We start from the raw sequence: 110,731 nt of genomic DNA on the forward strand, positions 1-110,731 counted from the left end.
GCTCGGCGCCTTGCTGCACCAGGCGGGTGTCGACGCCATCGTGCTGGAGCAGCGCAGCCCCGACTACGTGCTCGGCCGCATCCGCGCCGGCGTGCTGGAGCAAGGCACCGTCGACCTGATGGACCGGCTGGGCCTGGGCCAGCGCATGCATGCCGAAGGGCTGGTGCACGAAGGCTTCAACCTCGGCTACCGCAACTCGCACCACCGCATCGACCTGCACGCGCTCACTGGGGGCAAGGACGTGATGGTCTATGGCCAGACCGAACTCACCCGCGACCTGATGGACGCGCGCACCAGCTGGGGCGCCAAGACCGTGTACGAAGCCGAGAACGTGCAGGTGCACGGCTTCGACGGCAATGCGCCCACCGTGACCTACATGAAGGACGGCCGCACGCACGAGATCCAGTGCGACTACATCGCGGGCTGCGACGGCTACCACGGCGTGAGCCGCGCCAGCGTGCCGGCCTCGGCGCTGAAGACCTACGAGCGTGTCTACCCCTTCGGCTGGCTGGGCGTGCTGGCCGACGTGCCGCCGGTGGCTCACGAGTTGATCTACTCGAACCACGAGCGCGGCTTTGCGCTGTGCAGCATGCGCTCCAACACGCGCAGCCGCTACTACATCCAGTGCGCGCTCGACGACAAGGTCGAGAACTGGAGCGACGCCGCCTTCTGGGACGAACTGCGCTACCGCCTCGACCCCGAGGCCGCCGAGAGCATGGTCATCGGCCCGTCGATCGAGAAGAGCATCGCGCCGCTGCGCAGCTTCGTCGCCGAGCCCATGCGCTTCGGCCGCCTGTTTCTCGTGGGCGACGCGGCGCACATCGTGCCGCCCACCGGCGCCAAGGGCTTGAACCTCGCCGCGAGCGACGTGCACTACCTGGCCCTCGGCCTGATCGAGCACTACCAGGACAAGAGCCCTGCCGGGCTCGACGCCTACAGCGGCCGCGCGCTGCGGCGCGTGTGGAAGGCCGTGCGCTTCTCGTGGTGGTTCACCTCGCTGATGCACAAGTTCCCGGACGGCGGCGAGTTCGGCCAGAAGATCCAGGAGGCCGAGATCGACTACCTGCTCGGTTCGCAGGCAGCCATGACATCGCTGGCGGAGAACTACGTGGGGTTGCCGCTGGAGGCGTAGGGCGGTGTGATCCCCCACCAATCAGAGGGCACTGCACAGAGGAGTTTCGCGCCCCCATGCTGCGGCCCTCGCTCCCTCGCCGACGCCCGGCGAGCCTTGGCGCCCTGCCAACAAATTCCGGATCTGTTGCCCGCACTGGCGTAGCTTTCAGTTGGTAACCCCTTGCCTGCGCGGCCTTCGGGCACGATGCCGCGCACAAGGGAGAGACCGACATGAAGCAACAACAGCCTGGCCGACAACACCTGCGGGTGCTGGCCCTCATCGCCGCCACCGCACTGCTCGCCGCCTGCGGCTCAGGTGGTGACGACGAAACCGCGGCGCCTGCGCAGCAGACGCCAGCGCCGGTGGACGTGGTGCCGACGCCGTCGCCCATCCCCACGCCGCCGCCCACACCGCCGGCGGGCGCCATCGTGTACTACCTGTCCGACTGCCAGGCAGGCGCCAGCGCGGGCTGCGTGGCCGGCAACGACAGCAATGCCGGCACCAGCGCGTCTGCGCCCAAGCGCACGCTCGCCGGCATCAACCTCGACACACTGCCCGCGGGCAGCCAGATCCTGTTCGCCCGCGGTGGCGCGTGGACGGGCTTCAACGTGCAGGTGCACAACCTGAACGTCACCGTCGCCGCGCCGCTGGTGTTCGACAGCTACGCACCCGCCTGGGGCGGCACCGCGCGGCCCTGGATCACGGCGGGCGGCACGTTCTATGCCTTCCAGACCAGCCACTACAACCGCACCGAAGACTCGGGCGGCTACATGATCCGCAACCTCAAGCTCGACGGCGGCGGCACCGTGCAATGGGGTGTGCACCTGCGCAACCGCTCGCACGACATCCTGATCGAGAACCTCGAGATCACCGGCTTCCAGATCGGGCTGCACTTCCAGAACGACAGCCCGATCGGCAACGTGGCGGTGCGCGCCAACCACATCCATCACAACTCGGACATGGGCATGTTGGGGAGCTCGAACAACCTCAGCTTCGAAGGCAACCACTTCGAAGCCAACAACTTTTCGGGCAGCGGCTTCAGCCACGCGATCTACCTGGGCGGGCACGGCACGCACGGCGTGATCCGCAACAACACATTCACCTCCAACTCGGTCTGCACGCGCGCACCGTGCGCCGACGGCAACCCGCCCGATTCGCGCACCTGCCGCGGCGGCAACGTCACCGTGCACGGCCAGTGGGACGACCTGCTGATCGAAGGCAACACCATCAACCACCAGGCAGGCACCGACGGCTGCTACGGTTTCTCGATCACACCGGGCTATGACTCGGCCGAGTACTTCCGCCGCGTGGTCCTGCGCAACAACACGGTCGCGAACGTGGGCTGCGGCATCTGCGTGGGCGCCTCGCAGGGGCCGCTGATCGAGAACAACCTGCTGATCAACACACAGGGCAGAAACCTGAGCCCCGTGGTGCTGGGCGCGAACGTCACATCACGCGGCCACCTCGGCGACGACGTGGATGACACAGCCACGGTGCGTGGCAACACCCTGTGCAGCACCTACGCGAGCCAGGGCAGCCAGTTCGTCATTGCGATCAACGCAGGCACGTTCTCGAACACAGGCAATGTGATCCGGACGGGAGCCGAGGCGAGCTCAGGCATCTGCGCCCGTTGAGTTGGCCCCTCTCGAACGACAAGGCGAAGCGAAGCGAAGCGAACCGATACCCGATACCCGATACCCGATGCCCGATGCCCGATGCCCGATGCCCGACCTCTGACTTCGCGCCGCTGTCCGAGCGCAGCGGCCGAAGGCCGCGTAGCGAGTTCGGCGCGAGCCCCTAAGACCGAGCAGCGCAGAGAAGTCCGCCCTAGGCGGACCGGCGAACGGGGTGCCCTTCTCTTTGGTTACTTTCTCTTGGGCAAGCAAGAGAAAGTGACTGCGCCGCCGGGCGCACATCCCGGCAACAGCCTCACGCAGTGATCCGCTGCGGCATGCGACTGCAGGCACGGGCCTTCGATCCGCGAAGCGGACCCCGTCCTGAGCCTGTCGAAGGGTCAGGCTGGGCGGTTCTCGTCATGCGACACCATGCAGTGCAGTGCAGCCTGATGCGATGCGCCACACCACCAAACCGGAACTCATCCCTTCGCCACCGCCAACCACCGCTCCAACTGCTCCGGCGCCGCCAGCAGCGCCGCACTCTCATCCCGATGCACCACCGACCCCCGGTCCAGCACCACCGCCTGGTGCGTGATCGGCAGGATCATGCGCGGGTTTTGCTCCACGATGATGGCCGACATGCCTTCGTCGCGCACCACGCGGGCGATCGAGCGCAGCAGTTCTTCCACGATGATCGGTGCGAGGCCTTCGAGCGGCTCGTCCAGCAGCAGCAGCTTCGGGTTCAACACCAACGCTCGCGCCACGGCCAGCATCTGCTGCTCGCCGCCCGACAACTGGTTGCCCATGTTCGACTTGCGTTCGGCCAGGCGCGGGAACATCTCGTACGCGCGCTGCACCGTCCACGGCCCCGGCCGTGCGACGGCCGTCAGGTTCTCGTCCACCGTGAGCGACTTGAAGATGTTGCGCTCCTGCGGCACCCAGCCGATGCCGGCGGCGGCGCGGTGGTGTGGCGGCAAGTTCGTGATCTCCTGCCCACCGAGCCAAATGCGCCCGGCATGGCGGCGCGTCACGCCCACCAGCGTGTTCATCAGCGTCGTCTTGCCGGTGCCGTTGCGGCCCAGCAGCGCGAGCGACTGGCCGGCTTCGAGCGCGAGGTCGATGCCCTGCACCACCACCGCTTCGCCGTAGCCCGACTTCAGGCCTTCGACCTTCAACAGTTCAGCCATGGCCGCCCTCGCCGAGGTAGACCGCCTTCACGCGCGGATCGGTGGAGATGCTCGCCACGTCGCCCTCTGCGAACAGCGAGCCGTTGACCAGCACGGTCACCGTGCGGGCGAAGTTGAAGACGAGGTCCATGTCGTGTTCGATCAGGAGGATGGTCACCTCCGGCGGCAGCGCGTTGATGGTGTCGAAGATCTCCTGACGCTCGCCCTCGGGCACGCCGGCCACCGGCTCGTCGAGCAGCAGCACGCGCGGCTCGCTGGCAATGGCGGTGGCAATCTCGAGCAGGCGGCGCTTGCCGTAGGCGAGGTGCTTGACCTGCTGGTCCATCACGTCGTCGAGGCGGAACTGCTTGAGCAGCACGGCGCAGCGCTCGGCCACGCGTGGGTCGCTGCCCAGCGGCTTCCACCAGCGCGCGCTGATGCCGAGCTGCGCACTCACCGTGAGCGCGAGCGATTGCAGCGGCGTGAGCTCGTTCCAGAGCTGGTTGATCTGGAAGGTGCGCACGATGCCGCGGCGCACGCGCTGATGCGGGGCGAGCTTGGTGATGTCTTGCCCGTCGAGCGAGATGCGGCCCGAGGTGGGTTCCACCACGCCGGTGAGCAGGTTCACAAGCGTGGTCTTGCCGGCGCCATTGGGGCCGATCAGCGCATGGCGCGCGCCCTTCTCGACCTTGAGCGAGACATCGTTGGTCGGGACGATGCCGCCGTAGCGCTTCAACAGGTTGTGGGTTTCCAGCACGATGGTGCTCATGCGCCACCTCCGCGCTTGAACCAGGTCCACGGGCGGATCAAACGTTCACGCCCGACCAGCATCAGCACCACCAGGAACAGGCCGAGCCAGAAGGTCCAGTACTGCGGCGTCCACGCGGAGATCACGTCGTGCAGCAGCTTGAAGATGATCGCGCCGAAGATGCCGCCGTAGAGGTAGGCCGTGCCACCGATCACCAGCACCAGCACGAGGTCGGCGCTGCGGTGGAACTCGAAGCCGTCGAGCGAGGCAAAGCCCGAGGTCTGCGCCATCAGCGCGCCGGCCGCACCGGCGATCGCCGCGCCCAGCGTGTACACCGCCACCAGCCGCAGGTGCACCGACAGGCCGATGGCCGTGGCGCGCAGGCGGTTGTCGCGCAGCGCCTTGAGCGAGTAGCCGAAGGGCGAGTGCACCACGCGCCGCGTGATGAGCACGCAGATCGCCAGCACTGCAAGGCTGTAGGCATAGGCCGTCTTGCCGTAGAGATCGAACTCGAAGTGCCCGAGCAGCGGGCCCATCATCACGCCCTGCAGGCCGTCGGCGCCGCCGGTCAGCCAGTCGAGCTTGTTGGCGAGCTCGTACAGCACCGCGGCCACGCCGAGCGTGATCATCAGCCGGGTGAGGTCGGAGCCGCGCATGATGAGCACGCTGCACACGGCGCCCAGCACCGAGGTCGCCGCCACCGCCACCACCAGCCCAACCAGTGGGTCGGGCATCACGGACTTGGCGAACAGCCCGGCCACGTAGGCACCGAATCCGAAGAAGGCGGCATGGCCGAGCGACACGATGCCGGCGTAACCGAGGATCAGGTCGAGCGAGACCGCGAACAGCGCCAGGATCGCGATCTCGTTCAGCAGCAGCGCGTGGCTGCCCGAGAAAAACACCGAGGCCAGCGCGACCACGCCGAGCGCGATCTCCCACCAGCGCCAGCCGGCGTTGGCGCGCAGCGAGGCGCGCACCTTGTCCAATGCGGTGCCGGCGCTCATTTCGAGCCCTTCTGGCCGAACAGGCCCTGCGGGCGCCAGGTGAGGATCGCAATCATCAAGGCGTAGACGATGAAGGCGCCGAGCTTGGGCGCGTAGTACTTGCCGAACACGTCGGCGATGCCCAGCAGCAGCGCCGCGAGCAGCGGGCCGGTGATGGTGGTGGTGCCGCCCACCGACACCACGATCAGGAAATACACCATGAACTTGAGCGGGAAGATCGGCTCCAGGCCCAGCACCTCGGCGCCCAGCGCGCCGCCCAGCCCGGCCAGGCCCGAGCCCACCGCGAAGGTCAGCAGAAAGACCTGGCTCACGTTGATGCCCAGGCCCTGCGCCACGCGCGGGTCATCGACCGCGGCGCGCAAGCGGCTGCCGAAACGGGTGCGGCTGAGGACCATCTGCAGCGCCACCGTCAGCAGCCCGCACACGACGATGATGAAGAGGCGGTACTTGCCGATGCCCACGTCGGCCAGGTCGAAGCGGCCCTGCAGCCATTCGGGCACCGAGATCATCTGCTGCTGCGAGCCGATGATGTAGTCCACGCCCGTCACCGCCATGAACACCAGGCCGATGGAGAACAGCACCTGGTCCAGGTGCGGGCGGTTGTACATCGGGCGGTACAGCGTGCGCTCGAAGGCGGCACCCAGGACCGCCGTGAACAGGAACGCGATCGGCAGCGTGGCGAGAAACGGCACGCCCAGGCGGTTCATCAGCAGCACGGTGGTGTAGCCACCGGCCATCGCGAAGGCGCCGTGCGCGAGGTTGATGAAGTTCATCAACCCCATGGTCACCGCGAGGCCCACGGAGAGAACGAACAGCAGCATGCCGTAGGCGATGCCGTCGAAGAGGAGGGTCAGCATGAGGAAAACATGGCGGGGACGGCGCACACCACCGTCCGCTCAGCCTGAGGTATCGAAAGCCCGCTCGGTTGAAGCATGGTGCAGGCCTTCAATACCTCAGGCTGAGCGGGCTGTGGACTGAGCGGGGAGGGTGGCGTGCGCGGAGACAGGCTGAGCGGCGTTTGATGCGCGATCAGCCTGGAAGGCTTACTTGGCGCCGAGCTTGCCCGGGTCCTTGACGGCCTTCTGCACGTCGAACTCCTGGTTCCACAGCTGGCCACCCACGCGCTCGACCTTGCGGATGTAGATGTCGTGCACCACGTCGCGCGTCTGCGCATCGATCATGACCTGCCCGCGCGGGCTCTCGAAGACCTGGCCCTTCATCGCGGCCAGCAGTTCGTCGCCGCCGCCCTTGCCCTTGGTGGCTTCGAGCGCCTTGTAGATCACGCGCATGCCGTCGTAGCCCGCCACCGCCATGAAGTTGGGGCGGAACTTGTTGGCGGCCTCGAAGGACTGCACGAACTTCTTGTTCAGCGCCGAGTTGTGCGAAGCCGAGTAGTGCTGCGCGGTCACGACGCCGAGTGCCACGTCGCCCATGTCGTTCAACTGGTCGTCGTCGGTGATGTCGCCGGTGCCGATCAGCTTGATGCCCGACTTGTCGAGGCCGCGCTCGGCGAACTGCTTCATGAAGGCCGCGCCCTGGCCCGAGGGCAGGAAGACGAACACCGCGTCGGGCTTGGAATCACGCACCTTCTGCAGGAAGGGCGCGAAGTCGGGGCTCTTCAGTGGCGAGCGGATCTCGGCCACGATCTCACCGCCGTTCAGCTGGAACTGGCTCTTGAAGTACTTCTCGGCGTCGATGCCGGGGGCGTAGTCGGCCACGAGGGTCACGACCTTCTTGATCTTGTTCTTGCCGGCCCATTCGCCCATGGCGACCGCAGCCTGCGGCAGCGTGAAGCTGGTGCGCACGATGTAGGGCGAGGCATTGGTGATGGCCGAGGTGGCGGCAGCCGTCACGACCATCGGCGTCTTGCTCTGCGTGGCGATGGGCGCGGTGGCCATGGCCAGCGGGGTCAGGCCGAAGCCGGCCAGCACGTCGACCTTGTCATTGACCACCAGTTCCTGCGCCAGGCGGCGGGTGGAGTCGGCCACGCCGGCGTCGTCCTTGATGATGAGTTCGACCTTGCGGCCGGCCACGGTGCTGCCGTTCTGCGCCATGTAGAGCTTGGCGGCGGCCTCGATCTGGCGGCCGGTGGAAGCCGACTGGCCGGTCATGGGCAGGATGAAGCCGATCTTGAACGGGGCCGCCTGCGCGAAAGCTTGCGGCACGGACAGTGCAAGCGCGACGGGGATGAGCCCCTTCAGGAGCTGGCGTTTTTGCATGAGGATGTCTCCGTGGATTCGGGTGGGGCCGACTGTGCGCCAAGCGCGCAGCGTTCTGCAATCGGGGTGTGTGACTAGCAGCTATGCCGTAGTGGCATGGCAGTGACTCAGCTCACAAAAAATGGGCATGTGTGCAATCTGCCTCACGCGGGCAGCGTCTCGGCGCGGTAGGCGGTGTCGAGCACCACGCCTCCGCCACTGACGCGCGACACGCAGGCGCACAGCCGCTGGTTGGCCTGGTGCTCGTGCGGGCTGAAGAACACATCGCGGTGGTCGATGTCGCCCTGCACCGAGATCACGTCCATCGCGCACAGGCCGCACTCGCCCTTGCAGCAGTCGGAGAGCGTCTCCACACCGGCTTCGCTCAGCACGTCGAGCAGGCTGCGGTCGGCCGGCACCTCGATGCGCAGCTTGTGGCGCGGCAGCTCCACCCAGAACGGCTGCGCCTCGTGGTGGCCGCTGTTGCCGAATGTCTCGAAGCGCAGGTCGGCCGGGGGGCGGCCGGCGCCGTGCCAGGCTGCGCGGGCGGCGTCGAGCATGGCGAGCGGGCCGCACACGAGCATTTGCGCGCCGGGTGCGAGCGCGGCGATCTCACGCTCCAGGCTCAGGCGCTCGCCGGCCTCGCTGCAAAAGGTCTGCAGGCGCTCGCCCAGCGCGCGCTGCAATTCATCGGCGTAGACCAGTTCGTCGCCGCAGCGTGCGGCGTAGCGCATGCGGACGTCGGCGCCTTGCGCCACGAGCATCTGCGCCATGCCGACGAGCGGCGTGATGCCGATGCCGCCGGCCACCAGCAGCACCTGCGGCGCACCGCGCAGCAGCTCGAAGTGGTTGTTGGGCTCGCCGATCGACAACTCGGCGCCGGCCTCCAGCCCCCACATGTGGCGAGAGCCGCCGCGCCCGGGCTCGGCGCGCTTGACGGCGATGCGGTACACGTGGGGGTCGGGTTGGCCGACGAGCGAATAAGAGCGCGTCTCGGTGCGGCCGTCGATCACCACCTGCACCTTCAGGTGGCTGCCCACCGTCCAGGGCTTCACGCCGCCTTCGGGGCGGATCTCGAACTCGCGCACGGTTGGGCTCAGGTCGCGGTGGGCGCGGATGTGCGCGGGGTGCCAGGCTTGGCTGTTCTTCATGGTGTGGACTTTCCTATCGCGTGGCGTCAACGCCCTGCGCGGCGGCGGATCAGGCTCGCGCCGGGCAGCTTCTGCAGGCTCTGGTGGCTTTGCAGGGCCTGCCTGAGGTTCTGGTGGGCGATGCGCGCGTGTTCGCGCATCAGGGCTTCGGCGCGCGCGCCCTCGCGCTGCACGATGGCGTCGAGCACGGCACGGTGCTGGGCCTGTGCGACGACAAGGATGTCGCGCGCATCGGGGCCGGTGGAGCGCGCCATCACGAAGCCGTTGGGCGAAGCGAAGGGCAGCGTCTTCGCGCGGTCGAGCTGGCGCGAGAGGAGCGCGCTGCCCGACATCTCGCACAGCAGGTCGTGGAAGCGGCCGTTCTGCTCGACATAGCCGTTGAACTGGTCTTCGCTCAGCTCGGGCAGCGCCAGCAGGTCGTCGATGCGGGCGATGCAATCACGGGCTTCGGCCAGCAGCACCGAAGTCACACCGCGCTCGGCGGCCAGGCGCGCAGCCAGGCCTTCGAGCGTGCCGCGCACTTCGATCGCGTCGTGGATGTCGGCCTCGGAGAAATCCTTCACCGCGAAGCCGCCGTTGGGCAGCGCTTCGAGCAGGCCTTCTTCCTGCAACCGCACCAGCGCCATGCGGATGGGCGTGCGCGAGGCGCCGAGCAGGTCCACGAGGGTGAGCTCGGCGATGCGGCTGCCGGGCTTCAACTCGCCGCCGACGATCAGTTCGCGCAGCTTGAGCTGCACGCGCACGGTCTGCGAGGTGCCTGCGTCTTCGACCGCTTCGAGCTTGCTCATGCGGCGGTCCGCAGCGGGATCACTTTCGGTGAACCCGGAGGCGGCGCCTCCTTCTGCACCATCTTGTCGATCAGCTTGCGCGCCCACATCGAGCCTGCGTCGATGTTGAGGTTGTAGAAGGTGTAGCCCGGGTGTTCGTCGATGGCCTGTTGTTGCGCTTCGAGAATGAATTCATCCTCCCGGAAGATGCCCGCCACGCCTTCGCGCAACTCGTGCGTCAGGCGCTGCTCGCTTAAGGAATAGTTGCGCGCGAAGGCCCAGAAGTAATGGCAGGTGGTGGCGGTCTCGGGCGTGATGGTGTTGAGCACGAAGCCGTTCACGCCTTTCGAGCGATCGCCTTGCGGAGAGCCGGTGCCCGTGGGCGCCACGCCCACGTCGATGGCGATGGTGCACGGCGCCTCGAAGCGGATGATCTGCCAGCGGTCGACCTTGCCCTCGTAGCCCGTGGCGTGCTTCAGCTGCCCGGCCCAGAAGGGCGGCGCGTCGATGTTCTCCATCCAGCGCGTAACGGTCGCGGTCTTGTCGCCATGGGTGGCCACGAAGGGCGCCTCGGCCACGGCGCGCTGGCCGATGGACGAGCCGTGCACGAAGGTCTCGTGCGTCAGGTCCATCAGGTTGTCGAGCACCAGGCGGTAGTCGCACTTCACCGTGATCAGCTTGCCGTCGCCGGCCCAGTCGGGGTGGTCGTTCCAGTGCAGGTCGGGCACCTTCGATTCATCGGCGAGCGCAGGGTCGCCGGGCCAGACCCAGATGAAGCGGTGCTTCTGCACCACCGGGAACGCACGCACGCAGGCCGAGGGATTGATGGTCTCCTGCGAGGGCATGTGGGTGCAGCGGCCATCGCCGTTGAACACGAGGCCGTGGTAGCCGCAGGTGATCTCGTCGTCATGCAGCGTGCCCTTGCTGAGCGGCAGCAGGCGGTGCCAGCAGGCGTCTTCGAGGGCGGCCACCGAGCCATCCTTGCGCCGGAACATCACGATCTTCTGGCCGCAGATGGTGCGGCTCAGCAAGGCCGGTTTCACCTCCACGTCGTAGGCGGCGGCGTACCAGGCGTTGAGCGGGAAGGTGGCGAGCGCGGAGGCGGTGGCGGATGTCATGGCGGCGGCTTTCTGAATACGCGTTGTATACAGAGAAAGTCTATTCACCGGCCCAAACCCCACGAAACAAGGGTTTACCCTTTGTTTTTGGCGATCAGTGTATTCATCGCACAGCGCGATGACTAATATTCGCGGTTCACTGCCTCCTGGAGACAACGAATGACCAGCCGCACGACCCCACCCTTTCGCGCCGACCACGTGGGCAGCTTCCTGCGCCCCAAACGCCTGCTCGAAGCCCGCGAGAAAAAGACCAAGAGCGAAATCTCGGCCAGCGAGCTGCGCACGGTCGAAGACGAGTGCATCACCGAGATCGTGAAGTTCCAGGAAGACGTGGGCCTGAAGTCGATCACCGACGGCGAGTTCCGCCGCACGTACTTCCACGTCGACTTTCTCGAACAGATCGGTGGGGTGAAGACCGACATCCCGGTGACCATCATTCGCCCGGACGGCACCGAAGAGCTGGCCCCGCCGGTGATGCGCGTGATCGACAAGGTGAAGCACGTGAAGGACATCCAGCTCGCCGACTTCCAATACCTGCAGAGCCAGCTTGCCCCCGGCAGCACGGCCAAGGTGACGATCCCATCGCCGACGATGCTGCACTTCCGCGGCGGCCGCGCCGGCATCAGCCGCGAGGCCTACCCCGAGCTGGAGCCGAGCTTCTACCAGGACGTGGCCAACGCCTACGGCGACGAGCTGCGCTCGCTCGCCGCCGCCGGCTGCACCTACGTCCAGATGGACGACACCAACCTCGCCTACCTGTGCGACGAGAAGATGCGCGAGGCCGCTCGCCAACGCGGTGACGACCCGAATGAGCTGCCGCACCGCTACGCCAAGTTCATCAACCTGGTGGTGGCACAAAAGCCCGCCGGCATGACGCTGGCGATGCACCTGTGCCGCGGCAACTTCAAGAGCACGCACGCGGCGGCCGGCAACTACGAGCCGGTGGCCGAGGCGCTGCTGTCGGAGATGAACCTCGACGCCTACTTCCTCGAGTACGACGACGACCGCTCGGGCGACTTCCGCCCGCTGCGTTACCTGCCCAAGGGCAAGACGGTGGTGCTGGGGCTCGTGACCACCAAGTTCGGCGACATGGAAAGCAAGGACACGCTCAAGCGTCGCATCGACGAGGCTGCCAAGTACGCGCCGATGGAGCAGCTGTGCCTGAGCCCGCAGTGCGGCTTTTCATCGACCGTGCACGGCAACAACATCGCCGTGGAAGCGCAGCGCAACAAGTTGAAGCTGGTGGTGGAAACGGCGCGCGAGGTCTGGGGCGGCTGAGGCCGCCGCGCGGCGGCAGGCCAGCAAGGGCAGCGCCTCAGGCGCGCTGCTTTTGCACCCCGCGCACGTTCGCCAGGAGTTCCTGGTTGTTTTGCACGAAGGCCGCGTGACCGAGCTGGCGCAGGCTTTCGGCGCAGCGCTCGACGTGGCCGCGGTCAGGGTGCCACGGGCCCGCCTGGAATCCCGTGCACTGCAATGAGGCGCCGCGTTCGTAGGCCACTCGCCACAAGGTCGTGTTGTGTTGCATGGAATCCGGGCCGACTCTTCTTGTGCACGCACAGGAGTTGAAAACGACACGGATTATCTGGAGCCCACGCGCTCTCACGAGCCGTGCCTGTGCCGCGTACCGCGAACGATTGCACGCTCATGCTGTCTCCGAAAAGTGGCTCACCAACCGAGGCACGCAGCGGCGGTGGAAACCCGGCCGCACGCAAAGCGAACTGCCGCCGCGGTCAGGCGCCGCTGGCGGCGAGCTCGGAGTGCGCCGGCGCTCGGCCGGCGCGGTCGCGCTGTCTGCGCAGCAGCACCGCGCCCGTCACGGCGTAGCAGCCGGCCATGTTGCCCATGCACACAAAGGCGTAGCGCCAGTCCTTGAGGACGAGCGATGCGTAGAGCATCGAGACGGTCGACGACGTGCTCCACAACGCCCAGGTGCCCAGCGACACATCGGCCGCCCCGTTGCGGCTGCGCCAGACGGCACGCACCTGCGGCACGTAGCCGGCCACGAAGACCACCCCAAACAGCGCATAGAGCGCACTCACCAGGCCAAGCACCACATCACTCCGAGAAACACGGGCCGCACCGCCCGCCGGTCATCGATACCTTGGCGCGAGTGTCGTTCCCTCGCAGTCGCGCGGATGTGTGGAAAACGAACGCCTTCGCCCGTCTATTTCGAGGGCGCCGGAACATGCCGCAAGGCGCGCTCGGCCAGCTCGAAGACCGCCTGCGTGAACAAGGCCAGCAAGGCCGCGGGAATGGCTCCGGCCAGCAGCATGGCGTGGTTGTTGAGCGCAAGCCCGGTGACGATGCGCTCACCGAAGCCGCCCGCGCCGATGAACGCGGCGATGGTCGCCGTGCCCACCGTGATCACGGCGGCCGTCTTGATGCCGGCCAGCACCACCGGCGCGGCCAGCGGCAGGTCGATGCTGCGCCAGCGCTGCGCCGGCGTGAGCCCGAGCGCGGTGCCCGCCTCGCGCAACCCGGCCGGCACCTGGGCCAGGCCGCTGGCCGTGTTGCGCACGATGGGCAGCAGCGCGTAGAGCGTGAGCGCCACCAGCGCCGGCCCGGTGCCGATGCGGCCCATCAGCGGGATCAGGATCGCCAGCAGGGCCAGCGCAGGCACCGTCTGCAAGAGCCCCACGACGGCCATCACCGGCTGTTCGAGCCGCGGCCAGACCACGGCCGCCGCACCCAGCGGGACCCCGATCACACAGCCGGCGAGCACCGCCCACACCACGAGCAGCAGGTGCTGCGCGGTGAGGCGGCCGAGGTCGCTCGCGAACAGAAGCGACCACAGGCCGCCCTGCGCCGCAGGCTGCGAGACGGGCGCCGTGGTGGGTGCCGTGGTGCCGGCCTGCGCCGCGATGAAGCCGCGCGCGATGTCGGCGAAGGCGCGGCCGCGCAGTTCGGCGTCGCCGTTCATCTCGATCATGCGGGCCACATCGATGCGGCCTTCGAGCGCGGCGATGGCCTTCCATGCGGCCGCAAAGCGCTGCGGCACGTCGAGCCGGTACAGCAGCACGGCGTCGTAGCGCGGGAAGTAGCCGAGGTCGTCGTCGAGCACCGCGAGCTTGAACTCGGAGATCTTGGCGTCGGTGGTGTAGATGTCGGTGAGGGCGATGCGCCCGGCCGCAAGCGCCGCATACGCGAGGCCGTGGTCGATGCCCCGGGGCGACTGCGGCAGCCCATAGCGCGCGGCGAGGCCGGGCCAGCCGTCCTGGCGGCCCAGGAACTCGTGCGACAGGCCGGGCGTCAAGCCCGGGTGCGCCTTCAGGTCGCTCAGCCGCGCCACACCCAGGCGCTGCGCCTCGGCGGCCGTCATGGCCAGTGCGTAACCGTTCGAGAAGCCGAGCGGCACCGCCACCCCCAGTCCCTGCGCGGCCAGTGCACGTTGCAGGTCGGCCAGCCCCGTGAGCCCCGGCTGCTTGAGGATCTCGGCCGCGATGGTGCCGGTGTACTCGGGGTAGACGTCGATCTCGCCGGCCTCGAGCGCCGCCAGCACCACCGCCGTGTTGCCCAGACCTTGGCGGTGCTCGGCCGGGCCGTGGGCCTGCGCCGTCTGGGTGACGATCTCGCCGAGGATGTACGACTCGGTGAATCGCTTCGAGCCGACCTTCAGGGTGGCGCCGTCTGACGCTCGGGCTTCACCCGGCAACGCGCCGATCAGCAGGCACAGCCCCCATGACAAGCCCACACTCAGCCCGATCCACACGACTCGCCCCACCACCCATGGCCTCGCCCGACGCCAGCCTCGCATGCGATCCCCTCCTTTTGCGCGCGCACACCCGCGCAGGGCCGTAGTGTGTGTCCTTGTGGAGTGCAAGACCCCGGCGCATCATCGGCATGCCGATTGCCCAGGCCCTTTCACATGCAAACAGAAGATCTCCACAGGAAGGCGTTTCTCGCGCTGCTGGTCGTCGTCACGGTGGCCTTCCTGTGGGTGGTGTTCCCGCTCTCGGGCGCGGTGCTGTGGGGCGTGACCTTCGCGATTCTCTTCACGCCGCTGCACCGCGCGCTGCAAAAGCGCCTTCACCTCAAGCCCACCTGGGCCGCGCTGCTGTCGACCCTGCTCGTCTTGCTGCTGGTGGTGCTGCCGGCGGTCATCGTCTCAGGCATGGTGGCGCAGGAGGCGAGCACCCTCGTCCAGCGCCTGCGCTCGGGCGAGATCGATCTGGTGGGCCACTACCGGCGCTTCGTCGACGCCCTGCCCTCGTGGGCAGCTCGCGTGCTGGCCGACGCCGGGCTGGGCAACCTGTCGAGCGCGCAAGAGCGCCTGAAAGAGAGCGCGACGGACACCTCGCAACCAATCGCGCGGCACCTCTGGATCATGAGCCAGGGCACGCTCGACTTCGCCGTCAACTTCTTCGTGATGGTGTATCTGCTGTTCTTCCTGCTGCGCGACGGCGAGCGGCTGCTGCAACGCATCAGCCGCGCCACGCCGCTCGACCCGGCCGTGCAGGCGCGCCTCGCCAAGAACTTCAGCACCGTGGTGCGCTCCACCGTCAAGGGCAACGTCGTCGTCGCGTTGCTGCAAGGCGTGCTGGGCGGCGTGGCGCTGGCCGTGCTCGGCATCCCCGGCGCGGTGCTCTGGGCGGTGGTGATGACCGTGCTCTCGCTGCTGCCTGCCGTGGGCGCCGCGTTGGTGTGGGGGCCGATCGCGCTCTACCTGCTCTCGGTGGGGCAGGTGGCGCAGGGCATCGGGCTCATCGCCTTCGGTGCGCTCGTGATCGGGCTGGTCGACAACCTGCTGCGCCCCATCCTCGTCGGCAAGGAGACGCGCCTGCCCGACTGGGTGGTGCTCATCTCCACCATCGGCGGCATGTCACTTTTCGGCGTGAACGGCTTCGTGATCGGCCCGGTGGTGGCCGCGCTCTTCATCGCGGTGTGGGACCTGACCACCGACGATTCCACCGCGCGGCCCGAGGCGGGCGAGCCGCCGCCGGAGGCCTGAGACAACGCTGAAGCGTCACTTCCAGAAGCCGCGGTGCGGCACCGAGGCTTCTTCCACCAGGCACGGGCCGATCGCCTCGATGGTGTGCGGAGACGCGCGAAACACGTCGCGGCACGACAGCTCGGCATCTCGCTGCGTGGCGAGCTCGCCGCGAAACACACGCAGGCGCACCGCGTCGATGCCGTACACCACGCGCCCGATGCCCGACCAGAAGATGGCGCCGGCACACATCACGCAGGGCTCGCCCGAGGCGTACATCGTGGCGCCGGCCAGCACCTCGCGCGGGTGCTTGGGCGCGGCCTCGCGCAGCGCGTTCACTTCGGCATGCGCGGTGCAGTCGCCGCTCTCGACGTTGCTGTTGATCACCTCGGCCAGCACCTCGCCGCCGGCCGCGGCGATCACCGCGCCGAACGGCCGGTTGCCGCGCGATCGCGCCGCCGCCGACATCTCGATCGCGCGGCGCAGGTAGAGCGCGTCGCGCTCGCCGATGGCTTGCTCCTGCGGCGCGCCCGTCATGCCTTCACCATGCGTTCGGCCTTGGACGGCAAGAAGCTCAAGTTGTAGACCGCGCCGGCATTCGGCTTCGACTTGAGCGCGTAGGTCTCGGTCACCTCGGCCACCTGTTGCTCGACCAGCGCGGCCTTCACGTCGCCCAGGCCGTGCTCGCGCGTGTCGGCGCCGAGCACGTAGGCCTGCGTGATGCGCCAGCGCTCGACCTCGGTCTTCTCGTCGATCATCGGCTCGCGCTGCTTCACGTAGGCCATGGCGGCCACCGGGTTGGCAATCGTCTCGAGCATGGCGCGGTTGGTGGCGCGCACGAAGCCGGCCACGGCCTTGGGGTTCTCGTTGATGAGCTTGGTGGAAGCGAGCACCGCATTGCCGTACACCGCCAGGCCCGAGGCAGCAAACGAGAGCACGCTCAGGTCGTCGGGCTTGATGCGCTGGAACAGCGAGACGGCCGAGTCGTGGAAGTAGGTGGCGCCGTCCACATCGCCGCGCACGATCACGTTGTCGCGCTGGCTGAAGTCGGTCGTCACCCACTCGAAGGCATCGGCCTTCATGCCGGCGTGCCTGGCGGCCATCGGCCAGCTGCGGCGCGTGGACTCGACGGCGGCCGCTGCGATGCGCTTGCCCTGCAGGCTCTTGAAGTCGCTGGTGATGCCGCGGTCCTTGCGGCCGATGATCGCGAACGGCGCACGGTTGTAGTACTGGTACACCGCCTGCACCAGGCCGGGTTGCGAGGCGTTGAACTCGATCAGCGAACTCACGTCGCCGAAGCCCATGTCGTAGGCACCGCTGGCGGTGCGCGTGATCGATGCGACCGAGCCGCTGCCGACGTCGATGCTCACGTCGAGCCCATCCTCCTTGTAGTAGCCCTTGTAGAGCGCAAGCAGGAAGGGCGCGGTCTGGCCGCTGATGCGGAAGTCGAGCGTGAACTTGAGTTTAGTCAGCGGGGCCTGCGCGAAGCCGCGCGGCAGGGCGAGTGCGGCGGCGCTCGCGGCGGTGAACTGGATGAGATGGCGGCGGTTCATGGGAGGGTCTCCTGGGGTGTGGATGAAGGAAGTTGCACTTCTCCGCTCGCACTGAGGTATCGAAGTGCAGCGCGCGGCAGGGCGGTGCGGGGCTTCGATACCTCAGCCTGAGCGGGCTGTGGTGCGCGTGAGTGGGATGCGGCGCGTGAGATGAAGGCGAATCAGGCGACCGCGTTGATCGGGATCACGGCGTGCTCGTGCGCATTGCCGCGATGGATCTCGCGTTCGCCGTGGCGCGCGAGCAGCTCCATCAGCTTCTTGCGGATCAGCATGCCGGGGCGGTCGCTCTCCATCGAGTACTCGACGCCGCGGCGGCGCGTGTCGATCACCGCGTCGGGGTCGGTGGACTCGAGGATGTCCTTGTCTTCGCGCGTGATCTCTTCGTCGAAGTCGATCAGCATCTGCGCGGGGCAGTCTTCTTCGGTGTCATTGCGGAAGAGCCACTGGCACAACTGGATGCGCCCGTCGTCGATGGGCGTGAAGCTGTTGATGATGATGTGGCGCACACCTGAGGGGTACTCGATGTCGAGCCGGCGCGAGAAGGGCAGGAAGTAGGCGTTGCGCATGTGGCGCGTGGTGACCTGCTCCTTCACGCCGCTGATGCGCTGGTAGCGCTCAGGGTTGGCGGCCGGGATGATGGTCTCGGCATAGAACCCGGCCTCGCTGTCGACCAGTTCGTACTTGCTCGGCTTGGGAAGCGCTGCCACGCCGAAGGTGGCGCGGTGCACGAAACTGAAATGCGAGTTGTCGAAGCTGTTCTCCAACGCGCGCATGGGGCTGGTGTTCCAGGTCTCGTAGAACTGGAAGATGGTGCGCCAGCCCGGCGCCTCGAACTCGGGCACGGCGGGGATGTCGGCGATGGGATCGTCGAGCGCCACCCATGCATAGCCGTAGCGCGAGGTGCAGTGGTAGGCCGGCGTGCAGTAGTCGGCCGGGATGGGTTTGTCATCGGCGTACTGCGGGATGCGCACCACACGCCCGCTGCGGTCGTACTGCCAGCCGTGGTAGCCGCACTGCAGCGTGCCATCCACGCAATGCCCCTTGGAGAGCTTGGCGGTGCGGTGGCAGCAGCGGTCTTTCAGCGCCGCGGGCTGGCCGCTCGCATCCAGAAAGAGGACGATGTTCTCGCCCAGCAGGGTGAAGGGCTGCGGGCCATCGGCCAGCATGGAAAGCGGCATCACCGCATGCCAGTGCTTGCGGAAGATCGGTTGCCGGGTGGTCAGCATGGAAGCGCTCCTCGGAAGCCCTGGCGCTGCGGCTGGGGCCTCTCTCGAAGTGAACAACCCCCGATGTGCGCACTGCACACGCTCGGGGCACTTCGAGAGCAATTTCCGGCTGCTGATTCGGGGGCGCACCGTGGAGGTGCCGAACGCCCGAGGCAGTGAACGCTTCTACTCTCGCTGTCCGACATAAAGCATGCGGCGTGCCAGGCAAAGGAAACGCGCCCCAATTGCGCCCAATCTCGACGACCGCTAGATTCGCGGCTCACCCGCTGGGACGATCAACCTGAAGGAGATGTGAACCATGTGCGACGAATCCACCGAACACGACAACGAAGAGGGCTTCGCTTCCGGGCGCCTCACGCGGCGCGGCTTCGGGGCGATGTCTCTGGCGGCGTTGGCGGCCTGCACCACCGCACCAGCCAACCCCGAGCTGATCACCGAGAAGGATGTCGAGATCGACACGCCCGACGGCAAGATGGACGCCTATTACGTGGCGCCTTCCAGCGGCAAGTGGCCGGCCGTGCTGGTGTGGCCCGACATCATGGGCGTGCGCCCCGCGTTCAAGCTGATGGCGCAGCGGCTGGCCAAGTCGGGCTACGCCGTGCTCACGGTCAACCCGTTCTACCGCCTGCAAAAGGGCCAGGTGTTCGACCCCACGAAAGAGAAGTTCTCCGACCCGCCGGTGCGCCAGCGCCTCGTCGCCCTGATGCAACCGACCGTGGGCAACCCCGAGAACACGCGCAAGGACGCCACCGCCGCCATCGCCTGGCTCGACAGGCAGTCGTCGGTCGATACCACGCGCGGCGTGGGCACCACCGGCTACTGCATGGGCGGCCCGCTGGTGATGCGCACCATGGCCTACGTACCCGAGCGCGTGAAGGCCGGTGCCAGCTTCCACGGCGGCGGCCTGGCCGTGGTCAACCCGTCGGCGCCCGAGGCGCAGCGCATGAACAGCCCGCACCTGCTGGTGCCGCGCATGCAGGCCAAGGCGGTGCTGATCGCCGTCGCACAGAACGACGACAGGCAGGACCCGACCACCAAGGAGACGGTGAAGGCCGCCTTCGTCGCGCAGAAGATCCCGGTCGAGGTGGAGGTCTACCCCGCCGACCACGGCTGGTGCCCGCCCGATAGCCAGGTGTATGACCAGGTGCAGGCCGATCGCGCCTGGGCCCGCCTGCTCGCAACCTTCAAGGCCGGCCTGGGCTGACCGGCCCCGACCGAGCGCGGTCCGCCGCAGCGGGCTGCGCTCTTTCCTTCTCAATCGGGGCTGTCGGGCTGCAGCAGCAGTTCGTCCCAGCCGAGGCGGTACATCCGGTCGGATCAGTCTCCGCCATACGACAGCGTCAGGCGGATCTCGCGCGGGCGGCCCCTGATGTAGGTTCCCGCAAGCTGGCGACAATGTGGCTCGATCCGACACACGCCCCGCCCCCGACCGGGTGACCTGCTTCATGACGAACCGATCCGCGAACACCCGCCGCTCGCTGCACCACCCTGCCGCGGTGCTGACGGGCAATCCGCCCGAAGAAGGCGAGGCGCTGATACGCGGCCAACGGCCATCCAGGTGGAGCCCCAGGGGACCCCGGTGGATGAGTGTGGCCGCCGTGGCCGCCGCGGGCGTTGTCGCCGGCTGCCACACCTACTACAAGGCGCCGGCTTCCGGGCCAACCGCGAAGCTGCGCGTTCAGGTTGAATCGAATGCGTACTTCGTGGTCGCCGGTGTGTGGGCGGGCGGGCTGTGCAAGAACCCGGAGACCATCTCCATCATTGGCGCCTCGCCCCAATGGGTCACCGCCGAGCACGCGGAGAATGAGCGCAGCCAGTTGCAGATGCTGGGCGGAAGCAGCGCCGCAAATGCCAAGCGAGTGGAGCGAGTGGTTCCGGCCGAACGGCCGCTCTCGTTCTACCTCAACTCCAGCCATGGAGCGAAGTACTGCATCCTGCAGCTCACCTTCACGCCCGCAGCCGGGCGCGAGTACGAGGTGAGCCATGACGCCAACGACAAGACCTGCTTCGCCAAAGTGAGCGAGCTGCAGGCCGCGGGCCAGGGCTTTCGGCGCATTCCCGTCACGTCGGTGGTTCAGAACACCGGCGAATGCTCACTCCTGAAACTCGGCGACACCCCATGACCCCCTCCCATCCATCGACAAAACGCCTTGCCTGCGTGCCGCTGTTGCTCGCGCTCCTGTTCGCTGCAAACCAGGCCCATGCCATCGGCGGGCTGATCCTCATCGGCAATCCGCCCGACGAAGGCCACACGCTGGCCATCGGCCCCTCGGTGGCCATCTACCCCAAGGCGCCCGGGTCCGACGAGCACACCGTTCTGCCGCTGCTCGGCGTCGACTACTACCGCGCCAACGGCTTCTTCTTCTCCACCGACATCGGCCTGGGCTGGAACCTCTCGCAGACCCCGGGCCTGCAGTACGGCGTGCGCCTGTGGCCGATCTTCGGCCGCAGCGACGACAAGTCGCGTTCGCGCGGCCTGGTCGACATCGGCAACCGCCTCGGCTACGCCGCCTTCGCCAACTACGCGCCGTGGGAGTTCATGACGCTGCAGAGCAACCTGATGGGCGGCTCGGGCGGCAACGGCAGGGGCGTGCAGCTGGAGGTCGGCACGACGGTGGGGGCGCGGCTCGCCTCCAACTTCGTGATGGGCGTCATGCTCGGCGCCACCTGGGCCAACACCGACCACGTGCGCAGCTACTACGGCGTGTCTCCCGAGGAATCGGCGGCGGGGCCGCTGCCGGCCTATGCGCCGAGCGGCGGCCTGTTCGATCTCAACTACGGCCTCGTCGGCTCGCTCAGGTTCAACGAGAACTGGAAGCTCTCGGGCCAGTGGCTCGCTGCACGCCTGCAGGGCGACGCGAAGGACAGCCCGGTGACGCTGGAGCGCACGCAGAACACCTTCTCGTTGACGCTCTGGTACAGCTTCAAGTGAGCCACGCATGGCCGCCGGCCCCGCACTCGAACGTTTCGTCATCGCCCAGTCGCGCGACTACGCGCAAGCCCTTGGTGAACTGAAGTCGGGCCGCAAGCAGACGCACTGGATCTGGTACGTGCTGCCGCAGCTTCGCGCGCTCGGGCGCAGCGCGCTCGCCCGCGAGTACGGCATCGCCGATCTCGACGAAGCGGTGGCCTACGCAGCCCACCCCGTGCTCGGTGAACGCTTGCGCGAATGCGTGGACGCCATGCTGAGCCACCCCGACAAGAGCGCACGCCAGATCCTCGGCGAGGTGGATGCAATCAAGTTCCGCTCCTGCCTCACGCTCTTTGCCCATGCCGCACCGCAGGAGCCGCGTTTTCGCGCGGCATTGCAGCAGTTCTATGCGGGCGATGAAGACCCTCTCACCCGCGCTGCACTGGCCGGGCCGCCCGACCCTCATTGATCCCCACCACCATGGAACTCATCCGCCCCACCCGAGAGCATCTGGCGAGCTACGTGGCCGCGCTGGAGCGCGACTGGTCCCCGAACAACGAGCGCGGCCTGGACGCCACGCGCGAGGAGTTGCTGCACATCGCCGAGGATGCCGATGCCTTCCTGGCAGCGCTCGACGATCGCCAGGGCCGCGCCGGGCCCGTCACCATGCCCGATGGTTCCACCGTGCCCCGCCTGCCCGGCATCACCCGCTGGATGTGGGACGGCGAGTTTGCCGGCCGCATCGGCTTTCGATGGCAGAACGGCACGGCAGCGCTGCCGCCCTACTGCCTGGGCCACATCGGCTACTCGGTGGCGCCATGGAAGCAGCGCCGCGGCTACGCGAGCGCCGCGTTGTGCCGCATGCTTGACGAAGCCCGCGCGTTGCAGCTGCCGTATGTGGAGGTGACGACCGACCCGGACAACATCGCGTCTCAAGGCGTCATCCTCTCCGCCGGCGGGCACCTGCACGAGCACTTCACCAAGCCGCCGCAGTACGGCAGCAAGCCGTGTCTGCGCTTTCGCATCGCGCTTTAGGCATTGCGCCTTAAGCATCTCGCCTTAGAGTAGGCAAGAGCCGCCCATGCCCTTCGTCGTCACCGAAGCCTGCATCCGCTGCAAATACACCGACTGCGTGAACGTGTGCCCGATGGACTGCTTCGTCGAGGGGCCGAACTTTCTCGTCATCGACCCGAGCGAATGCATCGACTGTTCGGTGTGCGTGCCCGAGTGCCCGGTGGATGCCATCGTGAACGCCGAGGAGATCGCACCCGGGCAGGCGCACTTCGTGGAGATCAACGCGCAGCTCGCCCGAGACCCGGGCTGGAAGCCCATCACGCGCTCGAAGGCACCCGCCCCCGACCACCCCGAGTGGGCGGGCGTGAAGGACAAGCTGTCCGAGCTGCAGCGCAACTGGTAGCCTCGCGCGCATGAGCCACGCATCGATTCCGCCTCTCGGCCTGGGCACCTGGCGCATGGGCGAAGACAGCGCCACCAGAAAGACCGAGGTCGCCGCCGTGCGCGCCGCCATCGACATGGGCTACCGCCTGATCGACACCGCCGAGATGTATGGCGAGGGCGGCGCGGAGACGGTGATCGGCCTCGCACTCGCCGACGCGCTGCGCGCGGGCGCAGTGCGGCGCGAAGACCTGTTCATCGTCAGCAAGGTGTACCCGCACAACGCCAGCCGGCGCGGCGTGCCCGCCGCCTGCGCGCGCAGCCTGCAGCGCCTGGGGCTCGACCACATCGACCTGTACCTGCTGCACTGGCGTGGCTCGCACCCGTTGAAGGAAACGGTGGACGCGTTCGACTCTCTCGTGCAGGCCGGCCAGATCGGCCAATGGGGCGTGAGCAACTTCGACACCGACGACATGCAGGAGCTGGCCTCGCTCGGCGCGGCCGACCGCTGCGCCGCCAACCAGGTGTACTTCTCGGCCAGCGAGCGCGGCCCCGAGTTCAGCCTGCTGCCCTGGTTGCGCGAGCGCGCCATCCCGTTGATGGCCTACAGCCCGATCGACCAGGGCGCGCTCGCCGGCGACGACACCCTCGCGCAGATCGGCGCGGCCCACGGCGTCACTGCCGCGCAGGTGGCGCTCGCGTGGGTGCTCAGCCGGAAGGGGGTGGTGGCGATCCCGAAGGCGGTGTCGCTACCGCACCTGCACGACAACCTCGCCGCCGCCCAGGTGCGCCTGAGTGACGAAGATCTCCGCCGCATCGATGCGCGCTACCCACCGCCGAGGCGCAAGGCGCCGTTGTCGATGATCTGAGGCGAGCTCGCGCCGCCGGTCACCCGCCGGCCGGCCTGCTCATCGGCAGGAACGAGATGCCGTGAACCGACACCACCTCGCCCACTTCGGTGAAGCCGAAGGCGCGATAGACCGGAACGGCCGCGAGACTAGAGTTGACCGTGATGCGCGGTCCGACACCTTCGAGTTGCGCATGTGATCGCGCTTCAGCCCACAAGCGGCCGGCCACGCCGCGCCGCTGATGCGCCTGCGCCACGAACAGATGGAACAGATGGCAGCCGTCGCGCATCGCGATGAAGCCGAGCAGCGCCTCGCCCTCTGCTGCAATGAAGAAGGCATAGCGATCCGACGACAGGTAGCCACGCTCCGCGGCGACGCAGACCGAGGCGAAATACGGCTCGGCACCCGCACCATCGGGGTCGTCGGTGAGCTCACGCTGGAAGCTCGCAATCAGCGCCGCGATGGCGTCGGCATCGTCTGGCGTGCCCGGGCGGATGATCATGGGGCCTGCAAGATCACACACCCGGAATCGGCAGGCACTCCATGATCTCGACGCGCTCGCCGGCGAAAAGGCTGAAGTGCGGGTGGCCCTCGAACAGCTGGGCGGCGGCCTCGTGCGACTCGGCCTGCACCATCACGTAGCCGGTCATCGCATTGCGCACGTCGGCGATGCCGGCGCGCGAGGCCGACTTGGTCTTGCCTAGCGGGCCGCCCTCGGCCACGATCACCGCCTTGTTTCTCTCCTGCCAATCGCCCCAGGCCTGCATGCCCGAAGTTACGCGTTGGGCGCGTTCGTCTTCGGGCAGGCGGTTCCACTCGTCATATGACTCGGCGGTGCCGAGGTAGATGGCAAGAAAGGTCTTCATCAGGCTTCTCCTTCAGGGGGTGCACACGGTGCAAGCAAACGCGCCGGGCCCGCGCGCTCAGCGCGATCCGACCACCAGCGAGCGGTCGGCCAGCCAGACCACCGCCGAGCCCGCAGGCGCACGCTGCAGCTTCATGTCGACCCAGGTTCGCTCTTCGGCCGAGAGCTGCGCATAAAGGCCATCACGGGCATTGCGCGCCTCGCCGGCCACGAAGAGCTGCGAGGTGAGCTCGCCAAAACTCGCATGGCGCAGGCGCACGTGGATGTGCGGCGTGCGGCCCGGGTAGGGCACGGGCTTGATGGTGCGGAACCGGTACAGGCCTCGCGCATTGCTGCGCGTGCTGCCGAAGCCCTGGAAGGCCGCATCGACCTGGCTGCCCGCGCCGCGCGGGTGGCGGTAGCTGCCGTGGACGTCGCACTGCCAGATCTCGATCTCGGCACCGTCGATGGCGCGGCCGCGGGCGTCCTCGACGCGCCCGCCGAGGTCGAGCCACTCGCCTGAGGCACGGTCAGAAGACCCGGCCCGGTCGACGCGGGTGAGGTCGGCGTCCCAATCGAGTTCGCGCGCGCGCCATGCGGCCGACGGATAGAACGGGCCCTCGGTGATCCCGGGCAACGCCGCCCACGCGAGCGACGGCATGGCCACGCTCGCGGCCGCGCCGCCCAGCATGGCGAGGCAGCGGCGTCGGCGCGGAAGAATGGAGTTGTGCTGCGTCATGTGCTGTTGATCACGCGGTGGGGGCGAGGTTCCAGTGCATGGCAGACCCCCAGCCCCGATCAGCCGGCGATCTGCCCGATCACCCGGTTGCGGCCCTGCGCCTTGGCGCGGTACATGCTCGCGTCGGCCGTCTTGAGCAGGCCCGTGACGCTGTCGGCGTGGCTCGGGAAGCTCGCCACGCCGAACGAGGCGGTGAGCCGCAGAACCAGCTCGTCGGCGGCGACCTCCATCGCAGCGAGCTTGCCGCGCCAGCCCTCGGCGCGATCGATCGCGCTGTCGTGCCCATGGCCCGGCAGCAGCACCGCGAACTCCTCGCCACCGAGTCGGCAGGCCAGGTCACCCGGGCGCATGCTGGCGCACAGCAGGGCACCCACCGCGCGCAACGCGGCGTCACCGGTGGCGTGGCCGTGGGCGTCGTTGATGTTCTTGAAGTGGTCGATGTCGATCATCACGAGCGACAGCGGCGCACCGTGGTGGCGTGCGCGCTCGACCTCGCTCGCGGCCACCGACATGAAGTGTCGGCGGCTGTAGACACCCGTGAGTTCGTCGCGGATGGACTGCTCGCGCAGCTCGTCGTGCAGGTCGTTGATGCGGCGCAGCTGCGCTTCGAGCTGCCCGTTGGCGGCCAACAGGGCCTGCTCCACATGCTTGCGCTCGCTGGTGTCGCGTGTGATGCCGAAGTAGCCGGTGTGGCCGCCGTGCTGGTCGAACACCGGCACCGAGACGGTCTCGATCCACAGCAAGGAGCCGTCCTTGCGGAAGAACTGCCCTTCGTGGCGCTGCGGCTCGGCATGCGCGAGCGGGTTGTCGCCCTCGGCGCGCAAAGCCGCCATGCGCATCAGCTCGGTGCGGTACTCATCCGTCATGAAGTCGATCGCCCGGCGTCCCACCACCTCGGCCCGCGGGTAGCCCATCAGGCGGCACAGGTTGTCGCTGACGAAGACGAAGCGGCGCTCGGTGTCGGTCTCCCAGAAGCTGTCGCCATTGGCATTGAGCATGGCGAGCAGCCGCTCTTCGGTGATCGGGTGGGAATCGGAAGAAGGTCTGTCGAGGCTCATGGCACACCGGTCGAGCCCGACCGGAGGTCAGGCGAACAGGCGTGATTACAGCACCAGCGCTCTGCGTGCGTTTGAACCTAGTACGGCGGCTTCTGGCGCGCCCGTTGCGTACGGGCCGCTTCGGTCCACCAGGCCAGGTCGTCGGCAAACCGCGGAAAGGCCTTGCTCAGGGCTTCGCCGCTCGGTCCGGTGGGGTGACCGTCGGTGTCGAGCGTCTGCGCGATTGGCCCGACCGCGAGCGTGCTGGAGACGACCACCATGCCCATCTCGTTGAGGATGCCGTGCCACACCGTGCCCGAGCGAACGCCGGAGAAGCGGCCCGCCGAGTAGCTGGCGATGGCGGCGGGCCGCCAGAAGAATTCTTCAAGAAAGTGGTCAGTGAGGTTCTTGAGCCCCGGCTGCGGGCCCCAGTTGTACTCGCCTGTCACGAACACGAAGGCATCGGCCGAGATGATCTTCTGCGCCAGCGCTTCCAGCGCCGCGGGCGCCGTGCCCTTGGGGTACTCCTTGTACATGCGGTCGAGCATGGGGAGGTTGACCGCCTTGGCGTCGATCAGCTCCACCTTCGCGCCGCGTGCACTCAGGTTCTCGACGAGGTAGTTCGCCAGGCGGATGCCCATGCGGTCGCTCCGGTAGGAGCCGTAGAAGACGAGGATGTTGTCGGCCATGGGGAGGCCTTCAACCGGCTCGGCTGCGCGATGAATCGCTCAACTGCTTGCGCCGGATCTCACCCTGGCGCTCGAGCATCCAGCCCGGGTACTCGGCGGGCAAGCGGCTCGCGGCGTCGAGCGCGGCGAGTTCGTCGGCATCGAGCTTGAGTTTCGTGGCGGCGAGGTTGTCGGCCAGCTGCTCGGGTCGCTTGGCGCCGACGATCACGCTCGTGACCACCGGCTGGTGCAGCAGCCAGGCCAGCGCCACCTGCGCCACCGAGACATCACGCGCCTCGGCGATGGGGCGCATGGCATCGATGCAGGCCCAGGCGCGCGGCTTGTCGACCGGTGGGAAGTCGAAGCCGGTGCGGCGGCTGCCCTGCTCGCCCGCCTGCTCGGGGCCGTACTTGCCGCTCAGCAGGCCGCCGGCCAACGGGCTCCACACCATCAGGCCCACGCCTTCGCTCTTCAGCATGGGCACGAGCTCGCGCTCGAGGTCGCGGCCGGCGAGCGTGTAGTAGGCCTGCAGCGACTCGAAGCGCGCCAGGCCCAGCCGCTCGGACACGCCCAGCGCCTTGACGATCTGCCACGCCGCCCAGTTGGAGACGCCCACGTAGCGCACCAGCCCCTGGCGCACCAGGTCGTCGAGGGCGCGCACGGTCTCCTCGATCGGCGTGGCGGGGTCGAAGCCGTGGATCTGGTAGAGGTCGATGTGGTCGAGCTGCAGGCGCTTCAGGCTGCCGCGCACCGCGTCGTGGATGTGGCCGCGCGAGTTGCCGCGCGCATTGGCGCCACGCCCCATGTCACCGAACACCTTGGTGGCGACGACCACGTTCTCGCGCGGCACCTTCAGGTTCTTCAGCGCCTGGCCGGTGATCTGCTCCGAAAGGCCGCCGGCGTAGACGTTGGCGGTGTCGATGAAGTTGACGCCGGCGTCCAGCGCCTGGCCGACCAGGCGCTCGGCCTCGGTCTGCTGCAGCGTGCCGATCTTTCCCCACATGGTGTCGTCGGTGCCGCCGAAGGTCATGGTGCCGAGGCACAGCTCGGAAACGAAGAGGCCGGTGCGGCCGAGCGGGTGGTGGCGCATGGTGGTGTGTCGTGAGTCAGCGATCGGGCGAGCATAGGCATCCCGGATGAAGCCTGCTGGCGTTGGGGGCATGCGCACAATGCGCGCTGCCCGCCACCACACCCTCCTCACCATGACCGACAGCCCGCCGGGCCGAACCGCCGGCCTGGACACCTTGCGCGCCCTCGCGATCACGCTCGTCTTCGTCTACCACTACAAGGTGTTCGTGAGCCCGTCGCCGAACTTCGGCTGGGTCAGCGAGGTCGGCTGGATCGGCGTCGACCTCTTCTTCGTGCTGAGCGGCTACCTCATCGGCAATCAGCTCTTCGCCGGCCTGGCGCGCGGCGAACGGCCGTCGCTCGGGGCCTTCTACGCCCGGCGCGCGCTGCGCACCTGGCCGGCCTTCTGGTTCGTGCTGGCGGCCTACTTCCTGTTTCCCTCGGTGATGGGTGGCAAGGCGCCGCCTCCGCTGTGGTCCTTCCTGAGCTTCACGCAGAACTTCGGCCTGCAACCGGGCACGGCCTTCTCGCACGCCTGGTCGCTGTGCATCGAGGAGCAGTTCTACCTCGTGCTGCCGATCGCGGTGCTGCTTGCGCAGCGCTGGAGCACCGGGCGAACGCACGCGTGGCTGGTGCTGGCCGGCCTGGTGCTGTTGGGCGTGGCGATCCGCAGCCACCTGTGGACGCTGCACGGGCGGGAAGACGCGCAGGGCCAGACGCCCGGCTACTACCCGCACATCTACTACGCCACGCTGTGCCGCTTCGACGAGTTCGTGCCGGGCCTGGCGGTCGCCCTGCTCAAGAACGGCCACCCGGCCGCCTGGCAGCGCGCCATGCGGCATGGCAACGCCCTGATGGCCGCCAGCCTGATGGGCATCGCGATGCTCGTCGCCGCGTTGCTGCGCTTCTACTACGTGGACGGCCAGGGCTACGGCCAGGCCATGACCGCCGCCGGCTACTCGCTGGTGGCCCTGGCCTTCGCCCTGCTGGTGATGGCGGCGCTCAGCCCGCACGGGTGGCTGCACCGGGTGCGCCTTCCCGGTGCCGGCGCGCTGGCCCTGTGGTCGTACTCGATCTACCTGTCGCACAAGGCCGTGGGGCACCTGCTGCGCGATGTGGCGCAGGCCTGGCCGCCCACCCTCGGCTTCGCGGTCATCACGCTGGCCAGCGTGGCGGTGGGTGCGGCGATGCACCGGCTGATCGAGCGGCCGTTCATGGCACTGCGCGACCGGCGCTTCCCGGCGTGCTTCGAGCGGCCGGTTCTTTCACGTTCTTGCTCCCCCGGCAGCAATTAGCACGCCCCGCCGGACTAACCACTTGCATGAATGGTGCGCTGACAGACCCTGAGCGGGTGTCGGCGCGCTTGCTGATGGACATGACCTCTTCCATGATGGGTCCGCCGCACACCGCGGCACACCCACCACAGAGAGGAGAACAACATGATCCGATTGAGCAGATGGTTGACGTCCGCAAGCCTGGCGGGCGCCGTGATGCTGGGCACGCTGGTGGCAGCCGCCCCGGCCCAGGCCCGCGGGCTGGACGTGCGGGTCAGCGCGGCCAGCCCGGTGCTGGCGGGCGACGTCGACGTGTCGGTCACCGTCACGGTCACCAACACGCTGCGCTACCCGCAGCGCATTCCGAAAGCGCAACTGCCCGACGGGCTGGACATGGCGCTGTTCCAGATCACCCGCGACGGCCAGCCCGTGGCCTACACCGGGCCGCGGGTCAAGCGCGCCGCGCCGACCGAGGCCGACTACGTGCGCCTGGGCGCGGGCGAGTCGCTGCGCTACGAGGTCGAGCTCACGAGCTTCTACGACCTGAGCCGCAACGGGCAGTACACGATCCAGTACAGCGGCATGCAGCGCCAGCACAGCCACGCGCGCGCCGAGCAACTGACCGCACAGGACACCAGCGCGCCACTCGCCGACACGGCCGATGCCAGCACCGGCCCGCTGTACCTCTGGCTGCAGGGCCGCAGCGAACCGCGCGCTGCGGCCACGGGCGCCGCCGCCAGCGCGCAGCCTCTCGCCACGGCCGCTGCCGCGTCGATCACCTACACCGGCAACTGCAGCTCATCGCAACGCTCGGTTCTGGCCACCGCGGTGACGAACGCCACCACCTACTCGCAGAACGCGCTGAGCTACCTGAACCGCACACCCTCGTCGACACCGCGCTACCGCACCTGGTTCGGCACCGTGTCCACGACGAACTGGAACACCGTCAAGAGCCACTTCACCAAGATCACCGACGCACTGCAGACCAAACCGCTCACGCTGGACTGCAGCTGCCGGCAGAACTACTACGCCTACGTCTACGCCGACCAGCCCTACAAGATCTACCTCTGCCCCGGCTTCTTCTCGGCGCCTGCCACCGGCACCGACTCGAAGGCCGGCACGCTGGTCCACGAGCTGAGCCACTTCACGGTGCTGGGCGGCACCGACGACCACGCCTATGGGCAGAGCGCGGCCAAGTCGCTGGCAATCTCCAGGCCGTCAAGGGCGATCGACAACGCCGACAGCCATGAATACTTCGCCGAGAACACCCCCGCCCAGCAGTGAGCCTGCCTCGCCATCGCGCCACTGGCTGCCCGCGCTGCGGCGGCTGGCGGCGGGGGTGGTGGGGGTGGTGGGCGCGCTGGGCCTGACACTCACGGCCATGGCCCAGACCGCCGCACCTTCCGCGCTGCAATGCCACTTGGAGATGCCGCCCGAGGCGAAGCCGGGTGGCCCCGTCATGTTGACCATGAAGCTCACCAACACCGGCACGCATGCGCTGCGCGTGCTGACCTGGAACACGCCGTTCGAAGGCAGTTGGTGGGGCGCTTCGGTGCAGGTCTGGTTCGGCGGGCGTGCCTTGCCTTATCGCGGCCCCAGCGCCAAGCGCGGGGCGCCTGCGGCAGACGAGTACCTGCTGATCGCGGCGCAGGGCAGCCAGAGCGCGAGCCTCGATCTGTCGCTGCCCTTTGCCTTGAAGACTGCGGGCCGCTACGAACTGCGCCCGCAGTTCGTGCTGCACGACGTGCGGCCGGACGGCGCAGCCACGGGCGAGCGCGTGACCGTGCGGCTGGCCTGCCCGGTGCTGAAGTTCGAGCTCAAGAACGGCTGACCGGCCGCGTATCGACCGGCAGGCACAGCAGCGCGGTCAACACGGCCAACGCCACGTGCAGGCCATACAGCGGCGTGAAGCTGGCGCGCGTGATGCCCTCGTGGCCCAGAAGCAGCACCGTGATCGCCACGCCAAGCACCGAGCCGATCTGGCGCGTGGCCTGGTTGACGGCGCTGCCCACGGCGTACTGGGCCGGCGGCAGCTTGTTGACGGCAGCGGCCGAGAGCGAAGGCAGCACCAGGCCCACGCCCATGCCGCTCATGAGCACGCCCGGCAGCCACTGATGCAGGTAGTCGGGCGTGCTGCCTGGCACGAGCAGGAACCACGCGCCGCTCGCGCCGTAGAGCAAGGCGCCGCCCACGAGGAAGGGCCGGTGGCCATAGCGGGCCGCCAGGCGCCCGGTGACGATGGCGGTCACCACCACCAGCAGCGGCCCCGGTGTGATCGCCAGGCCCGCGCGCGGCAGGCTGTAGTGCCAGATGTTCGTCATGTAGAAGAAGAAGCCGAAGAACATCATCGCGAAGGCGATGCCGAACGAGAACGTGGCGAGGTTGACGTAGCTGTACGTGCGGTTCTTGAAGAGCCGCAGGTCGACCAGCGGGTCGGCGCCATTGCGCGCCCACAGCACGAAACCGACGAGCGCCACGGCACCGGTCGCAGCGCACACCAGCAGCTCGCTGCGCGCCCAGTGCGTCGATTCGCTCTGCACGATGGACAGCGCGAGCGCGCCCACGCCAACCACCACGAGCGCCATGCCGACGAAGTCGATGCGCTTCTTCGCGCCCTCGCGCTTCTCTTCCTTGAGCAGCGAGGCACCCCGCCACACCGACAACGCCCCCAGGGGCACGTTGATGAAGAAGGCCCAGGGCCAGCCCACCGAGTCGACCACGAAGGATCCGAAGCTCGGGCCCACCGCCGCCGCCAGCCCACCGACCGCGCCCCACGCACTCACCACGACCGCGCGCTTGCTCTGCGGGAAGGCCGCCAGCACCAGCGCCAGCGAGGCCGGAGTGAGCAGGGCCGCGCCGATGGCCTGTGCCGCGCGCGCCGCGATGAGCCAGCCCACGCTGTGCGCGAACCCGCAGGCCGCCGAGGCGGCGATGAAGAGCATCACGCCGAGCATGAAGACCTTCTTGCGCCCGTGCGTGTCGGCCAGCCCCCCGGCCGGGATCAGCATGGCGGCGTAGAGCACGGTGTACGCGTTGAGCACCCACGACATGTCGGCCGCCGAGGCGCCGGGGAAGCTGCCACGCATCGCGCTGAACGCCGCGTACAGCATGGTCGTGTCGAGCGACACGAGGAACACCGCCACGCTCGACACCCAGAACACGGGCCATGGCGAGGCGGTCGGCGTGGGCAGCGGTGCGGCGGCAAGCGAGGCGGCGGCGGAGAGGGGCTTCATGGGGAACCTCGGGTGGGGTGGCGTGCGGGTCGTTGCAGGGATGTCAACGTGCGCTGTCGTGCGGGCTTGAAATCACGACCTTGCCTTTGGCGCGGCCTTGCTCGACATAGGCCAGCGCCTCGGGCACTTGCGCAAACGGAAAGCGGCGGTCGATGACCGGCCGCAGCGCGCCTGTCTCGTGAAGCTCGGCCAGCGCGGCGAGCCGCGCACCATCGGCACGCATGAAGAAGAAGGCATAGCGCACGCCCAGCTCGCGCGCGCGCCGCCGCACCTTGCGGCTCAGCAGCGCCGTCAACGGGGCAAGCCAGGGCTTGCCGATCTGCCGGGCAAAGGCCGCGTCGGGCGGCCCGACGACGCTGATCGCCAGGCCGCACGGGCGCAGCACGCCCAGCGACTTCATCAGGTTCTCGCCGCCAACGGCATCGAGCACCACGTCGCACCCGGCAAGCTGCTGCGCAAAGTCGCCCTGGGTGTAGTCGATCACCCGGTCCGCGCCGAGATCGAGCAGGCGGGCCGCGTCGGCATCTCGCGCGGTGGTGATGACCTCGCAGCCCAGGTGCTTGGCAAGCTGGATGACGGTCGACCCCAGGCCGCCCGCGCCGGCATGCACCAGCACCTTCTGGCCGGGGCGCACCTGCGCCAGATCCACGAGCGACTGCCATGCGGCCAGCGCCACCAGCGGCACGGCGGCGGACTCTTCCATCGTGAGGCGCGCGGGCTTCAGGGCGAGGTCGGCCTGGTCGATGGCGATGTACTCGGCGAAGCTGCCAATGCGCCCGTCGCGCGGCCGCGCAAAGACTTCGTCGCCCACCCGAAAGCCGCGCACCGCGCTGCCCACTTGTGTCACCACGCCCGCCACGTCGTGCCCCAGCACGAAGGGCGGTTTGTACTTCAGCAGGCGCTTGAAGTCGCCGTTGCGCACCATCTTGTCCAGTGAGTTGATGCTGGCAGCCTCGACGCGCACCAGCACATCGCCCGGGCCACCCGGTGGCGCCGGCACCTCGGCCGCGCGCAGCCCGTTCGTGCCATAGCGTTCGACGACGAATGCCTTCATGCGGGCCTCAACGGTTGATCGCTTGCGTGTAGATGCCAGGCGTGACCGACAGGCCCTGCTTCACGGCGCGTGTGATGTCGTCGGCCAGCACCTCGGCATCACCAGCCTCCAAGCCATCGAGCGCGCGCTGCACCACCAGTTCGGGCGGCGTCTTGGGCACCTCCATGCCACGGGTCAAGTCGGTGTCGACGAAGCCCACGTGCAAGCCGGTCACCTGCGTCTTCTGCGGCGCGAGCTCCAGCCGCAGGCCGTTGGTCAGCGCCCAGGCGGCCGCCTTGGTGGTGCCGTAGGCGCCGAGCAGCGGCGAGTTGATCCAGCTCGCCACCGAGAGCACGTTGAGCAGGGCCCCGCCGCCGTTCGCGGCCAGCACCTGCGCGAAGGCCGCGCTCATGCGCCACACGCCGAAGAAGTTGGTTTCGAACTGACTCCGCGCCGCGTCGAGTGCGCCCTCGGCCAGGTAGCCCCCGGGCGTGGCGATGCCGGCGTTGTTGATGAGCACCGTCACGTCGGCGCATTGGCGTGCAGCGGCGGCTACCTGTTCGGGGTCGGTCACATCGAGCCTGACCGGCACCACGCCGGGCAGGGTGATGCTGGCCGGGTCGCGCGCGGCGGCGTACACCTTGCGCGCGCCCCGGGCCAGTGCCTCCTTGGCAAAGGCCAGGCCCAAGCCGCGGTTGGCGCCGGTGATGAGGACGATGGCGTTGTCGAGCTTCATGTTCATTCCTTCTCTGTAAATATGATGATCGTCATAATCGACGACCAAAGAATGCGCCGGCTGGCGGCGCGTGGGTTCAGGCGTTGGCGGGTCGGTCGTGGCCGGGCGGCGCGGGTGGTCAGTTGCGGGCAGCGGCGACGTCGTAGCGTTCGATCAACCCTTCGCGGATCGACTGCAGCATGGCGCGCGCTTCGGCACCACTGTTTTCGCCGCTGCCGATGGATCGCGCGAGCTGCAGGCCGCCCACCATGGCCGAGGTGATCATCTCGGCGCTGCCGGGCGCGGCGCCAGCCGGCAGGGCGCCGCGCACGCGGCTCACCAGGCCGCGCACGCGCAGCGCCGAGGCGTCGCGCACTTCGTCCGCCTGGCGTGGCATCTCGGACAGCAAGGCCGCGACCACGCAGCCGGAGTCGACGGCTTCGAGGTGCTCGTTCGAGAGGTAGCTTTCGATCAGCACGCGCAGCGGGCTCACGCCCTCGCGGCCCAGGGATTCGATCTTGCGCTCCAGGCGGCTGGCGCTCGCCTGCCCGGCGCACATCACCGCCTCGGCCAAGAGCGCGTCACGCGACTTGAAGTGGGCATAGAAGCCCCCGTGCGTGAGGCCCGCCTCTTTCATGATGTCGGCCACGCCGGTGCCCGCATAGCCACTTCGGCGGATGGCGCGCGCGGCGGCATCGACGATGCGCTGGTGCGAGAGCTCGCGGCGGCTGAGGGGCTTGTCCATGTCGGGTTGATTCGGGCCTTGGCGCTGAAATATGACGATCATCATAATTCAAAGCGATGCCCCTGTATGCACCAGGCCTTAGGCGCACCAGGCCTTCGGCGCCTCAGGCCGGTTCGGGCTCGCGCCGCCCCAGTGGCGCTGTGTGCCCTACACGCCCAGCATCTCTGGCAGCGGAACCAGATGGCAAGGCATCACATCGCGCAGGTAGCGCCGCGCGTGTGCCTTGCCGACGGCGTGCACGATGTAGTGCACCTGCGAGTCGACCCCGCCGGCGTTGATGCGGCAGAGGTCGTCTTCGCAGCAGGTGCCGGCGAGCGACCCGACCACACCGCACAGCACGCGCGGCGCCTCGTCGGCCCCGAGTGAGAGTTCGATCAGGCGGGTGAGGCTTGCGATCACGGCTGCCTCGCCGCACAGCTTGTCGAGCAATTGCGCGGCCAGGATCACCCCGCCGGGATCGACGCCGCGCTCGCGCAGGATGGACAAGGGCAGGTTGATCGCCGCCAGGCCCTGCCCGTCTTCGGCGGCGTGGCGGACCAGTTCGGCCACCACACGCACGAAGCGCGAGCGTTCCTCGGGCGTGCGCTCGCGCGACAGGGCGCGGCACGGCCCGGAGTGGTTGTCCTGCATGTGGCCGTCGGCGTCGAGCAGCAGCAGGTCGCAGTACAGGTGGTCGGGCGCCACGCGGGGCAGGTCATCGAGCCGCACGACCACGTTGCCGGCCCGGTAGCCCGGCAGGTCGGGCGTGCCCAACCAGCCATCCACCGGGGTGCGCAGGGGGCGCGGGACGGGGTGGGTGGCGACGTGGCGCATCGGGGCTGCCTCAGGGGCGCGGCGGCAGTCGGTCGGCAGCGAACGGCAGTCGGTTCTGCATGCGGGGCTCCGGTCGGGCAGCAGGCTGGCAGCGCATTGCTGCGCCGCAACATGGCTTGATATTAGTCACTCGCGGCACGAATGCAAGATTCACTTGCTGCGATGCAGCAAGTTGAGTGCCAGGCGAGCCCCGGGGCGGGGTTCAGCGGTGGTGGTGTCTGCGCCCGCGAGAGACCTTGAGCAGCAGCTCCAGCAGCAGCAGGCGCTCGGCCGGCGAGAGGACCGACAGGGTGTCGTTCTCCATCGTGGCGGCAATCTGCTCGGCCTGTTGCACCAGCTTCTGGCCGGCGGGGGTGAGCACCACGATCTGCGAGCGCCGGTCTTCGGTGCTGCGCACGCGCTCGACCCAGCCGCGCTCGGCCATGCGGTCGAGCGTGACGGCCAGGTTGGGCGGCGAGACATCGAGCGCCTGGCCGAGCTGTTTCTGGTTGACCTGCTCGTTGGACGCCACCAGCACCATGATCGAGAACTCCACCGCCTTGAGCTGCAAGGGGCCGAGGTGCTTGCTGAACGACTTCTTCAACTCCACCGAGGCGCGCGTGGCGGCGTAGCCCACCAGGTGCGTGAGCCGCGACTGGTCGAGCGGGCCGTGGCGCGCCGCCTTGGCTTCGGGCGTGTCGTCGGCAGCGGTGGGTTGGCGGGCGTTCATGCGGCGGTGGGTGCCAGGTGAGGCAAGGGGTGGCGGCCCGCGTGGATGCGTTCCGCGCAGAGTTGCGCCTCGGGCGCGACGTAATCGAAGTAATAGCGCGCAGTCTCGCGCTTGGCCGCATGGAAAGGCGTGTCGCTGCGCGCAGCCACCGCATCGGCGCGCGCCCAGCCTTGCGCCAACAACGCGAAGCCCGCCAGGCGCAGGTAGTCGTCGGCCACGCGGTACGGCATCTCGGCCTCGGTGGCTGCCAGTGGCATGAGCGCTTTCGTGAGCTCGCGCCACTGCACCAGCGCCGCACGCGCGCGGTCGGCATGCGCGCCGCCCAGCGGCAACGCGGCCTCCAGGCGATCGATGAGCACACCGAGGCGCCCGCCGCCATCGGGCATCACCTTGCGCACCAGCAGGTCGATCGCCTGGACCTCGTTGGTGCCTTCGTAGATGCGCGAGATGCGGCTGTCGCGCACGCATTGCTCGATGCCGAAATCGTGGATGTAGCCGTGGCCGCCGAACACCTGCTGAGCCGATTCGGCCGCGGCGAAACCGTTGTCGGTGAGAAAGGCCTTCACGATGGGCGTGAGCAGCGACAGGTCGTCGAGTGCGGTGGCGCGCGTGGCGGCCTGCGGGTGCTGCTCGGCCACGTCGAGCAGGTGCGCCGTCTCGTACGCCAGCACGCGGCCGCCTTCGAGCAACGCGCGTTGGCGCAGCAGCTTGTGGCGCATGGCCGGGTGCAGCGCGATCGGGTCGGCCACTTCGGCGGCTCGCTCCGGCGGGCGCACGGGTGCACGCATCTGCGTGCGCTCCAGCGCGTAGCGCAAGGCGTTCTGGTAGGCACTCTCCGAATGGCTCACGCCCTGCAGGCCGACCAGCAGGCGCGCCGCATTCATCATCACGAACATGCCCGCCAGGCCACGGTGCGGCTCGCCCACCAGCCAGCCCGTGGCGCCGTCGAAGTTCATCACGCAGGTGGCGCTGCCCTTGATGCCCATCTTCTTCTCGATGCCGTCGCACCGCAGGGTGTTGCGTGCACCGCTCGGCAGGATCTTGGGTACGAGAAAGAGCGAGATGCCCTTGGTGCCTGGCGGCGCGCCGGTGATGCGCGCGAGCACCAGGTGGACGATGTTGTCGGTGAGGTCGTGTTCACCGCCCGAGATGAAGATCTTGGTACCGTGCAGCCGGTGGCTGCCATCGACCTGCGGCTCGGCCCGCGTCTTCAAGAGGCCGAGGTCGGTGCCCGCATGCGATTCGGTGAGGCACATGGTCGAGAGCCACTCACCGCTCACGACCTTCGGCAGGTAGCGCCGCTTCAGCTCGGGCGTGGCGTGCGCCTTCAGGCACTCGTACGCGCCATGCAGCAGGCCGGGGTACATGTTCCAGCCGTGGTTGGCGGAGTTGAGCATTTCGTTCAACACCGCATTGAGACTGTGCGGCAGGCCCTGCCCGCCCACCGATGGGTCGCAGGCCAGCGCCGGCCAACCCGCAGCCACGAACGCCTGGTAGGCCGCGCGATACCCACGCGGCGTGGTCACTTCGCCATCGCGCCAGGTGCAGCCTTCGAGATCACCGCTGGCGTTGAGCGGCGCGATCACGCCGGCGGCGAACTTGCCGGCCTCGTCGATCAGCTGCCGGGCGGTCTCGGCATCCAGCTCGGCGTGCGCTGGCAAGGTGGGCCACTGCGCCGGCAAGGCAAGCAGCTCCTCGATGGCGAAGCGCATGTCGCGCAGCGGCGGCTGGTACTGCCACATCTCAAACTTGCGCCGGCTTGCGGGCGGCGCCCAGGTAGGTGTCTATCACGCGCGGGTCCCGGGCGAGCCCGGCCGCCGGGCCGCTGAGCGCGATCTCGCCCATCTCGAGCACGTAGCCGTGGTCGGCCACCTCGAGCGCGGCGCGCGCGTTCTGCTCCACCAACAGGATGGTGACGCCGGTGGCGCGCAGGTCGGCAATGGTCTTGAAGACCTCTTTCACGATCAGCGGCGCGAGACCGAGCGAGGGCTCGTCGAGCATCAGCAACTGCGGCTTGCTCATCAGCGCGCGGCCCACCGCCAGCATCTGCCGCTCGCCACCCGAGAGCGTGCCGGCGAGTTGCTTGCGGCGCTCCTTCAGACGCGGGAAGCGCGCGAAGACTTCTTCCATCGTGTCGCGCGCCGCCTTCGGGCCCTGGCTCACGTGCCGGTAGGCCCCGAGCAGCAGGTTGTCTTCGACCGGCATGGTGGCGAACAAGGCACGCGTCTCGGGCACGAGCGCGATGCCGTGCATCACGCGCTCTTCGAGGCTTTGGCGATTGATCGACTTGCCGTCGTAGTGGATCTCGCCCTTGGACGGCATCACACCCATCAGCGCGTTAAGCAACGTGCTCTTGCCCGCGCCGTTGGGGCCGATGACCGTGACAACGCTGCCTTTGGCTGCTTCGAGGTTCAGGCCGTGCAAGACCTCGGCGCGGCCATAGGACGCATGGAGGTTGGTGACTTGGAGGAGATGGGTCATGGTCGGAATGCCGAGCGGGGCTTCGATACCTCAGCCTGAGCGGGTGGTGGCATGAGGAGAGCAACAAAAGACACGAGGCCAGCACAGCTGGCGAGCGCCTTCGGGGCCCCTGAGAGCCGTCGAGCAGCGCAGGGCTTTGGGGGCGCGTGCGCAGCACGCTTCGTCAAATCTGACTTGGGGCAGATGTTTGAGCGCAGCGCCGAAGGCGCGGAGCGAGTTTCTGCCCCGCCCCCGAAGACCGAGCAGCGCAGAGCAGTCGGCCCTAGGCCGACCGGCGAACGGGGTGCCCTTTCTTTTGGTTCCTTTTCTTTGGGCAAGCAAAGAAAAGGAACTGCCCTGCCGGGGGCATATCCCGGCGCGGCCTCACGCAGTGAACGACCGCCGCATGCGAATGCAGGTACCGGCCTTCGATACCTCAGGCTGAGCGGTTGGGAGCGTGCGAACAGCCGGAACAAGTCAGTGCTCCGTCCCGAGATAAGCCGCACGCACCGCAGCAGACGCCTGAACGTCCGAGGGCGTGCCCTCCATCAGCTTCGTCCCGAACTCCATCACCACGATCCGATCCGTCACCTGCATCACCAGATCCATGTCGTGCTCGACAAGAAGAATCGACAAGCCTTCGGAGCGAAGCTGCCGCAGCACCTCCACCAAGGCCAGCTTCTCCTTGTGCCGCAAGCCCGCCGCCGGCTCGTCGAGCAGCAGCAAGGCCGGGTCGGCGCACAAGGCGCGAGCGATCTCCATCAGGCGCTGCGGCCCCATCGCCAGGTTGCCCGCCTGCTCGTGCAGGTAGGACTCCATGCCGATGCGCTTCAACTGCCGCTCTGCCTCGCGCAGCAAGCCGCGTTCCTCGGCACGATCGAGCCGCAGCATTGCCGCCGCCGCACCCCGCGAGCCGCGAAGGTGCGCGCCGAGCGCCACGTTCTCCAGCACCGTCATGGTCGGGATCATCTTCACATGCTGGAAGGTGCGCGCGAGGCCGCGCCGTGCGATCTCGCGAGACGGCATGCCCTCGGTGCGTTCGCCACGAAAGCTCACCGCCCCGCGCGTGACCGGCAGCACGCCGGTGACGAGGTTGAAGGTGGTCGACTTGCCCGCACCGTTCGGGCCGATCAGGCCGACGATCTCGCCCGCACGCACCTGGAAGCTCACGTCGTTGACGGCCACCAGCCCACCGAACTCCTTGCGCACCGCGTTCACGTCGAGCACCACCTCGCCGTGTGCCGGCTTCGCGCGCTCGGGCAGCGCCGGTGCGTCGCCCCAATCGACCTTGCGCCGCTTGGCCGGCAGGCGCGCATCCACGAACGCCCACACGCCATCGCGCGCGTAGTGCAGCACCAGCACCAGCACGATGCCGAACACGATCACCTCGTAGTTGCCGCTGCTGCCCATCAGGCGCGGCAGCCAGTCCTGCAACTGTTCTTCGAGCACCTTGACGATGCCCGCGCCGACGATCGCGCCCCACACGTGGCCTACGCCACCGAGCACCGCCATGAAGAGGTACTCGATGCCCTTGTTCAAACCGAAGGGCGACGGGTTCACCGTGCGCTGGAAGTGCGCGAACAGCCAGCCCGACACGCTGGCCATGAGCGCCGCCAGCACGAAGGCCATCACCTTCACGCGGAAGGTGTTCACGCCCATCGCCTCGGCCATGGTGGTGCCACCCTTCACGGCACGGAGCGCGCGGCCCACGCGCGAGTCGAGCAGGTTGATCGCCGCGAACGCCGCCAACATCACGATCACCCACAGCAGCACGTAGAAGTAGCGGCCCGAACGCAGTTCGAGCCCGAAGAAGTTGAGCGCCGGGATGCCGAGCAGGCCGTCGTACTTGCCGAGTGCGTCGATGTTGCTGAGCGTGTAGTACAGGCTCAGGCCCCAGGCGATGGTGGCCAGCGGCAGGTAGTGGCCCGACATGCGCAGCGTGACCCAGGCCAGCACCAGCGCGAACACGCCGGTGATGGCCAGCCCCACCCACACGGTGAGCCAAGGGGACACGCCGTGCACCGTGGTCAGGTAGGCCGTGGCATACGCTCCCAGCCCGACAAAGGCCGCCTGGCCGAACGAAGTGAGCCCCGCCACGCCGGTGAGCAGCACAAGGCCGATGGCCACCAGCGAATACAGGCCGATGTAGTTGGCCTGGGTGATCCAGTAGTCGGGCACCGGCAGGGCAGGAAAGGCCGCCAGCAAGACGATGAAAGCAATGAGAAAGCCGCGACGCATGGGAGTCAGTCTTCTTCGTCGTGGTGGCCGTGCTTGAACGAGCGCCACAACAGCACGGGGAGGATGAGGGTGAACACGATCACTTCCTTGAAGGCGCTGGCCCAGAAGGAGCCGAAGCTCTCGAGCAGGCCCACAAAGAGCGCGCCGAGCGCCGCCGCGGGGTAGCTCGCCAGCCCGCCGAAGATCGCGCCGACGAAGCCCTTCAGGCCGATCAGGAAGCCGGAGTCATAGAACACCGTGGTGCTCGGGCCGATGAGCAGGCCCGACAGCGCGCCCATGAAGGCGGCGAGGCCGAAACTCAGCTTGCCCGCACCCGAGGTCGAGATGCCCATCAGCCGCGCACCCAGGCGGTTGACGGCCGTGGCGCGCAACGCCTTGCCGCGCAACGTGCGCTCGAAGAAGAGGAACAGCGAGCCGATCAATGCGAGGGTGGCCGCGAAGATGATGATCGCCTGCCCGCTGAGCGAGACGGCGCCGATCTGGAAGCGCGCATCCCAGAAGCTCGGGTTGCGAAAGCCCTCGGCACCGAAGAACACCAGGCCGAGCCCGGTGAGCGCGAAGTGCACGCCGACCGACACGATCAGCAGCACCAACACGCTCGCATCGGCCACCGGCTCGTAGGCGAGGCGGTACACGAGCGGACCGAGCGGCGTGACCACCGCCAGCGTGAAGAGGCTTTGCGCCCACAGCGGCCATTCGCGCGGCCCTGCGAACCAGGCCAGCGCGAACACCAGCACCGGCACGGCCAGGGTGCGCAGCGCCTGCGGCCAGATCGCCGAGTGCGCCTGCCCGCGCCGCAGGCCGCGCACCAGGTCGAGCACGGCCACGATCAGGGCGGTGGCCAGCAGCAGCCACACCGTGCCGGGCAGGTCACCGTGGCGCTGCCAGAAGGTGCCCACCGGGTTGCCCTGCTGCAGCATCGCCAGCGTGATCGCGCCATAGGCTACGAACTCGCCCTGCGGAATGAAGATGACGCGCGTGATGGCGAACACCAGCACGGTGGCCAGGGCCAGGAGCGCGTAGATGGCGCCATTCGTCACGCCGTCGAGCGTGAGGATGCTGGCGATGGAGAGGTCCATGACGGGGTCTCAGATGACCGAGAGGAAACTCCGCTCACCCTGATGTATAGAAGGGTGAGCGGCGAAGGGCGCAGCGGGGCTTCGATACCTCAGCCTGAGCGGGCTGAGGCACGCGAAGAGCTTCTTACTGCTCTACTTTCCAATCACCATTGACGACCTTGAGCATCACGCCCGTCTCCGAGGTGAAGCCCCAGTGGTTGTCCTTGCCATAGGTGATCACGCCATGCGAGAGCACGGTGCGGCCCATGTTCTCGGTGGCGTCGCGCAGCGCGCTGCGGAAGGCTTGCGTGCCCGGCTTGCCGGCCTTCAGTGCCACCGGAACCACCTTCTCGAGCACGACCCAGGCGTCGTAGCCGTGGCCACCAAACTGGTTGCGGTTGCCGGCGCCGTAGGCCTTCTCGTACTTCTGCACGAAGTCGATCGCGAGCTTCTTCGAGGGGTGGTCGTCGGGCAACTGCTCGGCGATCACGGCCGGGCCCGAGACCACATAGGTGCCCTCGACCGCCTTGCCGCCGATGCGCATCAGGTCGCGCGTGGCGGCCGCATGGGTCTGGTAGATCTTGCCCTTGTAGCCGCGCTCCAGAATGCCCAGCTCGGGCATGGCCGCGCCGCTGCCCGAGGCCACGATCAGCATCGCCTGCGGGTTGGCCGCCACGAGCTTGAGGGCCTGCGCGGTCACGCTGGTGTCGGGGCGTGCGAAGCGCTCCACCGCCACGATCTGCGGGCCACCGAGCGCGGCCGACTGGGCCTTGAAGTCATTCAGCCAGCCTTCGCCGTAGGCATCGGTGTAGCCGAGGAAGCCGACCGTCTTGATGCCCTGCTTCTTCATGTGCTCGATCATGGCGTAGGCCATGACCGCATTGCTCTGCGGCAGACGGAAGGACCAGTGGTCCTTGCCGGCCGGCAGGTTGGCGGGCGACATCATGTACTGCGGCGTCTGCGCGTCGGCGGCGACACCGGCCATGGCGATCGCCACCGGCGTGGCGGCCGAACCCATCACGATGTCGGCCTTGTCTTCGGTGATGAACTTCTTGGTGTTGCTCACGCCCTTGGTCGGGTCGCCCGCGTCGTCGAGCACGATCACGTTGACCTTCTCGCCGGCCAGCGTGCTCGGCCACAGCTTGATGTAGTTGGCCACCGGGATGCCCAGGCCCGAGGCCGGGCCGGTGAGCGGCAGGCTCACGCCGATGGTGATGTCGGCCTGGGCGGCGCCTGCAAAGAACAAGGTGGCCAATGCCAGGGCCAGCGGCTTGAATGCGTTCTTCATTTGCTTGTGTCTCCTGCTGATGAAAAGGTCGATCGGTGGGTCAAGAACAAAGGGCCTTGATGTCTTCGGGCACGGGCATGGCGCGCATGCGGTCGGGATCTTGCGGGTCGCGCGACACGAAGGCACGCACCTCGCGGCCTTCGCACACCAGCTCGTCGCCGCGCGTCACGCGGTGGATCTGGATGAACACCGCGCGGCGCCACTCCTCCACATGCGTGGTGATGGTGATGGTTTCGCCATAGGTCACGGTCTTCAGGAACTTGGTGTTGATCTCCAGCAGCGGCGTGCCCACGATGCCGCGCTCGCGCTCCAGCACGCGCCAGGGCGGCACGCCGCACTGGGTGAAGAACATCAGCGAGGCCGCATCCATCCAGCGCGAGAAGTTCGGGAAGAACACGATGCCACCCGGGTCGCAATCGCCGAACTGCACGTTCACGCCGTAGGTGGTGGTGCGTGTCATCGGGGCTGTCTCGCCTTCAGCGCGCCGCCATGCGCAAGGCGCCGTCGAGGCGGATCACCTCGCCGTTGAGCGACAGGTTCTCGACGATGCTGGCCGCCAGGTGGCCGAACTCTTCGGGCTTGCCCAGGCGCTTGGGGAAGGGGATGCTCGCGGCCAGCGACTCCTGCACCTGTTGTGGCAACTCGGCCAGCAAGGGCGTGAGGAACAGCCCCGGCGCGATGGTGCAGGCGCGCACGCCGTACTGCGCGAGGTCGCGCGCCAGCGGCAGCGTCATCGCGGCCAGGCCGCCCTTCGAGGCCGAGTACGCCTCCTGCCCCACCTGGCCGTCGAAGGCCGCGGCCGAGGCGGTGTTGACGAACACGCCGCGCTCGCCGTCTTCGAGCGGGGGCAGCGCCACGATGCGCGCCGCCGCGAGGCGGATCACGTTGTAGGTGCCGATCAGGTTGACGCGGATCACGCGCTCGAAGTCTTCAAGCGGCGCGGGCGAGCCGTCCTTCTGCACCACGCGCTTGGCGGTGCCGATGCCGGCGATGTTCATCACGATGCGCGCCGGGCCGTGGGCCTTCTCGGCGGCGTCGAGCGCAGCGGTGACGGAGTAGGTGTCGGTGATGTCGCACTTGAGCGCGATGCCACCGATCTCGGCCGCCACCTTCTGCGCGAGCTCGAGGTTCACGTCGAGCACGGCCACCTTGGCGCCGCGGCGCGCGAGTTCACGTGCCGTGGCTGCGCCCAGGCCCGAGGCGCCGCCGGTGACGAGTGCTGCTTGGTCTTGGATCTTCATGATGGGAAGTCAGAGTTGAACGTATTCACCGCTCAGGCGGCGTCAGGGTTTTCAATCAGCAGCGCAATGCCCTGCCCGCCGCCCACGCAGGCCGAGGCGATGCCGTAGCGCAGGCCACTCTCGCGCAACTGGCGCGCAACGGTCACGGTGAGGCGCACGCCGGTGGCGGCCAGCGGGTGGCCGAGCGCGATGGCGCCGCCGTGCACGTTGAGCTTGCCCTGATCGAGGCCCAGTTCCTTGGCCACCGCGAGGGTCTGCGCGCCTTGTGCCTCGTTGATCTCGAATCGGCCGATGTCGTCGAGCTTCAAGCCGGTGCGCTCGAGCAGCAGGCGGATGGCCGGCGCCGGGCCGATGCCCATGATCTCGGGCGGCACGCCCACGGCGGCCGCGGCGAGCACGCGCGCGAGCGGCTTCTTCTTGTTGGCCTTCACGTAGGCGCCGCTGGCGACCACCGCCGCCGCGCCGGCATCGACCAGCGCCGAGCTGTTGCCGCCGGTCTGCACGCCGCCGGGGTAGACGGTGCGCAGCTTGGCGAGTACTTCGATCGGCGACGGCCGCACATGGGTGTCGCGCGTGAGCTTCTCGACCTTGCGCGGCAGTTCGAGGTGGCGATCGGCATAACCGTCGAGCTTGAATGTCTCGGCCGTCACCGGCGTGATCTCTCCGTCGAAATAGCCCGCGGCCTGTGCGGCCACCGCGCGCTCGAAGGAGCGGCTGGCGTAGGCGTCGACTTCGGCACGCGTGATGCCGTACTTCTTGGCCAGGTTCTCGGCGGTCTGGATCATGGTGATGTTCGGCGCCGGGTCGATCAGCGCCTCCCACATGAAATCCTTGAACTCGACCGGCGCGCCGAGCTTGAAGCCGGTGCGGTGGGTGAAGGCGGCGATGGGGTTGCGCGTCATCGACTCGGCACCCACTACCAGCGCCGCATCGCAGTAGCCGCGCTCGATCTGCTCGCCGGCCTGGCGGAAGAGTTCGAACCCGGTGCCGCAGATGCGTTGCACCATGATCGCCGGCACCTCGGTGGGCACGCCGGCGTAGAGGCCCACCAGGCGCGGGAACATGAACTGGAAGAAATCGCTCGGCGCCATGTTGCCGGCGACCACCGAGCCGATGTCGCTGCCGGGCACGCCGCTGCGCGCGAGCACATCACGGGCGACCTTGATGCCGAGGTCGGTGGCGCTCACCGCGCCGAGCTCGCCGCAGTAGTCGACCATCGGGGTGCGCAGGCCGTCGACGATCCAGATGTCGTCGAAGCCGCCGAAGAATCCTTTGTTTGTCATCTCTCTTACTCCTGTTCTCTCCCGCCCATCACCGACCGCTCAGCCTGAGGTATCGAAGGCCTGCTCAGGTCGTGCCGGGCTTCGATACCTCAGCCTGGGCGGGTGGTGGTGTGCGTGTGTTCTGACCGATTCATGTTCCCGTGCGCGGCAGCACCAAGCCCTCCACATTGCCGTCGTACAACGCATCCACCAGCGCCGCCCGGTGCGTCAGCACCGCGCGCTGGTTGATCGAGCCCTTGTCGGTGATCTCGCCCTTGTCGATGGACGGCGGCACACGCATCACATGCAGCCGCGCCACGCGGTTGGCGCTGCCACTGCCGGCCAGCCACAACTGATCGGCCAGCGACTGGAAGAAGGCCACCACCTTCGGCTCGCGCAGCACCTCGTCAATCGCTGCCGCGTCGCCCAGGCCTGCCAGACGCCGGCACTCTTCGACGCGCGGGAATACCAGCGCGCCCACCTCGTCGCGGTTGAGGCCGGTGATCACCACGTCCTGCACCAGCGGTGCGCCGAGCGCCGCGATGCGCGCCTTCAGCGGCCCCACGCTCACGAAGGTGGCGGTCGAGAGCTTGAAGTCCTCGGCGATGCGGCCGTCGAACATCAGGCCCTTGGTGGGCTCGGCCGGGTCGACGAAGGTGACGGCGTCGCCGGTGCGGTAGAAGCCTTCTTCGTCGAAGGCTTGTGCGGTGTTCTGGGCATCGCGCCAGTAGCCGGGCATCACGTTGGGGCCGCGGAAGCGCACCTCGGTCTTGTCGCCAGGCTGCGCGCCTTGCGGCACGAGCTTCACCTCCACGCCCGGGCAGGGCAGGCCGATGAAACCGGCGCGCGCGTCGGTGCCGAGCACGAAGGTGCAGGAGGGCGAGGTCTCGGTCATGCCCAGGCCGCCGATGACGCGGATGCGCTCGCCCACCGTGGCCTCGGCGTGCGCGTCGAGCAGGTTCCAGGTGGCCTGCGAGATGCCGGCGCCGCCGCACATGAAGGCCTGCACGCGGCTGAAGACCGACTCGCGCAGCGCGGCGTCGGTGTTCATGGCGGTGGCTATTTCGTCGAAGCCCTTGGGCACGTTGAAGTAGACGGTGGGCTGGATCTCGCGCAGGTTGCGCAGCGTCTCGGCGATGCCTTTGGGCGTGGGCTTGCCGTCGTCGATGTAGAGCGTGCCGCCGTTGTAGAGCGCGATGCCGATGTTGTGGTTGCCGCCGAAGGTGTGGTTCCAGGGCAGCCAGTCGATCAGCACCGGCGGCTGCTCGGCCAGGAAGGCCATGCACTGTCGGATCATCTGCAGGTTGCTGCACCACATGCGCTGCGTGACCACCACGCCCTTGGGCGCCTTGGTCGAGCCCGAGGTGAACATGAACTTGGCGATGCTGTCGCCGGTGACCCGCGCGTGCGCCGCGGCGCCGCTCTCGGCCGGCGTCGTGTCGAGCAGCGCGGCGAAGCGGGTCGATGCGCGGCCTTCGATCTCGCCTTCGGTGAGCACCAGTTCCACATCGGTGCCCACGCAGGCGCCGATGGCACGTGCATACGGTGCGGCGTGGCTTGCGAACACCAGGCCAGGCTGCAGGGTGTCGATGATGTGGTGCAGCTTGGCGTAGTCCTGCGCCACCAGCGAGTAGGCCGACGAGATCGTGGCGTAGGGCACGCCGGCCCACAGCGCGCCGAGGGCCAACGTGAGGTGCTCGATGTCGTTGTCGGAGAGGATCACCACCGGCCGGTCGGCCGAGAGGCCCCGATTCACCAGCGCCTGCCCCACCACCTGCGCGCGGATCAGCATCTCGGCGTAGCTGATGCGGCACCAGTCGCCACCGTGGATTCGTTTGGCGACGAAGGTGCGATCAGGCGCCTCGCGCGCCCACTGCTCAAGGCGGTCGGTGATGCGCTCGGGGTACGCGCCCAGCGGCTCGGTGGAGCGCAGCACCCGGATGCCATCGGCGCGCGTCTCCAGCGTCGCGCCGATGGCGCCGCCGATCGACGCCGCACGGTACGTCGCTGTCACGACTTCACCACCTTGCCCGCGCGCTTTTCCAGGAACGCACGCAGCCGCTCCTTCGCATCGGGCGTGCTCTCGGCCACCGCCGCCATCAGCGACTCGGTGAACAGGCCTTCGGACTGCGACTGGTCGGCGATGCGCGGCAGCGCGTGCGTGACGGCGTAGTTCGAGAGCGGCGCGTTCTGCGCGATGCGCTGAGCGAGCTCGTGCGCCTTGGCAAAGCCCTCGCCTTGCGGCACCACGTACTGCACCAGGCCGGCGGCCAGGCCTTCCTGCGCGTCGTACACACGGCCGGTGAGCATCATGTCGGCCATGCGGGCCACGCCCATCAGGCGCGGGATGCGCGCCGAACCCCCGCCGCCCACGAAGAGGCCGCGCTGGCCTTCGGGCAGGCCGAAGTAGGCCGAAGCCTCGGCCACGCGGATGTGCGTGCTCGACGCCAGCTCCAACCCACCACCGACCACTGCGCCGTGCAGCACGCAGACCACCGGCACGCGGCCGAACTGCACCTGGTCGAAGGCGGCATGCCACATGCGCGAGTGCAGCACGCCCTCGCCCACGTCGCGTTCCACGAGTTCGGACAGGTCGAGGCCCGCGCAGAAGTGGTCGCCCTCGCCGCTGACGATGGCGGCGCGCACGTCGGACGGCAGGTTGACGAAGGCGGTGTGCAGTTGCTGGATCAGCGTGTCGGAGATCGCGTTGCGCTTGGCAGGGCGATTCAACCGGATGTGCAGCACCGCACCGGCCTGGCTGACCTGCAGCAGATCGAGCGTGGCCAGCAGGCCGTCGGCGGGGCGGAAGTCAGCGCTCATGGGTGGGGCGATCTATTTAGTTAAAAGACGAAACTACTTTTCTCGCCGAGATGATAGGAGCCGGCCTCCTGGATCGCAACCATCGCACTCCGCAGATGGCTAGGTATTTACCCTCAATGGGCGAACGCTTGTTAGTTCAATAACATAATCAATTGACGAACCCACCCTTGCAGAGAAGAGAGCCCCCATGAGCAGCAAACTGATCGATCCCCAGACCGCCGCCGGGCTGGTCCGTGATGGCGCCACCGTGTGGCTGGGCGGGCTGGCGATGATGGGTTTCGCCGAAGAGCTGGCGAAGGCCATCGAGGCGCGCTTTCTGGAAACCGGCCACCCGAAGGACCTCACCACCTGGGCCTCGGGCGCGATCGGCAACGCCGGCAATGGCGGCATGGTTCACTTCGCGCACCCGGGCATGCTCAAGCGCATGATCGCGGGCCACTACGGCCAGACCGGTGCGGCCATGATGAAACGCGTGATGGCCGGCGAGGTCGAGGCCTACAACTTCCCGCAGGGCTCGCTCGCCAATCTGCCCAAACACATCGCGGCGCGCGCGCCCGGCCTGCTGACCAAGGTGGGCCTGGGCACCTTCGTCGACCCCCGCCTCGAAGGCGGCCGCATGAACAGCGCCACCACCGAGAGCCTGAACCAGGTGGTGCAACTCGCTGGCGAGGAGTGGCTCTTCTACCCCGCGCCCAAGATCGATGTGGCACTGATCCGCGCGACGCTCGCCGACGAGAAGGGCAACCTCTCGATGGACAAGGAAGGCGTGCTGCTGGAGACGCTCTCGATCGCGCAGGCCACCAAGGCCAGCGGCGGCATCGTGATCGCACAAGTCGAGCGCGTCGTGAAGGCGGGCTCGCTGCACCCCAAGAGCGTGAAGGTGCCGGGGCTGGTGGTCGACCACATCGTGATCGGCCAGCCCGAGAACCACATGCAGACCATCACCACGCAGTACAACCCCGCGCTGGCGGGCGATATCCGCGTGCCGGTGAGTGCATTCAAGCCCATGCCCCTCGACGCGCGCAAGGTGATCGCGCGCCGCGCCGCGGCCGAGCTGATCGAAGGCGCGGTGGTCAACCTCGGCATCGGCGTGCCGGCCGGCGTGCCAGCGGTGGCGCACGAAGAAGGGCTCGGCGATGCCTTCGAGCTGAGCGTGGAGAGCGGCGTGAACGGCGGCGTGCCGCAGATGGGCGGCGACTTCGCGCTCTCGCTGAACGCCGAATCCATCATCGAGCAGCCGCTGCAGTTCAACTTCTACGACGGCGGCGGCATCGACGTGAGCTGCCTGGGCCTGGCGCAGGCCGATGTCAGCGGCAACGTCAACGTCAGCAAGTTCAGCGGCCGGCCGGTCGGCTGCGGCGGCTTCATCAACATCACGCAGAGCGCGAAGAAGCTGGTGTTCTGCGGCACCTTCACGGCTGACGGGCTGGAACTGGAGATCGGCGGCGGCCAGTTGAAGATCGTGAAGGAAGGCGCGGTGAAGAAGTTCGTTCAGCAGGTCGAGCAGATCACCTTCAGCGGCCGCGGCTCGGTCGAGCGCGCGCAGCAGGTGCTGTTCGTCACCGAGCGCGCGGTGTTCCACCTGGGCGCCGACGGCCTGGAGCTGATCGAGATCGCCCCGGGCATCGACCTCAAGCGCGACGTGCTCGCGCAGATGGACTTCAAGCCGGTGGTGAAGAACGTTCGCACCATGGATGCCGGCTTGTTCCAGGCGACATGGGGCGGCTTGGCCGAAGCGATGCGGCACGCGAAGCCCTGGAAATGACTCGGCGACGCCAACGGCACGACTGAAGCTGCGGCGCTCAGCGTGCTGTGCACAAGGCGAGCGACGAATTTCCATTAAGTGGTAACATTCTTCCTTTTATGTGCCATTAAGATGATAAGAGGCGTATTTGTGCCCATTACTGGCAGGAAATACACAATTTCTATAACAGGTAACTTCATGCCGATTATTGAGTACTATTGCGTTGATGGGCGTAAAGATGCCCATTACGGCGTAGTACACGATGGACACTAACGATCCGACTTCCGAACTTGAGGCCGCTCTGGGAGAGCGCCTGAAACAGCTGCGGCTCCACAAAGGCCTGGACCAGCAAACACTGGCCTCCCGGGCAGGCGTGAACCTGCGGACGCTGCGCAATCTTGAGGGCGGCGACGGCTCCAGCCTGAAAACGCTCGTTCGGGTCTTGCGCGCACTGGGCCGAGAAGAGTGGCTTTCCACCGTCGCGCCCATCCCCACCATCAATCCGCTTCAGCTCACCCGGCAAGCCGCGCCCCGCCAGCGTGCACCTCGCAGGTCGACGAAAACCGCCACCTAAGGAGCTCTCTTGGCCACCAGGAAGCGGACCGGCAGATACGTCCACGTCAACCAGATCGACGTGCACCTGTGGGGCACCCACGTGGGCGCTGTCGCGCTGGACCCCACCTACGGCTACTACGTGTTCGCGTACACCGAGGAGTTCAAGGCGAAGGGCATCCAACCCTCGCCGCTGCGAATGAAGACCGGCGAGGGCCCTACGTTCATCTTCACCGACCTGCCGCTTGAAACGTACAGGCGTTTGCCGGCCATGCTGAGTGACGCCCTGCCCGATGACTTCGGCAATGCGCTCATCAACAGCTGGATGGCCGACAGAGGCATCGCACCGAGCGAAGTGACCGCGCTCGACCGCCTCGCCTACATGGGGACGCGCGCCATGGGCGCCCTGACCTTCCGCCCCACGCGCGGCCACACCGCGCAGAAGGCCACGGCCATTCAACTGAGCAGCCTCGTCGAAGAGGCCCGCAAAGCGGTCCGCGGCGACCTGGACGGCGATGCGCACACCAATGCGGCCTTGCGCAGCATCATCGAAGTCGGCACGTCGGCAGGCGGTGCCCGAGCAAAGGCGGTGGTCGCGCTCGATCCCAAGACCAGGGAGCTTCGCTCCGGCCAGGTCGATGCGCCACCCGGGTTCGAGCATTGGCTGCTGAAGTTCGACGGCATGGGTGCGGACCACGAACTCGGGGCCTCTCAAGACTACGGGCGGATCGAGTACGCGTACCACCTCATGGCGAGGGCCGCCCGCATCGACATGTCGGATTGCGAGCTGCTGCTCGAGAACGGCCGCGCGCACTTCATGACGAAGCGATTCGACCGGGGCCCCGACGCTGCGCGGCATCACATGCAGACCTTGTGCGCCATGGACCATGTCGACTTCAAGAAGAGGGGAACGAACGCCTACTCGCAGCTGTTCCTCGCCCTGCAGCAGTTGGGCCTCCCCTACGAAGACAAAGAGGAGGCGTTCCGGCGCATGGTGTTCAACGTCATGGGCCGCAACTGCGACGACCACTCCAAGAACTTCTCGTTCCTGCTGCGCCAAGGCCAGGCGTGGCGGTTGGCCCCGGCCTACGACGTGACCTTTGCGCACAACCCGAAAGGCGAGTGGACGCACCAGCACCTCATGTCCGTCAACGGCAAGTTCAAGGGTTTCGAGCTGCAAGACCTTCTGACGGAAGCCGATCGGTTCGGCATCGGGACGGCCAAGCAGGTTGTCGAAGAAGTTCGCGCGGCTGTCGGCGACTGGCGCAGGTTCGCCGAGGCCGCAGGTGTCCCGCCCCAGACCGCCGAGGACATCGGCGCGCAGCATCTGTTGCTTCGTCAGTGACAGCTCAATGGTGGTGATGCCGCGGCGGCAGCGTGTCGAGGATGCCGCTCCACGCGTCGTCACCGGCGTAGATCAGCTGGCCGTTCACATCGAAGCAGCTGTCGACCGCGCGCCGGCCGATGCGGCGGGAACGTGAACGTCAGCAAGTTCGGCGGTCGGCCGGTCGGCTGCGGCGGCTTCATCAACATCACGCAGAACGCCGAGAAGCTGGTCATCTGCGGCAACTTCACGGCTGATGGGCTGGAGCTGACCATCGGCGACGGTCAGCTCAAGATCACCAAGGAAGGCACGGTGAAGAAGTTCGTCAAGCAGGTCGAGCAGATCACCTTCAGCGGCACGGGCGCCGCGCAGCGCCAGCAGACGGTGCTCTTCGTCACCGAGCGCGCGGTCTTCCAGCTCACGCCCGAAGGCCTGGAGCTGACCGAAATCGCGCCCGGCATCGACCTCGAGCGCGACGTGCTCGCGCAGATGGCGTTCAGGCCGGTGGTGAAGAACGTGCGGACGATGGATGCGGGCATCTTCCGTGCGCAATGGGGTGGTCTGGCAGAGGCGGTGCGGCGGGCCAGGCCAATGAGGTGAGTTGAGCGCCGGCTTGCTCGACGCCTCTAGCACCCCCGCAATGCCGATCGTCGTGTGCCACGCCCCGACTCGCGTCACTCAATGAGCTTGCTCGCAAATAGAGCAAGACGCTCGCAGCGAGCTTTGAGGAATGGGAAGTAGTCGTCATTGAACTCGGCAGGATGGCAAAAGGCCGTTGCCAACGTTGCCGCGCGCGTTGCGGGCAAGCCAACATCATTCACGTACACCGAAGGTCGCTTCTTGCCGATGTTCTTGTTCTCCGCGGCGCTGAGGAAGCAAAAGTTCCCAAGAACGTTGATCTGCGTGTCGGGGACACCAATGTCGCGGAGGAAGGCTCGCGGATAAATGTGGTGAAACTCAGAACGGTTGTAGCGCTGCAGTACTTTGTCGAGGTCGATACTCTTGCCGGAGAGAAGGCTTTGCGGGTCGTTGTTCGCCAAGAGCAAAACGAATGTCTTAGTCGCAGCCGCGCCAACGCGAAAGGAACTCGCGTAGAAGAAATCAGGCTTGACCTCCACGTCCATGACGTCAAGTGTGTTGGCCTTGCCTTGTTTGAGCAACGCCATCTGCTCAATGTCGCCGATTGTGGTCTTCCGCGTTTGGCTGGTGTATCTGCCTGAAAAGCAGGTGCGCCAGAACCATCGCTTCATTGCATGCAGAGCAGCGCCGTCGTAGACGATCTCTTTCCCATCGGGTGCCGCAAAAAACACCGCCAATGGCACAAGCATTGACGGATAGGGCAGCAACTTCAGATGAACAACCTTGAGCTCTGTCCGCAGGAAATCGATCGCCCCGCGAATGCCGTTCTCTACGGTCGAGAACTGCGCTCGAACGTCCGCACCATTCAACCCGAGAAGCTTCTCGGCCCCGGGTTCTCCAGTCAGAATCCCAGCTACACAACTGAGCACGAGATCCGCATCGTCGCCAACACCCTCGAATCCGAAGTCGGAGAGCTCTTCGCGCAGCTCCTTGAACTTCTCCAGCAGATCGAATTCGTCACTCCACGTCCACGCGGACAGAAGCTGCAACGTGTCAAGCGCAACGCCGAGGTGGTTGATTCGCTCGAAGACGATCGCGACGATTGAGCGATCTTCGCTCTTCAGGAGCTGAACCGGAATCTGCACTTCCTTGAACTTCTCCTGAAGCTTGTCCACGATGGCGATCTTTTCGGGGCTCAGGTGCTCAGTCGTCGCGCGATAACGCACGGAGTCGAACAGCACGTTCATCGGAAAGTAGCGGTTCTTGTCGAGCACCTCGCCATCTGGAATCGCAATGAAGACGCTGTCTTGGGGATTGCCTGTCGCTTCTAGGTCGAAATAGAGGTCCGCCCAATCAGGGTTCACTTCTGGCTTCAAATCGGTCTGAAAGACCGTGAACACAGAGGTCAAACGCTGCTGTCCGTCGAGCACATAGTCGATCGGATAGTCGGCTTGCGGATCGGGCAACGTAAAAGTGCCCAGCTTTCGTTCAGTCAGAAGCTGTTGCTTCGTGCGCCAAAAGAGTAGCGAGCCGAAAGGGTAGCCCTTGTAGATGCTGTCGAGCAGGTAGGCAACGCGATCCATCTCCCACACGAAGCCGCGTTGGAACGCAGGGATCCGAATCTCGCCGCTGACCACGGAATCAAGGATCTTTCGAATTGAGTAGTGCTGATATTCCATGATGGCCTCCGTCATGCGATCGGTGGAATTTACTCGGTCGTGGTCGCGGATCGGCAGTACTAACGAGCGTCGTTCTCGCCCGGGAGTGATTGACCGGGGGAGAAGTCGATGAACGTCTCCTGCGGAGAATCCCAAAAGTGGAGGAAGGCGTTCGGCCGGCGAATTCGCCGGCTTTGTCGGCAAGGTTCGACCCAAGGCGGGAGGTCATTCGTCGAGGCTTACCGCTCCAAACCTGACGCTCCCCACACGCTAGCCAACGGCGTCAACCAGAATCTCATACTCGGTCGAACTGACCGATGCGCGGTATAGGGTCAACGGCTCGGCGCGTTCGCCGATCCATGCTTTAAGCAAATTGATTGTTATCTCATCCGCATTGGCGCCTGCAATGATGCCGGTGAGGTTTTGTGGTCGAAACTCCACAAGGCCAGGTCCTTCTTTGTAGCGGAGCAAGCGGTATTCAGCTTCATACTCCCAGCGATCCGACTTGGTGAGCAAGCCCTTTTCCATCATCTGCTGCTGAGTCTCGTGGTACGCGCTAATGGGCTCACGAGTTTTGCTGTACTTGACCTCCTGCGCGTGAGCCATGAACTTGGACAGGCCATCGAACTCGAGGCACACACCTTTGTGACTGTCTGCGTAGTGGGACCACATGAGAATGTCGTCGCGCTTCTTGCATACGCACAGGACTCCGACCCCTTCCGTGATAGCCCGTGCATGTGCGTCTTGGATTGAGCGGGTCGTTGATCCAACATTCTTTGGACTCATTGATGTCTTCATGACCCGACGAGCTTCCTTTCGCCGCTCGGATCGTCCTAGCCCGCCGTACTTCTTCGCCAGTCGCTCGTAGTCCCTGCGCTGGACGTCCCGAGGGGCGCTGAGATCGAACACCGGATGTAGGTCGAAAGGATCATTGAAGAATTTGGCCGGCGGGAAGTAAATCTTGCTGTCCACGACGATCTGTCGGACTCGTTGCCGATCTTGTTCAGTCGCAAGCGGACGGTACTTGAAGAGCTTCTGTGGCAAGTCCTCGTTAGACACTAGCAATCTCCCTCGCTGGAATCGCCAAGTATCTGCCGGACATTGACATGGACCTACGATGCCTACCGCAATTGAGCTCCGGCCGTTTCGCCATAGCTACCCGTTGTCGCTCGCCGCTCATGGCCGAGACCGAGCGTCTGCGAATGCGCACTTAGAACACAGCGAAGCGCGAGCAGATCATCCAACCGCCAGACCACGCGGCGATCCGCAAGAGTTGGCTGGATCAGCGCGCCGTCAGCATGCCCTTCCGGTGACATGCAAACGAAGGGTCCGCTTTCGCGGACCCTCGGTTCTCCCACAGCGTCTGCGCGACGCGCTCAGTGATGGTGGTGCCCCCCCCTCGGCCTCGCCTGATCCGGCCGGCTGTAATCACACACCCCACCCGGGAAGATCTGCTTGAGCTTCGCCACCGCCGCCGCATTCGGCATCCACGGCGCATACGTCCCGTCGACCAGCGCACGCTCGACGGGCTTGAGCGCGCACTGGTAGATGCCTCCTTCGATCGGCGCACCGGCCACGGTGCGTGAGGTGCCGTAGATCGGGAAGCGCTGCGTGCACGGGCCGGGGGGCAGCGTGTCGAGGATGCCGTTCCAGGCGTCGTCACCGGCGTAGATCAGCTGGCCATTCACATCGAAGCAGCTGTCCACCGCGCGCGCCGGCCGGTTGCGTGCGATGCCCTTCTTCGGGTTGGCGCGGATGTTGGCCATCCACTCGTCCATCACCGCGATCGCGTCCAGCGACTGGCTGGCCTTGGGCTGGTCGGGTACGGTGTCGGTGAACCAGATCACCAGGTGGTCGGAGTTGCCCATCTTGTCCAGCACACGCTGGCGCACCGCGAACGACTGGTGCGAGTTGTGCATGTCGAGCTCGCGCTCCATGTACTGGCGGTGGTCGATGGTGGGCAGGGGGATGTCGCCGCTGAACACGTGGCCGGAGGTGTAGGCCGCGCGCATGGCGATCGGGTCGCCGGCAGTGCGCGGCGCGGGCTGGTCGGCTGCCGCGCTCAGGTTCATGTTGCGGCTGCTCCACGGGTCGAAGTAGCCGGGAATGGTGAGCGCCTTGTTGATCTCGGCCTGCGAGGTGCCGAAGAAGGGGAAGCCCTCCTGCACCATCGCGCTCGGGTGCTTCCAGCCGCCGACCTTGAAGTTGAGGTCGAGGAACTCGTCGGGCGTGATCAGGCCCGCCTTCAGCGAGCGCAGGCCGTACTGCACGCCGACGTTGTCCCAGGTCGGGCGCGCCGCGCCGGTGGCGTCGATGCCATAGATGTTGCGCAGGTCGTCGTAGTGCGTCCAGCGGATGGCGGCAATGTCGCTCTGCGGCTCGTAGAGCTGCTGGTTGGGCGCCTGCCCGTACCAGGGGTTCATCGCCAGCGGCGTGAGGCCGCGCCAGGCCGGCACGCATTCGGTGCTGCCCACGGCCGTGCTGTAGCCGAGCGCGGTCTTGAGCGGCGCCAGCGGGTCGTTGACCTTCGCGAAGCCTTCTTCGGCGTTCATGCCGACCAGCCAGCTGCGGTTCTTGGTGACGCGCCACTTCGGGTTGGCGCGGTCGGTCGCGTCCATGTAGTGCTCGAGCAGCTCGCAGTCGCCGACGTGGATGGTCTGCGTGACCATGTCGGGGTAGGACTGCACCGGCAGCGCGGCGTCCAGGATGCCCGGCTGGTTCTGCGCCAGGATGTACTGCTGGATCGCGCCGCCCGAGCCGCCCAGGCCGTAGGTGTAGAGCGGCACGCCGTATCGCTCGACGAAGCGCTCCTTGGTCATCATGGCGGTTTCGGCGGCCAGCTGCAGGTTGTAGTGCGTGCCGGTGTTATTGCCGCTCGAATGCACGATGGCCGTGCCGGTGCGCAGGATGTCGGGGTTCATCGCGCCGCTGTGCAGCGTGCCCTGCGTGTGGCCGATGGCCACGCCGCCCTGGAACCAGTACTGCAGGCGCTTGTTCCACAGGCTCAGGTCGGGTGCGGCCGGGTTCTCGCCGCGGGGCGCCAGCATTGCGAAGCTGTAGAGGAAGCGGTTGATGGTGCCGCGCTCCTGGCGCACGATGAAGTCGACCTCGCGGCCATCGGCCAAGGTGGTCTTGGCCAGGTCCGGCGGCGTGGAGCCGTCGGTGGGCAGCGGCTTCCACTGGTTGCCGGTGCTGCGGTACGAGTAGCTCACGAAGGTCTCGATCGCGCAGGTCTTGCTGTAGCCGATCTTGGTGCCGCCGGCGTCGACGACCGGGATGCCCGGCGGCGTGGCCGACTCGACCAGCGGCTGTTTGCCCACCGCGCCTTGGGTGGTGGTGCAGACGAAGGGCTGCTGCTGCGGGCCCGAGTAGATGGGGCCGGTGATGGGGTAGTTGGTCAGTACGAGACGGTCGCGCACGAGCAGGCCAAGCAGCGGGTGGCCCTTGAGCCGCACCTCCAGCGTGTTGCGGCCATCGACCAGGCCGGTGACCACGCCTTCCAGCCCGTTGGCGGCGGGGGCCAGCACGCCGGGGGCGCGCTTGCCGTTGACCCACAGCTCCAGCTTGTCGCGCAGGCCGGGCGCGGCGCGCACCGCGATGCGCGCATCGCCGCCCGACACGTACTGCGGCGGGCTGGAGAGCACGCTGAGCTCGACCGGGCCGAGGTGGGTGTCATGGTCGTTGCGGCCGCCGCGGTCATCATCGCGGCCGCTAGAGCTCAAGGCCTCTCGCTGCGACGTTTCGCCGGCGGCCTGCATGCTGGCATCGGCCTGGCTGTCGTCGCTGCCGCCGCCACACCCGGCCAGCAGCAAAGCCGTGGCCGCAGAGACGGCCTGAATCTTCCATGGGTTCATGGGTGCTGTCTCCTCTCGCCCCGGGGGCGCTGGTTGTTTGTTCGCGTCGCCAACCCGGCGGCGCCGGGCGACGCTCACAGTAGCCCCGTGGGCGGCGGCCGCCTACCGGGTTTACGCAGCCCCGAGCCCAGGCGCCTTGGCCCAGGTACGTCAGCACGCGCGTGCGTTTCGCAAGCGCGGGTTGGCGCCGCAATCAACCCGTGCGCTTGCGGCTGCGCGCCACCTTGTGCAGCAGCTCGACCAGCATCGCCCGCTCGGCGGCGCTCAGGGCGGCCAGCGCATCGCGCTCGCCTTCGAGCAAGCGGCTCAGCGACTTGCGCGCGAGCGTCGCACCGGCCGGCGTGGCGCGAATGTGCTGCGCCCGCGCATCGGTGCTGCTGCGCTCGCGCTTGATCAGACCGCGCTTTTCCAGCCGGTCGATCCACACCGTGATGTTGGGCGGTGTCACCGCCAGCGCCTTGGCGAGCTGGCGCGCCGACACGTCGGGGTTCTCGTGGATCAGGCTGAGCATCGTGAACTCGACCGGCCGCAATTCGAACGGCCCACCCACCTGATCGGCGAACACCTGCATGGTGGCGATTGCGGCCTGCGCCAGCTGGTAGCCCACCACATGGTGCATGCCGGCCTCGGTCAGCCGGGCCAGGGGGGTGTGGTCGTCGGTGTGTGCGCTCATCGCGCGATTGTCGCGTGGCGCTGCATGGTGAATGCTCTGACGCCCCTCCCTCGGACAAGTGCATCCGTTGAATCAATGTGAAGGCGGCCTGCAGAGCGGGATAACCCGGTCACACCAGCAAAACTGCTTAACTACATTAACTATTCAAGCGGTTGCGATCGACACAAGAAACACCGCCCCAGGAAGCAAACACACCCGGAGACTTGCCCGATGAAATGGACCACCTTGCACAGCCGCGCGCTCACGCTCGCCTCGCTGCCCCTGCTGTTCGTCGCCACCGCTTGCGGTGGTGACGACGACGAAGAACCCGCGACGCTGCCTCGGCTGAGCGCCGCCACCCCCGCCAGCCTGTCGGGCACTTGCGCGGCGCTCGCAGCCCGGCTCACGACGCTGGCCAACACCACCATCACCGCCACGACCGACGTACCCGCCGGCACCTTGATGGTGGCCGGCCAACAGGTGCCGCAGCATTGCCGCGTCACCGGCTCGATGTTCCAGCGCGTGGGCACCGACGGCAACAACTACGCCATCGGCTTCGAGATGCGTCTGCCCAACGCCTGGAACGGCCGCTTCTTCTACCAAGGCAACGGCGGCATCGACGGCAGCGTCGTCACAGCCACCGGCGCGGTGAACGGCGGCGGCGGCCTCACCCACGCGCTGGCCATGGGCTTCGCCGTGATCAGCTCCGACGCCGGCCACGCCGGCTCGCTCGGCCCCAACTTCGGTGCCGACCCACAGGCGCGGCTCGACTACGGCTACCAGGCTGCGCAGAAGCTCACCCCCATGGCCAAGAGCGTGATCACCACGGCCTACGGCAAGGGGCCTGACCGCTCGTACTTCGGCGGCTGCTCGAACGGCGGGCGCCACACGATGATCGCGATGAACCGCCTGGCCACCGAGTACGACGGCTTCCTGGCCGGCGCGCCGGGCTACCGCCTGCCGCTGGCAGCCATCGCCAACATCTTTGGCGCGCAGCGCTATGCCAGCGTGGCCACCGACCCGACCAACCTCGCCAGCGCGTTCACGCCCGCCGAGCGCACCACCGTCGCCAACGGCGTGCTCGCCAAGTGCGATGCGCTCGATGGCGTGACCGACGGCCTGGTGCAAGACGTCGAAGCCTGCCGCACCGCCTTCAACCTCGCCACCGACGTGCCCACCTGCACCGGCGCACGCGACGGCACCTGCCTCTCGGCCGACCAGAAGACCGCCATCGCGCCGATCTTCAGTGGCGCCGTCACGAGCAGCGGCACCAAGTTCTACGCGAGCTTCCCGTACGACCCGGGCCTCGCCGGCGGCGGCATTCCGTTCTGGGAGTTCACTGCGCCGGTGGCGCTCGACAGCGGCGGCGTGGGCATCATCTGGAAGATGCCGCCGGAGGCGGTGGCCGGCTTCAACGGGCCGGCCTACGCGCTCGGCCTGAACATCGCCGATGCCATCGCGGCGGTGAACGCCACCAGCGCGACGTACACCGAATCGGCCATCAGCTTCATGACGCCGCCCGACCCCACCAACCTCGCCACGCTGAAGAACCGCGGCGCCAAGGTGATGGTCTATCACGGCGTGGCCGACCCGATCTTCTCGGTGGACGACACCAAGGCCTGGTACGACGGGCTGCGCGCCAACAATAACGGCGACGCCGGCAACTTCGCCAAGTTCTACCGCGTGCCCGGCATGGGCCACTGCTCGGGCGGCCCGGCCACCGACCAGTTCGACATGCTCACGCCGCTGGTGGCCTGGGTGGAGCAAGGCCAGGAGCCGAACGACATCACCGCCACCGCGCGCGGCGCCGGCAATGCCGCCGGCGTGAACGCCGACGTGCCGGGCAGCTGGGCCGTCAACCGCACCCGCCCCCTGTGCGCCTACCCCAAGGTTGCGCGCTACAAGGGCAGCGGCGACGTGAACCTGGCGGCGAGCTTCGCCTGCCAGTGACGTCAAAGCAACGGTGGCCCGGCGTGGCCGCCAAGTTGTACCGCGCTTCGCGCCCCGTCATCGCAGCCGGGGCCGAGCGCAGGCAGGCCCTCGCTATGCTCGACAGGCGTTGCACACCCCCATCGTGCGGCTATGCCGCAACGTCCGATGTGGCTATAACGGCAACAGCACCGGATTGAATCTCGCAGCCCTCGGCGGCTGCCAGTGAGTTGTCTCCTGGGTCCATCACGGACCTTGGTTTATGGCCCGCACTCGTTGCGGGCCATTTTTCTTGGTGCCGGCTGTCTCAATGAGGGCCGTGGTCAGGCGCGGCGCGCCCCGGTGTCTTCGACGACGTCGCCGTCTTCCTTGGTGAATCTCGGCAGTCTGCCCACCGGCAGCAGTTCGAGCACCGCCTCGGACGGGCGGCACAGCTTCGTCCCGAGTGGCGTGACGACCACGGGCCGGTTCATCAGGATCGGGTGCTGCACCATGAAGTCGAGCAGCTGGTCGTCGCTCCACTTCGAGTCAGCCAGACCCAGCTCGGCGTAGGGCGTGCCCTTCTCGCGCAGCAGGGCACGCACGGGCTCGCCGGCGGTCGCGACGATCTCGCGCAGCGCCGCCTTGTCGGGCGGTGTCTTGAGGTACTCGACGACACGCGGCTCGATGCCCGCATGGCGGATGAGTGCGAGCGTGTTGCGCGATGTGCCGCAGGCAGGGTTGTGGAAGATGGTGATGTTGGTCATGCGTGTCATGCGTGCGTCTCCTGCGTGCGTCTCATGCTTGCGTGTGATTCATGCGGGCGGGTGCGCTCGGCGCCCCCGCATCTTCGAACAGACGGTGAATATCTTGGCGAGGTCGGTGACATGGATGTGAACATGAAATCGCTCCATCGTGATCTCCTGGGGTCGAGCTGAAAGGGCCAGCAACGGCGGACAGCCGCGGCGGGCTCCACGGCGCAGGCGGTGGCTGAGCAGGACCATTGCCCCCAGGCCAGCGGCGCGAGCGGCCGCGCCAGACAATGTGCGAGCCCCGCCCCTGTCTGTCCGTTCGCCCGCTTCATGTCGTCTGCCCCGTTCTCGATGCGCCGCATCGCCCTGCCGGCGTTCGGCCCCTCGCTGCTGTTCGGCATTGGCGAAGGCGCCATCCTGCCCATCATCCCGCTCACCGCGCGCGAGCTGGGCGCCTCGGTGCCCATGGCGGCGCTGCTGGTCGGGCTGATCGGCATCGGCTCGCTCATCAGCAACATCCCCGCCTCGCTGATCACCATGCGCCACGGCGAGCGTTGGGCCATCGTGGCGGCAGCGGCGTGGGCCATCGTTGCGGTGCTGCTGTGCATGGGCACCGGCTGGTTGCCGGCGTTCGCGCTGGGCTGCTTCATGGTCGGCATGTCGCAGGCGGTGTTCAGCCTCGCGCGGCAGAGCTACCTGGCCGAAGCGGTGCCGGCCTCTTATCGCGCCCGCGCAATGTCCACGCTCGGCGGCGTGATGCGCATCGGCATGTTCATCGGGCCGTTCATCGCGGCGGCCACCATTCACCAGTTCGGGATGATGTCGGCCTACGTGATCGCGGTGGTGGCGTTCATCGGTGCCGGCGTGATTGCGGCACGCCTGCCCGACCTGCCCACGCACGCGGACACAGCCGCGGCCGGCGTGGCCGCGCCCACGATTCTCTCCACGCTGCGCGACCACCGCCGCGTCTATGCCACGCTCGGCATCGGCGTGATGCTGGTGACGGCCGTGCGCGCCTCGCGCCAGGTGGTGATCCCGCTGTGGGCCGATCAGCTCGGGCTCGCGGCGTCGGTCGCGTCGCTGATCTACGGGCTCTCGAACGCGATCGACATGCTGGTCTTCTACCCCGCCGGCAAGGTGATGGACCAGAAGGGCCGCCGCTGGGTGGCGGTGCCTTCGATGATCATCATGGGCACCGCGCTTGTGCTCACACCGCTCACGCACGGCGCGACGACGCTGCTGATTGCCGCGATGGCCATCGGCTTCGGCAACGGCATCGGCTCGGGCATGGTGATGACGCTCGGCGCCGATCACTCGCCTGCGGTGGGCCGCGCGCACTTCCTGGGCGTGTGGCGGCTGATGGTCGACCTGGGCGCCACCTGCGGGCCGGCGCTTTTGTCTGCCGTGACGGCCGCGCTCTCGCTGGGCGGCGCCATTGCCGTCACCGGCCTGCTGGCGTTCGCCGCAGCGGCGCAGCTGGCGCGGTGGATACCGCGCCGCCCGTCATAGCGCTTTCAGCGCCGTGCTTGCCGGCGGCTGGGCTGCATGGCCTCGGTGGGCCAGCCGCAATCTGCAATCAGCGCGGTCCGGATGACAGGCTTGGCGGGCTGCGCCGCAGCGAGCAGGCAGGCGGCACTCTGGTTGACGTCGTCCCGGGCTGGTGCCTTGGATTGCGCTTTCGCGCCTGTCTTCACAAGTGATGGCTTCACGGGGGATCGCATGTTCGTCATAGAGGGGCGGCATTGTAGGGACCCCCTCGTCAGCCCCGGTTTGCGCGTCAGCGCAACTCAGCGTGGCGCCGTCTTCTGCCCGCACATCGCACGCGCATCCGATGCCGCCTGCGCAAGGCAACGCGCTTCGGCGTCATCGACCGTGCCCGTGCCGCCTTTCGATTTGCCAGGCTTGAGGGCCACCGGCTTTTGCCCGGTTCGCCCGAGCGGGATCGCCACCTGCGGCACGGCCTGGACCGGGCCGCCCTCGTCGACGGGCACGCGTGCGCTGTCGAGCGATCGGCTGGTTGCGTTGGTCGGCGCGGTGCGGGTCGGTGGCTCGGGCGGTGCACGCTTGGGCGCAGGCGCGCTGGCCGCGCTGCGGGCAGGCGCAGAGGCTTGCTGCTGCGCGACCGCGCTGGTGCACAGGCCCAGAACGACGGTGGGTATCCAGAACATCGGCCTCATGCATCATCCCCTGTTTGTTGACGCGCCGATCATGCCCGATGCGCGGCCGATCAAGCCGGGCGTCTAGGGCCTGTTCACACTAAATGAGCCCCCACGCCAAGGCCTGTGGGCGTGGACGGCAAGGCGCGGCCGAGGCCGTGTGCCCGCGGCACACAACGAGGCTGCAACGCCGCCGTGCGCGCCCACAGGCCTTGGCCCTTCGGGTGATCTCATCAAAAGCCCGCCCATAGCGTTGCAAATGCTCGCTGTAGCAAGTGCTACAGCTGCGCTTTGCGCCTCGTTGGCGGGCTTTTGATGAGTCACGTGGGGGCTCATTTAGTGTGAACAGGCCCTAGTCGTCGTCGCGCGGCTTGTACTGCTGTATCAACGCTGCCTGCTGGTTCGGCGGCACCGGGTCGTAATGACTTAGCTCGAGCGTGTAGCGGCCTTCGCCACCCGTCAGGCCGTTGAGCTGCGTCTGGTAGGCCGAGAGCTCCGCTAGCGGCGCGACACCGCGCACGACGATGCTGCCGTCCATTTGCGTCTGCGTGCCATTGATCTGCCCGCGCCGCGCGGCGAGGTCGCCGGTGATGTCGCCCAGGCTTTGCTCCTGCGCGGTGATCTCCAGCTTGACGATGGGTTCGAGGACGATGGGCCGCGCCTGCATCACGGCGTCGATGCAGGCCTTGCGGCCCGCAACGATGAACGCGATCTCCTTCGAGTCGACGCTGTGGTGCTTGCCGTCGTGCACCGTCACGCGCAGGTCGTGCACGGGGTAGCCGGCCAACACGCCGCCTTCGAGCGCCTGGCGCACGCCCTTCTCGACCGCAGGGATGAACTGCCCGGGGATGGTGCCGCCCTTTACCGCATCGACGAACTGGAAGCCCTCGCCGCGCGGCAGCGGCTCCACGCGCAGGAACACCTCGCCGAACTGTCCCGCGCCGCCCGTCTGCTTCTTGTGGCGGTGGTGCCCCTCGGCCGAAGCGGTGACGGTCTCGCGGTAGGCGATGCGCGGCACACGCGTGAGCACATCGCAGCGGTGCACTTCTTTCATGCGCTCGATCAACGTGCGCAGGTGCAGCTCACCCAGGCCGTAGACGATGGTCTCGTTGGTGGTGGCCGCGTGCTCCATGCGCAGGCACGGGTCTTCGTCGACGAGCTTTTGCAGGATCTCCCAGAGCCGCTGCTCGTCGCCGCGCCGCTTGGGCTCGATCGCCAGGCCGTGCACAGGCACCGGGAAGGGCAGCGGCTTCAGGTGCAGGTGGTCGTCTTCGGCGGCGTCGTGCAGCACGGCGTCGAAATGCAACTCGTCGACCTTGGCGACGGCACACAGGTCGCCCGGCCCGGCGCGCGGCACCTCCACATGGTCCTTGCCCTGCAACATGAAGAGGTGGCCCACCTTGAAGGGCTTGCGCCCATCGCCCACGTAGAGCTGGCTGTCGCGGGTGACGGTGCCCTGGTGGATGCGAAACACGCCCATCTTGCCCACGTACGGGTCGTTGGCCACCTTGAACACATGCGCGATCACGTGATCGGCCGCATCGGGGCGGGCCTGCATGGGCTTCGCGCCTTCGCCCTCTCCCACGAGAAACTGCGGCGGGTTGCCCTCGGCGGGGTTGGGCAGCAGCCGCTCGATCACGTCGAGCAACTCCTTCACGCCGGCACCCGTGCGCGCCGACACGAAGCAGATCGGCACCAGGTGCCCCTCGCGCAACGCCTGCTCCAGCGGCGCGTGCAGCTCGCGGGGGTCGACATCGCCATCGGTGAGGTAGCGGTCGACGAACTCGGCGTCGACCTCGACCACCTGCTCCACCAGCGCGCGGTGCGCCTGCGCAACCGACGAGAACTGCGTGGGCCGTTTCGGGTCGTCGGCGCTGTTGAAGAAACAGTCGAGCACCTCGGCGCCCTTGGCCGTGGGCAGGTTCAGCGGCAGGCACACCTTGCCGAACACCGCCTGCAAGCGTTCGACGAGTGCACCGCAGTCGACATCCTGCGCATCGATCTTGTTGACGACGATGACGCGGCACAGGCCGCGCTGGCCCGCCCAGTCCATCATGCGCAGCGTGGTCTGCTCGATGCCCGATTGCGCGCTCACCACGATGGCCGCCGTCTCCACCGCTTCGAGCGCCGAGAGGGCGTGGCCCACGAAATCGGCATACCCCGGCGTGTCGACGAGGTGGATGAACGATTCGCCGTGCCGCATGTGCATCAGCGAGGCCTGCAGCGAGTGCAGCAGGCGGCGCTCCATCGGGTCGTGGTCGGACACGGTGGTGCCGCGCTCGACCTGCCCCGCAGCGCCGAGGGTGCCGGTGCGCACCAGCAACGCCTCGCTCAGGCTCGTCTTGCCGGCAGCCGTCTGGCCCACCAGTGCCAGGGTGCGGATACGGGCAATGCCCGTGTGATCCGTGGAGTGGGAACTCGGCATACCGACACCTCCGGCGCAGCGCGCATCTCAGACGGGAGAGAAGTACGGAAACGAGTCCTCGCGCGTCTTTCCTTGGCAGAACGGGCGCGGCGGGGGCCAGGGGGCATAGCCTACGGGATCGGTCGCCCCGAGGCAACGCGGGTCTTGCGCAGCCCCCGGACTGAGTCGTGCGGCCGGCTCAGCGGCCCATGCGGCGGTTGTAGGCGCTGGTCCAGCGATCGGCCAGCGTGGGATTGGTTTCGGTGGAAGTGGGTGCGCTGAACTTGACCTGCAGCGAGTTGTCGGCTTGCGGCACGAGCGAGATGGCGACGGGCGCACCCGCCTTGCTGCCGGTGATGTGGCCGGACGCGCGGTCGGCGCTGGAGACCTGCACGCCGACGTCGTTGGCGGCACCCAGGGCGGCGTCCCACGAGCGATCGAAGCTGGCCGGTGCGCCGGCATAACCATAGGGGTAAGGGGCAACGACGCACGCCGAGCTGATCACGGCAGCAGCGACGAGCGCGAATGCGAGGCGAAGTTTCATGGTGCGGCTCCGGGTGGGATGGATCGGCGCATCGTAGCGCCGCCGATCCCGCGGCAAAAGCCCCGCCATCGCGTCGATCAGGCGCGTGCGCCCCGCCCCAGGTTGGCCGCGACCAAGGCCGCCCCCAGCGTGACCAGCCACGAGAAGTACACCCACAGCAAGAACACCGGCAGCACCGAGAACGCGCCGTACACCGCCTTGTAGGTGGGGATCTTGAGCACGTAGCCGGTGAAGCCGCGCTTGCCCAGTTCGAGCACGATGCTCGCCAGCAGCGCACCGACCAGCGCATCCCGGCGCCGCACGCGCGTGTTCGGCAGGTAGTAGAAGAGCGCGCCAAGGCACACCAGGCTGAGCAGCGCCGGCCCCATGTTCAGTACCAGGCGGGCCGAAGGTGGCAGGCTCGCGATCCAACCCATCGACGCCCCGACGAGAAACGACGTGGCCCACAGGCTCACGCCCAGCGCCGCCGGGCCGAGCGCGATCATCAACAGGTACGAGCCCACGCGCCTGGCGAAGGGACGGTTCTTCTTCACACTCCAGATCTGGTTGAGCGCGTTCTCCACCGTGAGCATCAAGGCCACGGCGGTCACCAGCAGGAAGCACGAGCCCACGAGCGTGAGGCCACTGGCATTGGCCGCGAACTGGTGCAGGTGCTTGAGCACCGTGCGCGCCATGTCGGCGGGCAGCATGCTGCGCAGCAGGTGTTCTTCGAGCGCAACCTCGAAGCGGTGGAACGCCGGGAAGTGCGTGAACAACGCAAAGCACACCGTCAGGAACGGCACGACCGACAGCACGGTGGTGAAGGTCAGGCTGCCGGCCACCTGGGGCAGGCGCTCCTGCCGCGCGCGGCGCACGGTCAAGCGGATCAGCTGCAGCATGCGCCCTTCGTCACCGCGCAGCGCGGCCCGCAGTGGCCGGTTCTACTCGCACCTCAGAAGCGCCAGGTCAGGCCCACGGCGGGGCCACTGAAGCGCAGGTCCTGGATCAGCTTGTCGCTGCCCTGATCGAAGGCGATCTCGCGCCAGATCACCGACACCTCGCCCCACTCGAAGCCATAGCCCAGCCCGACGAGCGCCTGCCAGGTGGTGGCCGAACTGCCAGCGCCGACGTCAAGGTAGTAGGGCACGAACCATTGGTGGCGGTCGCCGAAGAAGAGACGCCCGCGCACGCCGATCACGCCCGTGACGAGCGTCTCGTCGGCCGACACCGAGCCGGTGCGGCTGAGGTTGAAGCCCGTGCCGGGGACTGCGGCATCGAGCACCCAGTCCATGCTGGCCTCAAGGTGCAGCAGGCGAAGGCCGGCGAGCAGGTCGACGTAGGCGTGCTCGCTGCGCCAGGTGGTGTAGCTGCCGATCAGCGACCACGACCACCCTTTCAGGTCGGTGTGCGTATCGAGATTGCGATCGCGCGGGATCGGGATGGCGGCACCCAGGCCGCCGACCGATGTGATGTGTGAGCCCTGGCTGCCGAAGTTGAGATAGACCAGATCGCTGGAGATCGCCCACTCATCCATGCGCGCCTCGCCATTGAGCATCAGCAAGGACTGCAGGTCCTCGAGGTAGCTGTGCGGGCCGACGTCCCCCTCGACGTTGTCGCCCGAGCCTGGCGGCAGGCTGTACTTGAACGTGGCGTTGACGTTGGGCATCCAGAGATAGGGCGTCAACGCGAAATGCCACTGGCCATCGTTGACGGGCGGCGCTGCATGGGCCGTGGCCAGGCACGCAAAAGATGCGACCGCGGCCAGCATGCGGCGCAGGGCCGGGCCGGGCGATGGCACAAGGGATCGGGTCATCAGGGCCTCCTCGAATCGGGGCGACGATAGCGCAAAACGATGGCTAGACTGCGTGCGGCAAGTGCCTCCCGACCGTGCCTGCGAGCCTCTTCCGCGACTTACGCCATGAACACCAGCAACTCCATCCGATTCAACGACGGCGCCGCCTACGAGCGCTACATGGGCGTGTGGAGCCAGCTCGCCGGCGCGAACTTTCTCGACTGGCTTGCGCCGCCACGCGGCTTGCAGTGGCTCGACATCGGCTGTGGCAATGGCGCCTTCACCGAGATGCTGATCGAGCGCTGCCAGCCGTCGTCGGTGCACGGCATCGACCCCTCGGAAGAACAGCTCGCCTATGCCCGCTCCCGCGAGGCGCTGCGCAGCGTGGCCTTTCAGCAGGGCGACGCGATGGCACTGCCCTACGCATCCGGAATGGTCGACATGGCCGTGATGCCGCTCGTGATCTTCTTCGTGCCCGACCCGGCCCAGGGTGTGGCCGAGATGGCACGCGTGGTCCGCCCGGGGGGCAGCGTGTGCGCCTACGCATGGGACATGCCCGGCGGCGGCTTTCCGTACGAAGCGCTGCTGTCGGAACTGCGTGCATTGGGGCTGGCCGTTCGGTCTCCGCCGAGCCCGCAAGCCTCGCGCATCGACGTCATGCAAACGCTCTGGGCACAGGCCGGCCTCGAAGACATCCGCATGCGCGAGATCACCGTACAGCGCCACTACGCCGGGTTCGACGACTTCTGGGCGACCGCGATGGGCGCACCGAGCGTGGGCAGCACCCTCGCCGCGATGGCACCGGACGAGGCCGCAGCCTTCAAGGCCCGCCTGCGCGCGCGGCTGCCTGCCGAAGTGGCAGGCCAGATCACCTGCAGCGCCCGCGCCAACGCCATCACGGGTCGCGTGCCGCACTGAGGCGACGGCGGACAAGCGCCTCAGCCGATCACGCGATCGACCCAGGCGGCCAGGTCGGCAAAGACGTCTGCCCGATTGATCTCGTTCAAGACTTCGTGACGCGCGCCGTCGAACACGCGCACCGTCAGGTCGCGCAGGCCCGCCGCGCGAAACCGCTCGACCAAGGGCGTGAAGTAGGCCAGGTGGCGGTGCATCGCGTCGTCACCCCCCACGCAGAAGTACAGCGGCAGATGCGCCGGCAGCACGCGCCACGCAGCCTCGGCGATGGTGCGGCGGTAGGCCGCGTACATGCTCTTGCGCGAGACCGGGTGCAGCCGAAAGCCACACAGGGGGTCGGCGATGTACGCATCGACCTGCGTCTCGTCGCGGCTCAGCCAGTCGAAGGGCGTGCGCCGCGCCACGGCCGGCGCCGGGCTCGCGTCTGCCAGTTTCCAGGCCGACGCCGCACCGGCCTCGGCGAGATCGAGCGCAATCGTGCCCACGAGCGCCGCACCGCGCAGGCGGTGTGCGTGGTCCAGCAGATAGACCTTGACTGCGAACGACCCCATGCTGTGGCCGAGCAGGATGTGCGGCAAGCCAGGGTGGCGCATGGCGGTGTTGTCGCTCACCGCCACCATGTCGCGCACCAGGCCGTCGAACCCGCGCGGGCCGAAGTCGCCCAGCGCGTTGCGGCGCGCCGCTTCGGCCCCGTGACCGCGGTGCTCGTTGGCCACCACCACGCAGCCGATACCCGCCAGCACCTCGGCGAGCGGGTGATAGCGCTGTGCATGCTCTCCCATGCCATGCGCGATCTGCACCACGGCACGCGGCACCGCCGCCACGGGCTGCCACTCGAACACCTCGATCGGCTGGCCGTCGTCGGCGTTCAGCGTGTGCCGGCTCGCGTGCATCACCATGCGGCGATCAGGAAACGTGCGTCACGGCCCACAGCCACAGCGGCGCCGTGAGCGCGAAGGCGAAGGTCGAAACCGCGATGGTCGCGGTGGTCTCGCCTTCTTGTGCCGCATAACGCTGCGCGAAGATGAGCGCGTTGTTGCCCGTGGGCAGCGCCGCCGCCATCACGACCACCGACAAGGGCAGGCCCGACAGCCCGAACAGCCAGTGGCCCACCACCAGCACGGCCGCCGGCAATGCCACGAGCTTGAACACCGAGAGCATCACCGCGCCGCGCGCCGCCTCGCGCAGACCGTATTGCGCGAGCGACAGGCCGATCAGCACCAGACACAGCGGCACCACGGCCTGTCCGAGCTGCAGCAGCATCTCGTCGATCACGGCCGGGGTCGGCGAGCCCAGCGCGTTCCACACCAGCCCGGCGAGGATGGGCAGCACCACCGGGTGGATGATGGTCTTGCGCGCGGTGTCGGCCAGCATGCGGCCCACGTGCGCGTCGGCGAGTCCCTCGCGGGCGCGGGCACGCGCCAGGTCCATCTCGACGGCCGCCGTGAGGATGCTCAGCAGCACCAGTGCATGCAGGCTCACGATGGTCACGTGGATCGACAGCCCGGCCTCGCCGAACATCGCCGCCGCCATCGGGATGCCGAGCTGCACCGTGTTGCCGAACGAGCCGGTGATGGCGCGCACCGCCGGTGCCGCGGTCGGCAGGCCAGGCTGTTTGCGCTGCCACACGTAGAGCGCCAGCATCAGCACGACCACCGGTACGAAGAACACCGCCAGCGTGCCCCAGGGCAGCGTGGAGAACTCGATGCGCGAGGTGGTGCGAAACAGAAGTGCCGGCACGAAGATGTAGAACGCCGCGTAGCTGAGCACGCGCGCCGGGTCGCCCCCACCCAGCCAGCCTTTGCGGCCGACCACGTAGCCGATCACGACCACACCCATGATGGCCAGAAGCTTGAAGAGGATGGCGGTGAACATCAGAGAGCGCTCGTCCGGAGTGGCCGGGCCGGTTCAGGAGTCCGAAGGCTCAAGGGAAGTAGTAGTTGATGTAGACGCCACCGTGACTGCCGTTGACCTGCGGCAGGCGTGGGAAGGTCTTGGAATCGAATCGCTCGGACACGTACCGCAGCTTGATGCCCAGGCTGCGCAACGCAAAGAACTCACCTTCGATCACGGCACCGTAGGCCGACTTGAAATCTTCGTCGGCGGCGTAGTACTGGCCGTCGCCGCCCGCACGCAGCGTCGCCTTGTTGGTGTAGCGCAGGCCGCCACCGAGACGGAACCAGTCGGTCAAGCGGAAGTGACCAAGCAGCTCCACAGGGTAGCGCTCGAATCGCACGTTGCCGTTGTCGCCGCTGGCGCGGTCCACGTGATACCCCACCAGAAACTGGCCCGAGAACAACTCGCTGAACCCCAGCTCGATGCCGGCGTTGAATGCTACGAGGCCCCCCGCGCGGACCTCGGCTTCATCGGGGCCGTAGTCGCTCGGCTCGTATCGAACCGTGGCGAGCGTGTCGCCACCGAAGGTGATCCCGCCACCGACCACGCCGCGCACCTCCACGGCTTGCGCCGCGCCCCCTGAAACCGCCAGCGCAAGCACAGACATCAGCGCCGCACCAGCCATCAACTTCTTCATCACGAACTTCCCGACAGACGTAAAAACGGGCCCCACCGTGGGGCCCGCGAGGGATTTTGCCGCAAGGCCCGCACGGTGCCGAGCCGCGCTACGCGGCTTATTTGGCACCGACCGCCCCGGTGCCGGCTTACTTGGTGGCCACCTTCTTGGCAGGCACCTTCTTGGCCGCCACCTTCTTCGCTGCCACCTTCTTCGCAGCCACCTTCGTCGCCGGGGCCTTTGCCGCAGGCGTCTTCTTGGCAGGTGCGGGTGCGGCCTCGTCCACACCCTTGGCTGCGGCCGCCTTGGCGGTCTTCGCCGACGGCGCCTTGCCCGCGCGCGGCTGGAACTCGAAGATCACCTTGCCTTCCTTCTTGTCAAAGGCGAGGAAGGCCTTGAACTTGCGCCGCGTCTTGTTGGAGACGAAGTTCTCCAGCAGGTCGGTCTTGCCGGTGCTGAGCAGCTTCGTCATCTGCTCGCGCGCCACCGGCTGCTGCAGGATGATCTTTCCGCTCTTGAAGTCGCAGGTCACGGCTGCGCCCACGGCGTGCTCGCACACGTAGCTGGTGCCGTGCTCGTACACATGACCCTGGTCCTTGGGGCAAGGGCCGAGCGACTCCTGGCCCGAGAAGTCGACCGGCTCGCCGGATTCACCTTCCTTCTTGGCGTCTTCGCCGAAGTCGAACTCGAGCTTCCAATTCTTGATCTCGTCGTCGAACACCAGCTTGAGTTCGGCCGTGAAGGGCCAACCCGCCTTGGAGCGGAAGCCCTCCAGGGGGCCGATCTTCTTGTGGGCCAGAAACTCTTCGACCTCGTGCAACTCGAAGCTGCGCCCGCCGGGGATCTTGCCGATCGAGAAGCCGCATCCTTCACTGTTGTCGGATTTGCCCACGCAGGTGAAGCGGCGGTAGTTCTCCTTCACGACACCGCCGCAGTTCGGGCAGGGTGTCTTGAGGGTGGCGTAGTCGCCCGGGATGGTGTCGCGGTCGTATTCCTTGGCCTTGGCCACGATGCGCTGCGTCATCGCAGCGATCTCGGCCATGAAGGTGTCGCGGCTGAGCTTGCCCTTCTCCATCTCGGCGAGCTGGTACTCCCAGTTGCCGGTGAGCTCGGGCTTGGTGAGGTCTTCCACGCCCAGGCCGCGCAAGAGCGTGGCGAGTTGAAAGGCCTTGGCGGTGGGCACCAGTTCGCGCCCGTCGCGCAGCATGTACTTCTCGAGGATCAGGCCTTCGATGATGGCCGCGCGCGTGGCTGGTGTGCCGAGGCCCTTTTCCTGCATGGCCTCGCGCAGCTCGTCGTCTTCGACCAGCTTGCCGGCGCCTTCCATGGCCGACAGCAGCGTGGCCTCGGTGTAGCGCGCGGGCGGCTTGGTCTTGAGTGCGTTGACGTCGACGCTCTCGGTACGCACCTTCTCGCCCGCAGCCACGGCCACCAGGTTGGCGTCGTCTTCCTGCGCCTCGCGCCCATAGACGGCCAGCCAGCCCGGCTTGACCATCACCTTGCCATTGGTCTGGAAGCTGTGCTCCTTTCCTTCGACGTTCACGACCGAGATGCGCGTCGTGACCTGGAACTCCGCCGGCGGGAAGAACACCGCCAGGAAGCGCTTGACCACCATGTCGTACAGCTTGGCCTCGATCTCGCTCAGGCTGCGGGGCGCCTGCAGCGTGGGGATGATGGCGAAGTGGTCCGACACCTTGGCGTTGTCGAAGATGCGCTTGTTGGGCTTGATGTAGCCCTCCTTGATCGCCTTCTTGGCATGCGGCACCAGTTCGCGCAGCGGGCCGGGCAAGTCTTCGCTCGCGATCATCTCGACCGTGTTCTTCACCACCGCGACATAGTCTTCAGGCAGGTGCTTGCTGTCGGTACGCGGGTAGGTCAGCACCTTGTGCTTTTCGTACAGCGCCTGCGCGATCGACAGCGTGGTCTTGGCCGAGAAGCCGAAGCGCGAGTTGGCCTCGCGCTGCAGGGTGGTCAGGTCGTACAGGCCCGGTGAGCTCTGCGTGCTGGGCTTGCTCTCTTCCGTCACGGTGGCGGGCTGCCCGCGCGACGCTTCGGCGATCGCGTGCGCGGCCTGGGCGTCCCACAGGCGGTCGGCGCGGGCCTCGGGGTCGTCGGGGTTCTTCTTCCACTTCGGGTCGAACCATTTGCCTTCGTATTCACCAGCCTGGGCGGCGAAGCTCGCCTTGATCTCCCAGTAGTCGCGCGCCACGTGCTTGCGGATTTTTTCTTCGCGCTCGACCACGATCGACAGCGTGGGCGTCTGCACGCGGCCGACGGTCGTCAGGAAGAAGCCACCATCGCGCGAGTTGAAGGCCGTCATGGCGCGCGTGCCGTTGATGCCGACCAGCCAGTCGGCCTCGGAGCGGCTGCGCGCGGCCTCGGCCAGGCCTTGCAGGTCGGCGTCGGAGCGCAGATGCTCGAAACCGTCGCGGATGGCCGCGGGCGTCATGCTCTGCAGCCACAACCGCTTGACCGGGTGCTTGCTCTTGCTGTGCTGCTGGATCAGCCGGAAGATGAGTTCCCCCTCGCGCCCGGCGTCGCAGGCGTTGATGAGTTCGCTCACGTCCTTGCGCTTGACGAGCTTGACGATGGCGTTCAGGCGGCCCTTGCTCTTGTCGATCGGGTTCAGATCGAAGTGCGGCGGGATCACCGGCAGGTTGGCGAAGCTCCACTTGCCTCGCTTGACGTCGAATTCCTCCGGCGCCTTGATCTCCAGGAGGTGGCCGACGGCCGAGGTGACGAGGTGATGCTCGCCTTCGAAGTACTCATCGTGCTTCTCGAACTTGCCTGCGACGGGCGTGAGCGCGCGCACGATGTCCTGTGCGACCGATGGCTTCTCCGCAATGATCAACGCTTTGCTCATGGCTCTTTCTATGTGTTGCGCTCGATGGTTCGGCGCTCTCTCTACAATCCGGGCTTCTCGCGCGTATACGCGTGCACGCACACACACGCGGGCACACGCGCACCCATGAATTCAATGTACCCAAAGACGCCGATGACGCAAGCCCGCGCCGACAAGACCGAAAGCCACGCCCCTGTTGAAGCCAGCGAAGCCGGTACGGGCAAAGCGAAGCCCAAGGCGGCAAAGAAGGCCGACCAAGCCACGGAGAAGAAGGCGGACAAGAAAGCCGACAAGAAGGCCAAGGCTGCCCGAAACATCGAGGTGCGGCGCAGTGGCGTACACGGCAAGGGGGTTTTCGCGGTGGCGCCCATCCGCAAGGGCGAGGTCGTCATCGAATACAAGGGTGAGGTCATTTCCTGGAAGAAGGCGCTGCGCCGCCATCCGCACGACCCGAAAGACCCCAATCACACCTTCTACTTCTCGCTCGAATCGGGCGATGTGATCGACGCCAAGTACGGCGGCAATGCCGCGCGCTGGATCAACCACGCCTGCAAGCCCAACTGCGAGTCCGACGAGATCGACGGCCGTGTCTTCATCAAGACCTTGCGCAAGATCGAGCCGGGCGAAGAGTTGTTCTACGACTACGGCCTGAACATCGACGAGAAGTACACCAAGAAGCTCAAGAAGGAATACGAGTGCCGCTGCGGCGCCAAGAAGTGCCGCGGCACGATGCTCGCGCCCAAGAACTGACGCTTCCCGCCCGCCGCCATGACTGAACCTCTGAACTGGGGCGCCGAATCGCTGTGGCAGCAGTTGGAGCCGCTGCTGCCGGGCCTGTCGGTCGAGGTGGTGGCGCGCAGCGCCTCCACCAACACGGCCTTGCTCGAACGCGCGCGCGTTCGCGTCGAACCGGCAACCGACGCCCTGGTGCAGGTGCGCCGCAGCATCGAGAGCACCGCCTTCGGCCGCCGCGCCGCCGACGTGCAACCCTGCCTGCTGGTGGCCGAGCACCAGACCGGCGGGCGCGGGCGCATGGGGCGGGCATGGCAGTCGACCGCGGGCGCATCGCTCACGTTCTCGCTGTCCTTGCCGATGAACCCGGCCGATTGGTCGGGCCTGTCGCTGGCCGTCGGCGTGGCGCTGGCCGATGCGCTCGACCCCCAGGCCCAGCCGGGCAAGCCGACGATCGGCATCAAGTGGCCGAACGATCTGTGGCTGATGGACGCCGATGCCCCGGCCGATGAATCGGCACCCATCGGCCGCAAGCTCGGCGGCATCCTCATCGAAACAGTCATGGCGGGTGCGCGCCGGCTGGCGGTGGTGGGCGTCGGCCTGAACGTCTGGCCACAACCGACCGACGAATTGAGCAGCGGCTTCGGTTGCCTGCAAGAGATCGATCCGAACGTGAGCGCGCCGGGTGCGCTCGCCAAGATCGCCGAGCCGCTGGTGCGCGCCCTGCATACCTTCGAGCGACATGGCTTCGCGCCATTTGCCGAACGCTTCGCCGCGCGCGACCTGCTGCGCGGCCGCGCGATCACCACCACCCTGCCCGACCTGCCCAGCGGCGTGGCGCGTGGCGTCTCGCCCCTGGGCACCCTGCGCGTCGAAACCGACAGCGGCATCTACGACGTCAGCAGCGGCGAGGTCAGCGTGCGCCTGGAGCGCGGCGGGCCCGATTCGGGGAGCGGCACCCTATGCTGAGGCTGATCGTGCTGGCGCTCATTGCGGCCAACCTCGGCTTCTTCGCCTGGACCCAGGGCATGCTCGACGGCGTCGTCGGCGCGCGCGCGCTGGGTGATCGCGAGCCCGACCGCCTGCAGCGCCAGGTCCACCCGGAGAGCATCCGCGTGCTGCCCGCGACCCCCTCGCCCGTGGCCGCGGCCACCACCGAACAGGCGCCCATCTGCCTCGAATCCGGCCCGTACACGCCGGCGCAGATCGGTGCGGCCGAGAGCGTGCTGCAGACCGTGCTGCCGGCGGGCAGCTGGCTGTCGCTGAAGACCGAGACGCCCGCCGTGTGGATCGTCTACATGGGCAAGTACCCCAATCGCGACGCGCTGCAGAAGAAGGCCGACGAGTTGAAGCGTCTGAAGATCCCGTTCGAAGAGGTGCACGGCACCAACCCCGAACTCGACGATGGCCTGGCGTTGGGCCGTTACGACAACCGTGCGGCGGCCGAGAAGGCCCTGGCCAACGTGAGCCAGCAGGGCGTGCGCACGGCGCGTGTGGCCACGCTGACACCCGTGTCGATCACCCACACACTGCGCGTCGAACGCGCCGACACCACCTTGCAGGCGCGCCTTGGCGGCCTGCGGGCCGAGGCGCTACAGGGCAAGCCTTTCGCGCTGTGCCCTGCCAACCGGCCCTGAACCTGCCTTCACGCTCGCGCTCGACAGCGCCGCCAGGGCCAGAACGCCCATCGCCAGCCCCGTGAGCCACACCCACCCGAGCGCGCCCCCGCCGCTGTCGGTGGAGGCTGTCGCCGCGGGCGCTGCGGCGGTAGCGGGCAGTGGCGGCGGGTTCATCGCGTAACGCAACGCACCGGGCGCGTCGGCGATGCCGGCGCCGCAGGTGCTCGTGGTGCAGGTGCAGTCGGATGGGTGGCTCGTCGAGCACTGCGGCACGCCGGGCACGGCACTGTGCGGCCGCGCGCTGGAACGCAGGCCGTCGATGAGCTGCGCCACGCTGAGTTCGGGGTTGGCGCTGAGCATCAGCCCGGCAATGCCCGCCACCACGGGCGCGGCGAAGCTGGTGCCGTACACATTGGCGTAGGTCTCACCCATGGGTTCGTGCACGCCCGCGTTCCACAAGGTGAGCAGCCCGTCATCGGTGACCGGGTCGCCCGAGACGGTGGACACCACCACCTGGCGCCCGAAGTTGGCATACGAGGCCTTCAGTCCATCGCGCCGCAAGCCCCCGACGGCCACCACTCCTGCGCAACTCGCAGGACGGTTCACGGACCCGGCATCGTTGCCGGCGGCGGCCACGACGAGCACCCCATGCGCGGTCAGTTCGTTGATGGCGTCCTGGTAATGCGCATTGCAGGCCGCGTTGCTGCCGAAGCTGATGCTGATGATTCGCGCCGGATGGGGGTTCTTCGGCACGTTGGCCACATCGAGGCCCGCCGCCCAGCGCATGCCGTCGACGATGTCGGCGACCGACGCCCCGCACTTGCCGGCCACGCGCACGGGGAGCACCTGGGCCGCCCAGTTGATGCCCGCCACGCCCAGGTTGTTGTTGGTGCCGGCGGCCAGCAGCCCGGCGATGGTGGTGCCGTGCCATGAACTGGCCGACTGCTCCTGGCAGCTTTGAAATTCGGCCTGGGCGAGATCCTGCTGATCGACCCAGTCACCGGGGTCGGACGGATCGGGGTCGCGGCCATTGCCGTCGTTCGCGAACGCGACGTCGGAGACGAAGTCGTAACCCGGCAGCAGGTGCCCGTTGAGCTCGGAGTGCGACGTGACGCCGCTGTCGAGCACGGCCACGACGGCGCCTGCACGGCCTGTCTGCGTGGCCCAGGCGGTCTGGATGTCGGGCAGGCCGGCATCGAGCGCCGCCGTGCTGCGCGCACGCAGCCACCACTGCTCGGTGAAGAGCGGGTCGTTGGGCACCTCGAGGCGCCGCTCGCGCTCGTTGAGCACGACCCACTCCACATCGCCTTGCTCACGCAGGCGCGCCGCCATCTGCTCGGCTTCGGTGTGCGGGAGCATGCGGTTGAAGAGCAGTCGGTGCGCTGCCCGCCCGGCGGGCAATGTGCGGGCCTCGCTCATGCGTGCCGACTGCAGGGTGCGACGCAGGCGGTCGGGTGTGTCCGATGCACGCTGCGTGACGGCGGATGCCGCGGCCCCAGCTGCCGCAGGGGCCTCCTTGAACTTGATGATCAAGCCTGCCACGGGCGCATGGGCTGCGGCCTGCGCAGCCCCGACGAGAAAGAGGCCCATACACACTGCCAGGGCCTGGCGAAACTTCAAAGACAACAACATCTAACGAACAACCACTTCAACGAAAGCGCTTCAACGAGCACGGCGCCGCGAGGGGCTCCACAGGGCAACCACGGCGGACAACAAGAGCAACAACCACATCGGACCGAGCGCGCCCCCCCCACTGTCACCGCCGCTAGAACCCAGCGGTGCCGGCGGCGCCTCGACCACATCCACCGCACGGTCGGTGCTCGACTGCGCCCCACTGCTGTCGGAAACGCTCAAGCGCACGACGAAGCGGCCGGGGCCGCTGGGCGTGGCTGTGGCAGTGGCCCCGTTCGGCACCAGAGCGCTGACGATGCCGCCGCCGTCGAGCAGTGTCCATTGGTAGGCGCCGAGGCTGCGCGGGCTCAGTACGTAGGAATTCGCTGCGCTCAGCGTGAGACCCGCCGCCGCGACGGGCGCCTCGTTGTCGAGCGTCACGCGCGCCTGAAGGCCACGCATGGCAGCGCCGACCGCGGCACCCGCATCGAGCATGCCCGCGCCGCAGGTGGCCGAGGTGCAGTAGCACTCGAGTTGTTCGACGCTGTTGGGCGCGTGGCAAGCCACGACGTCGGCATCGGAGCCGCTGCTCGGGAAGCTGCGCGCACTGCCTTGCAGGGCCGCTTTCACGTCGGCGGTTGTCATGTTCGGCTGGGCGGACAACATCAGCCCGACCGTGCCCGCGACCAGAGGGGCGGAGAAGCTGGTGCCGTACGAGGCGTCTGAGCCGCTGCCGGTGTAAGCCGAGCTGTTCGTGACGGGCGTGGTCGACCCCGTGTTGGTGCTGGTCAGGATGGGATAGAGGCACGCGCCGGATTCATTGACGCAATTGCCGGCCGGCGCGCTGATCGCCACCTGCGGCCCGACGTCGGCGTAGCCGACCTTGCTGCCGGCATGCCGCACCCCCGACACCGCGATCACACCCGGGCAGTTGGCCGGCGCCGACACCGCATGTCCGGCGCTGTTGCCCGCCGAGACGACGATCACGGTGCCGCGGGCGGTGATCTCGTTGACCGTGTCGACATAGATCCTCGAGCAGGCACCCGCCCCACCCAGGCTCATGTTGATGACCTTGGCCGGGTTCGGATTGGCGGGTGCGCCATCGACCGGCAGCCCGGCCGCCCAGCGCATGCCGGCAATGATGTCGGAGTCGTAGCCGCCGCACTTGCCCAACACGCGCACCGGCAGCACCCGCACCGTGCGGCCCACGCTGGCCATGCCCACGCCGTTGTCGGTGACGGCGCCGATCAACCCCGCCGTCTGGGTGCCGTGCCAGCTGCTGCCGGCGACGTCGCAGGTTTCGAACAGCGGGTCGCGCGTTTCGGCGCTGCTGACCCAGTCGCCGGGATCGCTGGCGTCAGCATCGCGGCCGTTGCCATCGTTGGCTGTGCGGAAGTCATCCCGATCGAGTGCGTCGGAGCTGATCATGTCGTAGCCCGGCAGCAGATTCGCGGCCAGGTCCGCATGGTCGTAGCGCACGCCGGTATCGAGCACGGCCACGACCACGCTCGGGCTGCCGACGCTCAGGTCCCAGGCCGCTTCGGCGTTGATCGCCGAGCGCGCGACGGAAGTCGGCGCCCGCAAATACCACTGCCCCACCGCCGGCCCATTGCCACCCAGCCCCGCGGCATACCGCGGATCGTTGGGGGCGGCGAATGCATGGCGGCGCTGATCGGGCACGGCGTACTCGACGTCGCTCTGAGCCGCCAGGCTGCGCGCTAGCTCGGCCGAGCTGATGCCACGAGCCTTCACGACCTGCGTCTGAGCGCTGAGCGGCGCCCCGGCAAGGAGCGTGCGCCCCATGGACTGGCCGAGCGCAGCGGCACGCTCGGTGGGTGTCGTGAGCGTGGTGGCTGACACCGTCGCCCCGCCGGATGCCGAAAGCGCCTGGCGGCGCCGCGCAGTTGCCCCGTCCTTGAACTTGACGATCACACGCGCCTGCAGCGCCGCATCGGCCGACACAGCCTGCGCGCGGGCAGGCAGCGACCACGTGGCCGTGGCCAGGGCGAGCGCGCCCATGGCAATCAGGGCGGACCGGGCTTTGAACATGTGGGCTCCTGGAAGGCGCGCGGGGGTGGGGGAACTGGATGGCGTCGATTGGAGTGCCGCCGGCCGAAGGCGTTCACTGCACCCACGGCTTTTTCGCTCGGGAGGCGGCGGGCATGTCACCGGAAAACCGCCCGCTGCGGCATGAGCAAGCTGGGTGCCGCCAGTGTAGGCAAGCCGCCGTACAACGCGCCACACGGAATTTCCGGGTCACTCATTGAGACGTTTGGTTGCATGGAGCACCACCAGAATGCAAAAAAGGCCTCTTGCGAGGCCTTTTGAGAAACGCTTGGGGCGCCGGGTCGGTTTACTTGGCGATGACGCGAACCATCTCCAGCACCTTGTTCGAGTAGCCCCACTCGTTGTCGTACCAGGACACGAGCTTGACGAAGGTGCTGTCGAGCGCAATGCCGGCTTCGGCATCGAAGATCGAGGTGCGGGGGTCACCACGGAAGTCGGTCGCGACGACTTTGTCTTCGGTGTAGCCCAGCACGCCCTTGAGCGCACCTTCGGACTGCGCCTTGAACTCGGCACAGATCTCCTTGTAGGAGGCTTCCTTGACCAGTTCGACGGTCAGGTCGACCACCGACACGTCGGAGGTCGGCACGCGGAACGACATGCCGGTCAGCTTCTTGTTCAGCTCGGGGATCACCACGCCCACGGCCTTGGCGGCGCCAGTGCTCGACGGGATGATGTTCTCGAGGATGCCGCGGCCGCCGCGCCAGTCCTTGTTGCTCGGGCCGTCGACGGTCTTCTGCGTGGCGGTGGCGGCGTGCACGGTGGTCATCAGGCCGCGCTTGATGCCCCACTTGTCGTTCAGCACCTTGGCCAGCGGGGCCAGGCAGTTGGTGGTGCACGAGGCGTTGGAGATGATGGCCTCGCCCTTGTACGACTTGTCGTTCACGCCGTAGACGAACATCGGCGTGTCGTCCTTCGACGGGGCCGACATCACGACCTTCTTGGCGCCGGCGGTGATGTGCGCCTGCGCGGTTTCCTTGGTCAGGAAGAGGCCGGTCGACTCGACGACGATGTCGGCGCCGACCTCGTCCCACTTCAGCTCGGCCGGGTTCTTCACCGCGGTCAGGCGGATCTTCTGGCCGTTGACGATCAGCGTGTTGCCGTCGACCTTCACGTCGCCGTCGAAGCGGCCGTGCACGCTGTCGTACTGCAGCATGTAGGCCAGGTAGTCAGGCTCCAACAGGTCGTTGATGCCAACGATCTGGATGTCGTTCTTGAAGTTCGCAACCGCTGCACGCAGCACCATGCGCCCGATGCGGCCGAAGCCGTTGATGCCGATCTTGATGGTCATGTCTCTCGCTCCTGAGTTGAAATCAATAAACCTTTAAGACGTTCAGCGCTTGTTCTGCAGGACCGCGCGCACCGTGTCCGCCACGTTCTCGGGCGTGAAGCCGAAGTGCTTGAAGAGCACGCCGGCTGGCGCCGATTCGCCATAGGTGTCGATGCCGACCACCGCGGCGCAGCCGTACTTCCACCAGCCATCGGTGACGCCCATCTCGACGGCGATGCGCGGCAGGCCTTGCGGCAGCACGCTGTTCTTGTAGGCGAGGCCCTGGCGGTCGAACACGCTCGTCGACGGCATCGAGACCACACGCACCGCGATGCCACTCTGCGCGAGTTGCTGTTGCGCGTGCAGCGCCAGGCCCACTTCGGAGCCAGTGGCGATGATCACCGCCTGCGCCTTCTTCTTCAGGCCCACCTCGCTGGGCTCGGCCAGCACGTAGGCGCCCTTGGCGATGTCGTCGAGGCCGCTCTTGGGGGCGTAAGGCAGGTTCTGGCGCGACAGCAGCAGCGCGGTCGGGCGGTTCTTGCTTTCGATGGCGCAGGCCCAGGCGACGACCGTCTCGGCGGTGTCGGCGGGGCGCCAGACGTCCAGGCCGGGGATCAGGCGCAGCGAGGCCGCGTGCTCGATCGACTGGTGCGTCGGGCCGTCTTCGCCGAGGCCGATGCTGTCGTGCGTGAAGACGTGGATCACGCGCTGCTTCATCAGCGCGGCCATGCGGATGGCGTTGCGGCTGTAGTCGCTGAAGGTGAGGAAGGTGCCACCGTAGGGGATGAAGCCACCGTGCAGCGCCACGCCGTTCATGATGGCCGCCATGCCGAACTCGCGCACGCCGTAGTTGATGTGGCGGCCGCCGTTGGAGGCGCCATCGGCCTCGAAGCGCAGCGCGGGCGTGCTGCTGGTGTTGGTGAGGTTGGAGCCGGTCAGGTCGGCGCTGCCGCCGAGCAGCTCGGGCAGTGTCTTGGTGAAGGCTTCGAGCGCGAGCTGGCTGGCCTTGCGGCTGGCCACCGTCTCGCCCTTGGTGTGGGCGGCCACGGCGGCATCGACTGCAGCTTGCGACCACCCCTTGGGCAGTTCGCCATCCAGACGGCGCACCAGTTCGGCGGCGAGTTCGGGGTGGGCCTTGCCGTAGGCCTCGAAGTCGTCGACCCAACGCGATTCAGCGGCCAGGCCGGTGACGCGAGCGTCCCAGTTGTCGTAGGCGTCTTCGGGGATCACGAAGGGCTCATGCGCCCAGCCCAGCGCTTCGCGCGTGAGCTTGATCTCTTCGGTACCCAGCGCCTCGCCGTGCGCCTTGGCCGTGCCGGCGCGGTTGGGCGAGCCTTTGCCGATGGTGGTCTGGCAGCAGATGAGGGTGGGCTTGTCGGACTTCTTGGCCTTGGCGATCGCCGCATCGACGGCACCAACATCGTGGCCGTCGACCTTGGCAATCACGTTCCAGCCATAGGCCTCGAAACGCTTGGGCGTGTTGTCGATGAACCAGGGCTGCACCTTGCCGTCGATCGAAATGCCGTTGTCGTCGTAGAAGGCGACCAGCTTGCCGAGCTTCCAGGCACCGGCCAGCGCCGCGGCCTCGTGGCTGATGCCCTCCATCAGGCAGCCGTCGCCCAGGAACACATAGGTGTGATGGTCGACGATGGCGTGGCCGTCGCGGTTGAATTCTTTTGCCAGCAGCTTCTCGGCCAGGGCCAGGCCCACCGCGTTGGTGAAGCCCTGGCCCAGCGGGCCGGTGGTGGTCTCGACGCCCGGGGTGATGCCGACCTCGGGGTGGCCCGGTGTCTTGCTGTGCAGCTGGCGGAAGTTGCGCAGCTCGCTCATCGGCAGGTCGTAGCCCGAGAGGTGCAGCAGCGCGTAGATGAGCATCGAGCCGTGGCCGTTGCTCAGCACGAAGCGGTCGCGGTTGGCCCACTGCGGGTTGCCGGGGTTGTGCTTGAGGTGCCGGCCCCACAGCGCCACCGCGATCTCGGCCATGCCCATCGGGGCACCGGGGTGGCCGGAATTGGCCTGCTGAACGGCGTCCATCGCCAGGGCACGGATGGCGTTCGCCATCAAGGAGGTGTTGGAAGCGATGGCTGTCATGTGCAGACGAGGCTTGAGGGGAAACCCGGCATTTTACGGGGCCCGGATAATCGCCCCATGCAGGGCCTGCACCTCACCGCCGATTTGCGGGGTTGCTCCACGGAGTTGCCCGCCATGACCGACCCCGCCGCCCTGCGCGGGCTGTGCCTGGGCGCCGTGCGCGACGCCCAGCTGGAGCCCGTGGGGGAGCTCTTCCACACCTTCCCTGGCAGTGACGGAAAAGCGGGCGGCGTGACCGGCGTCGTGCTGCTCGCCGAGTCGCACCTCGCAGTGCACACCTGGCCCGAGATCGGCAGCGTCACGCTCGACGTGTACGTGTGCAACCACGGCGCCGACAACTCGCACAAGGCACACCACCTGATGGACACGCTGCAGGCGGCCTTCGCACCGACACACGCAGATCGAAACGCTCTCCAACGGGGGCGCGCGGCATGAAGGCCCTGATCCTAGCCGCCGGCCGCGGCGAGCGCATGCGCCCGCTCACCGACCACACGCCCAAGCCGTTGCTTGAAGTTCAAGGCAAGCCGCTGATCGTGTGGCACATCGAGGCGCTGGCGCGCGCGGGCGTGCGCGAGATCGTCATCAACACCGCGTGGCTGGAAGAACGCATCGTCGAGACCCTGGGCGATGGATCGCGCTACGGCGTGCGCCTGCACTACTCGCTCGAAGGCCGCGACCACGGCGGCGCACTGGAAACCGCCGGCGGCATGGCCAAGGCGCTGCCGCTGCTCACCGACGCATCAAGCGACTGCTTCTGGGTCGTCTCGGGCGACGTGTTCCTGCCCGGCTTCCGCTTCGACCCGCACGCGGCGCAGCGATTCACGCAAGCCAGATCATTGGCCCATCTGTGGCTGGTGCCGAACGCGCCGCACCACCCGAACGGTGACTTCGGCATCACGCCGGAGGGAATGGCCTCGATGAGCGCGCAGCCGCGCTACACCTGGGCCAGCGTTGGCCTGTTCCGCGCGACGATCGTGAGGGACGTGAAGGTGGGCGAGAAGCTGCCGCTGACGCCCCTGCTGCGGGCCGGGGCGGATGCAGGGCGCGTCGAGGCCGAGTTGTACGGCGGGAGCTGGACTGACGTCGGAACAGTGGACCGGCTGAACGCTCTCAACACGCCGAGCTGATGACCGGCGCGTGCGCGCGCTCGCCCAACTGGTTGCCGCTGTCGCATACGTAGCTGTGCTGCCACGGCCGCAGGTCGTGAGAGTGAGCCATGTGAGCAGCAGCGCCCTCAGGCCGCCAGCGGCTGCGTGATCTTGTCGATGCGCTCCATCACCTCGGGTGTGAGCTTCGGGGTCAGCGCCAGCGCGCCAAGGTTGTCCTGCAGCTGCGACAGGCGCGAGGCGCCAAGGATCACCGTGCTGACGCGCGGGTTGCGGTTCACCCAGGCGACGGCCAGCTGCGCGAGGTTGCCGCCCAGCTCCTTGGCGATCGGCTCCAGCTCGGCCACGGCGGCGTTGCGGCCGGCATCGGTGAGGCCCTTCACCAGGAAGCCCATGCCTTCGAGCGCACCGCGGCTGTCGTCGGGCACGCCCTGGCGGTACTTGCCGGTGAGCAGGCCGCTGGCGAGCGGGCTCCAGGTGGTCAGGCCCAGGCCGATGTCTTCGTACAGCCGCGCGTACTCGCGCTCGACGCGCTTGCGGTGGAACAGGTGGTACTGCGGCTGCTCCATCACCGGCTTGTGCAGGTGGTGGCGCTCGGCGATCTCCCAGGCGGCGCGGATCTCGTCGGCGCTCCACTCGCTGGTGCCCCAGTACAGCGCCTTGCCCTGCGTGATCATGTCGCTCATCGCACGCACCGTCTCTTCGATCGGCGTGTTCGAGTCGGGGCGATGGCAGTAGACGAGGTCGATGTGATCGAGCTGCATGCGCTGGAGCGAGCCGTCGATCGCCTGCATCAGGTACTTGCGGTTGAGCGTGTTCTTCTGGTTGATGCCCTCGCCCTGGTGGTTGAGTCCCCAGAAGAACTTGGTCGACACCACGAAGCTCTGGCGCGACCACTTCAGGGCCTTGAAGGCCTCGCCCATGACGACTTCGCTCTGGCCGGCGGCGTAGGCCTCGGCGTTGTCGAAGAAGTTGATGCCCGCGTCGCGCGCGGCGGCCAGCATCTCGGTGGCCGAAGACGTATCAACCTGCTTGCCGTAGGTCACCCAGGAACCGAGAGACAACTCGCTCACTTGCAGGCCGCTGCGGCCCAGCCGTCGATATTGCATTGCTACACCTCGTAATGGATTGCGGCATCTTAGCCACACACTTCGGGCCTGCCGGGGGTACGGAATCGACCACATATCCGCGTCGGTCGACCGGCGGACGGCCAAGCCCTTTCCCCGGGCGTGACTTCGCGCTACCTTTGCGGCCGTGACAACCATCCTCATGCTGCCCTTCATGCTGGCGATCGCGATCGCCGGGCATGTGCTGATCGGCCGCGGCGCCAAGGCGCTCGTATCGGCCGTGCGGCCACTCGCCAGCGGCCAGCCCGAAATCAGCGGCTATGAACGCCGCGTGTACACCAGCCCCGAGCGCACCATGCTCGAAGTGGTGGGTGCGGTGCTCGCCAGCGGCGTGGTCATGTGGGTCGGCCTGGCCTGGGGCATGGGGTGGGTCGGCCTGATCGGCTTTCTGATGCTGCTGGGCGCCGTGGCGCTTGATCTGCGCCGCTGGGAGCGCGTCACGGTCAGCGCGCACTACGTGTGGTTTCAGCGTGGCCTGGGCCATACCGTGCACCAAGTCGCCATCGAGAACATCCGGGACGTCAATGTCACCGAGAGCGATGCCGCGGGTTTCAGCCCCCGCCATCTCAACCGCAACCGGGTTTGTCGCGTGACGATGCGCATGCAGGACAAGCGTGTCGTGGCCCTGCCCAAGACCGACGCCTACGGTGAGCTCGAAGCAGTCGAGACACTCGCCAACAACATCCGCACTCGCATGCAGCTGGCGAGCGACCGCGATGCCGTCAAGCGCTCGAGCGAAAAGGGCAGCCAGGCCGCGGCCGAAGCAGCGCGCCAGGCCTCGTCGATCGACCGCGACATGCTGCGCGAACTCAAGCGCCTGCGCCAACGCGCGAACGCGCCCGACCTGCCCCCGGCCGTCAAGCGCACCGGCAAGGTCTGAGACCTGCTTGGAACGCGCGATGCAACAATCGCGCGCACGATGACCGACACCCCCACGCCCTACCGCGAGCGCCGCTCGCAATTGGCGCAGCAGCTGCGCGAATCCGGCGGCGGCGTCGCCATCGTATTGACGTCACCCGCGGCGCAGCGCAGCCGCGACGGCGATCACCCCTACCGGCAAGACAGCTACTTCCACTACCTCACCGGTTTCGACGAGCCCCACAGCGCGCTGGTGCTGCGCGCCGACGGCCGAAGCCTGGTCTTCTGCCGCGAGAAAGACCCGGAGCACGAGATCTGGGACGGCATCCGCCTCGGCCCGCAGGCGGCCCCGCAGGTGCTGGGTGTGGACGAGGCGCATGACATCGCGCTGCTCGACGCGCAGATCCCCGAACGGCTGAACCACGAGCCCGCCGTCTGGACGCTGTTCGGTGCCTCCGGCGGCATGGACCAGCGCGTGATCGGCTGGCTGGCGCAGTTGCGCGAACGCGGGCGCGCCGGCAGCGTGTGCCCGGCGTCGCACCGCGACCTGACCGTGCTGCTCGACGAGATGCGTCTCATCAAGAGCGCGTTCGAGATCGACACCATGCGCCGCGCTGCGCGCATCTCCGCCGGCGCCCATGCCCGCGCGATGCGCTTTTGCGGCGAACGCTTCCGTGCCGACCCGGCCGCGCAGGTGCGCGAGTACGAGATCGAGGCCGAGTTGCTGCATGAGTTCCGCCGGCACGGCGCGCAAAGCCCGGCCTACCCGTCGATCGTCGCGGCGGGTGCCAACGCCTGCATCCTCCACTACGCCGCTGGCGACACACCGCTGCGCGCCGGCGAGCTGTGCCTGATCGACGCCGGCTGCGAACTCGATGGCTACGCGAGCGACATCACGCGCACCTTCCCGGCCACCGGCCGCTTCAGCCCCGCGCAGCGCGAGCTGTACGACCTGGTCTGTGCGGCGCAAGAGGCGTCCATTGCCGTCACGCGCCCCGGCGCACGCCAGCGCGACGCCCACGACGCGGCCGTGCGCGTGCTGGCGCAGGGCATGCTCGACACCGGCCTGCTCGACCGCCACCAGCACGGCACGCTCGACGACGTGATCGCCAGCGCCGCCTACCGCCAGTTCTACATGCACGGCACCGGCCACTGGCTGGGGCGCGACGTGCACGATGCCGGCGAGTACCTCTCGCTCGGTGAGGCGGCTTTCGAGCAAGCGGATGGCAAGGGAGGCACCGTGGTCAAGCCCCCGTCACGCCACCTGCAGGCGGGCATGGTCGTGACCCTGGAGCCCGGCATCTACGTGCGCCCGGCCGAAGGCGTGCCCGAGCGCTACTGGCACATCGGCATTCGCATCGAGGACGACGCCGTGCTCACCGCCCACGGCTGTGAACTGATCAGCCGCGATGTGCCGGTCCGGGCCGACGAGATCGAAGCCCTGATGCGCGGCGCGGGCTGAGCCGCTCAGGCGCGTGCGCGACCGGCGCGCACGCCGTGGGCATAGGCCTCTTCGAAGATCGAGTAGCCCGAGAGATCGCTGTGCGCAAAGCGCACGCGCCCGCTGGCCTTCGCCAGCGCCTGCAGGGCCGGGCTGCCACGCAGGCCGGGCAGCGGGATGCTCATCGCATGGCCGTAGCGCATGAGGTCGATGCGCTTCAACCGCGCGGGCAGGTCGGGGTGCGGCACCGACAGGTCCGCGAGCACGCGCTGTGCCCAGCTCGCCCAGCTTTCACTCAACAGCCGCGCGCGGTTGGCCTTCAGTTGCTCGGCAGTGTCACCGCCGAGCGCCCAGTAGCTCGTGAGCACGGTAGGGCCGGCATGCGGCCGCGTGCTCTGGTGCATCGCATCGACATAGCCGAGCGAGGGGCTGTCGTGGATCACGTTGTCCCACGCGGGCGGCGCGCCACCGGTGTCGGCAAGCGCGCTGTCGATGTGCAGGTTGGCCACCAGCCAGGGCGCGTAGCGCAGGGTCACCGACTGCAGCGCGGCGGGCGGTGAGGCCAGCAAGCGCGCCGTGATGAAGAGCGGCGTGGCCAGCACCACCTCGCGCGCGACCCAACGCTCGGTGCGCTGCGCGCGGGCATCCCACAGGTCCACGCTCACGTCGTGCCGCCCCTCTTCCACACGCAGGGCCAGCAAGCCAGTGAGCAGGCGTTCGCCCAGCGGTGCCGCCAGCCGCTCGGTGAGCCACGCATTGCCCTGCGGCCAGGTGAGCACGGCATCGTGGTCGTCGGTCTCTGCACTGCCGGGCGCCTGGAAGCCATGACGGCTGGCGAAGTAGTGCACGCCCGCCCACGCCGACACCTGCGCCACGCCGGCGCCGTAGTCGTCGCGACAGCAGTAGTCGAGGTGGCTGCGCAGCGCCGGCGCATCGAAGCCACGCGCATCGAGCCAGGCGCCGAAGGTGATTGCATCGAGCGCCGCGTGCTCGGGCGTCCAGGGCGCACGGGCGGTCGGTATGCCGAAGCCGAGCTTCGTCACGCGCGCGATCTCGTCTGCGAACCGCCGGTACTGCGCCAGCGTGGCGCTGCCCTGCCCCTCGACCGGCAGCAGGCCGGGCTGCCAGGCGCCGCCGGTGTAAAGACGCTCCTGCGGGCTGTGGCAGAGGTGGCGTTCGTCGTAGATGCGGCGCCCCGCCACGCGACGGCTCAGCCCGAACGACTCGAGCAGCTCGACCATGTCCTCGTCGCGCTCGCTCGGCACCGGCAGGTAGTGCGCGCCCAGCGGGCAGGCCATGCCGGCGATCTGGTGGCCGCGGGCATTGCCACCGGCGTGGTCTTCGAGATCGATCACACGAACGTCGTCGACACCACGCTGAAGCAGCGTGCGCGCGCAGGCGAGGCCGGCGACGCCGGCACCGATCACGAGCACGCCGGCACGCTTCTCGATGAATGGCCGGGGCAGGCTTGGCAGCGCAGAGTCGCGCAGACGGTGCCCCCGCTCGTGCTGCGCGCCGACCCATCCGCCGTCGAACTGCGGCTCGGCCGCGCGACGGCACGCCGCGAGCGGCGAAGCGGCCGCCGCAGCGAGCAGGGTGCGGCGGCTCAGCGTCATCGCTGCGCTCGGCCCCACTCGTCTTCGAAGGTCTGCACCAGCACCTGGTTCGACAAGCGGTTCACCGGCGCCGGCACGCGCGCCATGTCGGGCGGGAACTGCAGCATCGCGGGCATGCCATCGGCCGTGAGAAAGCGCAGTCCGCCAGGCAAGGCCGTTGGCAGTCGGAACGGCCGGCGCCCAGCGAGGATGAACCCCCACTCACCGAAGCTCGGCACGTGGGCGTGGTACGGCGTGATCGTCAGGCCCGTGGATTCGATGGTGCTGACGACCGTCCAGAAGCTCTTTCGTGCGATCAAAGGCGAGGTGGTCTGCACCACGGCGAAGCCCGAGGCCGCCAGGTGCGCATCGAGCAACGCGTAGAAGCTCGTGGTGTAGAGCTTGCCGATGGCGAAGTTGCTGGGGTCGGGGAAGTCGACCACGATCACGTCGAATTCGCCCGGCGTGGCCACGCTCTTCTCCTTCTCCTTCTCCTTCTCCTGCTCCAGCCAGGCGAAGGCATCAGCGTTGACGATCTTCAGCTTGGGGGAGTGCAGTGCATCGCCGTTCAAGCTGCGCAGCAGCGGCTGCTCGGCGAAGAGCTTCGTCATGTGGGGGTCGAGCTCCACGAGCGTGACCGACTCGACGCTCGGGTACTTGAGCACCTCGCGCACGGCCATGCCGTCGCCGCCGCCCAGCACGAGCACGCGCTTGGGCGCACCGTGCGCTGCCATCGCGGGGTGCACCAGGCTCTCGTGGTAGCGGTACTCGTCGCGCGAGTGGAACTGCAGGTTGCCATTGAGGAACAGTCGCACGCCGGCACGGCCGTTCGTCACCACCACGCGCTGGTAGTCGCTCGTCTCGCTGTAGATGATGCGGTCGCCATAAAAGCGGTCTTCGGCCCAGGTGCTGATGCGATCGGCATATGCCATGGCCGCGGCAAGCGCCGCCACCACGCCAACGCAGGCGAGCGCGTGCGCCCAGAACCCGCGCAACTCACCGCGAAAGAGCCAGAGCGCCCACACCGCCACCGCGGCGTTGAGCAGGCCGAAGAAGGCCCCCGTGCGCACCAGGCCGAGGTGGGGCACCAGCAGCAGCGGGAAGGCCACGGCCACCGCGAGCGCACCGAGGTAGTCGAAGGTCAGCACCTGCGAGACCAGATCCTTCAGGGCATAGCGCTCGCTGAAGTGGCGCTTGAGGATGCGCATCACGAGCGGGATCTCCAGCCCCACCAGCGTGCCCACCAGCAGCACCAGGCTGTACAGAACGAAGCGGAAGGCACCCGTCGGCAGCGCCTGCAATGCGAACAATGCCGCGGGCATCAGCCCGCCGATCAGACCGACCAGCAGCTCGATGCGAAGAAAGTGCGCCACCAGTTGCCGCTCGAAGAAACGCGACAGATAAGAGCCGATCCCCATCGCGAACAGGTAGGCGCCGATGATGGTGGAGAACTGCAGGACCGAATCGCCCAGCAGGTAGCTCGCGAGCGCGCCGGCCGCCAGTTCATAGACCAGGCCGCAGGCCGCGACGACGAAGACCGAGGCCAGCAGGGCGACCTCGGCCGGCCGGATCGGTGTGGCCGAGCCATCACGCATGGGCGAACCCGCGAGCCGAGTCAGCCATTACGACAAACCCGCGGGTCGGCTCGCCCGATGCCGCGAATCGCACGCACCAGCGCGGCCGAAAGTGCGCTCAATGAATCGCCGCGGACACGATCATTCCGATGGCGATGCACATCGCGCCCACCACGATCGAGAGCGCCACGTTCCGCTTCTCGACGATCTCTTCCCACAGCTTGTAGGGCGTGAGCTTGTCGACGATCACGAAGCAGACCCAGAACACGAGGACGCCGACCAGCGCGTACAGGATCGAGCCGAAGAAGACGGACGGTTTCAGCCATTCGATACCCAACATGAGACGCTCCTTTGAATGAAAAAGCCGCGGCGGCAGGCAGACCTCATTTGTGCCCCCCGCCACCGCTGGAGTAACCGCCGAAAGACCCACCGCCTGTGCGGTAGCCGCCACTTCGTTGCTGCACGAGGCAGCTCTGGTATTCCTGAGACGCGTCGCCGTAGGCCGCACGCAGGCTGTTGCAGTCGGGTTCGTCGTCGCTGCACCTGAACAGCATCAGCAGCATCGCCACGATGAACACCCAGAAGAACACCTTGGCCAGCAGGCTCGCTGCATTGCCCGAGGTGGGCGTGGCATCGCGCTTGAGCGCAGCAGACACCTTGGGCGCCAGTCGGAATGCCTTCGCAACGGCACCGGCATCGAGCGCCTCGCCGCCGGACCAGACCACCTCGCCTTCGGTGCTCTCCATATTGAGCCGCTTGGCCGCGGCGCGCCCGGTGCCCTCGTAATCGGCATTGCCGCTCACCTCGTCACGCCTGAGCTGCCAATAGAACTCACCCAGCACATAGGTCACCTTGGCGCCATAGCGGTAGCGTTGTCGGTAGACCTCGCCCCGGTAGCGCACGCGCTGCGCGCCCGCGGGCTCCGGCACGCCGGTGAGGGGCGCGGTCCAGCTCCAGCCGTCTTCGGCGTCGACGAGAAAGGTGAAGCCTTCCTCGCGGTGGTACAGCAGGTACTCGCGCCAGACGCTGCCTTCGTCGCCGTCGCCCGATTCGGCCTCGCTTTCGGGTTCCGTTTCGCATCGCTCTGCGTAGCCCACAACCTGCCACGCCCGCTCGGCGCGGCCGCCGAAGGCGAAGCGCGCGATGCTGCCCAGGGGGATCTGGGGCTCGCCGCCAGCCTGCTGCGCGTAGTGCGCCAGCTCCGCCCCCACGCCTTGGGACACATCGACCACCGCGTGGCACTGGTGGCACACGATCGATTGCGTGGTCGAGAGCTTGACCTCCAGCGAGGCGCCACAGTTCGGGCACTCGATGCTGCGCGCCTTGAGCGTCTTCTCGGCTGCATCGGCCAGGCCGCTCATCGCGAGTTCGCTGATCGCCACCGAGCGCCCGACCGACCATTTGGACGCCGTGGGATCGCTGTAGTCGATCGTCCCGACCTCGTCGCGCGCGTTGCGCAGGTCGGCCACGACAAAGCCGCGCTCGGTGTTCGGCTTGAAAGGCAGCTCGCCCTGAGCGGCGATCAGCCTCGCGACAGCCACGGAAGCGACCGTCCACGAGTCGCCACCCACCACTTCGCGCGCGCCCGGGCGCAGAGCCTCCGAGGTCGGCACCGGGCCGTCGAGCGGCGCATCGAATGCGAAGACGTAGCGGCCGTTGTCTTCGCTCAGCCAGCCGCTGCGGCCGGTGTCGAAGAGCGCGTGCCATTCGTTCCAAGTGCCGTCCTTGTAGCGGTACTGCAGGCGGCCCACGAGCGTGAACCCGCTGCCCTGGTAGGTGCCGCCTGCGCCAAGTTGCAGTGGCGAGTGGTCGTCGAACAGCTCGGCGCTCTCGCCCACCTTGCGCAGCGCGTCGCCATCGCGCACGACAGTGCTGCGGCAAAAGCTGCACACCGCAAAGGCGGACGCGGCCGAGCGGAAGTCGACCGGCGCGCCGCAGTTCGGGCACGCCGCGCGATAGGCGCGCTGCGGACTGGGTTCGGTGGCCAAGGCGGGTGGCGACTACACCAGCTTCTTCAGCAGCTCTGCCTTCTTGGCGTCGAACTCTTCCTGCGTGAGGATGCCCTTGGCCTTGAGATCGCCCAGCTTCTCGAGCGTGGCCATCACCTCGTCCGGTTTTATCGCCGCGGCGGGTTGGGCACCTTGCAGGCCACCCGCCAGCTGACCGGCCAGCACCTGGCCCAACGCCACACCGGCACCGAGGCCCATTGCGTCACCGGCAATGCCACCACCGCCCGAGCCCGCGCCTTCAGCGAACTTCGGGATCGACTGCGCCGTCTGGTACTGCATGAACTTGCCCATGTCGCCACCGACCATGCCCATGCCGATCTTCTGATCGAGGATCTTCTGCAGCTCTTCGGGCAGCGAGACGTTCTGCATCGTCACCGCTTCGAGCTTCAGGCCGAGCTTCTCGAACGACGGCGCGGTGGCGTCCAACAGGGCCTTGGCGAACTCGATCTGGTTGGCCGCGAGGTCGAGGAAGGCCACGCCGCTCGACGCGACCGCATCGGAGATGTGCTGCAGCATCAGGCCGCGCAACTGCCCATCGAGCTCGGCCACCGTGTAGGCCCCGCGCGTGCCCGAAATCTCGGTGAAGAAGAGCTTGGGGTCGACGATGCGATAGGCGTAGTTGCCGAAGGCGCGCAGGCGCACGGCGCCGAAGTCCTTGTCGCGGATCGTCACCGGCTGGGTCGTGCCCCAGCGCTGGTCGATCTGCTGGCGCGTGCTGAAGAAGTGCACGTCGCTCTTGAACGGGCTTTGGAAGAGCTTGTCCCAGTTCTTGAGGTAGGTGAGCACCGGCAGGGTCTGCGTGGTGAGCTTGTACATGCCGGGGCCGAACACATCGGCCACCTTGCCTTCGTTCACGAAGATCGCCATCTGCGATTCGCGCACGGTGAGCGAGGCGCCGTACTGGATCTCGTTGTCGGCCATCGGGAAGCGCCAGGCGAGCACCCCATCGCCGGACTCCTGCCACTCCAGGATGTCGATGAACTGTTTCTTGATGAAATCCATCAGGGCCATGGTCGTCCTCCAGTGAAAGACCTATGAAGTGTCCCAGCGACAACGCTGCGCGCCGATGATAGGGCGCAGGGGTGTCGGGGCAAGCGGCGCACGCAGCCGCGCCCACCCAAAAACGACAAAGGCGGACCGAAGTCCGCCTTGTGCGATTGGAGCAGTGCTCCGGTGCGTGCCGATCAGGCTTGCGTGCGACGACGCATCGACCAGCCCACGGCCACCAGGCCCAGCGCCAGCATGGCGTAGGTCTGAGGTTCCGGGACCGGGGCCACGGCGCCTGGCGCGCTGATGGTGGCGAACGTGCCGCCGTAGCCTACCAAGCCACCGCCAAACAGACCGCCATCGCGCCCGGTCACGTTGCCAGAGACAACGAATTCGTATGTCCCGGCGAGCAGGTTGTTGAAGCTGAAGGTCGAAGCCGACGAATCGACGATCGCCTGGTCGAGGCCGCTACCGCGCAGCGTGACACCCGTGAGGTCAATGTCGCGGCGAAGCGATGCGTCAAAGTCGAACGTCAAGCCGAAAGCATTGGCCGCACCATCCAATGTGAAGCTGTAGCAGTCCTCGAAGCTGCCAGTCGAACTGAAGTCATTGCCGAAAAGGCCGAGTGCGGGCGGGCCCATGACGCCGAGGCTGAAGGATTCGGTGCACGCCATCGCGGGGGCGCTTGCCGCCAGGGCCATAGCAAGCGCGAGTGACTTGAGTTTCATGAAGCTCTCTCCTGAGGTATTTGGGTGCGTCGAAACGCGTAACTCAATGTGCCACTCGACTCGCCGCACGTGTTCGTGCGCGCCCCCTTGTTCGCGGGACCGATCGCGGGCGAACGCCCCCCTCATCCGGGTGCTCTGGAAATTGGCGTTTTCGAGCGTTCGCCACGGGGCGTGACAAATGTCTCGAATCAGGCCGTTTCAGGGAATTTCCGAGGTTCGGATGCCGGCGTGGGTATGCTGCACGCATGCCCCCTCCCAACGCCCCGCTTCGACTCGCCATCGTCGGCGCCGGCCCCGTCGGATTGACGCTGGCCTTGCACGCGTCGGCCGCACTGCCGGACGCGCAAATCAGCCTGTTCGACAGCCGCCCACTGGCTCAAGATGTCTCGGCCGACCCGCGCACCTTGGCGCTGTCGTTGGGGAGCGTGCAGTTACTCCAGCGCCTGGGTGCATGGAATGGCGATCGCTCCCAATCCATCCACGAGGTGCATGTGTCGCAACAGGCGCCATCGCTCGGCGGCGTGCTGGCCGATGTATTGGGCGAGCCCGAAGTGCGCATCACGGCGGCCGAAGAACGCGTGCCCCTGCTCGGCGCCGTGCTCGGGTATGGCGCCATCGTCGCGCCGCTGCAGGCTGCCTGGCAGGCCGCAGCGCTTCGTGAACCGTCGCGGCTCATTGCGCGCTTCGGCACGCCGGTGAAGGCGCTCAAGCAGCTGCCTGGCGCGGTCGAACTGGACGCCGGCATCGTTGAAAGTTTCGATCTGGCCGTGGTGGCCGAAGGTGGGGTCTACACGAGCGAGCCCACCACGCAGTTACCGGACTCGCAGACCCCCACCTCGCGCCTTCGCACGCCACTGCGCCACGACTATGCCCAGTCGGCGTGGGTCGGCACCGTCACCCTGGCGCAGCCGCGCGCCGGCGTGGCGTACGAGCGATTCACGCGCCACGGGCCCGCCGCGCTGCTGCCGCTGAAAGACCAGCGCGCCGCGCTCGTGTGGTGCGTGAACCGCAACGACGACCCCGTGGCCGAACTCGACGACATGCAGCGCCTGGCCGTGCTGAACACGATCTTCCATCCCGAGGTGGGACCGCTCACGTCCGTGACGCCGCTCAAGCGCTTCGAGCTCGGCCTGATCGCCGAACGCACGCTCACGCACGGCCGCGTGGTTCGCATCGGCAACGCCGCGCAGACGCTGCATCCGGTGGCGGGCCAGGGCTTGAACCTCGGGCTGCGTGACGCCTTCGAACTGGTGGCGGCGCTGTCGCGAACCGCCGATGTCGGCGCGGTGCTGCGGCAGCTGGAATGGAAGCGCGCCCCCGACCGCTGGGCCATGATCGCGGCCACCGATTTCTTGGCGCGCAGCTTCACCTGGAAGCTGCCCGGCGCCGGTGCGGCACGTGGCCTGGGGATGATGGCGCTGCAGTCGCTGAGGCCGGTCAAGTCGGCCCTGGCGCGGCGGATGATGTACGGCTCGAGATGACGGCCCCTGCGGACTGTCTGTGCCTGCGGAAGGCCATCGGCCTCTGGCCCATGGCGGCCCGGCGCTCGGCCCGCTCGCTTGGTTCACCGCGTTAAGTCTGCTGCCTCAGAGCAAGCGGTGAGTCAGCGCCGGCAGCTGCGCGCGAACTGCGGCGATGCGGCCGACGTCTAGGTCGGCAACCACCACGCCCTCGCCTTCTTCGCGCATCGCCAGCACTTCGCCCCACGGGTCGACGATGAGGCTGTGTCCGTAGGTGCGCCGCCCGTTCTCGTGCAGGCCACCCTGCGCCGGCGCGATCACGTAGCACTGGTTCTCGATCGCTCGCGCACGCAGCAGCACCTCCCAGTGCGCGCGGCCGGTGGTGTGGGTGAAGGCCGCGGGTACCGCGATCAGATCGCAGGGCGGGTGCATGAGCTTGCGGTACAGCTCGGGGAAGCGCAGGTCGTAGCAGATGCTCAAGCCCAGGCGCAGCGGGCCTGTATCGCAGGCCACCGGCGCGTTGCCGGCACGCAGCACGCGGCCCTCGTCGTAGCTCTCGCGCCCGTTGTCGTAGCGAAAGAGGTGAATCTTGTCGTAGCGCGCCACCAGATCGCCCTGCGGTGAATACACACCGCAGGCATTGAGCACGCGGTCGGGTGCGTCGCAGCGCAGCGGCAAGGTGCCGCCGATCACCCACACGCCGTGCTCTCGCGCCGCGTCGGCGAGCATCCGCTGGATCGCGCCATCGCCCGATGCCTCGGCCAACGCGAGCTTGTCGAGGTCGGAGTGCCCCATGAAGCAGAAGTACTCGGGCAGAGCGACCAGTTCCGCGCCTGCGCGCGCGGCCTCGGCGATCAGCCGTCGCGCCGCTTCGAGGTTGCGTTCGACACTGGGTGTCGCCACCATTTGCAGCGCAGAAATCCGCATCGATCCACTCCATCGTTCATGTCGCCGCGCAGCTTACGCCCATCGACGACGCCCGCGCACAACACCGCGGGATGGCCCCAATGACCACTCCCGGCAACGAGGATGATGGTCGTGCAAAATTCGCCCGCCATGGGCACAGAGACCTTTTCCGTCGGCGCAGATCACAGCCGCTTCGTACAGCGCGTGCGGCGCCGCTATGGCGCCGAGCTCGCGCTCCTGCCGCCAGGCCTCCCCGACAGCGAACGCATCGCCGGATTGATCGACGCCCTGGTGGGCCAAGGCCGCGCGCTCGCCAGCGCCTTGCGCGTCGCACGCCACGTGGTGCTCGAACGCCTGGCGGTGCTCGACATCGAGCAAGGCGCCGAGATGCTGGACATCACGCGCGCCATGACCGAACTGGCCGAGACCACGCTCGATCGCGCGCTGCAGCAATCGTTCATCGAGCAGGATGAGCGCCACGGCGCGCCGCTCAACGACGCCGGCCAGCGCATCGACTTCTGGATCGTCGGCATGGGCAAGCTCGGCGCGCACGAGCTGAACGTGTCGTCCGACATCGACCTGATCTATGTCTACGAAGAGGCGGGTCAGACCGCCGGCCCCAAGGTCATCAGCGCGCACGAGTACTTCTCGCAGGTGGCGCGCAGCCTGTACGCACTGATCGGTGACACCACCGACGACGGCTTCGTGTTTCGCGTCGATCTCGCGCTGCGCCCCAACGGCAACTCGGGCCCGCCGGTGGTGAGCCTCGCGATGCTGGAGGAATACTTTCTCGTGCAGGGGCGCGAGTGGGAGCGGTTCGCGTGGCTCAAGAGCCGCGTGATCGCGCCGGCCGAGAGCATCCGGAGCGGCCGGCCCAAGGCCTTGGCGACCACGGTCACGCCGTTCGTCTACCGCCGCTACCTCGACTACGGCGTGTTCGAGGGCCTGCGCCAGCTTCACCGCAAGGTGCGCGAAGAAGCGCAGCGCCGCGCCGCCGGCCGCCCCGAGCGCGCCAACGACGTGAAGCTCTCGCGCGGCGGCATTCGCGAGATCGAATTCATCGTGCAACTGCTGCAGGTGGTGCGCGGTGGGCAGTTCCCCGAGATCCGCACGCGCTCCACGCTGAAGGCGCTCGACAAGCTCGCCGCCGGCGGCCTGATGAAGCCCGAAAGCGCGCAGCGCCTGGCCGAGGCCTACGTGTTCCTGCGCCGCGTGGAGCACCGCATCCAGTTCCTCGACGACCAGCAGACGCATGTGCTGCCCACAGGCGACGCCGACCTCGGCTGGATCGCACGCAGCATGGGTTTCACCTGTACGGCTGACACCTGCGAGCTGCTCAAGTACCTGGGCGAGACGCGCGAGTTCGTCGCCACCGAGTTCGATGCCCTGCTGCATGACGGCCGCGCCCCAGCCGCCCCCAGCCCGAACAATGGTTGCCGCACCTGCGGCCCCTCGCCGCAACCCGTGGACACCGATGCCTTCATGGAGCGCCTGCCGCCCGAGTTGGCCGAACGCGTGCGCCCGTGGCTCGACCACCCACGCATCAAGTTGCTGCGCGAAGACAGCAAGCTGCGCCTCGCGCGACTGGTGCTGCGCGCCGCGCATGACGTGCAGGAAGGCAACTGCACGATGGAGGCCGCTACGCGATTCATCGACTGGCTGGAGCCGCTGCTGCGCCGCGAGAGCTACCTGGCCCTGCTCGTCGAGCGCCCGGAGGTTCAGAACCGCCTGCTGCGCCTGCTGGGCCTGGCGCGCTGGCCGGCGCAGTTCCTGATGCGCCACCCGGGCGTGATCGACGAGCTGGCCGATGAACGACTGCTGCACAGCCGCTTCGAGCGCGACAGCTACATCGCCGATCTCGACGCCCGCTACCAGGCCTGGGGCCGCGCCGGGCAGGACGATGAAGAGTTGCTGCTCGACACCCTGCGCCGTGCACACCATGCCGAGGAGTTCCGCACCCTGGTGCGCGACGTCGAAGGGCACATCACGGTCGAAGAAGTGGCCGACGATCTCTCGGCGCTGGCCGATGCCACGCTTCAATGCGCGATCACGTGGTCCTGGGAGCACCTGCGCCAGAAGCACCGCGAGTCCCCGCGCTTCGCTGTCATCGCCTACGGCAAGCTCGGCGGCAAGGAGCTCGGCTACGGCAGCGACCTCGATGTGGTGTTCCTCTTCGACGACGCCGACGAGCCCGACCCCGACACCGCCACCGAGGTGTATGGCGCCTTCGTGCGCAAGCTGATCAACTGGCTCACCACGCGCACCGCGGCGGGCGAGTTGTTCGACATCGACACCGCGCTGCGGCCGAACGGCAACTCGGGCCTGCTCGTCACCTCGATGGATTCCTACGAGAAGTACCAGAAGGGCCGCGGCAGCAACACCGCGTGGACCTGGGAGCACCAGGCCATCACGCGTGCGCGCTTCTGCGCTGGCGACGCCGCGCTGGCCCCGCGCTTCGAGGCGACGCGCCGCGCGGTGATCTGCGCCGAACGCGAACCCGACGCGCTGCGCACCGAGATCCAGGCCATGCGCGAGCGCGTTCGCGCGGCGCGCCCGGTCAAGCCCGGCTTGTTCGACGTCAAGCACAGCGAGGGCGGCATGATGGACGCAGAGTTCGCCGTGCAAGACCTCGTGCTCGCGCACGGCAAGAACCACCCCGACCTGCTCGACAACGTGGGCAACATCGCCCTGCTGCAGCGCGCCGAGGCCGGCGGCCTGCTGCCCGCAGGCATCGGCCAGGCTGCGGCACGTGCCTACCGCGAGCTTCGCCGCGCGCAGCACAAGGCGCGGCTCGACGAGAAGCCCACGCAGTTCGACCCCGCACTGATGTCGAGCGAGCGCGATGCCGTGCTCGCCCTGTGGCGCGCCGTCTTCCCGAGCCCGGGCTGATGCGGCCCCTGCTGCGCCGCCCGGGCGTTGCCTGGTGCGCGGTGGCCGGGGCGCTGTTGCTCGGTTCGCTGCTGTCGTTTGCGATGCCGTCGCACGCATCGCTCGAATGGCAGCCCGGCGTCGCCGGCCCACAGGCCTGGCGCTGGTGGACGGCCGCCTTCGTTCACTACAGCGCCCTGCATCTCATCGGCAACCTGTGCGGCCTTGCGTTGACGGCCGCGTTCGGTTGGGTCACGCACATGCCGCCGCGTGCCGCGCTCGCGTGGTTCATCGCCTGGCCGCTCACGCACCTCGCCTTTGTGTGGCTGGTGCCTGATCTGCTGCACTACGGCGGGCTCTCGGGCGTCGTGCATGCGGGGGTGGCCATCGTGATCGCGCACATGCTCATCTTCGGCACGCGCGGCCAGCGCGCCGTGGTGGCCACCGTGCTGGTCGGGCTGATCGCGAAGATCGCCACCGAGACGCCCTGGGGTGCACCCGTACAGCAGCACGAAGGCTGGGACATCGGCATCGCCCCGATGGCGCACGTGACCGGTGTCCTGGCCGGAACGCTGTGCATTCTTGTGGCCGATCTCTGGTCGTGGAAGGCATTACGGGCACGCCAGGCGAGGAGTGCACGCAGTGTCTGAGCGCAAGACCCACCTCGACACCCTGGCGGTCGTCTCGCTGGTCATCTGCAGTGCCCTGTGGGGGCTCAACCAGGTCGCCGCAAAGGTGGCGCTGGCAGAGATCCCGCCCCTGCTTCAAGCCACCGTGCGCTCGTTCGGCGGCGTCGCACTCGTCTGGCTGTGGGCTCGCTGGCGCGGCATCGCGCTGTTCGATCGCGACGGCACCCTTCCCGGCGGCCTGCTCGCCGGCAGCCTTTTCGCCGCCGAGTTCGCCTGCATCTTCTTCGGGCTGCAGTACACGACCGCCTCGCGCATGATCGTCTTCATCTACATGTCGCCCTTCTTCGTGGCGATGGGCATGCCCTTCATCGCCCGCTCGGAGCGGCTGTCATGGCTGCAAATGGGCGGGCTCGCACTGGCGTTCGCCGGCGTGGCCGCCGCCTTTGCCGAAGGCTTCACGAAACCGGCCCTCGGCCCGACGCAGTGGATCGGCGACGCGCTGGGCGTGCTCGCCTCGGCGCTGTGGGCGGCCACCACCTTGAGCATCCGCGCCACGCGGTTGAGCACGGCCTCGGCCGAAAAGACGCTGGCTTACCAACTTGGCGTGTCGGGTGTCCTGCTCGGCCTGGGCTCGCTCTGGCGGGGCGAACAGTGGCCAGCGCAGCTGTCGTCGCTGGCGCTCGGCTCGCTGCTGTTCCAGATCATCGTGGTGGTGTTCGCCAGCTACCTGTTGTGGTTCTGGCTGGTGCGCCACTACCCGGCCACGCGGCTGGCCGCGTTCACTTTGCTGACGCCCGTCTTCGGCCTGCTAATGGGTGCAATGCTCCTGGGCGAGCCGATCACGCCGCGCCTGCTCGTCGCCCTGGGTGGTGTGACGATCGGCATGCTGCTCGTCAACCAACGCCCGCGGGCATGAAACTAGGGCCTGTTCACGCTAAATGAGCACCCGCGCCGGGCCATGGCGAGGTGCAGGGCAAGGCGCGGGTGAGACAGTGTGCCGTTGGCACACAACGAACCCGCAACGCCGCCGTGCGCCTCGCCCTGACCCGGCCCATCGGGTGATCTCACCAAAAGCCCGCCCACAGCGTTGCAAATGCTCGCTGTAGCAAGTGCTACAGCTGCGCTTTGCGCCTCGTTGGCGGGCTTTTGGTGAGTCACGCGAGTGCTCATTTAGTGTGAACAGGCCCTAACCGCTCAGTGTCGGATGCGCTGCACGAGGGCGGTGGTCGAGTAGCCGTCGACGAAGGCAATGGCGCGCGCCTCGCCACCCCACGAGCGCACCAGTCGCGTCTCGGCCAGTGTCTCGATGTCGTAGTCACCGCCCTTGACGTACACGTCGGCGCGCACGAGCTTGAGCAACTCGACCGGGGTCTGTTCGTCGAACAGGGTCACCAGGCTCACGCTCTCAAGCGCGGCGAGCACGCAGGCGCGGTCGGCCTCGGCATTGAGCGGCCGGTCAGGGCCCTTGCCAAGCATGCGCGCGGAGGCATCGCTGTTCAGGCCCAGCACGAGGCTGCCGCCCAACGCGCGCGCCGCCGCGAGGTAGCTCACATGGCCGCGGTGCAGGATGTCGAACACGCCGTTGGTGAACACCACGGGCCGCGGCAACTGGGCCAGCCGCGCAGCCAATTCGGCACGGCTGCACAGCTTGTCGAGAAAGCTGGGGGTCGTCATGCGGCGGATTGTCGCCTGCGAGGCAGGCCACACCAAGGTCGCGCGCCTAGACTCGGCCGCACCACCACAAGGAGACAGGCCGATGATCACGCTCTGCGGTTCGAGCATCTCGAACTACTACAACAAGGTAAAGATCGCGTTGCTCGAGAAGGGCATCCCGTTCACCGAAGAGAAGGCTCTCACCGGGCGCACCGATGAAGAGATGCTCAGCGTCTCGCCACTCGGCAAGATCCCTTTCATCCGCACGCCACAGGGCGCGCTGTGCGAGAGCCAGGTCATCCTTGACTACCTCGAAGCCCTGCAGCCGCAGCCGGCGCTTGTGCCGGCCGACCCGTGGCAGGCCGCCAAGGTGCGCGAGCTGGTCGTCTTCATCGACAACTACATCGAGATGAGCGCCCGCGCGCTCTACCCCAAGGCCTACTTCGGCGGGGAGCTGAGCGAATCCGGCGCCGCCCGCATCCGCGCCCAGCTGGAGAAGAACCTGCTCGCCTTCAAGCGGCTGGCCAGCTTCACGCCCTATGTGGCGGGCGACACCTTCACCATGGCCGACTGCGCCGCCTGGGCCAGCCTGCCGCTGGTGGCGCGCACGACGGTGGCCGTCTACGGCGAAGACCTGGTCGCCGCCGCCTGCATCGACCTCAAGGCCTACACCCGGCTGCTCGACGAACGCGCGTCGGTGCAGAAGGTGAAGGCCGACCGCAAAGGCGATCAGGCAAAGTCCTGAGCGGCATTGCCGAATCGGCAGCACCCGTCCGACGGCACCAACAACAAGGCCCGCATGCTGCGGGCCTTGTGTTTTCAGCAAGCGACTGTCGATCAGGCGGGCTGCGCGCCTTCAGGCGGCGTCCCGCTGGCGGCCACCTTGGCGGCCACCTTGGCTGTCACTTCCTTGCGGAAGCGGTTGAGCTCCTGGACGCTCGCGAAGCTGCGCTCCATCAGCAGGCTCATGTTGTGCAGGATGCGCTCGACGACCTTGTTCTCCCACACGGCGTCGAACTGGATCTGCTTGTCGAGCCACTGCTCCAGCCACTCCGGGTTGGGCAGGCGGCTCTGGATGGTGTCGCGCGGAAACAGCTTTTCGTTCACGTGCAGATTGGTCGGGTGCAGCGCCTGCGCCGTGCGTCGCGCGCTGGCCATCAGAACGCCCACCTTGGCGAACGCGGCACGCGCTTCGTCACCGAACTTCTGCATCGCGCGCTTCATGTAGCGCAGGTAGGCGCCGCCGTGGCGGGCTTCGTCGCGCGCCAGCGTTTCGTAGATCGCCTTGATGACCGGCTCGGTGTGCCACTCGGCCGCACGGCGGTACCAGTGGTTGAGGCGGATCTCGCCGCAAAAGTGCAGCATCAGCGTCTCGAGTGCAGGCGCCGGGTCGAACTCGAAGCGCACTTCGTGCAGCTCGGCCTCGGTCGGCACGAGGTCGGGGCGGAAGCGGCGCAGGTACTCCATCAGCACCAGCGAGTGCTTCTGTTCTTCGAAGAACCACACGCTCATGAAAGCGGAGAAATCGCTGTCATCGCGGTTGTCGCGCAGGAACATCTCGGTAGCGGGCAGCGCCGACCACTCGGTGATGGCGTTCATCTTGATGGTCTGGGCTTGCTCTTCGGAGAGCTGGCTGCCATCGAATTCGTCCCATGGAATATCGGTATCCATGTTCCAGCGGACGGCTTCGAGTTGCTTGAAGAGTTCGGGATAAAGCATGGTCAGCCCTCGTTGGTTGAGGGGTGATTTTAGTCGCGGCTTGCATGACGCCCGCTTGACGGCCCTTGCCACTCCATGGCATGGGGCGCCTCGCGTCAACCTTGATCGTGCATCGGCTGCTTGTTTGGCGCAGGATCGCAGCCTTGTCACATCGCAGCCCGAGACCGCCTCATGACGACGACACGTGCCTTGATTGCCCTCACGCTGGCCCTGTGCGCCGCGAGCGCCTCAGCCGCCAATACCTCTGCCAACGCCTGCCCGGCGTTGCTCAATCGTGAGATCCCGCGCCTGCAGGACGAAAAGCCGCAGAACCTCTGCCAGTACGCCGGCAAGGTGGTGCTGGTGGTGAACACCGCAAGCTTCTGTGGCTACACGCCGCAGTACAAGGGACTGGAGTCGCTCTACAGCCGCTACCGCGACCGCGGCCTGGTCGTACTCGGCTTTCCGTCGAACGACTTCTCGCAGGAGCCGGGAGATGCGAAAGCGATCGCCGACTTCTGTGAGAACACCTACGGCGTCAAGTTCCCGATGTTCATGAAGACGCGCGTGGCTGATGCGGCCGGCGCCGAACGCAGCCCCCTCTTCACCGACCTCAAGCAGGCCAGTGGCGAGGCACCGAAGTGGAACTTCCACAAGTACCTGATCGCGCGCGACGGCAAGACGGTGCAGAGCTTCGGCTCGCGCACGGCACCCGACAGCGCGGACTTCATCAAGACCGTCGAGCGCCTGCTCGACACGAAATGAGCCGCCCTCGTTGATTGGGACGCTCTATCCAGCCTTGTCACGCGAGGGCTCGGCCACCATCTTCAATTTCGTTTGCAAATTCAGGGAACTCGACTCCGCGACCTGCGTCCAATCGGCGTCGGCACCTTGCATGCCGCGACCCAGTTCTATGTTGCACAGCCGGTCAGCTACCTGACTGCAATCCAGGGGCGGTTTTTCTCCTCCCTCCTCCCTCCCTTGTTCCCCCCAGGGCGCTGTGCAGCAATCTTTTTTCATGGCAGATGCGCGGCCCCTCGGGGCCGCGCCGCCATCGCCCCCGCCATCTACTTGAACTGCACCGATACGGGCGCGGCCCCCGGCAGACCCTGATAGGTGACCTGGGCAGTCATGCTCGCCTTGGGCGGAAGCAACGGCGAGAACGAGCCCAGGCTGATGAGATCCCCGGGCTTCATCGCCACGCCTTCGCGCCCCAGCGCCTCGGCCAGCCAGACCACGGCGTTGAGCGGGTGGCCCAGGATGTCGCTGCCCTTGCCCCGGGCGAGTTCGGCCCCGTTTGCGTCGGCAATGACCACGGTCATGTCGCGCAAGCCATCGAGCAAGGCATGGCGTTCTGCGCGGTAGGGCGGGACGTCGATCGGCTGGCCCATCACGCCGAGGCGCGCACCCACGTTGATCGCACTGATGCCCGGCCCATTCAGCTTGGCCGGCGCCTGCACCACCAGATCAGGCAGCTCGATGAAGGGAATCACCTGATCGATCGCGTCGAGCACCTCCGCGGGTGTCTTGGCCTGGTTGATGGACGCACTTTTCACGCGCACCAACAGATCGGCCTCGTACAACGGGCGGGCGCCAAACGCCACCGCCACGACCGCGCCATTCCCGAGCAGCATGCCCTGGTAAAGCACGCCCCAGACCGGCTTGTCGTAGTTGAAGCGCTTCTGGACGGCGGGGTTCGTGAGCCCCGCCTTGTAACCCACCACAGAACCATGGCGCCTGGCCAGCACGGCATTCAGCTTGGCACGGGTGCAGACCGCGTCTGATTCGCTCAGCCCTTCGGGCGTGACAGCGGGCGATCTCGCGGCGATTGCATCGGCCAGCGCCTGCACCTGGGCATCGCTCAGGCACTCGGCATGGGACGACACGCATCCGACAAGCGCCAACGCGGCGGCAGCGAACTGAACACGCAAGACTGTCATGACGGGCCTCCTCAGGGGTTGTGGCCCGCCCTTTTTACTTGAGCCAGCCCTTGCGACGGAAGTACCAGAAGGGCGAAACGATGCTCAGCAGCATCAACCCGATCGCCAAGGGGTAGCCGAAGCGCCACTCCACCTCGGGCATGTACTTGAAGTTCATGCCGTAGATGCTGGCAATCAGCGTCGGCGGCAGCAGTGCCACGCTCGCCACCGAGAAGATCTTGATGATCTTGTTCTGGTTGATATTGATGAAGCCAACCGTGGCGTCCATCAGGAAGTTGATCTTGTCGAACAGGAAGGCGGTATGGCTGTCGAGCGAATCGATGTCGCGCAGGATCTGCCGCGCCTCCTCGAACTGCTCGGCATTGAGCATGCGGCTGCGCATCATGAAGCTCAGCGCGCGGCGCGTGTCCATGACGTTGCGGCGAATCCGGCCGTTCAAGTCTTCCTCGCGCGCGATCGCGGCCAGCGTCTGAGCCGCGGCCTGGTCGTTGATCTCTTCCTTGAGCACGTGCGAGCTGACCTTCTCGAGGTTGTCGTAGATGCCTTCGAGCGCATCAGCGCTGTACTCGGCATCGGCGTCGTACAGCTTGAGCAGCACGTCTTTCGCGTCTTCGATCAAGGCCGGAATGCGCCGCGCGCGCAGCCGCAGCAGGCGAAACACCGGCAGGTCTTCGGAGTGGATCGAGAACAGGACCTTGTTGTGCAGGATGAAAGCGACACGCACGTTGCGCGACGTCGCGTCGTCATCGATCAGGAAGTCGGAGCGAATGTGCAGCTCGCCGTTGTCTTCTTCATAGAAGCGGGCCGACTCCTCGAGGTCGTCGTCGACCACGTCTTCGGGGATCGTGACGCCGAAGTGCTGGGCGATCCAGCTCTTCTCCTCGGGCGTGGGGGCCTCCAGGTCGACCCACACCGGGTTCACATGGGCGAGCGCGCCATGGCTTTCGATTTCTTCCTGGAAGAGCCGGCCATTGGCCAGCGTGAACACATTCAGCATGCAGGGCTCCGGAGTCCGGCAGGCGCTGTTGCAACGCGCACTGCTGCGGGGGCCAGAAAAAGGGGCGATGGGCTAACTGGAGACCGCCTCACCCCGGGAGCCTGCGGCGCGTTTGATGAGCTTGTGAAGACTCACTGCGCCGCCTAGCCAGAGTGGACGGTCACCGAGGGTGACTGCTGTCCATATGCGTGGTTCGCACTCCGTGAACGAAACGGCGAATTATCACACCCGCTCACACGCCCCAGCAAGGCGCGCGACGCCCCGGATTGGAGGGCGATCCCGATTCAGGCGTGACCGAATCCACGCAGTGTCCACGGATCGCGCGTGTCGTGCCGAACACACCTGCTGGCTTCGTTGTCACCCGCTTGTCACTCGGATCGTTCAGGCGCACACTGGTCCGAACGACCCCGCAGTGCGTCGCGCACACCCCTCTCCCCCTGCTTCCCCGTACTCTCCCCCTGTCTCCCCCTCCCTCACAACTCTTCTGTCTGTCCCACCACGCCTGCGAAAGGAGCCCTCATGAATTTGACGATCAGCGGCCATCACCTCGATGTGACACCAGCCCTGCGTGAGTACGTGCTTACCAAGCTGGAACGAGTCACACGCCATTTCGACCAAGTCGTGGACATCAATGTGCTGCTGTCGGTTGAGAAGCTAAAGGAGAAGGAGCGAAGGCAGAAGGCAGAAGTTACGCTGCATGTCAAAGGCAAAGACATCTTCGTGGAGAACTCGCACGAAGACCTCTACGCCGCCATCGACCAGCTGATGGACAAGCTGGACCGCCAGGTTTGTCGCCACAAGGACAAACTGCAGAACCATCACCATGTGGCAGCCAAGCGCATCGACGCCACTCTCTGACACGCCACCACTTGGTGCACAAAGCGGCCTGCGGGCCGCTTTTTTCCTCGACTTGTGCGCATTCGCCATGCAATCGCGGGATCACATGCGTTGCTGCGACGCAGCAGCAGGTGCACAATTTCCCGCTCAGGCACCACACAGGCCTAGCCTGCATGACAGCCCGATTTTTATAATTGCACGCACAGTCACTAAACAGACTGCGCCTCGTCAGAGCTCAGCGTGACCTGCAGATGAACCGACTCTCCGCGATCCTGCCTTCCAGCAACGTCTTGGTGGACGTCGATGCCACCAGCAAGAAGCGCGCGTTCGAACACGCAGGCTTGCTGTTCGAGAACCAGCACGCGATCGCGCGGGCAACGGTCACCGACAACCTCTTCGCTCGCGAGCGCCTGGGCTCTACCGGCCTCGGCCACGGCGTGGCCATTCCGCATGGCCGCATCAAGGGCCTGAAGAACCCGCTGGCCGCGGTGTTGCGCGTGCAGCAACCGATCCCGTTCGATGCACCCGACGACGAAGCCGTCGGCCTGCTGATCTTTCTGCTGGTGCCCGAGGCGGCAACGCAGCGCCACCTCGAGATCCTCTCCGAGATCGCCGAGATGCTGAGCGACCGCGAACTGCGCGAGCGTCTCAAGACCGAGCCCAGCGCCGCCAAGGTGCACGAACTCATCTCCAACTGGGAACCACTGAAGTCGGTGGCCTGAGGCCGTGACGCGGCGATCTTCCGCACCGGTTATCCTCGCCGCGTGAAGCCCTCAGTCATCAGCGCCGAAGCGCTGTTCGAAGAACACCGTCCGGCCCTGCGTTGGGAATGGGTTGCCGGCCATGCCCACCCTGAGCGCCGCTTCGACGAAGCCGCCGTGCGCAACGCGCAGTCGGCCGCCGACCTGGTCGGCTACCTCAACTACATCCACCCGTACCGCGTGCAGATCGTCGGCCGCCGCGAGGTGGCGTATCTGCAAGACTCTTCGCCCGAAGACCAGGAACGCCGCATCCAGCGCATCGTGACGCTGGAGCCGCCGGTCGTCATCGTGGCCGACAACCAGACGCCGCCCGACAAGCTCGTCGCGCTGTGCGACCGCGCGGACATCCCGCTGTTCGTCACAGATGGCTCCGCCGGCCATGTGATCGACGTGGTACGCGGCTACCTGGCGCAGTTGTTTGCCGAGCGCACCACGCGTCACGGTGTGTTCATGGACATCCTGGGCGTGGGTGTGCTCCTCACCGGCGAATCGGGCCTGGGAAAGAGCGAACTCGGCCTCGAACTCATCTCACGTGGCCACGGGCTGGTGGCCGATGATGCGGTCGACCTCTATCGCATCTCGCAGACGGCCATCGAGGGCCGCTGTCCCGAGCTGTTGATGAACCTGCTCGAAGTGCGCGGCATTGGCTTGCTCGACATCAAGTCGATCTTTGGCGAGACCGCGGTGCGCCGCAAGATGCGGCTTAAGCTCATCGTGCACCTGGTGCGCAAGGAAACGCTTGAACGCGACTTCGAGCGCCTGCCCTATGAGCCGCTGAACGAGGACGTGCTCAACATCCCGGTGCGCAAGGTGGTGATCGCGGTGGACGCCGGCCGCAACCTGGCCGTGCTGGTCGAGGCCGCCGTGCGCAACACCATCTTGCAGTTGCGCGGCATCGACACCTACCGCGAGTTCATCGAGCGCCATCAGCGCGCAATGCAAAAGCCCGACCCGAACTGAACTGCCTTCAGGGGCGCGTCGGGGTCAGCCGATCAGCTTTTCGACTTGCGCTGGCA

105 protein-coding genes (2 of these 105 cut by a window edge) are annotated in these 110,731 nt (G+C 67.5%); 37 read left to right on the top strand and 68 right to left on the bottom strand.

Annotated features, from left to right (window positions below):
- Positions 1–1,132, top strand: partial view of a 4-hydroxybenzoate 3-monooxygenase gene (gene pobA / locus AC1KAR_RS07835; RefSeq protein ID WP_480316193.1) — the 3' portion only. The gene continues 59 nt to the left of window position 1, outside the view; 1,132 of the gene's 1,191 nt are visible here — the last part of the coding sequence; the start codon falls outside the window, past its left edge; its stop codon occupies positions 1,130–1,132.
- A 212-nt stretch (positions 1,133–1,344) separates the two neighbouring features.
- A complete protein-coding gene (locus tag AC1KAR_RS07840; protein WP_480316195.1) occupies positions 1,345–2,748 on the top strand; it encodes a right-handed parallel beta-helix repeat-containing protein in 1,404 nt (467 codons plus the stop codon).
- A gap of 461 nt (positions 2,749–3,209) precedes the next feature.
- Here the strand turns inward: AC1KAR_RS07840 and AC1KAR_RS07845 are convergent, their stop codons facing one another.
- The 8 genes from AC1KAR_RS07845 to AC1KAR_RS07880 all read right to left on the bottom strand — a co-directional run bounded on the left by AC1KAR_RS07845 (position 3,210) and on the right by AC1KAR_RS07880 (position 10,882).
- Positions 3,210–3,917, bottom strand: a complete 708-nt coding sequence (locus AC1KAR_RS07845) for an ABC transporter ATP-binding protein (protein WP_480316197.1) — start codon at positions 3,915–3,917, stop codon at positions 3,210–3,212.
- Positions 3,910–4,665 carry an ABC transporter ATP-binding protein gene (locus AC1KAR_RS07850; protein ID WP_480316199.1) on the bottom strand — a complete coding sequence of 252 codons (756 nt, stop codon included), beginning with the start codon at positions 4,663–4,665 and terminating at the stop codon, positions 3,910–3,912. Before AC1KAR_RS07850 ends, AC1KAR_RS07845 begins: the two co-directional genes overlap by 8 nt.
- Positions 4,662–5,648: a branched-chain amino acid ABC transporter permease gene (locus AC1KAR_RS07855; protein ID WP_480316202.1), complete on the bottom strand. Its 987-nt coding sequence runs from the start codon at positions 5,646–5,648 to the stop codon at positions 4,662–4,664. The genes AC1KAR_RS07850 and AC1KAR_RS07855 overlap by 4 nt, the downstream gene beginning before the upstream one ends.
- Positions 5,645–6,505 (bottom strand): branched-chain amino acid ABC transporter permease, encoded by an 861-nt coding sequence (locus AC1KAR_RS07860; protein ID WP_480316204.1) that lies wholly within the window; start codon positions 6,503–6,505, stop codon positions 5,645–5,647. Before AC1KAR_RS07860 ends, AC1KAR_RS07855 begins: the two co-directional genes overlap by 4 nt.
- A 186-nt stretch (positions 6,506–6,691) precedes the next feature.
- Positions 6,692–7,867, bottom strand: a complete 1,176-nt coding sequence (locus AC1KAR_RS07865) for an ABC transporter substrate-binding protein (RefSeq protein ID WP_480316206.1) — start codon at positions 7,865–7,867, stop codon at positions 6,692–6,694.
- Between the two features lie 143 nt (positions 7,868–8,010).
- Positions 8,011–8,997, bottom strand: coding sequence for a PDR/VanB family oxidoreductase (locus tag AC1KAR_RS07870; RefSeq protein WP_480316208.1), 987 nt, complete (start codon positions 8,995–8,997; stop codon positions 8,011–8,013).
- 26 nt (positions 8,998–9,023) lie between these two features.
- The gene (locus AC1KAR_RS07875) at positions 9,024–9,785 is read right to left on the bottom strand and encodes a GntR family transcriptional regulator (RefSeq protein ID WP_480316210.1); all 762 of its coding nucleotides are present in this window, start codon (positions 9,783–9,785) and stop codon (positions 9,024–9,026) included.
- Positions 9,782–10,882: an aromatic ring-hydroxylating dioxygenase subunit alpha gene (locus tag AC1KAR_RS07880; RefSeq protein ID WP_480316212.1), complete on the bottom strand. Its 1,101-nt coding sequence runs from the start codon at positions 10,880–10,882 to the stop codon at positions 9,782–9,784. Before AC1KAR_RS07880 ends, AC1KAR_RS07875 begins: the two co-directional genes overlap by 4 nt.
- Positions 10,883–11,041: 159 nt before the next feature.
- On the opposite strand from AC1KAR_RS07880, the gene AC1KAR_RS07885 reads away from it, so the two are divergent.
- Entirely contained in the window at positions 11,042–12,160 is a 1,119-nt protein-coding gene (locus tag AC1KAR_RS07885) for a 5-methyltetrahydropteroyltriglutamate--homocysteine S-methyltransferase (protein ID WP_480316214.1), read from the top strand.
- Between the two features lie 37 nt (positions 12,161–12,197).
- On the opposite strand, the gene AC1KAR_RS07890 is transcribed toward AC1KAR_RS07885, so the two are convergent.
- The 3 genes from AC1KAR_RS07890 to AC1KAR_RS07900 all read right to left on the bottom strand — a co-directional run bounded on the left by AC1KAR_RS07890 (position 12,198) and on the right by AC1KAR_RS07900 (position 14,636).
- On the bottom strand, positions 12,198–12,407 hold the full coding sequence (locus AC1KAR_RS07890) for a hypothetical protein (protein WP_480316216.1): 210 nt from the start codon (positions 12,405–12,407) through the stop codon (positions 12,198–12,200).
- Between the two features lie 205 nt (positions 12,408–12,612).
- Positions 12,613–12,933 (bottom strand): hypothetical protein, encoded by a 321-nt coding sequence (locus tag AC1KAR_RS07895; protein WP_480316217.1) that lies wholly within the window; start codon positions 12,931–12,933, stop codon positions 12,613–12,615.
- Between the two features lie 113 nt (positions 12,934–13,046).
- Entirely contained in the window at positions 13,047–14,636 is a 1,590-nt protein-coding gene (locus AC1KAR_RS07900) for a glycine betaine ABC transporter substrate-binding protein (protein WP_480316219.1), read from the bottom strand.
- Positions 14,637–14,747: 111 nt separating this feature from the next.
- On the opposite strand from AC1KAR_RS07900, the gene AC1KAR_RS07905 reads away from it, so the two are divergent.
- On the top strand, positions 14,748–15,830 hold the full coding sequence (locus tag AC1KAR_RS07905; RefSeq protein ID WP_480316222.1) for an AI-2E family transporter: 1,083 nt from the start codon (positions 14,748–14,750) through the stop codon (positions 15,828–15,830).
- A 15-nt stretch (positions 15,831–15,845) separates the two neighbouring features.
- Here AC1KAR_RS07905 and AC1KAR_RS07910 read toward each other — a convergent pair whose 3' ends face one another.
- The 3 genes from AC1KAR_RS07910 to AC1KAR_RS07920 all read right to left on the bottom strand — a co-directional run bounded on the left by AC1KAR_RS07910 (position 15,846) and on the right by AC1KAR_RS07920 (position 18,588).
- Positions 15,846–16,346 (bottom strand): nucleoside deaminase, encoded by a 501-nt coding sequence (locus AC1KAR_RS07910; protein WP_480316224.1) that lies wholly within the window; start codon positions 16,344–16,346, stop codon positions 15,846–15,848.
- Entirely contained in the window at positions 16,343–17,362 is a 1,020-nt protein-coding gene (locus AC1KAR_RS07915) for an ABC transporter substrate-binding protein (RefSeq protein ID WP_480316226.1), read from the bottom strand. Before AC1KAR_RS07915 ends, AC1KAR_RS07910 begins: the two co-directional genes overlap by 4 nt.
- A 161-nt stretch (positions 17,363–17,523) precedes the next feature.
- Positions 17,524–18,588 (bottom strand): aromatic ring-hydroxylating dioxygenase subunit alpha, encoded by a 1,065-nt coding sequence (locus AC1KAR_RS07920; protein WP_480316228.1) that lies wholly within the window; start codon positions 18,586–18,588, stop codon positions 17,524–17,526.
- Between the two features lie 298 nt (positions 18,589–18,886).
- Between AC1KAR_RS07920 and AC1KAR_RS07925 the strand changes: the two genes are divergently transcribed.
- The 7 genes from AC1KAR_RS07925 to AC1KAR_RS07955 all read left to right on the top strand — a co-directional run bounded on the left by AC1KAR_RS07925 (position 18,887) and on the right by AC1KAR_RS07955 (position 23,763).
- Positions 18,887–19,792, top strand: coding sequence for a dienelactone hydrolase family protein (locus AC1KAR_RS07925; RefSeq protein ID WP_480316230.1), 906 nt, complete (start codon positions 18,887–18,889; stop codon positions 19,790–19,792).
- A 379-nt stretch (positions 19,793–20,171) separates the two neighbouring features.
- Positions 20,172–20,711, top strand: a complete 540-nt coding sequence (locus tag AC1KAR_RS07930; RefSeq protein ID WP_480316232.1) for a hypothetical protein — start codon at positions 20,172–20,174, stop codon at positions 20,709–20,711.
- Positions 20,708–21,520: a MipA/OmpV family protein gene (locus AC1KAR_RS07935; RefSeq protein ID WP_480316234.1), complete on the top strand. Its 813-nt coding sequence runs from the start codon at positions 20,708–20,710 to the stop codon at positions 21,518–21,520. Before AC1KAR_RS07930 ends, AC1KAR_RS07935 begins: the two co-directional genes overlap by 4 nt.
- Positions 21,521–21,527: 7 nt before the next feature.
- Positions 21,528–21,968 (top strand): DUF1810 domain-containing protein, encoded by a 441-nt coding sequence (locus AC1KAR_RS07940; protein ID WP_480316236.1) that lies wholly within the window; start codon positions 21,528–21,530, stop codon positions 21,966–21,968.
- An 11-nt stretch (positions 21,969–21,979) separates the two neighbouring features.
- Positions 21,980–22,534, top strand: coding sequence for a GNAT family N-acetyltransferase (locus tag AC1KAR_RS07945; RefSeq protein ID WP_480316238.1), 555 nt, complete (start codon positions 21,980–21,982; stop codon positions 22,532–22,534).
- A gap of 46 nt (positions 22,535–22,580) precedes the next feature.
- Complete coding sequence (fdxA, locus tag AC1KAR_RS07950) at positions 22,581–22,916, top strand: ferredoxin FdxA (protein WP_480316240.1); 336 nt, start codon at positions 22,581–22,583, stop codon at positions 22,914–22,916.
- 10 nt (positions 22,917–22,926) lie between these two features.
- Positions 22,927–23,763: an aldo/keto reductase gene (locus tag AC1KAR_RS07955; RefSeq protein WP_480316242.1), complete on the top strand. Its 837-nt coding sequence runs from the start codon at positions 22,927–22,929 to the stop codon at positions 23,761–23,763.
- A 19-nt stretch (positions 23,764–23,782) separates the two neighbouring features.
- Here the strand turns inward: AC1KAR_RS07955 and AC1KAR_RS07960 are convergent, their stop codons facing one another.
- The 6 genes from AC1KAR_RS07960 to AC1KAR_RS07985 form a co-directional block, all read right to left on the bottom strand.
- Positions 23,783–24,244, bottom strand: a complete 462-nt coding sequence (locus AC1KAR_RS07960) for a GNAT family N-acetyltransferase (protein ID WP_480316244.1) — start codon at positions 24,242–24,244, stop codon at positions 23,783–23,785.
- 13 nt (positions 24,245–24,257) lie between these two features.
- Positions 24,258–24,608 (bottom strand): YciI family protein, encoded by a 351-nt coding sequence (locus AC1KAR_RS07965; RefSeq protein WP_480316246.1) that lies wholly within the window; start codon positions 24,606–24,608, stop codon positions 24,258–24,260.
- A 57-nt stretch (positions 24,609–24,665) separates the two neighbouring features.
- Positions 24,666–25,325, bottom strand: coding sequence for a dioxygenase family protein (locus tag AC1KAR_RS07970; protein WP_480316248.1), 660 nt, complete (start codon positions 25,323–25,325; stop codon positions 24,666–24,668).
- A gap of 59 nt (positions 25,326–25,384) precedes the next feature.
- A complete protein-coding gene (locus AC1KAR_RS07975) occupies positions 25,385–26,383 on the bottom strand; it encodes a sensor domain-containing diguanylate cyclase (RefSeq protein WP_480316250.1) in 999 nt (332 codons plus the stop codon).
- A gap of 77 nt (positions 26,384–26,460) precedes the next feature.
- Positions 26,461–27,051 (bottom strand): NADPH-dependent FMN reductase, encoded by a 591-nt coding sequence (locus AC1KAR_RS07980; protein WP_480316252.1) that lies wholly within the window; start codon positions 27,049–27,051, stop codon positions 26,461–26,463.
- Between the two features lie 10 nt (positions 27,052–27,061).
- Positions 27,062–28,120, bottom strand: a complete 1,059-nt coding sequence (locus AC1KAR_RS07985; RefSeq protein ID WP_480316254.1) for an aldo/keto reductase — start codon at positions 28,118–28,120, stop codon at positions 27,062–27,064.
- 112 nt (positions 28,121–28,232) lie between these two features.
- Between AC1KAR_RS07985 and AC1KAR_RS07990 the strand changes: the two genes are divergently transcribed.
- The 3 genes from AC1KAR_RS07990 to AC1KAR_RS08000 all read left to right on the top strand — a co-directional run bounded on the left by AC1KAR_RS07990 (position 28,233) and on the right by AC1KAR_RS08000 (position 31,203).
- Positions 28,233–29,393, top strand: coding sequence for an acyltransferase family protein (locus AC1KAR_RS07990; protein WP_480316256.1), 1,161 nt, complete (start codon positions 28,233–28,235; stop codon positions 29,391–29,393).
- Between the two features lie 144 nt (positions 29,394–29,537).
- Positions 29,538–30,656: a M35 family metalloendopeptidase gene (locus AC1KAR_RS07995; protein ID WP_480316258.1), complete on the top strand. Its 1,119-nt coding sequence runs from the start codon at positions 29,538–29,540 to the stop codon at positions 30,654–30,656.
- The gene (locus AC1KAR_RS08000) at positions 30,619–31,203 is read left to right on the top strand and encodes a hypothetical protein (protein ID WP_480316260.1); all 585 of its coding nucleotides are present in this window, start codon (positions 30,619–30,621) and stop codon (positions 31,201–31,203) included. Before AC1KAR_RS07995 ends, AC1KAR_RS08000 begins: the two co-directional genes overlap by 38 nt.
- Here the strand turns inward: AC1KAR_RS08000 and AC1KAR_RS08005 are convergent.
- From AC1KAR_RS08005 to AC1KAR_RS08080, 16 genes are all read right to left on the bottom strand, one after another.
- Positions 31,190–32,605 (bottom strand): DHA2 family efflux MFS transporter permease subunit, encoded by a 1,416-nt coding sequence (locus AC1KAR_RS08005; protein ID WP_480316262.1) that lies wholly within the window; start codon positions 32,603–32,605, stop codon positions 31,190–31,192. The two genes, AC1KAR_RS08000 and AC1KAR_RS08005, sit on opposite strands and share 14 nt — an antisense overlap.
- Before the next feature lie 43 nt (positions 32,606–32,648).
- Positions 32,649–33,659, bottom strand: a complete 1,011-nt coding sequence (locus AC1KAR_RS08010) for an NADP-dependent oxidoreductase (RefSeq protein ID WP_480316264.1) — start codon at positions 33,657–33,659, stop codon at positions 32,649–32,651.
- 7 nt (positions 33,660–33,666) lie between these two features.
- Complete coding sequence (locus AC1KAR_RS08015) at positions 33,667–34,374, bottom strand: SDR family oxidoreductase (protein ID WP_480317797.1); 708 nt, start codon at positions 34,372–34,374, stop codon at positions 33,667–33,669.
- A gap of 118 nt (positions 34,375–34,492) precedes the next feature.
- Positions 34,493–35,098, bottom strand: coding sequence for a TetR/AcrR family transcriptional regulator (locus tag AC1KAR_RS08020; RefSeq protein WP_480316266.1), 606 nt, complete (start codon positions 35,096–35,098; stop codon positions 34,493–34,495).
- 147 nt (positions 35,099–35,245) lie between these two features.
- Positions 35,246–35,911: a hypothetical protein gene (locus tag AC1KAR_RS08025; RefSeq protein ID WP_480316268.1), complete on the bottom strand. Its 666-nt coding sequence runs from the start codon at positions 35,909–35,911 to the stop codon at positions 35,246–35,248.
- Between the two features lie 202 nt (positions 35,912–36,113).
- Complete coding sequence (locus tag AC1KAR_RS08030; protein ID WP_480316270.1) at positions 36,114–36,620, bottom strand: MarR family winged helix-turn-helix transcriptional regulator; 507 nt, start codon at positions 36,618–36,620, stop codon at positions 36,114–36,116.
- Complete coding sequence (locus AC1KAR_RS08035) at positions 36,617–38,362, bottom strand: acyl-CoA dehydrogenase family protein (protein WP_480316272.1); 1,746 nt, start codon at positions 38,360–38,362, stop codon at positions 36,617–36,619. The genes AC1KAR_RS08030 and AC1KAR_RS08035 overlap by 4 nt, the downstream gene beginning before the upstream one ends.
- A gap of 1 nt (position 38,363) precedes the next feature.
- Entirely contained in the window at positions 38,364–39,101 is a 738-nt protein-coding gene (locus AC1KAR_RS08040; RefSeq protein ID WP_480316274.1) for an ABC transporter ATP-binding protein, read from the bottom strand.
- Positions 39,102–39,557: 456 nt separating this feature from the next.
- Positions 39,558–41,318, bottom strand: a complete 1,761-nt coding sequence (locus AC1KAR_RS08045) for a branched-chain amino acid ABC transporter ATP-binding protein/permease (protein WP_480316276.1) — start codon at positions 41,316–41,318, stop codon at positions 39,558–39,560.
- Positions 41,319–41,323: 5 nt separating this feature from the next.
- On the bottom strand, positions 41,324–42,397 hold the full coding sequence (locus AC1KAR_RS08050) for a branched-chain amino acid ABC transporter permease (RefSeq protein WP_480316278.1): 1,074 nt from the start codon (positions 42,395–42,397) through the stop codon (positions 41,324–41,326).
- Between the two features lie 124 nt (positions 42,398–42,521).
- On the bottom strand, positions 42,522–43,664 hold the full coding sequence (locus AC1KAR_RS08055; RefSeq protein ID WP_480316280.1) for an ABC transporter substrate-binding protein: 1,143 nt from the start codon (positions 43,662–43,664) through the stop codon (positions 42,522–42,524).
- 40 nt (positions 43,665–43,704) lie between these two features.
- The gene (locus tag AC1KAR_RS08060) at positions 43,705–44,124 is read right to left on the bottom strand and encodes an acyl-CoA thioesterase (protein WP_480316282.1); all 420 of its coding nucleotides are present in this window, start codon (positions 44,122–44,124) and stop codon (positions 43,705–43,707) included.
- 16 nt (positions 44,125–44,140) lie between these two features.
- Entirely contained in the window at positions 44,141–44,905 is a 765-nt protein-coding gene (locus AC1KAR_RS08065; RefSeq protein WP_480316284.1) for an SDR family NAD(P)-dependent oxidoreductase, read from the bottom strand.
- A gap of 32 nt (positions 44,906–44,937) precedes the next feature.
- Complete coding sequence (locus tag AC1KAR_RS08070; protein WP_480316286.1) at positions 44,938–46,188, bottom strand: thiolase family protein; 1,251 nt, start codon at positions 46,186–46,188, stop codon at positions 44,938–44,940.
- Positions 46,189–46,318: 130 nt separating this feature from the next.
- Entirely contained in the window at positions 46,319–48,181 is a 1,863-nt protein-coding gene (locus AC1KAR_RS08075) for a feruloyl-CoA synthase (RefSeq protein ID WP_480316288.1), read from the bottom strand.
- Entirely contained in the window at positions 48,178–48,987 is an 810-nt protein-coding gene (locus AC1KAR_RS08080; RefSeq protein WP_480316290.1) for a crotonase/enoyl-CoA hydratase family protein, read from the bottom strand. The genes AC1KAR_RS08075 and AC1KAR_RS08080 overlap by 4 nt, the downstream gene beginning before the upstream one ends.
- A 187-nt stretch (positions 48,988–49,174) precedes the next feature.
- On the opposite strand from AC1KAR_RS08080, the gene AC1KAR_RS08085 reads away from it, so the two are divergent.
- The 4 genes from AC1KAR_RS08085 to AC1KAR_RS08100 all read left to right on the top strand — a co-directional run bounded on the left by AC1KAR_RS08085 (position 49,175) and on the right by AC1KAR_RS08100 (position 53,207).
- Positions 49,175–50,752 (top strand): acyl CoA:acetate/3-ketoacid CoA transferase, encoded by a 1,578-nt coding sequence (locus AC1KAR_RS08085; RefSeq protein ID WP_480316292.1) that lies wholly within the window; start codon positions 49,175–49,177, stop codon positions 50,750–50,752.
- Between the two features lie 241 nt (positions 50,753–50,993).
- Positions 50,994–51,305 carry a helix-turn-helix domain-containing protein gene (locus AC1KAR_RS08090; RefSeq protein ID WP_480316294.1) on the top strand — a complete coding sequence of 104 codons (312 nt, stop codon included), beginning with the start codon at positions 50,994–50,996 and terminating at the stop codon, positions 51,303–51,305.
- A 9-nt stretch (positions 51,306–51,314) separates the two neighbouring features.
- The gene (locus AC1KAR_RS08095; protein WP_480316296.1) at positions 51,315–52,628 is read left to right on the top strand and encodes a type II toxin-antitoxin system HipA family toxin; all 1,314 of its coding nucleotides are present in this window, start codon (positions 51,315–51,317) and stop codon (positions 52,626–52,628) included.
- 132 nt (positions 52,629–52,760) lie between these two features.
- Positions 52,761–53,207 (top strand): hypothetical protein, encoded by a 447-nt coding sequence (locus AC1KAR_RS08100; protein WP_480316298.1) that lies wholly within the window; start codon positions 52,761–52,763, stop codon positions 53,205–53,207.
- A 74-nt stretch (positions 53,208–53,281) separates the two neighbouring features.
- Here the strand turns inward: AC1KAR_RS08100 and AC1KAR_RS08105 are convergent, their stop codons facing one another.
- The 4 genes from AC1KAR_RS08105 to AC1KAR_RS08120 all read right to left on the bottom strand — a co-directional run bounded on the left by AC1KAR_RS08105 (position 53,282) and on the right by AC1KAR_RS08120 (position 59,371).
- Positions 53,282–54,865 (bottom strand): GmrSD restriction endonuclease domain-containing protein, encoded by a 1,584-nt coding sequence (locus tag AC1KAR_RS08105; RefSeq protein ID WP_480316300.1) that lies wholly within the window; start codon positions 54,863–54,865, stop codon positions 53,282–53,284.
- 249 nt (positions 54,866–55,114) lie between these two features.
- Positions 55,115–55,816 (bottom strand): DUF2971 domain-containing protein, encoded by a 702-nt coding sequence (locus AC1KAR_RS08110; RefSeq protein ID WP_480316302.1) that lies wholly within the window; start codon positions 55,814–55,816, stop codon positions 55,115–55,117.
- A 404-nt stretch (positions 55,817–56,220) separates the two neighbouring features.
- On the bottom strand, positions 56,221–58,698 hold the full coding sequence (locus tag AC1KAR_RS08115) for a DUF6351 family protein (protein ID WP_480316304.1): 2,478 nt from the start codon (positions 58,696–58,698) through the stop codon (positions 56,221–56,223).
- A 193-nt stretch (positions 58,699–58,891) separates the two neighbouring features.
- A complete protein-coding gene (locus AC1KAR_RS08120) occupies positions 58,892–59,371 on the bottom strand; it encodes a MarR family winged helix-turn-helix transcriptional regulator (protein ID WP_480316306.1) in 480 nt (159 codons plus the stop codon).
- Between the two features lie 210 nt (positions 59,372–59,581).
- Between AC1KAR_RS08120 and AC1KAR_RS08125 the strand changes: the two genes are divergently transcribed.
- Positions 59,582–61,300 carry a tannase/feruloyl esterase family alpha/beta hydrolase gene (locus tag AC1KAR_RS08125; protein ID WP_480316308.1) on the top strand — a complete coding sequence of 573 codons (1,719 nt, stop codon included), beginning with the start codon at positions 59,582–59,584 and terminating at the stop codon, positions 61,298–61,300.
- A 302-nt stretch (positions 61,301–61,602) separates the two neighbouring features.
- Here the strand turns inward: AC1KAR_RS08125 and arsC are convergent, their stop codons facing one another.
- Positions 61,603–62,025, bottom strand: a complete 423-nt coding sequence (arsC, locus tag AC1KAR_RS08130; protein ID WP_480317799.1) for an arsenate reductase (glutaredoxin) — start codon at positions 62,023–62,025, stop codon at positions 61,603–61,605.
- A 315-nt stretch (positions 62,026–62,340) separates the two neighbouring features.
- Between arsC and AC1KAR_RS08135 the strand changes: the two genes are divergently transcribed.
- Positions 62,341–63,519: an MFS transporter gene (locus AC1KAR_RS08135; RefSeq protein WP_480316310.1), complete on the top strand. Its 1,179-nt coding sequence runs from the start codon at positions 62,341–62,343 to the stop codon at positions 63,517–63,519.
- Positions 63,520–63,524: 5 nt separating this feature from the next.
- On the opposite strand, the gene AC1KAR_RS08140 is transcribed toward AC1KAR_RS08135, so the two are convergent.
- The 6 genes from AC1KAR_RS08140 to AC1KAR_RS08165 all read right to left on the bottom strand — a co-directional run bounded on the left by AC1KAR_RS08140 (position 63,525) and on the right by AC1KAR_RS08165 (position 68,906).
- Entirely contained in the window at positions 63,525–63,719 is a 195-nt protein-coding gene (locus tag AC1KAR_RS08140) for a hypothetical protein (RefSeq protein ID WP_480316312.1), read from the bottom strand.
- Between the two features lie 78 nt (positions 63,720–63,797).
- Positions 63,798–64,187 carry a hypothetical protein gene (locus AC1KAR_RS08145; protein WP_480316314.1) on the bottom strand — a complete coding sequence of 130 codons (390 nt, stop codon included), beginning with the start codon at positions 64,185–64,187 and terminating at the stop codon, positions 63,798–63,800.
- 331 nt (positions 64,188–64,518) lie between these two features.
- Positions 64,519–66,591 carry an elongation factor G gene (gene fusA / locus AC1KAR_RS08150; RefSeq protein WP_480316316.1) on the bottom strand — a complete coding sequence of 691 codons (2,073 nt, stop codon included), beginning with the start codon at positions 66,589–66,591 and terminating at the stop codon, positions 64,519–64,521.
- 178 nt (positions 66,592–66,769) lie between these two features.
- Positions 66,770–67,114 (bottom strand): hypothetical protein, encoded by a 345-nt coding sequence (locus AC1KAR_RS08155; protein WP_480316318.1) that lies wholly within the window; start codon positions 67,112–67,114, stop codon positions 66,770–66,772.
- Positions 67,115–67,191: 77 nt separating this feature from the next.
- Positions 67,192–67,992, bottom strand: coding sequence for a YihY family inner membrane protein (locus AC1KAR_RS08160; protein ID WP_480316320.1), 801 nt, complete (start codon positions 67,990–67,992; stop codon positions 67,192–67,194).
- Between the two features lie 53 nt (positions 67,993–68,045).
- Positions 68,046–68,906: a hypothetical protein gene (locus tag AC1KAR_RS08165; protein ID WP_480316322.1), complete on the bottom strand. Its 861-nt coding sequence runs from the start codon at positions 68,904–68,906 to the stop codon at positions 68,046–68,048.
- A 105-nt stretch (positions 68,907–69,011) separates the two neighbouring features.
- Between AC1KAR_RS08165 and AC1KAR_RS08170 the strand changes: the two genes are divergently transcribed.
- The gene (locus AC1KAR_RS08170) at positions 69,012–69,803 is read left to right on the top strand and encodes a class I SAM-dependent methyltransferase (RefSeq protein WP_480316324.1); all 792 of its coding nucleotides are present in this window, start codon (positions 69,012–69,014) and stop codon (positions 69,801–69,803) included.
- A 20-nt stretch (positions 69,804–69,823) separates the two neighbouring features.
- On the opposite strand, the gene AC1KAR_RS08175 is transcribed toward AC1KAR_RS08170, so the two are convergent.
- From AC1KAR_RS08175 to AC1KAR_RS08190, 4 genes are all read right to left on the bottom strand, one after another.
- A complete protein-coding gene (locus AC1KAR_RS08175; protein ID WP_480316326.1) occupies positions 69,824–70,699 on the bottom strand; it encodes an alpha/beta fold hydrolase in 876 nt (291 codons plus the stop codon).
- Between the two features lie 7 nt (positions 70,700–70,706).
- The gene (locus tag AC1KAR_RS08180) at positions 70,707–71,675 is read right to left on the bottom strand and encodes an AEC family transporter (protein WP_480316328.1); all 969 of its coding nucleotides are present in this window, start codon (positions 71,673–71,675) and stop codon (positions 70,707–70,709) included.
- A gap of 49 nt (positions 71,676–71,724) precedes the next feature.
- On the bottom strand, positions 71,725–72,333 hold the full coding sequence (locus tag AC1KAR_RS08185; RefSeq protein ID WP_480316330.1) for a hypothetical protein: 609 nt from the start codon (positions 72,331–72,333) through the stop codon (positions 71,725–71,727).
- Positions 72,334–72,460: 127 nt separating this feature from the next.
- On the bottom strand, positions 72,461–75,175 hold the full coding sequence (locus tag AC1KAR_RS08190; protein ID WP_480316332.1) for a DNA topoisomerase III: 2,715 nt from the start codon (positions 75,173–75,175) through the stop codon (positions 72,461–72,463).
- A 132-nt stretch (positions 75,176–75,307) separates the two neighbouring features.
- On the opposite strand from AC1KAR_RS08190, the gene AC1KAR_RS08195 reads away from it, so the two are divergent.
- Genes AC1KAR_RS08195 through AC1KAR_RS08205 form a run of 3 tightly spaced genes read left to right on the top strand, consistent with a single transcriptional unit; the run spans position 75,308 to position 77,523 of the window.
- Positions 75,308–75,904, top strand: a complete 597-nt coding sequence (locus AC1KAR_RS08195; protein WP_480316334.1) for an SET domain-containing protein — start codon at positions 75,308–75,310, stop codon at positions 75,902–75,904.
- A gap of 18 nt (positions 75,905–75,922) precedes the next feature.
- Positions 75,923–76,855, top strand: coding sequence for a biotin--[acetyl-CoA-carboxylase] ligase (locus AC1KAR_RS08200; RefSeq protein WP_480316337.1), 933 nt, complete (start codon positions 75,923–75,925; stop codon positions 76,853–76,855).
- Positions 76,849–77,523: an SPOR domain-containing protein gene (locus tag AC1KAR_RS08205; protein ID WP_480316339.1), complete on the top strand. Its 675-nt coding sequence runs from the start codon at positions 76,849–76,851 to the stop codon at positions 77,521–77,523. Before AC1KAR_RS08200 ends, AC1KAR_RS08205 begins: the two co-directional genes overlap by 7 nt.
- Here AC1KAR_RS08205 and AC1KAR_RS08210 read toward each other — a convergent pair.
- From AC1KAR_RS08210 to tkt, 4 genes are all read right to left on the bottom strand, one after another.
- Positions 77,479–79,137, bottom strand: coding sequence for a S8 family peptidase (locus tag AC1KAR_RS08210; protein WP_480316341.1), 1,659 nt, complete (start codon positions 79,135–79,137; stop codon positions 77,479–77,481). The two genes, AC1KAR_RS08205 and AC1KAR_RS08210, sit on opposite strands and share 45 nt — an antisense overlap.
- A gap of 30 nt (positions 79,138–79,167) precedes the next feature.
- Entirely contained in the window at positions 79,168–81,165 is a 1,998-nt protein-coding gene (locus AC1KAR_RS08215; RefSeq protein ID WP_480316343.1) for a S8 family serine peptidase, read from the bottom strand.
- A 304-nt stretch (positions 81,166–81,469) separates the two neighbouring features.
- Entirely contained in the window at positions 81,470–82,471 is a 1,002-nt protein-coding gene (gene gap / locus AC1KAR_RS08220) for a type I glyceraldehyde-3-phosphate dehydrogenase (protein ID WP_480316345.1), read from the bottom strand.
- Positions 82,472–82,513: 42 nt separating this feature from the next.
- Positions 82,514–84,541, bottom strand: a complete 2,028-nt coding sequence (gene tkt / locus AC1KAR_RS08225) for a transketolase (RefSeq protein WP_480316347.1) — start codon at positions 84,539–84,541, stop codon at positions 82,514–82,516.
- A gap of 57 nt (positions 84,542–84,598) precedes the next feature.
- Here tkt and speD point away from each other — a divergent pair, with 57 nt between their 5' ends.
- Positions 84,599–84,976 (top strand): adenosylmethionine decarboxylase, encoded by a 378-nt coding sequence (speD, locus tag AC1KAR_RS08230; protein ID WP_480316349.1) that lies wholly within the window; start codon positions 84,599–84,601, stop codon positions 84,974–84,976.
- Positions 84,973–85,668 (top strand): N-acetylmuramate alpha-1-phosphate uridylyltransferase MurU, encoded by a 696-nt coding sequence (gene murU / locus AC1KAR_RS08235; protein ID WP_480316351.1) that lies wholly within the window; start codon positions 84,973–84,975, stop codon positions 85,666–85,668. Before speD ends, murU begins: the two co-directional genes overlap by 4 nt.
- A gap of 107 nt (positions 85,669–85,775) precedes the next feature.
- Here the strand turns inward: murU and AC1KAR_RS08240 are convergent, their stop codons facing one another.
- A complete protein-coding gene (locus AC1KAR_RS08240; RefSeq protein ID WP_480316353.1) occupies positions 85,776–86,756 on the bottom strand; it encodes a potassium channel beta subunit family protein in 981 nt (326 codons plus the stop codon).
- A 145-nt stretch (positions 86,757–86,901) separates the two neighbouring features.
- Between AC1KAR_RS08240 and AC1KAR_RS08245 the strand changes: the two genes are divergently transcribed.
- Positions 86,902–87,654 carry a hypothetical protein gene (locus AC1KAR_RS08245; RefSeq protein ID WP_480316355.1) on the top strand — a complete coding sequence of 251 codons (753 nt, stop codon included), beginning with the start codon at positions 86,902–86,904 and terminating at the stop codon, positions 87,652–87,654.
- 39 nt (positions 87,655–87,693) lie between these two features.
- Positions 87,694–89,094, top strand: a complete 1,401-nt coding sequence (locus AC1KAR_RS08250) for an aminopeptidase P N-terminal domain-containing protein (protein ID WP_480316357.1) — start codon at positions 87,694–87,696, stop codon at positions 89,092–89,094.
- 5 nt (positions 89,095–89,099) lie between these two features.
- On the opposite strand, the gene AC1KAR_RS08255 is transcribed toward AC1KAR_RS08250, so the two are convergent.
- The 6 genes from AC1KAR_RS08255 to AC1KAR_RS08280 form a co-directional block, all read right to left on the bottom strand.
- The gene (locus AC1KAR_RS08255) at positions 89,100–90,689 is read right to left on the bottom strand and encodes an FAD-dependent oxidoreductase (protein ID WP_480316359.1); all 1,590 of its coding nucleotides are present in this window, start codon (positions 90,687–90,689) and stop codon (positions 89,100–89,102) included.
- Positions 90,686–92,263, bottom strand: a complete 1,578-nt coding sequence (locus AC1KAR_RS08260; RefSeq protein WP_480316361.1) for a polyamine aminopropyltransferase — start codon at positions 92,261–92,263, stop codon at positions 90,686–90,688. Before AC1KAR_RS08260 ends, AC1KAR_RS08255 begins: the two co-directional genes overlap by 4 nt.
- Before the next feature lie 97 nt (positions 92,264–92,360).
- On the bottom strand, positions 92,361–92,582 hold the full coding sequence (locus AC1KAR_RS08265; protein ID WP_480316363.1) for a DUF350 domain-containing protein: 222 nt from the start codon (positions 92,580–92,582) through the stop codon (positions 92,361–92,363).
- A 43-nt stretch (positions 92,583–92,625) separates the two neighbouring features.
- A complete protein-coding gene (locus AC1KAR_RS08270; protein ID WP_480316365.1) occupies positions 92,626–94,230 on the bottom strand; it encodes a DUF4178 domain-containing protein in 1,605 nt (534 codons plus the stop codon).
- A gap of 12 nt (positions 94,231–94,242) precedes the next feature.
- Complete coding sequence (locus AC1KAR_RS08275; RefSeq protein ID WP_480316367.1) at positions 94,243–95,262, bottom strand: SPFH domain-containing protein; 1,020 nt, start codon at positions 95,260–95,262, stop codon at positions 94,243–94,245.
- 173 nt (positions 95,263–95,435) lie between these two features.
- Positions 95,436–95,966 (bottom strand): FxDxF family PEP-CTERM protein, encoded by a 531-nt coding sequence (locus AC1KAR_RS08280; RefSeq protein ID WP_480316369.1) that lies wholly within the window; start codon positions 95,964–95,966, stop codon positions 95,436–95,438.
- A gap of 245 nt (positions 95,967–96,211) precedes the next feature.
- Between AC1KAR_RS08280 and AC1KAR_RS08285 the strand changes: the two genes are divergently transcribed.
- A complete protein-coding gene (locus AC1KAR_RS08285) occupies positions 96,212–97,447 on the top strand; it encodes an FAD-dependent monooxygenase (RefSeq protein WP_480316371.1) in 1,236 nt (411 codons plus the stop codon).
- 105 nt (positions 97,448–97,552) lie between these two features.
- Here the strand turns inward: AC1KAR_RS08285 and AC1KAR_RS08290 are convergent, their stop codons facing one another.
- Positions 97,553–98,353 carry a carbon-nitrogen hydrolase family protein gene (locus tag AC1KAR_RS08290; RefSeq protein ID WP_480316373.1) on the bottom strand — a complete coding sequence of 267 codons (801 nt, stop codon included), beginning with the start codon at positions 98,351–98,353 and terminating at the stop codon, positions 97,553–97,555.
- Positions 98,354–98,455: 102 nt separating this feature from the next.
- On the opposite strand from AC1KAR_RS08290, the gene glnE reads away from it, so the two are divergent.
- From glnE to AC1KAR_RS08305, 3 genes are read left to right on the top strand one after another with little or no spacing between them, the layout of a single operon-like run.
- Complete coding sequence (gene glnE / locus AC1KAR_RS08295; RefSeq protein WP_480316375.1) at positions 98,456–101,221, top strand: bifunctional [glutamate--ammonia ligase]-adenylyl-L-tyrosine phosphorylase/[glutamate--ammonia-ligase] adenylyltransferase; 2,766 nt, start codon at positions 98,456–98,458, stop codon at positions 101,219–101,221.
- Positions 101,221–101,850, top strand: a complete 630-nt coding sequence (rrtA, locus tag AC1KAR_RS08300) for a rhombosortase (protein ID WP_480316377.1) — start codon at positions 101,221–101,223, stop codon at positions 101,848–101,850. The genes glnE and rrtA overlap by 1 nt, the downstream gene beginning before the upstream one ends.
- Positions 101,843–102,745, top strand: a complete 903-nt coding sequence (locus AC1KAR_RS08305; protein WP_480316379.1) for a DMT family transporter — start codon at positions 101,843–101,845, stop codon at positions 102,743–102,745. The genes rrtA and AC1KAR_RS08305 overlap by 8 nt, the downstream gene beginning before the upstream one ends.
- A gap of 278 nt (positions 102,746–103,023) precedes the next feature.
- Here AC1KAR_RS08305 and rfaE2 read toward each other — a convergent pair whose 3' ends face one another.
- On the bottom strand, positions 103,024–103,503 hold the full coding sequence (gene rfaE2, locus AC1KAR_RS08310; RefSeq protein ID WP_480316380.1) for a D-glycero-beta-D-manno-heptose 1-phosphate adenylyltransferase: 480 nt from the start codon (positions 103,501–103,503) through the stop codon (positions 103,024–103,026).
- Positions 103,504–103,585: 82 nt separating this feature from the next.
- On the opposite strand from rfaE2, the gene AC1KAR_RS08315 reads away from it, so the two are divergent.
- A complete protein-coding gene (locus AC1KAR_RS08315) occupies positions 103,586–104,227 on the top strand; it encodes a glutathione S-transferase family protein (protein WP_480316382.1) in 642 nt (213 codons plus the stop codon).
- A gap of 92 nt (positions 104,228–104,319) precedes the next feature.
- Here AC1KAR_RS08315 and AC1KAR_RS08320 read toward each other — a convergent pair whose 3' ends face one another.
- Positions 104,320–105,201, bottom strand: a complete 882-nt coding sequence (locus AC1KAR_RS08320) for a diiron oxygenase (protein ID WP_480316384.1) — start codon at positions 105,199–105,201, stop codon at positions 104,320–104,322.
- 171 nt (positions 105,202–105,372) lie between these two features.
- Between AC1KAR_RS08320 and AC1KAR_RS08325 the strand changes: the two genes are divergently transcribed.
- A complete protein-coding gene (locus tag AC1KAR_RS08325) occupies positions 105,373–105,945 on the top strand; it encodes a glutathione peroxidase (RefSeq protein WP_480316386.1) in 573 nt (190 codons plus the stop codon).
- A gap of 302 nt (positions 105,946–106,247) precedes the next feature.
- Here AC1KAR_RS08325 and AC1KAR_RS08330 read toward each other — a convergent pair whose 3' ends face one another.
- Positions 106,248–107,120, bottom strand: coding sequence for a 2-keto-4-pentenoate hydratase (locus AC1KAR_RS08330; RefSeq protein WP_480316388.1), 873 nt, complete (start codon positions 107,118–107,120; stop codon positions 106,248–106,250).
- Between the two features lie 34 nt (positions 107,121–107,154).
- Positions 107,155–108,117: a magnesium/cobalt transporter CorA gene (gene corA / locus AC1KAR_RS08335; RefSeq protein ID WP_480316390.1), complete on the bottom strand. Its 963-nt coding sequence runs from the start codon at positions 108,115–108,117 to the stop codon at positions 107,155–107,157.
- A gap of 519 nt (positions 108,118–108,636) precedes the next feature.
- Here corA and hpf point away from each other — a divergent pair.
- From hpf to hprK, 3 genes are all read left to right on the top strand, one after another.
- A complete protein-coding gene (hpf, locus tag AC1KAR_RS08340; RefSeq protein WP_480316392.1) occupies positions 108,637–108,975 on the top strand; it encodes a ribosome hibernation-promoting factor, HPF/YfiA family in 339 nt (112 codons plus the stop codon).
- Positions 108,976–109,205: 230 nt separating this feature from the next.
- A complete protein-coding gene (gene ptsN / locus AC1KAR_RS08345) occupies positions 109,206–109,676 on the top strand; it encodes a PTS IIA-like nitrogen regulatory protein PtsN (protein ID WP_480316394.1) in 471 nt (156 codons plus the stop codon).
- A gap of 42 nt (positions 109,677–109,718) precedes the next feature.
- The gene (gene hprK, locus AC1KAR_RS08350; protein ID WP_480316396.1) at positions 109,719–110,675 is read left to right on the top strand and encodes an HPr(Ser) kinase/phosphatase; all 957 of its coding nucleotides are present in this window, start codon (positions 109,719–109,721) and stop codon (positions 110,673–110,675) included.
- A gap of 32 nt (positions 110,676–110,707) precedes the next feature.
- On the opposite strand, the gene fur is transcribed toward hprK, so the two are convergent.
- Positions 110,708–110,731 carry the 3' end of a ferric iron uptake transcriptional regulator gene (gene fur, locus AC1KAR_RS08355; RefSeq protein ID WP_480316398.1) on the bottom strand. 402 nt of this gene lie beyond the right edge of the window, so only the last 24 of its 426 coding nucleotides appear in the window; its start codon lies off the right edge, out of view — the gene reads right to left on this strand; its stop codon occupies positions 110,708–110,710.

This window comes from Piscinibacter sp. PDB1-1 (assembly GCF_056675995.1).

What these genes read in the sequence shown, in the direction of transcription:
- AC1KAR_RS08170 (WP_480316324.1), top strand. Translation starts at nt 69,012, where the DNA reads ATGAACACCAGCAACTCCATCCGATTCAACGACGGCGCCGCCTACGAG.
- AC1KAR_RS08115 (WP_480316304.1), bottom strand. Translation starts at nt 58,698, where the DNA reads ATGAACCCATGGAAGATTCAGGCCGTCTCTGCGGCCACGGCTTTGCTG.
- AC1KAR_RS08055 (WP_480316280.1), bottom strand. Translation starts at nt 43,664, where the DNA reads ATGAAGAACGCATTCAAGCCGCTGGCCCTGGCATTGGCCACCTTGTTC.
- AC1KAR_RS08190 (WP_480316332.1), bottom strand. Translation starts at nt 75,175, where the DNA reads ATGAGCAAAGCGTTGATCATTGCGGAGAAGCCATCGGTCGCACAGGAC.
- AC1KAR_RS07870 (WP_480316208.1), bottom strand. Translation starts at nt 8,997, where the DNA reads ATGAAGAACAGCCAAGCCTGGCACCCCGCGCACATCCGCGCCCACCGC.
- AC1KAR_RS08045 (WP_480316276.1), bottom strand. Translation starts at nt 41,318, where the DNA reads ATGCGTCGCGGCTTTCTCATTGCTTTCATCGTCTTGCTGGCGGCCTTT.
- speD (WP_480316349.1), top strand. Translation starts at nt 84,599, where the DNA reads ATGCAGGGCCTGCACCTCACCGCCGATTTGCGGGGTTGCTCCACGGAG.
- AC1KAR_RS08010 (WP_480316264.1), bottom strand. Translation starts at nt 33,659, where the DNA reads ATGAAGGCATTCGTCGTCGAACGCTATGGCACGAACGGGCTGCGCGCG.
- AC1KAR_RS08260 (WP_480316361.1), bottom strand. Translation starts at nt 92,263, where the DNA reads ATGCGTGATGGCTCGGCCACACCGATCCGGCCGGCCGAGGTCGCCCTG.
- tkt (WP_480316347.1), bottom strand. Translation starts at nt 84,541, where the DNA reads ATGACAGCCATCGCTTCCAACACCTCCTTGATGGCGAACGCCATCCGT.
- AC1KAR_RS08015 (WP_480317797.1), bottom strand. Translation starts at nt 34,374, where the DNA reads ATGAAGCTCGACAACGCCATCGTCCTCATCACCGGCGCCAACCGCGGC.
- AC1KAR_RS07910 (WP_480316224.1), bottom strand. Translation starts at nt 16,346, where the DNA reads ATGACGGGCGCGCCGCAGGAGCAAGCCATCGGCGAGCGCGACGCGCTC.
- AC1KAR_RS08180 (WP_480316328.1), bottom strand. Translation starts at nt 71,675, where the DNA reads ATGTTCACCGCCATCCTCTTCAAGCTTCTGGCCATCATGGGTGTGGTC.
- AC1KAR_RS08250 (WP_480316357.1), top strand. Translation starts at nt 87,694, where the DNA reads ATGACCGACACCCCCACGCCCTACCGCGAGCGCCGCTCGCAATTGGCG.
- AC1KAR_RS07885 (WP_480316214.1), top strand. Translation starts at nt 11,042, where the DNA reads ATGACCAGCCGCACGACCCCACCCTTTCGCGCCGACCACGTGGGCAGC.
- corA (WP_480316390.1), bottom strand. Translation starts at nt 108,117, where the DNA reads ATGCTGAATGTGTTCACGCTGGCCAATGGCCGGCTCTTCCAGGAAGAA.
- AC1KAR_RS08325 (WP_480316386.1), top strand. Translation starts at nt 105,373, where the DNA reads ATGACGACGACACGTGCCTTGATTGCCCTCACGCTGGCCCTGTGCGCC.
- AC1KAR_RS08020 (WP_480316266.1), bottom strand. Translation starts at nt 35,098, where the DNA reads ATGGACAAGCCCCTCAGCCGCCGCGAGCTCTCGCACCAGCGCATCGTC.
- AC1KAR_RS08290 (WP_480316373.1), bottom strand. Translation starts at nt 98,353, where the DNA reads ATGCGGATTTCTGCGCTGCAAATGGTGGCGACACCCAGTGTCGAACGC.
- AC1KAR_RS07945 (WP_480316238.1), top strand. Translation starts at nt 21,980, where the DNA reads ATGGAACTCATCCGCCCCACCCGAGAGCATCTGGCGAGCTACGTGGCC.
- gap (WP_480316345.1), bottom strand. Translation starts at nt 82,471, where the DNA reads ATGACCATCAAGATCGGCATCAACGGCTTCGGCCGCATCGGGCGCATG.
- AC1KAR_RS07980 (WP_480316252.1), bottom strand. Translation starts at nt 27,051, where the DNA reads ATGGCCGACAACATCCTCGTCTTCTACGGCTCCTACCGGAGCGACCGC.
- AC1KAR_RS07880 (WP_480316212.1), bottom strand. Translation starts at nt 10,882, where the DNA reads ATGACATCCGCCACCGCCTCCGCGCTCGCCACCTTCCCGCTCAACGCC.
- AC1KAR_RS07850 (WP_480316199.1), bottom strand. Translation starts at nt 4,665, where the DNA reads ATGAGCACCATCGTGCTGGAAACCCACAACCTGTTGAAGCGCTACGGC.
- arsC (WP_480317799.1), bottom strand. Translation starts at nt 62,025, where the DNA reads ATGACCAACATCACCATCTTCCACAACCCTGCCTGCGGCACATCGCGC.
- AC1KAR_RS07955 (WP_480316242.1), top strand. Translation starts at nt 22,927, where the DNA reads ATGAGCCACGCATCGATTCCGCCTCTCGGCCTGGGCACCTGGCGCATG.
- AC1KAR_RS08000 (WP_480316260.1), top strand. Translation starts at nt 30,619, where the DNA reads ATGAATACTTCGCCGAGAACACCCCCGCCCAGCAGTGAGCCTGCCTCG.
- AC1KAR_RS07915 (WP_480316226.1), bottom strand. Translation starts at nt 17,362, where the DNA reads ATGAACCGCCGCCATCTCATCCAGTTCACCGCCGCGAGCGCCGCCGCA.
- AC1KAR_RS07860 (WP_480316204.1), bottom strand. Translation starts at nt 6,505, where the DNA reads ATGCTGACCCTCCTCTTCGACGGCATCGCCTACGGCATGCTGCTGTTC.
- AC1KAR_RS07940 (WP_480316236.1), top strand. Translation starts at nt 21,528, where the DNA reads ATGGCCGCCGGCCCCGCACTCGAACGTTTCGTCATCGCCCAGTCGCGC.
- AC1KAR_RS08215 (WP_480316343.1), bottom strand. Translation starts at nt 81,165, where the DNA reads ATGTTCAAAGCCCGGTCCGCCCTGATTGCCATGGGCGCGCTCGCCCTG.
- ptsN (WP_480316394.1), top strand. Translation starts at nt 109,206, where the DNA reads ATGAACCGACTCTCCGCGATCCTGCCTTCCAGCAACGTCTTGGTGGAC.
- AC1KAR_RS08285 (WP_480316371.1), top strand. Translation starts at nt 96,212, where the DNA reads ATGCCCCCTCCCAACGCCCCGCTTCGACTCGCCATCGTCGGCGCCGGC.
- AC1KAR_RS08005 (WP_480316262.1), bottom strand. Translation starts at nt 32,605, where the DNA reads ATGAAGCCCCTCTCCGCCGCCGCCTCGCTTGCCGCCGCACCGCTGCCC.
- AC1KAR_RS07900 (WP_480316219.1), bottom strand. Translation starts at nt 14,636, where the DNA reads ATGCGAGGCTGGCGTCGGGCGAGGCCATGGGTGGTGGGGCGAGTCGTG.
- AC1KAR_RS08280 (WP_480316369.1), bottom strand. Translation starts at nt 95,966, where the DNA reads ATGAAACTCAAGTCACTCGCGCTTGCTATGGCCCTGGCGGCAAGCGCC.
- AC1KAR_RS07890 (WP_480316216.1), bottom strand. Translation starts at nt 12,407, where the DNA reads ATGCAACACAACACGACCTTGTGGCGAGTGGCCTACGAACGCGGCGCC.
- AC1KAR_RS07960 (WP_480316244.1), bottom strand. Translation starts at nt 24,244, where the DNA reads ATGATCATCCGCCCGGGCACGCCAGACGATGCCGACGCCATCGCGGCG.
- AC1KAR_RS08105 (WP_480316300.1), bottom strand. Translation starts at nt 54,865, where the DNA reads ATGGAATATCAGCACTACTCAATTCGAAAGATCCTTGATTCCGTGGTC.
- AC1KAR_RS07985 (WP_480316254.1), bottom strand. Translation starts at nt 28,120, where the DNA reads ATGCGCCACCACCCGCTCGGCCGCACCGGCCTCTTCGTTTCCGAGCTG.
- murU (WP_480316351.1), top strand. Translation starts at nt 84,973, where the DNA reads ATGAAGGCCCTGATCCTAGCCGCCGGCCGCGGCGAGCGCATGCGCCCG.
- AC1KAR_RS07920 (WP_480316228.1), bottom strand. Translation starts at nt 18,588, where the DNA reads ATGCTGACCACCCGGCAACCGATCTTCCGCAAGCACTGGCATGCGGTG.
- AC1KAR_RS07995 (WP_480316258.1), top strand. Translation starts at nt 29,538, where the DNA reads ATGATCCGATTGAGCAGATGGTTGACGTCCGCAAGCCTGGCGGGCGCC.
- AC1KAR_RS08120 (WP_480316306.1), bottom strand. Translation starts at nt 59,371, where the DNA reads ATGAGCGCACACACCGACGACCACACCCCCCTGGCCCGGCTGACCGAG.
- AC1KAR_RS07990 (WP_480316256.1), top strand. Translation starts at nt 28,233, where the DNA reads ATGACCGACAGCCCGCCGGGCCGAACCGCCGGCCTGGACACCTTGCGC.
- AC1KAR_RS08275 (WP_480316367.1), bottom strand. Translation starts at nt 95,262, where the DNA reads ATGGCCCTGATGGATTTCATCAAGAAACAGTTCATCGACATCCTGGAG.
- AC1KAR_RS08160 (WP_480316320.1), bottom strand. Translation starts at nt 67,992, where the DNA reads ATGCTGCAGCTGATCCGCTTGACCGTGCGCCGCGCGCGGCAGGAGCGC.
- AC1KAR_RS07905 (WP_480316222.1), top strand. Translation starts at nt 14,748, where the DNA reads ATGCAAACAGAAGATCTCCACAGGAAGGCGTTTCTCGCGCTGCTGGTC.
- AC1KAR_RS08240 (WP_480316353.1), bottom strand. Translation starts at nt 86,756, where the DNA reads ATGCAATATCGACGGCTGGGCCGCAGCGGCCTGCAAGTGAGCGAGTTG.
- AC1KAR_RS08135 (WP_480316310.1), top strand. Translation starts at nt 62,341, where the DNA reads ATGTCGTCTGCCCCGTTCTCGATGCGCCGCATCGCCCTGCCGGCGTTC.
- AC1KAR_RS07865 (WP_480316206.1), bottom strand. Translation starts at nt 7,867, where the DNA reads ATGCAAAAACGCCAGCTCCTGAAGGGGCTCATCCCCGTCGCGCTTGCA.
- AC1KAR_RS07925 (WP_480316230.1), top strand. Translation starts at nt 18,887, where the DNA reads ATGTGCGACGAATCCACCGAACACGACAACGAAGAGGGCTTCGCTTCC.
- fusA (WP_480316316.1), bottom strand. Translation starts at nt 66,591, where the DNA reads ATGCCGAGTTCCCACTCCACGGATCACACGGGCATTGCCCGTATCCGC.
- AC1KAR_RS08090 (WP_480316294.1), top strand. Translation starts at nt 50,994, where the DNA reads ATGGACACTAACGATCCGACTTCCGAACTTGAGGCCGCTCTGGGAGAG.
- AC1KAR_RS07965 (WP_480316246.1), bottom strand. Translation starts at nt 24,608, where the DNA reads ATGAAGACCTTTCTTGCCATCTACCTCGGCACCGCCGAGTCATATGAC.
- AC1KAR_RS08165 (WP_480316322.1), bottom strand. Translation starts at nt 68,906, where the DNA reads ATGACCCGATCCCTTGTGCCATCGCCCGGCCCGGCCCTGCGCCGCATG.
- AC1KAR_RS08265 (WP_480316363.1), bottom strand. Translation starts at nt 92,582, where the DNA reads ATGTTGGGTATCGAATGGCTGAAACCGTCCGTCTTCTTCGGCTCGATC.
- glnE (WP_480316375.1), top strand. Translation starts at nt 98,456, where the DNA reads ATGATGGTCGTGCAAAATTCGCCCGCCATGGGCACAGAGACCTTTTCC.
- AC1KAR_RS08035 (WP_480316272.1), bottom strand. Translation starts at nt 38,362, where the DNA reads ATGTGGCAGTACCAGCCGCCGCTGCGCGACATGCGCTTCGCCATCGAG.
- AC1KAR_RS08175 (WP_480316326.1), bottom strand. Translation starts at nt 70,699, where the DNA reads ATGGTGATGCACGCGAGCCGGCACACGCTGAACGCCGACGACGGCCAG.
- AC1KAR_RS08145 (WP_480316314.1), bottom strand. Translation starts at nt 64,187, where the DNA reads ATGAGGCCGATGTTCTGGATACCCACCGTCGTTCTGGGCCTGTGCACC.
- AC1KAR_RS08255 (WP_480316359.1), bottom strand. Translation starts at nt 90,689, where the DNA reads ATGACGCTGAGCCGCCGCACCCTGCTCGCTGCGGCGGCCGCTTCGCCG.
- AC1KAR_RS07970 (WP_480316248.1), bottom strand. Translation starts at nt 25,325, where the DNA reads ATGACGCAGCACAACTCCATTCTTCCGCGCCGACGCCGCTGCCTCGCC.
- AC1KAR_RS08205 (WP_480316339.1), top strand. Translation starts at nt 76,849, where the DNA reads ATGCTGAGGCTGATCGTGCTGGCGCTCATTGCGGCCAACCTCGGCTTC.
- AC1KAR_RS08070 (WP_480316286.1), bottom strand. Translation starts at nt 46,188, where the DNA reads ATGACAAACAAAGGATTCTTCGGCGGCTTCGACGACATCTGGATCGTC.
- AC1KAR_RS08155 (WP_480316318.1), bottom strand. Translation starts at nt 67,114, where the DNA reads ATGAAACTTCGCCTCGCATTCGCGCTCGTCGCTGCTGCCGTGATCAGC.
- AC1KAR_RS07855 (WP_480316202.1), bottom strand. Translation starts at nt 5,648, where the DNA reads ATGAGCGCCGGCACCGCATTGGACAAGGTGCGCGCCTCGCTGCGCGCC.
- rfaE2 (WP_480316380.1), bottom strand. Translation starts at nt 103,503, where the DNA reads ATGACGACCCCCAGCTTTCTCGACAAGCTGTGCAGCCGTGCCGAATTG.
- fdxA (WP_480316240.1), top strand. Translation starts at nt 22,581, where the DNA reads ATGCCCTTCGTCGTCACCGAAGCCTGCATCCGCTGCAAATACACCGAC.
- rrtA (WP_480316377.1), top strand. Translation starts at nt 101,221, where the DNA reads ATGCGGCCCCTGCTGCGCCGCCCGGGCGTTGCCTGGTGCGCGGTGGCC.
- AC1KAR_RS08025 (WP_480316268.1), bottom strand. Translation starts at nt 35,911, where the DNA reads ATGCGCCACGTCGCCACCCACCCCGTCCCGCGCCCCCTGCGCACCCCG.
- AC1KAR_RS07935 (WP_480316234.1), top strand. Translation starts at nt 20,708, where the DNA reads ATGACCCCCTCCCATCCATCGACAAAACGCCTTGCCTGCGTGCCGCTG.
- AC1KAR_RS08065 (WP_480316284.1), bottom strand. Translation starts at nt 44,905, where the DNA reads ATGAAGATCCAAGACCAAGCAGCACTCGTCACCGGCGGCGCCTCGGGC.
- AC1KAR_RS07975 (WP_480316250.1), bottom strand. Translation starts at nt 26,383, where the DNA reads ATGAGCCTCGACAGACCTTCTTCCGATTCCCACCCGATCACCGAAGAG.
- AC1KAR_RS08200 (WP_480316337.1), top strand. Translation starts at nt 75,923, where the DNA reads ATGACTGAACCTCTGAACTGGGGCGCCGAATCGCTGTGGCAGCAGTTG.
- AC1KAR_RS08040 (WP_480316274.1), bottom strand. Translation starts at nt 39,101, where the DNA reads ATGACCCATCTCCTCCAAGTCACCAACCTCCATGCGTCCTATGGCCGC.
- AC1KAR_RS07875 (WP_480316210.1), bottom strand. Translation starts at nt 9,785, where the DNA reads ATGAGCAAGCTCGAAGCGGTCGAAGACGCAGGCACCTCGCAGACCGTG.
- AC1KAR_RS08195 (WP_480316334.1), top strand. Translation starts at nt 75,308, where the DNA reads ATGACGCAAGCCCGCGCCGACAAGACCGAAAGCCACGCCCCTGTTGAA.
- AC1KAR_RS08330 (WP_480316388.1), bottom strand. Translation starts at nt 107,120, where the DNA reads ATGACAGTCTTGCGTGTTCAGTTCGCTGCCGCCGCGTTGGCGCTTGTC.
- AC1KAR_RS08085 (WP_480316292.1), top strand. Translation starts at nt 49,175, where the DNA reads ATGAGCAGCAAACTGATCGATCCCCAGACCGCCGCCGGGCTGGTCCGT.
- AC1KAR_RS08050 (WP_480316278.1), bottom strand. Translation starts at nt 42,397, where the DNA reads ATGGACCTCTCCATCGCCAGCATCCTCACGCTCGACGGCGTGACGAAT.
- AC1KAR_RS08210 (WP_480316341.1), bottom strand. Translation starts at nt 79,137, where the DNA reads ATGTTGTTGTCTTTGAAGTTTCGCCAGGCCCTGGCAGTGTGTATGGGC.
- AC1KAR_RS08060 (WP_480316282.1), bottom strand. Translation starts at nt 44,124, where the DNA reads ATGACACGCACCACCACCTACGGCGTGAACGTGCAGTTCGGCGATTGC.
- AC1KAR_RS08080 (WP_480316290.1), bottom strand. Translation starts at nt 48,987, where the DNA reads ATGAGCGCTGACTTCCGCCCCGCCGACGGCCTGCTGGCCACGCTCGAT.
- hpf (WP_480316392.1), top strand. Translation starts at nt 108,637, where the DNA reads ATGAATTTGACGATCAGCGGCCATCACCTCGATGTGACACCAGCCCTG.
- AC1KAR_RS08315 (WP_480316382.1), top strand. Translation starts at nt 103,586, where the DNA reads ATGATCACGCTCTGCGGTTCGAGCATCTCGAACTACTACAACAAGGTA.
- AC1KAR_RS08030 (WP_480316270.1), bottom strand. Translation starts at nt 36,620, where the DNA reads ATGAACGCCCGCCAACCCACCGCTGCCGACGACACGCCCGAAGCCAAG.
- AC1KAR_RS07840 (WP_480316195.1), top strand. Translation starts at nt 1,345, where the DNA reads ATGAAGCAACAACAGCCTGGCCGACAACACCTGCGGGTGCTGGCCCTC.
- AC1KAR_RS07930 (WP_480316232.1), top strand. Translation starts at nt 20,172, where the DNA reads ATGAGTGTGGCCGCCGTGGCCGCCGCGGGCGTTGTCGCCGGCTGCCAC.
- AC1KAR_RS08320 (WP_480316384.1), bottom strand. Translation starts at nt 105,201, where the DNA reads ATGCTTTATCCCGAACTCTTCAAGCAACTCGAAGCCGTCCGCTGGAAC.
- AC1KAR_RS08125 (WP_480316308.1), top strand. Translation starts at nt 59,582, where the DNA reads ATGAAATGGACCACCTTGCACAGCCGCGCGCTCACGCTCGCCTCGCTG.
- AC1KAR_RS07845 (WP_480316197.1), bottom strand. Translation starts at nt 3,917, where the DNA reads ATGGCTGAACTGTTGAAGGTCGAAGGCCTGAAGTCGGGCTACGGCGAA.
- AC1KAR_RS08185 (WP_480316330.1), bottom strand. Translation starts at nt 72,333, where the DNA reads ATGAAGAAGTTGATGGCTGGTGCGGCGCTGATGTCTGTGCTTGCGCTG.